73 protein-coding genes and 2 pseudogenes are annotated in these 103,665 nt (G+C 63.2%); 49 read left to right on the forward strand and 26 right to left on the reverse strand.

What is annotated here, in order from left to right:
* Positions 1–188 (reverse strand): annotated as a pseudogene (locus ACLBYD_RS18450) (hypothetical protein); the annotation flags it as partial.
* A 696-nt stretch (positions 189–884) separates the two neighbouring features.
* Here ACLBYD_RS18450 and ACLBYD_RS18455 point away from each other — a divergent pair.
* From ACLBYD_RS18455 to ACLBYD_RS18470, 4 genes are all read left to right on the forward strand, one after another.
* Positions 885–1,055 (forward strand): hypothetical protein, encoded by a 171-nt coding sequence (locus ACLBYD_RS18455; RefSeq protein ID WP_254584749.1) that lies wholly within the window; start codon positions 885–887, stop codon positions 1,053–1,055.
* Between the two features lie 175 nt (positions 1,056–1,230).
* Complete coding sequence (locus ACLBYD_RS18460; protein ID WP_237211487.1) at positions 1,231–2,358, forward strand: hypothetical protein; 1,128 nt, start codon at positions 1,231–1,233, stop codon at positions 2,356–2,358.
* 1,649 nt (positions 2,359–4,007) lie between these two features.
* Positions 4,008–4,424 (forward strand): hypothetical protein, encoded by a 417-nt coding sequence (locus ACLBYD_RS18465; protein WP_447817575.1) that lies wholly within the window; start codon positions 4,008–4,010, stop codon positions 4,422–4,424.
* A gap of 1,393 nt (positions 4,425–5,817) precedes the next feature.
* Positions 5,818–5,994, forward strand: a complete 177-nt coding sequence (locus tag ACLBYD_RS18470) for a hypothetical protein (RefSeq protein WP_237211489.1) — start codon at positions 5,818–5,820, stop codon at positions 5,992–5,994.
* A gap of 832 nt (positions 5,995–6,826) precedes the next feature.
* Here the strand turns inward: ACLBYD_RS18470 and ACLBYD_RS18475 are convergent.
* Positions 6,827–7,123 (reverse strand): hypothetical protein, encoded by a 297-nt coding sequence (locus ACLBYD_RS18475; protein WP_237211490.1) that lies wholly within the window; start codon positions 7,121–7,123, stop codon positions 6,827–6,829.
* Between the two features lie 181 nt (positions 7,124–7,304).
* Between ACLBYD_RS18475 and ACLBYD_RS18480 the strand changes: the two genes are divergently transcribed.
* Complete coding sequence (locus ACLBYD_RS18480; protein ID WP_237211491.1) at positions 7,305–7,742, forward strand: hypothetical protein; 438 nt, start codon at positions 7,305–7,307, stop codon at positions 7,740–7,742.
* A 140-nt stretch (positions 7,743–7,882) separates the two neighbouring features.
* A complete protein-coding gene (locus ACLBYD_RS18485; RefSeq protein ID WP_039583599.1) occupies positions 7,883–10,897 on the forward strand; it encodes a Tn3 family transposase in 3,015 nt (1,004 codons plus the stop codon).
* A 23-nt stretch (positions 10,898–10,920) separates the two neighbouring features.
* On the opposite strand, the gene ACLBYD_RS18490 is transcribed toward ACLBYD_RS18485, so the two are convergent.
* Entirely contained in the window at positions 10,921–11,589 is a 669-nt protein-coding gene (locus ACLBYD_RS18490) for a TetR/AcrR family transcriptional regulator (protein WP_039583585.1), read from the reverse strand.
* A 189-nt stretch (positions 11,590–11,778) separates the two neighbouring features.
* Here ACLBYD_RS18490 and ACLBYD_RS18495 point away from each other — a divergent pair.
* The 4 genes and pseudogenes from ACLBYD_RS18495 (at position 11,779) to ACLBYD_RS18510 (ending at position 15,729) form a co-directional block, all read left to right on the forward strand.
* Positions 11,779–13,295 (forward strand): annotated as a pseudogene (locus ACLBYD_RS18495) (MFS transporter).
* A 12-nt stretch (positions 13,296–13,307) separates the two neighbouring features.
* A complete protein-coding gene (locus ACLBYD_RS18500) occupies positions 13,308–13,589 on the forward strand; it encodes a universal stress protein (RefSeq protein WP_225623914.1) in 282 nt (93 codons plus the stop codon).
* A gap of 128 nt (positions 13,590–13,717) precedes the next feature.
* Complete coding sequence (locus ACLBYD_RS18505; RefSeq protein ID WP_006553200.1) at positions 13,718–14,335, forward strand: recombinase family protein; 618 nt, start codon at positions 13,718–13,720, stop codon at positions 14,333–14,335.
* A 143-nt stretch (positions 14,336–14,478) separates the two neighbouring features.
* Complete coding sequence (locus ACLBYD_RS18510; protein ID WP_237211492.1) at positions 14,479–15,729, forward strand: LA2681 family HEPN domain-containing protein; 1,251 nt, start codon at positions 14,479–14,481, stop codon at positions 15,727–15,729.
* 56 nt (positions 15,730–15,785) lie between these two features.
* Here ACLBYD_RS18510 and ACLBYD_RS18515 read toward each other — a convergent pair whose 3' ends face one another.
* Positions 15,786–17,750, reverse strand: coding sequence for a hypothetical protein (locus ACLBYD_RS18515; protein WP_237211493.1), 1,965 nt, complete (start codon positions 17,748–17,750; stop codon positions 15,786–15,788).
* A gap of 213 nt (positions 17,751–17,963) precedes the next feature.
* Positions 17,964–18,320: a hypothetical protein gene (locus tag ACLBYD_RS18520; RefSeq protein WP_447817576.1), complete on the reverse strand. Its 357-nt coding sequence runs from the start codon at positions 18,318–18,320 to the stop codon at positions 17,964–17,966.
* 456 nt (positions 18,321–18,776) lie between these two features.
* On the opposite strand from ACLBYD_RS18520, the gene ACLBYD_RS18525 reads away from it, so the two are divergent.
* From ACLBYD_RS18525 to ACLBYD_RS18615, 19 genes are all read left to right on the forward strand, one after another.
* Positions 18,777–19,355 carry a hypothetical protein gene (locus tag ACLBYD_RS18525; protein ID WP_447817577.1) on the forward strand — a complete coding sequence of 193 codons (579 nt, stop codon included), beginning with the start codon at positions 18,777–18,779 and terminating at the stop codon, positions 19,353–19,355.
* A gap of 170 nt (positions 19,356–19,525) precedes the next feature.
* Positions 19,526–21,250 (forward strand): hypothetical protein, encoded by a 1,725-nt coding sequence (locus ACLBYD_RS18530; RefSeq protein WP_447817578.1) that lies wholly within the window; start codon positions 19,526–19,528, stop codon positions 21,248–21,250.
* Positions 21,251–21,448: 198 nt separating this feature from the next.
* Positions 21,449–23,086, forward strand: a complete 1,638-nt coding sequence (locus tag ACLBYD_RS18535; protein WP_447817579.1) for a hypothetical protein — start codon at positions 21,449–21,451, stop codon at positions 23,084–23,086.
* 52 nt (positions 23,087–23,138) lie between these two features.
* Positions 23,139–23,456, forward strand: a complete 318-nt coding sequence (locus ACLBYD_RS18540; RefSeq protein WP_071936665.1) for a hypothetical protein — start codon at positions 23,139–23,141, stop codon at positions 23,454–23,456.
* 33 nt (positions 23,457–23,489) lie between these two features.
* Positions 23,490–24,020, forward strand: a complete 531-nt coding sequence (locus ACLBYD_RS18545; protein ID WP_254584741.1) for a hypothetical protein — start codon at positions 23,490–23,492, stop codon at positions 24,018–24,020.
* A gap of 32 nt (positions 24,021–24,052) precedes the next feature.
* Positions 24,053–27,082, forward strand: coding sequence for an ATP-binding protein (locus tag ACLBYD_RS18550; RefSeq protein ID WP_071936663.1), 3,030 nt, complete (start codon positions 24,053–24,055; stop codon positions 27,080–27,082).
* A gap of 18 nt (positions 27,083–27,100) precedes the next feature.
* Complete coding sequence (locus tag ACLBYD_RS18555; protein WP_447817581.1) at positions 27,101–30,034, forward strand: hypothetical protein; 2,934 nt, start codon at positions 27,101–27,103, stop codon at positions 30,032–30,034.
* Positions 30,031–30,615 (forward strand): hypothetical protein, encoded by a 585-nt coding sequence (locus ACLBYD_RS18560; RefSeq protein WP_254584739.1) that lies wholly within the window; start codon positions 30,031–30,033, stop codon positions 30,613–30,615. The genes ACLBYD_RS18555 and ACLBYD_RS18560 overlap by 4 nt, the downstream gene beginning before the upstream one ends.
* A gap of 412 nt (positions 30,616–31,027) precedes the next feature.
* On the forward strand, positions 31,028–31,654 hold the full coding sequence (locus ACLBYD_RS18565) for a hypothetical protein (RefSeq protein WP_156895423.1): 627 nt from the start codon (positions 31,028–31,030) through the stop codon (positions 31,652–31,654).
* Positions 31,655–31,806: 152 nt separating this feature from the next.
* Complete coding sequence (locus ACLBYD_RS18570; protein WP_447817582.1) at positions 31,807–34,164, forward strand: peptidoglycan DD-metalloendopeptidase family protein; 2,358 nt, start codon at positions 31,807–31,809, stop codon at positions 34,162–34,164.
* On the forward strand, positions 34,161–34,727 hold the full coding sequence (locus ACLBYD_RS18575; protein WP_254584738.1) for a hypothetical protein: 567 nt from the start codon (positions 34,161–34,163) through the stop codon (positions 34,725–34,727). Before ACLBYD_RS18570 ends, ACLBYD_RS18575 begins: the two co-directional genes overlap by 4 nt.
* A gap of 83 nt (positions 34,728–34,810) precedes the next feature.
* Positions 34,811–36,109 (forward strand): nuclease-related domain-containing protein, encoded by a 1,299-nt coding sequence (locus ACLBYD_RS18580; protein WP_447817583.1) that lies wholly within the window; start codon positions 34,811–34,813, stop codon positions 36,107–36,109.
* A 140-nt stretch (positions 36,110–36,249) separates the two neighbouring features.
* Positions 36,250–50,733 (forward strand): SDR family NAD(P)-dependent oxidoreductase, encoded by a 14,484-nt coding sequence (locus tag ACLBYD_RS18585; protein ID WP_447817584.1) that lies wholly within the window; start codon positions 36,250–36,252, stop codon positions 50,731–50,733.
* A 23-nt stretch (positions 50,734–50,756) separates the two neighbouring features.
* Positions 50,757–53,048, forward strand: coding sequence for a thioester reductase domain-containing protein (locus ACLBYD_RS18590; RefSeq protein WP_447817585.1), 2,292 nt, complete (start codon positions 50,757–50,759; stop codon positions 53,046–53,048).
* The gene (locus ACLBYD_RS18595; protein ID WP_254584733.1) at positions 53,048–54,121 is read left to right on the forward strand and encodes an alpha/beta fold hydrolase; all 1,074 of its coding nucleotides are present in this window, start codon (positions 53,048–53,050) and stop codon (positions 54,119–54,121) included. The genes ACLBYD_RS18590 and ACLBYD_RS18595 overlap by 1 nt, the downstream gene beginning before the upstream one ends.
* A gap of 109 nt (positions 54,122–54,230) precedes the next feature.
* The gene (ccrA, locus tag ACLBYD_RS18600) at positions 54,231–55,583 is read left to right on the forward strand and encodes a crotonyl-CoA carboxylase/reductase (protein ID WP_254584732.1); all 1,353 of its coding nucleotides are present in this window, start codon (positions 54,231–54,233) and stop codon (positions 55,581–55,583) included.
* A gap of 113 nt (positions 55,584–55,696) precedes the next feature.
* Positions 55,697–57,226, forward strand: a complete 1,530-nt coding sequence (locus ACLBYD_RS18605) for an ArnT family glycosyltransferase (protein WP_447817586.1) — start codon at positions 55,697–55,699, stop codon at positions 57,224–57,226.
* 74 nt (positions 57,227–57,300) lie between these two features.
* Positions 57,301–58,530 carry a glycosyltransferase gene (locus ACLBYD_RS18610; protein ID WP_447817587.1) on the forward strand — a complete coding sequence of 410 codons (1,230 nt, stop codon included), beginning with the start codon at positions 57,301–57,303 and terminating at the stop codon, positions 58,528–58,530.
* Between the two features lie 172 nt (positions 58,531–58,702).
* Positions 58,703–59,773: an alpha/beta hydrolase gene (locus ACLBYD_RS18615; protein WP_447817588.1), complete on the forward strand. Its 1,071-nt coding sequence runs from the start codon at positions 58,703–58,705 to the stop codon at positions 59,771–59,773.
* A 98-nt stretch (positions 59,774–59,871) separates the two neighbouring features.
* On the opposite strand, the gene ACLBYD_RS18620 is transcribed toward ACLBYD_RS18615, so the two are convergent.
* The 5 genes from ACLBYD_RS18620 to ACLBYD_RS18640 all read right to left on the reverse strand — a co-directional run bounded on the left by ACLBYD_RS18620 (position 59,872) and on the right by ACLBYD_RS18640 (position 64,855).
* Complete coding sequence (locus ACLBYD_RS18620; protein ID WP_447817589.1) at positions 59,872–60,171, reverse strand: hypothetical protein; 300 nt, start codon at positions 60,169–60,171, stop codon at positions 59,872–59,874.
* Between the two features lie 58 nt (positions 60,172–60,229).
* Entirely contained in the window at positions 60,230–61,120 is an 891-nt protein-coding gene (locus tag ACLBYD_RS18625; protein WP_447817590.1) for a hypothetical protein, read from the reverse strand.
* A 10-nt stretch (positions 61,121–61,130) separates the two neighbouring features.
* Positions 61,131–62,060, reverse strand: a complete 930-nt coding sequence (locus tag ACLBYD_RS18630) for a hypothetical protein (protein ID WP_156895409.1) — start codon at positions 62,058–62,060, stop codon at positions 61,131–61,133.
* Positions 62,061–62,540: 480 nt separating this feature from the next.
* A complete protein-coding gene (locus ACLBYD_RS18635) occupies positions 62,541–64,055 on the reverse strand; it encodes a DEAD/DEAH box helicase family protein (protein WP_237211528.1) in 1,515 nt (504 codons plus the stop codon).
* A 218-nt stretch (positions 64,056–64,273) separates the two neighbouring features.
* On the reverse strand, positions 64,274–64,855 hold the full coding sequence (locus tag ACLBYD_RS18640; protein ID WP_237211529.1) for a hypothetical protein: 582 nt from the start codon (positions 64,853–64,855) through the stop codon (positions 64,274–64,276).
* Between the two features lie 208 nt (positions 64,856–65,063).
* Between ACLBYD_RS18640 and ACLBYD_RS18645 the strand changes: the two genes are divergently transcribed.
* The 3 genes from ACLBYD_RS18645 to ACLBYD_RS18655 all read left to right on the forward strand — a co-directional run bounded on the left by ACLBYD_RS18645 (position 65,064) and on the right by ACLBYD_RS18655 (position 66,994).
* Positions 65,064–66,026, forward strand: a complete 963-nt coding sequence (locus tag ACLBYD_RS18645; protein ID WP_272912442.1) for a ribonuclease H family protein — start codon at positions 65,064–65,066, stop codon at positions 66,024–66,026.
* 381 nt (positions 66,027–66,407) lie between these two features.
* Positions 66,408–66,584, forward strand: coding sequence for a hypothetical protein (locus ACLBYD_RS18650; RefSeq protein ID WP_237211531.1), 177 nt, complete (start codon positions 66,408–66,410; stop codon positions 66,582–66,584).
* A gap of 35 nt (positions 66,585–66,619) precedes the next feature.
* The gene (locus ACLBYD_RS18655; RefSeq protein WP_447817591.1) at positions 66,620–66,994 is read left to right on the forward strand and encodes a hypothetical protein; all 375 of its coding nucleotides are present in this window, start codon (positions 66,620–66,622) and stop codon (positions 66,992–66,994) included.
* 67 nt (positions 66,995–67,061) lie between these two features.
* Here the strand turns inward: ACLBYD_RS18655 and ACLBYD_RS18660 are convergent, their stop codons facing one another.
* A complete protein-coding gene (locus ACLBYD_RS18660; protein WP_232238173.1) occupies positions 67,062–67,667 on the reverse strand; it encodes a transcriptional regulator in 606 nt (201 codons plus the stop codon).
* Positions 67,668–68,207: 540 nt separating this feature from the next.
* Between ACLBYD_RS18660 and ACLBYD_RS18665 the strand changes: the two genes are divergently transcribed.
* The 3 genes from ACLBYD_RS18665 to ACLBYD_RS18675 all read left to right on the forward strand — a co-directional run bounded on the left by ACLBYD_RS18665 (position 68,208) and on the right by ACLBYD_RS18675 (position 70,685).
* The gene (locus ACLBYD_RS18665; RefSeq protein WP_447817592.1) at positions 68,208–69,251 is read left to right on the forward strand and encodes a hypothetical protein; all 1,044 of its coding nucleotides are present in this window, start codon (positions 68,208–68,210) and stop codon (positions 69,249–69,251) included.
* 81 nt (positions 69,252–69,332) lie between these two features.
* Entirely contained in the window at positions 69,333–69,869 is a 537-nt protein-coding gene (locus tag ACLBYD_RS18670) for a helicase associated domain-containing protein (RefSeq protein WP_237211534.1), read from the forward strand.
* A 681-nt stretch (positions 69,870–70,550) separates the two neighbouring features.
* Complete coding sequence (locus tag ACLBYD_RS18675) at positions 70,551–70,685, forward strand: hypothetical protein (protein ID WP_272912421.1); 135 nt, start codon at positions 70,551–70,553, stop codon at positions 70,683–70,685.
* Between the two features lie 499 nt (positions 70,686–71,184).
* Here ACLBYD_RS18675 and ACLBYD_RS18680 read toward each other — a convergent pair whose 3' ends face one another.
* Both ACLBYD_RS18680 and ACLBYD_RS18685 read right to left on the reverse strand, forming a co-directional pair.
* Positions 71,185–71,895, reverse strand: a complete 711-nt coding sequence (locus ACLBYD_RS18680) for an RES family NAD+ phosphorylase (RefSeq protein ID WP_237211571.1) — start codon at positions 71,893–71,895, stop codon at positions 71,185–71,187.
* Entirely contained in the window at positions 71,895–72,299 is a 405-nt protein-coding gene (locus tag ACLBYD_RS18685) for a helix-turn-helix domain-containing protein (RefSeq protein ID WP_447817594.1), read from the reverse strand. Before ACLBYD_RS18685 ends, ACLBYD_RS18680 begins: the two co-directional genes overlap by 1 nt.
* Positions 72,300–72,775: 476 nt before the next feature.
* Between ACLBYD_RS18685 and ACLBYD_RS18690 the strand changes: the two genes are divergently transcribed.
* Positions 72,776–77,719 carry a DEAD/DEAH box helicase gene (locus ACLBYD_RS18690; protein ID WP_237211536.1) on the forward strand — a complete coding sequence of 1,648 codons (4,944 nt, stop codon included), beginning with the start codon at positions 72,776–72,778 and terminating at the stop codon, positions 77,717–77,719.
* A 379-nt stretch (positions 77,720–78,098) separates the two neighbouring features.
* Here the strand turns inward: ACLBYD_RS18690 and ACLBYD_RS18695 are convergent, their stop codons facing one another.
* From ACLBYD_RS18695 to ACLBYD_RS18705, 3 genes are all read right to left on the reverse strand, one after another.
* Entirely contained in the window at positions 78,099–79,121 is a 1,023-nt protein-coding gene (locus ACLBYD_RS18695) for a tyrosine-type recombinase/integrase (RefSeq protein WP_237211537.1), read from the reverse strand.
* Positions 79,118–79,948, reverse strand: coding sequence for a hypothetical protein (locus ACLBYD_RS18700; protein WP_237211538.1), 831 nt, complete (start codon positions 79,946–79,948; stop codon positions 79,118–79,120). The genes ACLBYD_RS18695 and ACLBYD_RS18700 overlap by 4 nt, the downstream gene beginning before the upstream one ends.
* Before the next feature lie 118 nt (positions 79,949–80,066).
* Positions 80,067–81,089, reverse strand: coding sequence for a restriction endonuclease (locus tag ACLBYD_RS18705; RefSeq protein ID WP_237211539.1), 1,023 nt, complete (start codon positions 81,087–81,089; stop codon positions 80,067–80,069).
* Positions 81,090–81,210: 121 nt separating this feature from the next.
* Here ACLBYD_RS18705 and ACLBYD_RS18710 point away from each other — a divergent pair, with 121 nt between their 5' ends.
* Positions 81,211–81,441 carry a hypothetical protein gene (locus ACLBYD_RS18710; protein WP_237211540.1) on the forward strand — a complete coding sequence of 77 codons (231 nt, stop codon included), beginning with the start codon at positions 81,211–81,213 and terminating at the stop codon, positions 81,439–81,441.
* A 105-nt stretch (positions 81,442–81,546) separates the two neighbouring features.
* Here ACLBYD_RS18710 and ACLBYD_RS18715 read toward each other — a convergent pair whose 3' ends face one another.
* Complete coding sequence (locus tag ACLBYD_RS18715; RefSeq protein ID WP_071936588.1) at positions 81,547–81,876, reverse strand: hypothetical protein; 330 nt, start codon at positions 81,874–81,876, stop codon at positions 81,547–81,549.
* A gap of 179 nt (positions 81,877–82,055) precedes the next feature.
* On the opposite strand from ACLBYD_RS18715, the gene ACLBYD_RS18720 reads away from it, so the two are divergent.
* A complete protein-coding gene (locus ACLBYD_RS18720) occupies positions 82,056–82,316 on the forward strand; it encodes an FAS1-like dehydratase domain-containing protein (RefSeq protein WP_237211541.1) in 261 nt (86 codons plus the stop codon).
* 126 nt (positions 82,317–82,442) lie between these two features.
* Positions 82,443–82,748, forward strand: coding sequence for a hypothetical protein (locus ACLBYD_RS18725; protein ID WP_237211542.1), 306 nt, complete (start codon positions 82,443–82,445; stop codon positions 82,746–82,748).
* Positions 82,749–82,959: 211 nt separating this feature from the next.
* Here the strand turns inward: ACLBYD_RS18725 and ACLBYD_RS18730 are convergent, their stop codons facing one another.
* The 5 genes from ACLBYD_RS18730 to ACLBYD_RS18750 form a co-directional block, all read right to left on the reverse strand.
* Positions 82,960–83,643, reverse strand: coding sequence for a hypothetical protein (locus ACLBYD_RS18730; RefSeq protein ID WP_071936585.1), 684 nt, complete (start codon positions 83,641–83,643; stop codon positions 82,960–82,962).
* Positions 83,644–83,706: 63 nt separating this feature from the next.
* Positions 83,707–85,029: a hypothetical protein gene (locus tag ACLBYD_RS18735; RefSeq protein WP_237211543.1), complete on the reverse strand. Its 1,323-nt coding sequence runs from the start codon at positions 85,027–85,029 to the stop codon at positions 83,707–83,709.
* Positions 85,030–85,426: 397 nt separating this feature from the next.
* Entirely contained in the window at positions 85,427–86,101 is a 675-nt protein-coding gene (locus tag ACLBYD_RS18740; RefSeq protein ID WP_237211544.1) for a hypothetical protein, read from the reverse strand.
* 303 nt (positions 86,102–86,404) lie between these two features.
* Positions 86,405–87,517, reverse strand: a complete 1,113-nt coding sequence (locus tag ACLBYD_RS18745) for a DUF932 domain-containing protein (RefSeq protein WP_447817595.1) — start codon at positions 87,515–87,517, stop codon at positions 86,405–86,407.
* A gap of 133 nt (positions 87,518–87,650) precedes the next feature.
* Positions 87,651–88,391, reverse strand: coding sequence for a hypothetical protein (locus tag ACLBYD_RS18750; RefSeq protein WP_447817596.1), 741 nt, complete (start codon positions 88,389–88,391; stop codon positions 87,651–87,653).
* Between the two features lie 706 nt (positions 88,392–89,097).
* Here ACLBYD_RS18750 and ACLBYD_RS18755 point away from each other — a divergent pair.
* A complete protein-coding gene (locus ACLBYD_RS18755; protein WP_237211547.1) occupies positions 89,098–89,844 on the forward strand; it encodes a hypothetical protein in 747 nt (248 codons plus the stop codon).
* Between the two features lie 103 nt (positions 89,845–89,947).
* Here the strand turns inward: ACLBYD_RS18755 and ACLBYD_RS18760 are convergent, their stop codons facing one another.
* The 3 genes from ACLBYD_RS18760 to ACLBYD_RS18770 are packed head-to-tail and all read right to left on the reverse strand — an operon-like array spanning position 89,948 to position 92,429.
* The gene (locus ACLBYD_RS18760) at positions 89,948–90,328 is read right to left on the reverse strand and encodes a hypothetical protein (RefSeq protein ID WP_237211548.1); all 381 of its coding nucleotides are present in this window, start codon (positions 90,326–90,328) and stop codon (positions 89,948–89,950) included.
* Between the two features lie 58 nt (positions 90,329–90,386).
* On the reverse strand, positions 90,387–91,775 hold the full coding sequence (locus tag ACLBYD_RS18765) for a replicative DNA helicase (RefSeq protein ID WP_237211549.1): 1,389 nt from the start codon (positions 91,773–91,775) through the stop codon (positions 90,387–90,389).
* Positions 91,776–91,829: 54 nt separating this feature from the next.
* Positions 91,830–92,429 (reverse strand): RusA family crossover junction endodeoxyribonuclease, encoded by a 600-nt coding sequence (locus ACLBYD_RS18770; protein WP_156666148.1) that lies wholly within the window; start codon positions 92,427–92,429, stop codon positions 91,830–91,832.
* A 478-nt stretch (positions 92,430–92,907) separates the two neighbouring features.
* Here ACLBYD_RS18770 and ACLBYD_RS18775 point away from each other — a divergent pair, with 478 nt between their 5' ends.
* From ACLBYD_RS18775 to ACLBYD_RS18805, 7 genes are all read left to right on the forward strand, one after another.
* Positions 92,908–94,575: a hypothetical protein gene (locus ACLBYD_RS18775; protein WP_237211550.1), complete on the forward strand. Its 1,668-nt coding sequence runs from the start codon at positions 92,908–92,910 to the stop codon at positions 94,573–94,575.
* A gap of 68 nt (positions 94,576–94,643) precedes the next feature.
* The gene (locus ACLBYD_RS18780) at positions 94,644–95,153 is read left to right on the forward strand and encodes a single-stranded DNA-binding protein (protein WP_138846112.1); all 510 of its coding nucleotides are present in this window, start codon (positions 94,644–94,646) and stop codon (positions 95,151–95,153) included.
* Positions 95,154–95,295: 142 nt separating this feature from the next.
* On the forward strand, positions 95,296–98,136 hold the full coding sequence (locus ACLBYD_RS18785; RefSeq protein ID WP_237211551.1) for an FtsK/SpoIIIE domain-containing protein: 2,841 nt from the start codon (positions 95,296–95,298) through the stop codon (positions 98,134–98,136).
* Between the two features lie 132 nt (positions 98,137–98,268).
* Positions 98,269–99,222: an FtsK/SpoIIIE domain-containing protein gene (locus tag ACLBYD_RS18790; RefSeq protein ID WP_237211552.1), complete on the forward strand. Its 954-nt coding sequence runs from the start codon at positions 98,269–98,271 to the stop codon at positions 99,220–99,222.
* A 61-nt stretch (positions 99,223–99,283) separates the two neighbouring features.
* A complete protein-coding gene (locus ACLBYD_RS18795; RefSeq protein WP_447817597.1) occupies positions 99,284–99,496 on the forward strand; it encodes a hypothetical protein in 213 nt (70 codons plus the stop codon).
* Positions 99,493–99,702 (forward strand): hypothetical protein, encoded by a 210-nt coding sequence (locus ACLBYD_RS18800; protein ID WP_237211553.1) that lies wholly within the window; start codon positions 99,493–99,495, stop codon positions 99,700–99,702. Before ACLBYD_RS18795 ends, ACLBYD_RS18800 begins: the two co-directional genes overlap by 4 nt.
* Positions 99,703–99,873: 171 nt before the next feature.
* Positions 99,874–100,659, forward strand: coding sequence for a metal-dependent hydrolase (locus ACLBYD_RS18805; protein WP_447817598.1), 786 nt, complete (start codon positions 99,874–99,876; stop codon positions 100,657–100,659).
* Between the two features lie 120 nt (positions 100,660–100,779).
* On the opposite strand, the gene ACLBYD_RS18810 is transcribed toward ACLBYD_RS18805, so the two are convergent.
* On the reverse strand, positions 100,780–101,745 hold the full coding sequence (locus tag ACLBYD_RS18810; RefSeq protein WP_237211555.1) for a hypothetical protein: 966 nt from the start codon (positions 101,743–101,745) through the stop codon (positions 100,780–100,782).
* Positions 101,746–102,078: 333 nt separating this feature from the next.
* Here ACLBYD_RS18810 and ACLBYD_RS18815 point away from each other — a divergent pair, with 333 nt between their 5' ends.
* On the forward strand, positions 102,079–102,687 hold the full coding sequence (locus tag ACLBYD_RS18815) for a hypothetical protein (protein WP_071936571.1): 609 nt from the start codon (positions 102,079–102,081) through the stop codon (positions 102,685–102,687).
* Between the two features lie 86 nt (positions 102,688–102,773).
* Entirely contained in the window at positions 102,774–103,643 is an 870-nt protein-coding gene (locus tag ACLBYD_RS18820) for a hypothetical protein (protein WP_237211556.1), read from the forward strand.
* The last annotated feature ends 22 nt before the right edge of the window (positions 103,644–103,665 follow it).

Here is a 103,665-nt window from a genome sequence, read left to right on the forward strand (position 1 = left end):
GGCCGCGCCGCGGCCGCTGTCGGCTGCGGTTGATGGCAGCGGGTGTCGACCGCCGCGGTGTAGGCAGCCGACTCTAATGGGGTGGTGGTGCTGCCCGCTGCGCTCGGCGTGGTCGGGTGTCGGTGTGGTGGTGGGTCGCGGGCCGGTGGGGGGCGGGTGGGTGCCGTGGCGACCGGCATGGCGGGCATGGCGGGACGGGGGGGTGTCTGCTGCTGGCCTCAGCGGTTGATGGCTGCTGCTGTCATCTGCTGCGGGGCGTGCCGAGCGTTGGAGGATCCGGGCCCCGCCCCTTCCGGGGGTTCTCACCAGGTGTCTGCATCGTCGTCATCTGCGGGCTGCGCCGCTCGTGGTCTCTGCGATGCGGTGGCTTTTGCGGTGGTGCCGTCCGCTGCGCTCAGCTTCGTCCCGTCACCATCCGGTGGTAGTCGCCTGCAGTGGTAGCTGCCCCGCAACCTGAGGCTCACATCGGTAGTCGACATCCGCAGCCAACACCCGGGCACCCTCACCGCAGCGCGCGGCCCCCGCCGCTGCCCCCACCGCTGTCGACAACCGCAGCCCACACCAGCAGCCACCACCAAGCCACCCCACACCGCAACCACACACCCACCGCAACCCACCAACGCCTAGCGCAGCGACCCGACCACCAGCAGCCGGCTACAGCGCAGGAGCCCTCGGCCACCCACCCCGGCCAGAACACAAGGGATGCGAGCGAGCGAGACATCCCACAGTGGACTGCATCGGGGTGGTCAACGAAGTGGCCGACTCCTGCGGTGTAGCCGGAACCCCCATCAACCACGCACGCACACCACACCGAAGACAGCGAAGCGATTCTGCGGTGTGTGTGCAGTGCTGTTGTGGGGGTTAGTCAGGGTTTTCGGCGGGGGTTGGGTGACAACGTTTTTGGTTGGTTTGGGCTGGTGGGGGCGGTTTGTGTGGGGGTGGTCGGGTTGTCGTTTGTTGACAACGTCGGCGACAACTTCGACCGAATCGTCGTGGCTACCATCGGCGGACGTGTTGTCGCTGTGAAAGGTGGGGTTGTTGGCGTCGACGATTGAGGCGTGGGAGTACGAGATGCTGACTACGCCAGAGGTACCGACGCGGTGGCGGCAGGCTCGGGCGCGGCGGCGTTTTTCGGCTGATGCGCTTCCTCCGCAGAAGCGGGGGAAGTCTGGTGGGAAGGGGCCGTCGGGGTGGCGGCGTAAGCCGGCTGATGAGGAGTTGCTGCAGTTCTTGACGCTGCACGGTGTGGTGTCGCTGCGGCAGGCTGCGCGCTGGTTTTATGGCGGCGCGATGAACACTGCGCGGTATCGGGTGCGGTTGATGGAGGAGGCGGGGCTGTTGACCCGTCATCAGGATCAGCCGTGGGCGAGCGCGGTGTTGGTTCCGACGTTGGATGGGCAGACGATCGGGTTGGAGTCGGCGGAGTTCCCGGTGTCGCATTCGACGCTGCGTGGTCACATGTCGGTGCCGTCGAATCTGCTGCACCGGTTGCTGACTGCCGAGCATGCGTTAGCGGCTCAGGCTCGGGGGCGGAGGGTTATTTCCGAGCGTCAGATCCGGATGTTGGAGGCGCGCGACGAAACGGAGTCGCACAAGTTGCTGCAGTGGATGGGCGCGAAGTACTCATCTGATGGGTACACCGCGGGTATCTCTCCGTCGACGTTGACGGTCACCGAGTCCGGGCCGGATGGGACCACGGTGGTGGGTGAGCGGAACACCTGGCTCGGGTTGCCGGTGTACACGGATTTCGATCATCGCTCTGCGCCGTACTCGCAGCAGCGATCCGGGTTGCGGTATCCGGACTTCGTTGAGGTCCTCGAGTCGGGGGAGCTCGCGGCTGTCGAGGTGGAGGTGTCGACGAAGTCGGAGTCTCGAATTCGGATGCTTGTCGATAGCTATCGGGATTCTCTTCCGAAGGCTGAGAAGTACGTCGACGCTTCTGGGGTGGAGGCACTGCGGTTGCGGCGTGGACAGTTCCGTCATTGTCGGTGGATCGTGTCGCCGGAGGTGCGGGTGCTGCTGCAGGGAAGCTCGAATTTTTTGACGGGGAAGCACGAGTTGGGTTTGCTGCAGAAGTCGATGCCGGATGTGTACGGCCCGAAGTTCGATTGGTCGAATCAGGATGATCGTCGGCCGGTGCGGGTTGTGGAGGCGATGTCGGACGATGCTGGGATTCAGTACGCGCTCGATCAGCGTGCGCTGGAGCCGCAGTACCGTTGCGACTACCGGTCGTGGTCGCGGTGGCGGTCGTTGTGGGCTGAGGAAGTGCCGGCTGAAAAGCAGTCGCTGTACCTGTTTGCGTGGTGGTTGCGCAGTGGGGACAACCACGAGCGGTGCCGGCAGCTTACGCGCCGGTGACGGTGTGATGCCGCTCTGCGCATTGTGTGCGGGGCACGTCGAGATCGTGGTGCGCGATGCTGAGGACAGCTGTTGAGGGCTTGGTTCGGGGCACCGATTCGCGGGTCGTGTTGTCTACGAAAATCCGGGTTCCGGGGGCGGGTTTCGCTGCTGAATCTGCACTGGAATCAGCGCAGTTTTCTGCCGGGAAAAGGGCTGTCGCGGGGTGTTTTCCGGGCTCATGAACGTGGTTGCGCGCGGCTCGCGGGGCATGTCGAGACACCTTGTGAGGGGCTAAACGCCGATGGTGAGGGCACGACGGAGGGGTCGAGTCAGGTCCGTGACGTCGCGGTGATGGTCCTGGTCGTCGACATCGGTGACCAGGGTTCATAGCTGTGCTGGGAAGGCCGATGTCGGTGATGTTGCTGCCGTCCGGCAGGTCGCTGACGGTCGCTGGATAGGACACTGACCGAGTGGTCGCGCAGAGCGTGCGGGTCGTGGTGTTGAGCAGATCGACCGGTGCTGTGTGGGTGTTGTCGGCGGTGGAATCGTCAGGTGGGCACCCATTGGCGATGACCTGGTTCGTGGTTCTGAAGGGCGTGGCCACTGTCTCGGCTACCAGGCCGGTGGGGCTCGTGTGCCATCTAGAGCTCCACCGCGCTGGTCCACGAAAGACCTGTCCGGGTGTTGGTTACGCAATGCAGTTTCGCGCGGCGCATCATGCGGAAGCGGGGTCCACGACACGTCCGGTAGGGCCGGAATCGACTTCTGCGCGCGTCGTGACCTCCAGGTACCAGGAGGGTCGTGCCGACTCGCAGCGGGCGTGATGTGTTGAAGAGTGCGGGAGTCGACGTTGCGGCGATCGTCCGTCACAGCGCTCCGTGTTGCGACCCTGCGTTGCGACATCAGGTGGTTATCGACGTCATCGACGGACCGTCGGGGCATTGCGGCGGGGCCTGAACTCCCTGTGTTTACAGCGGTGCCCACGGGGTGATTCACGGTGCTCTCGCAACGATCACCGGGAGGGTTCCCGCAACGACAGACCTCAGGGATGCAACGGTCGTCGTGGTTGATGCGCAATGCGAGCCGTGCATTGACGCAACGTCGACCACGTTCATGACGCAACGATCGCCCCCGACGCCGCAACACGAGATAGTCCGCCGCGCAACGCACCCGAACCTGCGAGAGTGCTCTACTGCCCGGGCGGACATTGCGAGCGCAACGTCCACCACAGCAAGTTCGACACTCCGAAGATAGCCACGGTGACACCTCGAAGCCGGCCGTGCACTTGCGAACGCAACGTCCACAGGGCTGATATGCAACGTCCTTCTGCATGCTGAGAGCACCCGGCGTGGACCCGACTTGGATCAGGAAGTGCCCACCGCAACCGTCGAACTGTGGTCGGGAGCCAACGTACGAACGTCACGCAGAAGCCACGTCACCAGATGCCGCAGAAACGCTGCGGTCCGCTGCTGCGAATACTCTGCGGGGACAAATCCGGTTCGAGTGAGATAGGCGGCGCGGTGCAGATCGACGGGAAACAGGCAGCATCTGCGGTGTTCAAACACCTCGGACCTCAAGGCCGCACACGGACCCACAAGACCGATACACCGGGACAGCTCGACTTCAGTACCGGTTCGAGCCGGGGCTGCATCATCCACGACGGCAGCGTGTTGACCGACGTCGAGGTCCGTCACATTCTGCAACGTCACCACGCCGACAACGCCAAGGGCAAGGCGCTCATGTTGTTCACGACAGCAGCACCACAGGTCCGCAAACGTGCCTTCTCGTACACCGCGATCTATCTGATCGGTCCGGGCGGCATCGTCACGCCGTGGAATCGCCGCGCCCGCATCCTCGCCCCCCTCACCCCGCAGCAGCAGACACGGCGGCGGGTGCTGTGGGGGACGGTCCTCGCGCTGGTTGCAGTAGCTCTCGTCGCCGCGGCCGTTCTTGTCGTGACGGGGGATGCCAGCGGTCTGGTCCGCTCTGTAGGCATCGCCGTTCTTGTGGTCGCAGTGCTCGCGATCATCGGGGTTGTGGGAGCCGTTCTCGATGCCACCGGTGTGCTCACCAGGCTCAAGTAATCGGTCCCGGCCCCTGCGAGGCCGTCCGAAGAGCCGACACAACCTGCTCCCCAATATCTCCAACCACCCGTTGCGGTGACGTGAAGGACACGCTGTGCGTCAGGCATCGGTTCTCTCCAAAGGGCGCCACGAAGTCTGTACGCCTCCTTGGAAAGAACCGATGCGTGACCGCTACTCGAGCCTTGCACGCATTGCCGGTCATCATCAGGCGTCGGCCGCAGCTCGCCGCTGCTGCCGGCGCCCACCTTTTCCGTCATGCCGTCGACGGCTCGGGATCCGATGAGCGCGACGACGCAGAGCAAGTTCGTGCTGCAACCTCTGCGCTGACAACTTCCCTGGACCGTGAATGCTCGTGCCGTCCGGCCGTTCGATCGTCGTTGCCATTGCCATGTAGTCCCTTCGAGATGCTCGGATTTACCAGCACACAGTAGTGCCCGCACCAGGGCTGCTGCGGCAACGGATTTTGCGTCGATACCAACGCAGACGACTTGATCGAGTGGATTCAAACCCCATTACGGGGCGGAATCATCGCCGTCTACATTCCCATTCCGCTGGTACCGACAGCTACCAAGACGATCGATCTCGGAAGGCATAAGCGTGTTTCCGCGGCGAGCAGGTGGCCGCTACTCCTCACGCCTCGGCCCGGAACTCACCAGGGTTCTCGACTGGACTCGGTGGCCTGGCGGCCATCGGGTTCGAGGAGTGGCGGCCTCCGTGCTTCATCCACGATCTATGCGTGGGTGGAGTAGATGCGGACGGCGTAGGTGTGGTGTAGCCGGCCAGCTTGACCGCTTCGCTGGCTTCAGCGGGTCTTCTCCGAGGCTGATGAGTTTGTCGACGGCGAAGGCTTCGGCGGCAGCGCGGTTGGGGTGCACTCGGCGAAGTGCCCACCGGTGGGGATGTGCTGGAAGTCGACTTCGTGTGGGGCGGACGGGTCGGGACGGGGGCGCGGCAAGGTTGGTGTTCCCTGTGCAGAAGTGCCTGGTATCGACCGTTTCTGGTCTTGATGCCTGGAATTCTTGCGGAGACGATGCGGCAGGCCGATGCTTCCCGAAGTCCGCTGTCGCGTCCCTCCATCGACCTGCCGCACTCTCACTATAGCGACTCGTAGAACATGTGTTCGATGAACACTCGTCACCGGATCGTTCAACCCGGGACGCGGAGGGTCTTGTTCAGGGCCACGTCCCCCGGTTCGTGAATGGTGTGACCGTACCGACCCGCCGGGCCGACTCCGGTGCAGGGGTGCCCGGTAACGGGTCTCGATGAGTGGCGCGCAGCCCTGATCGGATCACCTGGGCTTCACCCTGAAGTCACCCCCACCGTTCCGCGCCGAACGTGCCAGCATGGTTTCGCCCGACCAAGGCCATCCCCGCCCGAACCCGTGGAGAAAACGATGACACCCAGCGCCGACGGCACGAACAAGGGCGAGCGCGATCGCACCCGACTCGAACGCGAACTGGCTCTACTCGCCGATGTGCGCCGCCGCATCGCCGCATCCGAACCGACTCTGCGCATCCCCACCACCACAGTCGATCGGATCCTCGACGAATACCTGCAGCTGCCTCAATAGGACCCGAGCCACGGACGGTAGCGGCCCCAACAGACAGTTGCGCCCAGCCGGTCGCGGCCGCGCGGTCCAAACGAAGCCAGTGACATGGGATGGACAGGACGATGTCAGCGACAAGAGTGGGCCAGGGGATCGTCCGCGTGTTCACCGGTACCTCAGATTTCTTCTCCACGGCAGGCGATGGCACCCTCGAGACACGCACGCAAACACCCGGACTGTCGATCACATTGTGCGCACGCTCGACCTTCTGGTCATCGAATACCTCTGCTCGTCACACCTCTTGCACCTGATCGCGACCAGTTTCGCCAGGCAGGCCAGCGCCGAGCTCAACCTGTCGCCGCCACCGTCCACTGGCACGCCGCTTCACCCGAACGGGCGGCGCTAAGGTCGATTCGACCATCGATCCGACGCTGTAAACCGCCTGGGGAATACGTCGGTAACAGCCCCGAAACGAGGCCCGCATGCTCCCTTGTTGCCCGACAACGTAGTAGGGCTGACGGGCGCGCAGGCCGATTTTGAGCTGTTACCGGCGTTCGGGCGGTCACCGCGGGCGAGCCGTTCGGTCGACTTTTCGGTGCTTGCGGTGCTGTTATCGTCACCGCGCACATAGCGATCGAGTGCTCGACGAGCTGTTACCAGCTGATCAGCGCCAGGTCGGTAACAGCTCGAATCGCGCGTGACTGCAATGTTGGTTGAGGGCTCTCTGCAATGGAAACGCCCGTTGTGAACGGCAGCGATACGTTCGTGGGAACAGTCGCTGCCCCGTTCGTCGCGATGAAGAACGCAACCTCGTGGCCTTAAGGTAAAGGACGACCTGGGCGAGCGGAGGTCGTCTTCAGCGGTTGCGGATGGTCATCACAGAACCTGCGGTTCGGGGATAGCCCTTGGTTTGAGACCGCGGTTGTTTCCGACGTGATGCGCGTGGGCTGGGTGGGGACATCCCGTGAAGTTGGGCCGTCAGCCGCCTGTGTCGGGCCATTGCGTCTGCTGCGAGTTGTTGTTCCTGGACGGTCCACGGCCGGTATTTCAGAATGTTGTTCATCTTGAAGAGGAACAGTTCGATGCGCGCGATTTCTCCGCGTATCTGCTGAAGCTTTTTGCCTTTGGAGGGCTGCTTCCGGTTGTGCGACATGCTGGTACCTGCTTTCGTCGCCGTGAGCTGTTGATACCGCATTGTGTGGTCTAAGGCAATGGGCGCCGGCAACCGAGCCTGTGCACGCGGTCAGTAGCAAGTCCTGCTGTCGGATTGTGGTCGTAGGCTGAGCCCTTCGCTGGGCGCACCGTGGCCCGCTGGCAGGCTGGAGGCAAAGAGCATGAATGACGCCGAGTTCATGGAGTTGCAGAGCTTCATCATCGAGCTCAACGACACGGTTGGCCTTTCGCGGTTCGCCGACGTCATGAGCACGTTGCAACAGATTCAGGCGACGGTGTCAGCGTCTACTGTCGACGCGGAGAAGCGGTGTTGGCTCTTGTTCTTGCTGTCCTCCACGATGAACAATTTGGCTGCGGCGGCAGAGAGCATCGAAGGTCTCGAACTGGGTGTCGCGTGGGCGAGATCGCTCATCGATGACGAGGAAACGCCTGAACACGTTGCAGCAGAGGCGATGTACAACGTCGGTACCGGACAGGCATCGATCTATCACATTCGCGAGTTGGCGGACATCGGTGAAGACACCGCAGAGCTCAACCCGTCGTTTCGGCTGAAGAACATCGACGATCTTCGCACGGTTCGACGCATCCTTAGGGGGTAGCCGTAGCATCCGCCGGAAATCGGGCGGATTTGGCGTATCCGACTGGTGGGCACGGGGTTTCGAGTTCGGCATGCACTGTCGACTGGTTGGTGCTTGACTGCCGATGATGATGTTGGTCGGTGCTGGTGGAGGCTGGGGTCGTGGCGACGCGGATGTTCGCGGACGAGGAGTTGGAACGACTGCGGGGATTCCCGGAGATCAGCCGCGAGGAGCTGTTCCGGTACTTCACGCTGACGCCTGCGGATCTGGCGTTCGTGGATCCGGGCCGGGGCCGGGGCCCAGCCGAGCGGCTGGGCTTGGCGATCGCGTTGTGTACGCTGCCGTGGCTGGGATTCGTGCCGGATCGGCTGGTCACGGCTCCGCCGGTGGCGGTGGCTCGTGTCGCCGAGCAGTTGCGGTTGGATCCGGTGGTGATCGGTGCCTACGGCAGGCGAGCCAAGACCCGCACCGAGCATGTGCGCCTGGCCGCGCGGTACCTGGGATGGCGTGCGGTCGGTGCGCTCGAGTTCAAGGAGCTCGATGAGTTCCTGCTCGCGCGGGCGATGGAGCACGATTCCCCGACTCTGCTGTTCCGGCTGGCGTGTGAGTATCTGATCTCGGCGAAGGTGATCCGGCCAGGCCCGGTCACCGTGGTCGAGCGGGTCGCCCACGCCCGCCACCAGGCCCAGACCGAAACCTATGACCGGCTCGCTCACGAGTTCACTGCGGCGCGGTGCGCGGAGTTGGACGGCTTGCTTGTCACCGACGCTTCGCTGGGGATCTCGCGGTTGCGGTGGCTGTCGACCGGGCCGGTGGAGGCCTCGGCGGCCGCGGTCCGCGCCGAGGTCGACAAGCTGGGTTTCCTGCGCGGGTTGGGCGCTGATCGGCTGGATATGTCGGTGCTGCCCGCCGAGCGGCGCCGGTTTTTGGCCACGATGGGCCGGCGCCTGAGTCCGCAAGCGCTGCAACGTCGGGATCCGCAACGCCGGTATCCGATCCTGCTCACGGTGCTGGCCCAGTCCGGCACCGATGTCCTCGATGAGGTCGTGGCGTTGTTCGATCAGGCGATCTCGGTGAAATTCGGTGCTGCCGAACGGAAGATGCAGCAGCGGCTGGCCGAACGAGGGAAGACTGGAGAGGACCGTCAGGCGCTGCTGGACGATCTGTTGGAAATCGTCACCGACCCCGGCGTTCCGGATGAGGAGATCGGTGCGCTGATCCGCGGCGAGAAGATCGGGTGGGAGCGCCTGCGCGCGGCGATCGCCCAGGCCAAGCCCAGGTTGCCGCGTGATCACGGGCATCTGGCGGCGTTGGATTCCTCCTACAACTACCTGCGTCAGTTCACCCCCGCGGTGCTCGAAGCGGTGCGCTTCTGCGGCGGTACCGCCGCGACCGAGTTGCTGATCGCGGTGAACATGCTGCGCGAGTTGAACGCGACCGGGCGGCGCAAGGTCTTCGATGACGCCCCGACCGGGTTCGTGCCGATGAAGTGGCGCGGCTACCTCGACGAGGCCCGCAAATCCGGCAGCGCGACCGCGTATCGGCACTACTGGGAGTTGTGTGTGCTGCTCGGATTGCGTGACGGGTTGCGCAGCGGGGATGTGTTCGTGCCGGGCTCGCGCCGTTACGCCGACCCGGCCGCCTACCTGCTCACCACCGGGCAGTGGGAACCGCAACGCGTTGAGTTCTGCGGCCTGGTCGGGCGATCCGCCGATCCTGGCGTCGCGCTGGCCACCGTGGTCGCCGAACTGCACGACGCTCTCGGTGAGCTGGAGGAGGTGCTGGCCGGCGGGGACGGCCCGGTCCGGCTGGACGAGGGCGGGGATCTGGTGATCTCGCCGCTGAGCGCGGAAGATGTTCCCGCCGAGGCGATCACGCTCAAGGCCGAGCTGACCGAAATGCTGCCGTTCGCGCCGATCGTGTCGCTGCTGATCGAGCTGGACAAACGCACCGGCTACCTGGACTGCTTCACCCACGCCGGCGGTCAGGCCACCCGGACGCCGGAGCTCAAACGCAACCTGATCGCGGTACTGCTGGCGCACTCGACGAACCTGGGGTTGACCCGGATGGCCGAGGCGTGCGGAATCACCTACGACATCCTGGCCTGGACCGACGAGTGGTATGTGCGCGAGGAGACCCTGCGCGCGGCCAACCTGGTACTGGTCGGCTACCACCAGCGGCTGCCGCTGACCGCGGTGTTCGGCGCCGGAACACTGTCGTCGAGCGACGGGCAGCGTTTCCCGACGCGCGGTAAGTCGACCACGGCGCGGCCGTTGAGCCGCTATTTCGCCAGCGAGGGCCTGTCGACCTACACCCATGTCAGCGACACCCACGCCACCTACGGCACCAAGGTCATCGTGGCGACCAAACGCGAAGCCCACTACGTGCTCGATGAGATCCTGGGCAACGCCACCGATCTGCCGATCACCGAGCACGCCACCGACACCCACGGGGTCACCCTGGTCAACTTCGGGTTGTTCGACCTGCTCGGGATGCAGCTCTCGCCACGGATCCGGGATCTGGGGCGGATCACCCTGTACCGGCCGGGCCCGCGCGCCGAGGCCGAGGCCCGGTTCCCGCACGCGGGCCCGCTGATGACCCGCAAGGCCAACCTGGGTTTGATCGCCGAGCACTGGGACGATCTGCTGCGGTTGGCCGGATCGCTGAAGTTCGGGCACGCCACCGCGTCGCTGTTGGTCGGCAAGCTGTCGGCGTCGGGGCGGCAGAACACCCTGGCCGCGGCGCTCAAGGAGTACGGGGCGCTGCGGCGCACCATTTACGCCGCGAGATACCTCTCCGATCCGGACTACCGGCGCAAGATCTCGCGGCAGCTCAACAAGGGCGAGTCGCTGCACGCGCTGCGCCGCGACCTGCTCTATGCCCATGAGGGGATGATCCGGGCGCGCCACCTCGAGGACCAGACCGAGCAGGCCTGGTGCCTGACCTTGACGACCAACGCTGTGATCGCCTGGACCACAGAGTATTACGGGTTCGCTGTCGAGCAGATGCGCCGGACCGGGCAGCGTATCGATGACGAGGTCCTGGCCCACATCAGCCCGGCCCACAGTGCCAACATCAACTTCTTCGGCGCGATCGAGGTCGACATCGACGCCGAGCTGGCCCAGCTGGGCCCGACCGGGTACCGGCCGCTGCGGGTGCGCGACACCTTGTTCTGACCGCGCGGAACCGGGGCCCGTGGTTACGGCGTGGCGATGTCGATAGCGGTGTCTGCTGGCGTGGGTGTTCGGTGGGCGGTGAGGAAGTTGTCGACGAGCCGGGTGCAGTCGTCGTGGTCGATGCTGCGTAATCCGGTGAGACGGGCGAACACGATCGGGCCGAGGAGTTCGATGATGGCGAAGGTGGTGTCGAGCTCGCCGAGCATCGCGCGGGCCTCGGGACTGGTGAGGATCTGGTCGAACGGGTGGCGGTACTGCTCGATGACGCGCGCGCGCAGCGAGGTGACCGCGGCCGGGTCGGGGTGGTCCTCGCCGATGGAACCCATCGCCAGCCAGGCCAGGGTGGTCATCTGCACCGGAGCCTGTTCGATGAGGTCGGCCTGGCTGGCGAGCAGCGCCAGGAGCCGCTCACGCACGGGCCCGGTGCCGGTCGGTGTGTCGACCTGGGGAAGTAGTCGTTCGAAAGTCGCCGCGAGCAGCTGGGTGGTGCTGCCGAAGTGCCGGTAGAGGGTGGCGCGGGCGACCTTCGACACGCGGGTGACCGCCTCGACGGTGACCGCCTCGACACCGCCGGTGGACAGCAGATGGGTGGCCGCGTCGAGCAACCGGTTGCGTGAGCGCGCCAGTCGCGGATCGGCCTGCTCGTCGTCCGCGGCGAGCGGGTCGGTCGCCGCCGGGCCTGAGTCGGTCATGGACGCGCCTTCCTCCGAATTCGTGTCGTTGAACTCTTGATATGGGTGAACTCTATCCCACCCCCCAACCACTATGATACGAATGGTCTCGTACAGATACCGTTGGTCTTCAAAGTCGGGGAGGTGCCGGTGGCCACACCCGGAACGGACACTGTCGAGATCGCCCGCTGGACCAGGGCCCAGTGGTGGATGCTGGCGGTGTCGTGCCTGGCGGTGGCGCTGGTGGTCGCGGCGATGGCGGCGTTGTATTCGGCGTTGCCGCAGATCGCGCTTGCGACCGGGGCCACCCAAGCCCAGCTGACCTGGATCGTCGACGGCTACACGCTGGTGCTGGCGTGTCTGGTGCTGCCCGCCGGCGCCGTCGGTGACCGTTACGGGCGCCGCGTGGTGCTGGTGGTGGGGTTGGTGGTGTTCGCCGCCGCCTCGGCGCTGCCGCTGCTGCTGTCCGACCCGGCCTGGTTGATCGCGACGCGCGCGCTGGCCGGGGCAGGCGCCGCGCTGGTGATGCCCTCGACGCTGTCGATCCTCACTGCAGGGTTCGCCCCCGCTCATCGCGGCCGGGCGGTGGGGATATGGGCCGGGGTCGCCGGATCCGGGGCGATACTGGGGATTCTCGGTGCCGGGGTGCTGCTCGAACGATGGTCGTGGCTATCGGTGTTCGTAGGGTTGACCGTGGCCGGGGCGGTGCTGGCGGGGTTGGCGTGCACCATCGCCGAGTCCCGCCAGCGCGAGCATCCGCAGGTGGACTGGGTGGGCGCGGTGGCGGTGGCGGTCGCTGTCGCGGCGATCGTGTTCGCCGTGATCGAGTTCCCCGCGCGCGGCTGGGCCGACCCGCTCGTCGCCGCCGCCGCCGGGGNGGGGTCGGCGTGGCCGCGACGGCGGCCTTCGTGGTCGTCGAGCTGCGCTCGGCGGCGCCGCTGCTGGATGTGCGGTTGTTCGCCCGCCGTGGTTTCGGTGCCGGGTCGCTGTCGGTGACCATCCAGTTCCTGGTCACCTTCGGGGTATTCCTGCTGCTTGTGCAGTACCTGCAGCTGGTCTTCGGTTACGGGCCGCTGGCCTCGGCGCTGGCGTTGGCGCCGATGGTGGTGCCGCTGGTCGTGATCTCGGTGATCGCGCCGTGGCTGTCGAGCCTGGTCGGGTTACGGGTGATGACCGTGGCCGGCCTGCTCACCATCGCCGCCGGGCTGGTGCTGGTGAGCCGGCTGACACTCGCCGCGCACTACCTCGACCTGCTGTGGCCGCTGCTGATCATGAGCGCGGGCCTGGGATTGTGCACCGCGCCGGCGACCTATGCCATCGTCGCCGACACCCCCGAGGCCAAACACGGGGTCGCCGCCGCGGTCAACGACGCCGCCCGCGAGATCGGCGCCGCGATCGGGATCGCCGTGGCCGGCAGCGTGCTGGCCGCCGGCTACACCCACCGCATCCAGCCCGCCCTGCCCCAGTTGCCCGAGCCCGCCCGCGGCCCGGTCGCCGATTCCCTGGCCGCGGCGCTGCAGGTCGCCGACCAGGCCGGACCGGTGGCCGCACCGCTGGCCGAGTTCGCCAAGGCCGCGTTCGTGCACGGCAGCGGCCAGGCCGCGCTCGCCCTGGCCGCCCTCACCACCGTCGGGGCGATCGTGCTGGCAGTACTGGCCCCCGGCCGCGCACCACGCCGCCGATACATCTCGACCATTTCCCCCGCAAAACACGCTCCCTTCTCGTGAAAGACGCCCGTCATGACGGCCTATCGCACGATCATCGTCGACACCGACGGATCCGACCGCTCCTACCGTGTGGTCGACCACGCCGCCGAACTCGCCCACGCCACCCACGCCCGGCTCCTGATCATCTGCGCCCGCCACCCCATCGACGCACGTGAGCTCGGGGCGGACCTCGACCGGCTCGGACCCGACGCCTACCAGCTACGCGGCACCACTCCCACCGAGGCCATCCTGCGGACCGCCCACCAGCACGCCCTCACCCACAACACACCCCCACACACCGATAACACCCCCTGACCTGTTCCGTAACCGGATCGGCCACCGGAACACCACGCAGAGCCAACGTCGGCCCAGCTCACCGGTGTTCCGTAGAGGTGTTCCGCTGACTGTGCCGGTCAGCCCCCGCTATCTGGAACACTTTCGGCATGGGTGAGCCGTTCCGCGTCGGATACTGCCGCTGCTCCACCGACGAACAAGACGTCGAGATCCAAACCGAGCAGCTATTGGCGCTCGGAGTGCCGCGTGAGCGGATCTTCATCGACAAAGGGTTCTCCGGGACCACCCGCAAGAACCGGGCCGGGCTCGACAACGCACTCGCCGCCGTCACCTCCGCCGCGGCGGCCATCGACGGGCGACAGGTAGTGCTGACCACGCCGAAGTTCGACCGATTCGCACGCAACATGGCCGAAGCAGGCCAGACCCTGACCGAACTGCGCGAGCGCGAGGTGCTGTTCGGACTCGGGAGCTCGATCTACGACTGGAACGACCCGTTCGGCAAGCTCTTCCTGCAAACCTTGGCCATGGTCGCCGAATTCGAGGCCAACCTCAACCACCTACGCACCCGCGAGGGCATGGCCAAGGCCCGCGCGAAAGGCAGGCTCAAGGGCAAGCAGCCGAAACTTCCTCTCACGGCACGGAAAACAATCCACCGCCGCTACCACGACCCCGCCGACGACGCGAGCCTGGCGGACCTGGCCGAGGAATACAGCGTCGGCCGCTCCACCATCCACCGCATCGTCAGCAGTGCTGCACCACGAGCCTGAGAATTCACCAGCCTGTCGTCAGGATCCCGCTACTTTGCACTTCCTGACAACCTTGGGTTGCGGGCCCTTACGTCCCACACGAGTTCTGGCCCGAATCGGATCGTCGGCGAGCTGGGCGGATACGCCGCGCCCGCCAGGAGCCGGTGGCGAGACAGACGATCGTTTCGACCCAACAGGCCGAGCGGATCACCGACCGGGCACTACGCCATATCCGCCCGATTTTCGGCAAATGCTACGGCTACCCCCTTAGGGCGGCCGGCCACGAGGAGTACGCAAGCGCAGAACAGCGGAGCCGGGCACTGTGCAACCTCGGCAATACCCTGGACGATTCCGGTAGATGGGTCGAGGCATACACGGCGTATTCCGATTCGTTGAAGTTGGATCCTTCCAACGGCAACGCGGCCGGGAACGCAGCTGAGCTGCTGCGGCGCAGGCTCGAGCACGGACGAGACGAACTGGGGCACATCGCTGCGGCCTACGACCGATACCTGCAGATCGCGAAAACCTTGAGTGCTCGCACCGCTGAAATCGCAGGCGCGCAGGTGGCTCAACGCTGGGATTCGTTGGAGCCGGTCGGCGGGCAGGGGCACTTCCGTCATGTCGGTGACGAACTGGACCCGTACCACCAGTGGATCGTTGAGCATCGCCTGGCGTTGACGGCAACGGTAGAGGGATTGGGGGGAGGTGGTGACCGCTGGGACAGCGCCGGGCTTGAGGGCGTGGTGCCGTCAACGCCAGGCGAGTCCGTTCCTCCGATCTTCGCTGCTATGAACGTGCTGAAAGCCGAGTATCTGGTGGCGAGGAGAATGGCCTACCGGGGACAACTGATGGTGAACGAAGCCGGGGTCTCGCAGCATCCGGATGATTCAGGGCTGTACACCGATACCCTCGACGGTGGCATCTACGGTGAGGGGCCTGCGCTGCTGTTGCTTGCCCAACGCTCTGCACTTGACGTACTGGACAAGATCGCGGTTGCCGCGAATGAGCACTTTGAGGTGGGCATCGACCCGGGCAAAGTGTCCTTCGCCGGGTTTTGGCAAGACAAGAAGTCGCATGCGGTGCGGCCCAGCTTGTCTGACGGGGATCCCGGATACCTGCATGTTCTTGCGTTGGCCGAGCTCGCTGCCGATCTGTTCGACGACGGCATGTATCCCAACGCTCGGCTGCTGCGGAATGCCGGCACTCACCGGATCGTGCACGCGACCTCTGGTTATCCGACCGGGCCGACGAGGGAAACCTTCAGCACAGTCGATCTGGATGAGCTTATCCAGGCTTCCGTGGAGGCGTTGTGGGTGTGCAGAGCGGCCTTTCTGTACTTCGTCGATCTCCTGGAGAGCCAACTCCCTGACGTCGACTCGGCGGACCAGGTGTGGACGCTCCCTAACCAGAAGTGATCCTGCGCGTCTGTCTGCTGCTGGTGCGCCGCCGATAGTGCGGTTGTGGGGCGAGGTCACGCGGATTGAGTTTTCGTGCGGAGGGCTTCGACCTGGGCGACACGGTGCATCGCGCTTGCCCAGTCGCAGCTGCCGTCGGCGAGGGTGGGGAACTGCCCGTACGTGTGGCGGACCGACAGCGCGGGCTTAGCTGAAGCCGGTGCGCTGCGCCACGTGACTTCCGCGCACCACCAGGCCCAGACCAGGGACTCATGTCGATACCGGGTACGGCGGCGCTCCAGCACCCCGTCAACACCTAAGAACGTCGCCACACCGCGGTAGATGCGTTCGAGGTCGATGGCTTGGCCGTGACGGACGAGGCGGTGCGTCTCCAGCACTCGGATCGCGGTGTCGAGATGCCTTCGCGACAGCCCTGTTGCGGCCTGCAGCCCTTCTGAACGGAGGGTGGGGGAGTGGCACATCCACCAGTGCACGATTGCCGTGGTAGGTCCGAGGCTCGAGTGTTGCCAGACATCACGATTCAGGTGGGAGAGGTAGTTGCGAGCTCGATCGAGAGCATGTTCCGGGAGGGCTTCTGGGGGGTGGGAAACCTTGTGTCCACGTACATGTACTGCAGGTATGCAGAGACGGTATGCGGCGGCTTTTGTGCCGGCGTGTTGGCGTGTGCGGATGAGCCAACCGGTGTCCATGAGTTCCCGCACGGTGTTGGCGAGTACGGATTTGGTGGTGCCGGCCGCGATGGCCCAGCGGCGGACGTCGAGTTCGAAGTCGTCGACGGTATCGGCGCGGTACATCAGGTCAGCGATTGCGGCCAGTGCTGCCCAGCGGCGGAACGCTTGTGGGGAGCCGCGAAAGAATGGGTGTTGCTCGGCTGCGGTGAGGGCCGCGCGGACGTGTTGGCGTGCGTGGCTGGTGGGTGTGTCTTCAGGGGGCGGGGGTGCAGCGGCGGCTGCGGTGAGGGCGCGGTGCCATTGTCGGGCTGTGTGCTCTTTCGGGTCTGGGCGGGGAGCGCGGTGTCCGTTGGAGGTAGGTGCACTGCGCAGGTGTTCGAGGCCTGGCAATCGGGTGACGGTCGCGGCGCGGGTGATGTCTTCGAGTGACCAGTGTGCGTGGGCGGCCGACAGCATGATGGACCAGGCGATACGGGATGTGTCGGCGTAGGGCGCGGGGTTGGCCTGTGCGAGGCGCTGAATGTGTTCTGGCAGTGGCCTGGTGGCGCCTGGGATCATGCCGAGTTGATGATCGATTACCCTAAGTTGTTTCGTCACAGTGACGTTTCTAGGGTTGGTGCGTCCATCGTTTTCCGTCGAACCTGTTGCGGGTCTGGCCCAGTCGAGGAGGGCGTCGACAGCGCTGGGGTCTGCGCCTTCGCTGGCCCACTCGAGCGCGCGTGCTGCTGGCCGGCCCGCTGTCCGTAGCGCCTGAGAGTGGCCACCGAACCGATGAGGGGAGCCCGGAGCGCGGACACAGCCCGAGGTCGAGTTCCGTAGCGGTGTGGCGTCGAACACTTTCCCGTAGCGGGTAGTGAGAGCGTTAGCGAGCCTTCGGACTTGGAGAGACTCAACAGGGGAAGTCAGCCGGATCCACAGGTGTCGACCATTGCGGCCGCCCGATGCGCACAGCAGATGAGGGACGTCGAGCTGGTGCAGTTTACGGCTGACCTGTTCTGCTGCTCGGCGGGCAGCGCCAGTCGGTGTACCGGGGCGATCGTCGAAATCGAGTCCGAGCAGGTGGAATCGGCCGCTGCGGTCCGTGAGATAGAGCGCCCATGGTGTATTCGGCGGCTCGTCGGGAATCCGCTTGGGGGTATACCGGTGGTCTCGGTGGAAATCGACACGGATGGTGGCGCGCGGAGACCAGCCCCGGACGATCCTGAAGATCTCGTCGGAGGTGAGTGTGGAGTTGTCGGATGCAGACAAACTGTCCGATCCGTCGGAATTCGACAGGGTGGATGGGGCCGACACGGCAGCGTCAGTGGACGCAACCGCGGGCGTGCTTGTACCCTGGAGCTCACTGGTCAAGTGAGTCCTTCCAGTGGAGGGGCACCCCAGTCGGGTCGCCGAGCGCCAACTCGGTCCGACACCTAATTTCAGATCACATGAGACCCCGGTTCCTGGCAGAGCGGGGTCTCATGTATTTCCGGGGAGGTGCGGTGTTCCAGCGTGTAGCTGGTGAACGCGACCTCGGCGGTGCCCCTGGATGAAGTTGTTCAGGCGCCGTACTCGGCGCGGCAACTAGATCGCCAGTGACAGCACCCCCTGTTCTTCACGGTTACGGGTCGTCGCGACCTGCTTGCCGAGCATCGTGGTGGCGAGCGAGGGGTCGAGTGCGAGGGCGTACATGTCGGAAAGGGCCGAGTCGAACGTCGTGTTCTCGACGCCCCGTAGGCCGATGGCCAGCAATGCGGAGAACACGAGGAGCATCGGGATTTTCCCGTCGGGGGAGATCCCGTCGCGGAGTTCTTCGATGCGTTCAACGACCGGTGTGGGTGCCCGTCCGATGAGGTTGACGATGCTGTCTTTGGTGTTGGAGGGGTTGAACTGGACTTGGCCGTCCCCGGTGGTGCGGGTCAGCGGCATCAGTTCATCCATGGCGGCATCCAACTCCGCGCTGTGGCGTACGCCGAGCAGGAGGAGAGTGCCGACTACGTCGCCGAGGGGGGTGTTGGTGTCCTCGGCAATAGCTTTGATCGACGTGATGGTCTGCGCGGGAACTCGGGTAGCGACGAATCGCCGATCGCCTTTGGATCGTCGTCCAAGGCGCCGACCGTTCCTGCTGCATGCAGCAGCCATGGCAAGCCCCCAAATGTGGTTCATGCATCTCCGATGGTGGTGACTGTACAACATCGCCACCGCTTTCCGATAAGGATAGGGGTGCCCTGATCTTGGAGCGGCAGCGACACGCCCTTATCTGAAAAAGGTTGCGCGTCGCTCCTGCGCGCCGTCGAGGTACCTCGAACCCTGCTGCGACCCCCTCTTCCCCCGAACACCCCGTGCGATGATCCCCACCATCGGAGAAAAGGCCACTACCAGGAGGTCCGGCCACGCATGGGGTCAAGAACCGACGCGGAACAGCATGACACACGAAATCCCTCGAGCACCGTCAACACCATCGGTCTCGCAGCCGTGTCCGCTGTCGTCGTCCTCGCCGCACTACCCGGCGTCGCCGCAGCAGCGATCTTCTCGATCCTCGCCTACGAGCTCCGCCGCGTCCGCGTCCGCATCTGGGCCACCTGGGCAGCAGCCACCGCAGTCCTCGGCATCGCAGCCGCCGGCTTCTCACCGATCACGTGGCTGTACTGGTCCACGTCCTTCGCCACCCGCACCTGGCTCTCCACAGTCGCCGAATCATTCCCCGCCGATAGCAGCGGACTACGCGGCTGGATGCGCACCCACTCCGACGCAAGCATCCTCGAAGTCGTGGGGACCCAACTCGGATTCGGCATCCCGGTCGGCTTCACTGTCACCATCGTCGTGATTGTTGCGTTCCGCGCGCGCCCACGCGCACTTCGCGGCCGCATCGAGGGCCCCGAGCACTCCAATATGCGACCCGTCGGCTTCCTCGACCGTCGACGACGCGCCATCGAACGCCAGAAAATCGCCGACGGCTACTACACGGGAGCCTGAACATGTTGAGTAACCGCCGCACCGAACCCACCATCGCACTAGGGGTGGGGCATTACGGCCACCCCGTGCTGACACCATCCAAGTCGTTCAAGAAGGCCGCGCTGATAGTCGGATCATCTCGTTCCGGCAAGACACGCCTCGCGACCTCCCTCGTCGACCAGCAGGTCCACGTGGAAGGGGGAGGCAACCTCACCATCGACATCAAAGGCGACGACGCGCTGGTCAAGTCCAAAGCTCGACTGGCAGAACGCGAAGGACGCTCGTTCCTGCACTTCGCTCTCGCACCGAAGAACGGCGGGGGATACGAGCAACCTCATCCCTACGCTCCTCCCGTACCCGCCCGATACGACCCGCTCAGCCGAGGAAACGGCAAGTCCAAAACGGAGATGCTTCTCAAATCGGTTCCGCGAGACGGTGACGCAGCCGCATACCTTCGAGCGGCACAGGAGATCACTGAGCTTGCATGGAACATCGCCGCGTTGACCGGATACGACCGCACCGTCGGCGCAGATGGCCGCACGCGGATCTCAGCGCTGGAAACGCTGATGAACATGCTCTCCGTGGTCGGCGACGGGGGCGGTGAACTCGAACGTCAAGCCGCTGCCCTGAACGTGGGCACCGTTCGCACCTACTACCCGCACCTGTCCGATGACGAAGCGGGCAAGCGAATCGCGACACTGCGCGCCCGGGTGCAAGCCGTGATGGGCGAACTGAAGAAGGGAAGCACCATCACCGCACAGGCTGCTTCCAATACCCGACAACTGGTCTCGACATACGTCAACTCCTCTGCACTGTTTCCCGGCACGTTCGGAACCGGCCGCAGCCCCGCGGGGCAGATCGACCTGATCCGAGCGATCCTTCGCGGAGAAATCGTGGTCATCAGTCTGCCGGCGCAGGATTATCCCGACTTCGCCGCCATGATCTACACGATGATCCTGCTTGATCTTCAAAATGCGGTCGCAACCCTGCGAGCCCGCAAACTCGCCGTCTCCCAATACCTCGCGCTCGACACCGGGGTCGCGGACAGCACCCCCTGGCCACCGTTCATCGTCCAGATCGAAGAGCTGGGCAGTGCGGTGAACTCCGCCTCCGCCGAAGCGCTCATCAATCTCCTCAACAAGTCCGCCGATATGGGCATCCGTGTCGTGGCCTCCACGCAGGCGCTTGCCGACGTGCGGCAGGTCGACGACGGAAAAGGCGTGTGGTTGGACCGGCTCCTCGCCCAGGTTGATCACTTGTTCGCCCTGCAGCTCAACACCGAAGCCGACGACGAGATCGTCTGTGGCTTCTCCGGCAAGGTCACCAAGCAGTTCGCCACGAACGAGACTGCCGTGTCGAACAACCGCCTGCGAATCTTCACCGGCGCATCGGAATCGAAGATGGTGCGTGGTTCCGAGCAACAGGACACCCGTATCCCTTTCGGAACCACACAAGCACTCGACCGCGATTCGTGGGAAATGGTGTACGTGACGAAGGCACCGAAACTGACCGCTGTGCACACCACGGCCCCTGAAGGGCCGAACAACTGGTACGAAATCATCGAGATGGTCCCGGTATTCGAACCGGAGCTCGGCTACAACCCGTTTGCCGGCGACCCGGAGCTGATCGACGCCACCCGCGAAGCAGCTCGCACCACCGCTATCGCCCTCAACGAGGAACTCGCCAAGCGCAGCTCGAAGCTTTTCGAGATCGTCGACGGGGTCACCGAAAAGGCCGACATCGAGCCCGTCTCCGCCGTCACCGCTGTATCCAGCGAGGACAGCACCGCGTTCGATGCGTTCGACGATGCCGCTGGTCCAGAAGGCGACCACTTCACGCACGTTGATCGAAGTGCCGAAGACGATTTCGACAGAGAGCCTGCGGCGGCCGAACCCAGCGTCTGGGACCGATTGTAGAAGCGCCCGTGTCCTTCTCACCGCTCCGCGCGGATACCACCGGCCCGCAAAACGCTTCAGTCTGAGTCATCACGACGAAGCCGGACCACCGGAACGGGCTGTCCTACGCTGACGTCCATCGGAGAACGAATCGCCTGGCGCGCACACCAGTCAATGTGCGTACCAGCGCAATCCTGATGAACGGCGGAAGGGACGCATGTGTCGAAGGACGCTGAGCTGATCGACCGGGCCGCGGTTGTCCTACCGGACGGATTCCGGCCGGCCCGCACCGACAAACGCATCCCGGTGCGACGCATCTACGCTCGATTCAATCCTGCTCGAGACTCGGTCCAGCCCCATCTGCACGCTCTTCTCGGCTTGTCTCCTGATCCCGAGCCGCAGCCGGATCCAGTCCCCGCCTACGAGCAGCCACCGGCGACGCCCGTTCCCGATCCCGCTGACGACGGCTCCGACTGGTACGACATCGACGGCGAGCGAATCTACCGGTGGGTCCTCCAAACCGAAGACAGCCACTTCATCGCATCCGACGCCGCCGGCAGCGAACTGCGCGACGAGAACGGTCAGCGTATCTACGTCGACGAAGATGGACGTGCCATCGCTGCGCCCGAACTTCACGTTGACAACGCGGCCAGCACGGCTGCCGACTACCCGACCACCAGCACACCGACCCGCAAGAAATCCCTGTTCAGCAGAACCAAGGCCCTCGTCAGCTCCGACAGTGACGCCAACTCGAGCTCTGCGCAACTCTTCGACGGCAACGGTGTTCCCATCGAAGACTTCGACATCGGCAAGGTCGGTAAGCAACCGACCGTCGGCCGCCACAACCGTGGGCGACGCGCCCTCGCCATCGGGGTGACAGCCTTGGCTGCCTGCTCGGCCGCAGGCCTGATCACCGGAGTGGTGTTGGGTCGCTCATCGGTACCGGCCGAAGGAGCAATTTCTGCAGAGGAAGCCGCCGCCTACCGTTTGACGACCTTCCCGGTCAACGCTGCGGTGGGGTTCGCGCAGCAGTACCTCGATGTATGCCTCACCCACGGTGACGACGAGTCCGTCAAACGTCGCGAACAGTTGCTCCAGGCTATGGGGACACCCGGAGCAGCGGAAAGCTGCGGATGGACTTCCGGTGGACTGCAACAAGAACCGTCCATGATCGTCTGGGACGGCACCGTCAGCCCGATCACCGAGTTCCCCGAAGGGGACGCCGCGTATCTGGGGTTCACCGTGTCGGTGTCCGACGGTCAGTACCTGAGCATGTCTGTTCCGGTGTGGGTGCGCTCCAGCAAGGTCAGCAACGACATGCGGATCGTCGGAGACATCGGGGTCACCGCACCGATGCGCTTGGACAACCCGCCCCCGGCCGAACCGAACCTCGACGAGGATCCGAATCTCGCAGCGCAGACGAAGGACTCTTTGATCCGACCCTTCCTCGCGGCCTGGGGTGCCTCCGATAGCGGTCAGCTCAACCTTGTCCTTGCGGACTCAGCGGTCGCGCGCGCCAAGACCGGACTCGGTGGCATGGTCACGAACCCGAAGATCGACCAGATCACCGTCCGGTCCCCCCGCGCGACCTCCACCCCCGCAAACCAACCCGTCTCCTACGAGGACGGCAACGTGGCTGTGGCAGAGGTGCGAGTGACCTGGGACGTACCGTCATCGGAGTCCACCCAGACCACCGGATATCGCGTCGAGATCGTCCGGCACTCCGGTAAGTGGCTCGTCGTCGACGTCCGCGCAGGCCTCGTTGACCGCGGAGGCGCCGCCAGTAGCGGATCCGGCCTTGGATCGGCGAACGATTTGGTCCCAGGAGCAGCGTCGACTCGCGGTAACGGCGAATAGCTAACCATCCCATTCCGGCACCGACGCCGGGCCCAACCGAAAGGGAACCTCCATGCTCATCCTCACTGCGACGGATCTGCTTGCTCAATCCGGAACGAGCGGCATCCAGTCGATCATCAACAACTTCACGACCGAAATCCGAGTTCTCGGTGTCGCCGTCATGGTCATGATGATGGTCGTCATCGGCGTCATGATCGCCATCGCTTCCGGCAAGGAAGGCGGTTGGCGGTCGAGTATCCAGAAGCTCATCGGCGTCCTCGCCGCGGGACTGGTCATCGGCGGTGGCCCCGTGTTGGCCACCTACATGGTCGACACCGGAGAGCAAGTCACCGGCGCGAACAGCAACAACAGCGTTGTCCAGTTCGAATGACCGCACCCAGACCTCATAGCTGACGGGAGCGCCATGCCTGTTGAAGGCCGCTACGCAATGGACCGCACGCGAGTGATGAACCACCGCAACAAGATGTGGCGGCTCGGTAAGGACTTTTCCCTGGTCGCTATCGGGGGCGTCGACGCGCAGCTAGCTGGCGTTGCCGGCGCGGTCACAGCACTCAGCATGGTGGTGCTATACCCGCTCGGAGGAATCCTCGACAAGCGGGCCGTAGTCCTGCCTGTGGGCGGGCTACTCGTATTCGCAGTTTCCTACTTCGTGGCCCAACTTCGCTTCGGCAGCGACGAGTCACCCTTGCAGTGGATGCGACTGCAATGGGCGCAACGGTTCAAGAACCCCGACCTGCTCGCAGGCGGCGGCGCCAACAAGAACCCCGGTGATCTGCATTGGGTCGCGATCGTATGGCGTCCCGAATGGGCCAAGATCGACCTCCGCCGCACAGTGAAAGCGCCGATCTATGACCCCCAGCCCACCAGGCGGGAGTCGTTCGTTCCGAAGAAGAAGCCACCGCGCATCACCTACGACCAACTACTCGACGCATAAACCAGACATCCGACAGGGCAGGGAGAAGACCATTGATCATTCTGGTGCTGCTACTCCTCGTGGCCGCAGGTGTGATTCCCGGCGTCATCACGGTGTGGGTGCGCAAACGCAGGGCACCTCAGACGAATGAGGCTGTCAAACGCGCCGATCGGCAACGCCTCGGAGTTCGCTACGCCGAAGACGGCTTGTTCCTCATCGATGACGGCATGTGGACGGGAGTGCTCCTGCCTGGCACATCGGATGACTTCGCGTCCAACGCGCAGCAAGAGGAAGCCTTCGACCGCTCTGCGAACTTCTACCGCCAGCTGCTGGCCTACGCAGAAGCCGAACAAGGTCGGGCAGCGTCGATCGTGTGCCACGAACTGGTCCGTTACCAACCTGTGGACACCAGCCGTTGGGAAGCCGAACTGAATCGCGCGGTCTGGGACCCCAGTCGCCTGTTCAAGAAACTGCTGGCCAACAAGGTCGCCCCGCACGTTGCCGAGGCTGCTCCGGAACCCCGGCGGATCCTGATGGTACGTCTCGGCACCTTCAAGGGACCGACGATGCTCGATCCGATCACTCTGATCCTGAACTCCGCCGACCACGTCGCCGAGGAACATTTCCGATCCAGCGATCTCGAGCCGTTCCGTGACGCCGCTGCAAAGCTGCATGCGCGGCTGTCCTTGGTCGGCGCTGAACCAATCAGCCGCGCAGACCTCGTTTGGCTCATCCGTAAACCTCTCTACGGCAACTTCCAGCCACCGATCGAAAGCGACTACGTGTCCACCCGACCCTGGCGCGCGGGGTTCTTCGATCAGGTCATCGACTTCGAGGGCCGCAACCTCTCAGACGCGGTCGAGGTCATCGAACCGTCCAACGACGGTGGTGAGCGCCGCAAGTCCTATGTCACCACTCTGGTAGTTGCGGACAGCCCGGCTGTGATGCCGTTCGACTATCACAACGCATGGGGACGGGTACTTCGCACGCTTCCCTACCAAGTCGAAGTCAGTTGGCGCTTCAAGCTCATGTCCTCGGACGCTTGGAAGAAGATGGCCAAGCGTCGCATCGGGTTCATCAAGGATGAGGCCGACGACCGTGTGCAAGCAGGCAAGATCGATGACGCAAAGTTCGCCGAAGTGTACGGCGATGCAGTCGAACTCGATGCCGACCTCGATGTGAACCCCTCCCCGGCGATGATAGGTCAGCTACGCCTGTCCATTTCAGCACCGTCTCGAAAAGAACTCGCTCGAGCGGTACAGGACGTCAAGGCCGCGATCAAGGACATCGAACTGCAGCAGCCGCTGAACATCCAGCACGCCCTGCTACGTGAGCAGCTTCCCGGCGACCCGGATCCCATTCATGTCGGCAAGGTCAACCTGTGTGACTACACCCTCGGTATCGACCTCGGCACGCGGTGGACGGACATCGAGGCGTTGGCGCTGGCCCGCCTGGACTCGTCACCGAATGTCGGCGACGCGGTCGAGGTTCATCGCAATGGTCACGTACTCGGATGGCGCGGACCGGTGATCGGCTACTGCGTCGACAACGGCGCTGTCGTCCACTTCGATCCCCACGTCCAGGTCGCCCGTAACCACGGTGCCGGCATCGGCATCATCGGTGCCTCCGGCGGCGGCAAGTCGTCGCTGGCCCTGATGCTGTTCTTCTGGATGTCGGAGTCCGGCACCCAGGTCGTCGCTGCCGACCCGAAGAACGACATCGAACGGTTCTGCTACTACATCGCGTTCGGCGCCCAGGTCACCGATCCTGAGTTCGAGCAGCACGCCAACCGCGGGATCCTCGGCACACCGCAGTCGCGGTTCCAGCCCATCAACGCTGAATTCTGGGCCGAAACCGACATCATCAACCTCTACGGTGGTCCGGCGGGAATGCTCAGCGCATGGGCGCTGACAGATACCTACGAAGCGGGGGAAGCCCTCGCTCGCGCACAGCTCGAGTTGCTTATCCCTGAGCGCGCCGACCGAGACAAGCTCGAGCCCGGCTTCCAGAAACTGAAGGAGATGTACCGGAAGGCATCTGCCAGCGGTGAAACGTACATCCCGAGCCTGTCCGAACTGGCCTCCGCTCTTGGCGAAGAGATCGAGCTGTATCAGAAAGCCGCCGACGCCAGCAATAACGACTGGAACTCCCGGCTGCATGCCAAGCAGGAACTCGTACGGATGCAGGCACTTTATGCGCGATTGGACAACGCCGCTCGGGCACCGTACGCGCGGCTGCTGTTCGGAGGTGCGGACGCAACGTCGGGGTTCCGCAGTATCCGCAAGCGACGGACCGTGATCACTCTGTTCCAGTTCACACCGCCGGACCCGAGCAAATCCCCCAACCAGTGGAGCGAGAAAGAACGTGACGCGGCAGCGGCCATTTTCACTGCGCTGCACCGCATCAACGACTTCTTCGGTGACGTTCACGAGTCCGTGAGTCCCCACACCGGCAGGCAGGGCCGGCGGCCCCGTGCTCTGTTCATCGACGAGGCGTACATCGTCACAGCAATGGAAGCCGGTCGCGACCTGATCGCACGCGCACTGCGCCAGGGACGCTCGCTGAACTTTGTGGTGGTCTTCATCTCGCAGCAAGCGAAGGACATCGCTGCGATCGAACGAGCAATGACCGATGCCGCAGAGACCGATCAGAATCAATTTTCTACGGTCTTCGTGTTCATGCAGAAGGGCCGCGCCGAAGCCATGGCGGCTCTTGAGCTGCTACGGGACACTTCCGATGCCGACGACGCGGAGCGCAGTGAACTCGCGCGGCGGCTTTTGCCCTCAACGAAGGGCGGAGAGCTCGGAAACGGCGTGTGTGTAATGAGAGACGTCGATAACCGAGTGTCGGTGGTCAAGGTCGACCAGATGTTCGTCGAGTTGTCCAACGCCTCCGAGACGAACGCGACGCTCATGGCGGATGCTCAGTCGACTCCGATCTCCGACGACGGGGACGACTGGACCATCAACCCGACGACGCTCGAAGGGGTGCGCAGCGGTGTCAGCCGCAAGGCGATCACTGCTCCGGACGGTGATGACCACAGCTTCGAGTTCGACGGTTTCGACACCCTGCTGACCACCTAGACCAGACAGGAACAACTTATGGCGATGATGAGCCCCGTAGCTCGTACTGCGGCTGCGTTGCACCCGTTCGTCGTTCGGCACGCACCGACGATCGATCGTTGGACGGTGCGTGGGCTCACGCTATTGGTCAGTGCCGCTGCGTTGCTCTCGATCGGGGGTCTCCGCGGTTTGGTCGCACTGTCCGCGGTGGGTCTGGGCTCGGTAGCTCTCTGGTACGGAGCGCGCCGATTTCCGCAGGTGACCGGCGCGGCGCTGTCCACTGCGGTGTGGACGGCGCTGGTCGGCGCTGTCGCCGTCGCTGTCGGTCCCGTCTTCGCCATGGCTCATGCCGATGTCGTGTTGTTGTACCCGGTGGGTCTGCTCATGGTGCTAGCCGCTACATACGTGATGCGGTCGCCGGGGGTTCACCGCGGATGGACCACTGCGGTGGGGCATGCGGTTGTGATGGCATCGTTCCCCGTTGCGTTGCTGTGGCCCGGGACCGCGGCGGCCGGCTATAGCTACATGGTCAGTGTCATCGCGGCGCTGGCGTTGGTGCTGTGGCGGGATCGCAAGGGCGCGCGTACACGTGAGGCCCTCACCGGTCTGTCCCGGTGGATTCGAAGAGGCGCACGTGGCATCGCGTTGGGTGTGATCGCGGTGGTGCTGCTCGGATCGATTTCGGTTGCCAATCCTCCTGAGGTCTCGGCTAATCCGATCTCTTGGGTCGGTGGAAAGATTACGGGTGCCGCAAGTGGTGCGATGTCCGACGTCGTGTGCGCCATTACGCGGCCGGATCTCAGTGGTCAGCCGCCCGGATCGGGGCCTGAGCAGTTCTTGTCGAATCGAAACCTCGGCAAGGTACAGAATTCCGACGGTGGTGTACCCGACTTCGCGAAGGATGCAGGCCGATTCGATCGTGCCGCCACTGCGTCGAACCATTCGATGGACAGCTACACGCTTTACGAGATCAGTGGGCTTCGCGGCGTCAAGTGGGTGAACTGGCAACTCAACGCGGACGGTGAAGAGAACTGCGCGATGATGCCGTGGATCTCCACTCTCATCGGCAATCAGTTGATGCAGATCAACGCTTACCTGCTCCAGTCCACTATTGCCTTGAAGGAGTATGCACAGGCCAAGAACCCGATCCAAGGTCTGTACCAGAGCGTCTCTCCCGTCGTCGGCGAGCTGTACAGCATCTTCGTCTTGATGATGGCTGTGGTGATCACCATCGCCGGCATCGCCGCTGCGGTTCGGGCGATGAACAACGGTGGTGTCCGTCGTGGCCTCGGCGATGTCGGCATGTCGCTGTTGGTGGCGCTTGTGGCAGGCGTCTTCTACGGCGGTGTCACCGTCGCATCGTGGGCCAAGCCTGAAGGCAATGGCTTCTACACCGTCGCGGCGTTCGGTGATCACGTCGGTGGAATGCTCAGCAGCGCCTTCGCTGACGGCATCTTCAACATCCTGAACACGCAGACAGATCAGGACATGATGTGCCAGTCCCCCGCAGCGACGAACGACGGACAGGTGACTGACCTCGGGCATCGCTACACCTCGTGTGTACTGGCGGAGACCTTGCTGTACCAGCCTTGGGCGATCGGACAATTCGGCAGGGCAGGCGAGTCGGTAATCGAGCCGGACGACGAGGCGACGCGCTTTCGCGATCCGACGCAAAGTCAATCGGTGATCAGTCGCGGGGACGAAGGCGAAGGCCTGCCCTGCTACAACAACTACAACGGCTGTAGCGACATGCGGTCGTACCTACTGGTGCATACCGGCGGCCCCAGCATCGACCGCGCTCGCGCAGATTGCCTTGACGGCGACGACAGCTTCGAGGCGTTGAGTAGTTGCGACCCCTACTACGCCGTTGCGGCATCTTTGCACCGGATGGCGGACGACGAACAGTCCGTTGGCCCGCTGACTCCGGACGATGCGGCTGCCACGCTGGTCGCATTCGCCGGCAGCGGCACCATGCCTCACGTCGCGAAGTCCCTGTCCGCTCTGTTCGGGACGGTGATCGCGTGCGTGGGTATCGCGGCCATGTCTCTGATTGCCCTGTGGTGGCACGTAGCCCTTCTGGTGGTGTTCATTCTTGGCCCGCTGCGCCTGACCTGGGCGGCACTGCCGGGCAAGGGCAAGATGATGAAGAACTGGATTGACGACATGGTCTACGCGATCGTGATGGCGTCGGTCTACTCGATTTTGTGCACCCTGATGGTCTTCATGCTCGGTCTGGTGTTCAGTTCGAACGCCGCCGCTGGATTCAAGTTGCTCTGGAGCGTGGCGGTACTGATCGGCATGTGGGTCGCTATGAAGAAGGTCGAAGCCGCAGCCCGACCAGAGGGCGCTACCCAGGTCAATGCTGCAGGAACGATGCAGGCAGCGACGATGGGGGCGCTCGGAACTGCCAGTGTCATGGCGGCCGCCGGGTACCGCCGCAACGGTCGTGACAAAGACGGATCCAGTCCCTCGCAACCCGATCCGCTTTCCAAGACCGCCGCGCCGACGGCGCCGCGACGAACTGCACGGGTGGCGGCCGGGGCTGCCGCCCGCAAGGCTGGCGACGCTGCAGCCTTCGCGGCACGCCCGGTCGTAGAACCCGCCAAACAGCGCGCCGTCGGCACAGTTGCCGCTGCGAGCGCCGCTGCACGCAACAGCCGCATTGTCGTCGGCGCTGAGGAGCTCGGCGGCCGTGTAGCCGCAGGCACGGCGAGGGCCGGCGGGGTCGCGCTGGATGCTGCACGAGGTTTGGCGCTGCGCACCCACGGCGCGTACATCTCGCAGGAAACGCGCGATGGTTGGGTCGCGGCCAGCCAAAGCCGTGGAGGAATGCTTGCCCGAAGCGGTATTCGTGCACGGGCTGGCGCAGCCCGGGCCGCACAGCAGCGACGCGAGCATCAGGAAGCGATGGACCACTACCGGGAATCGTTGCGCAATCGCCGGAGCCGGGACGATCAGGAGGCCAGTGAATGAACCACACAACCCCGAACGGATTCGGATACGGCGACCACGAGTCCCCGCCACCCACGGGTCACGAGCTACGTGAACGGCTCGAGCAGATTCGCCAGCGGCAACAGGGACTGACCGTGGCCGGTTCCGAATTCGGGATCTTCTACGACCAGGACAATCCGTTCGACGCTGATCTGCAGATGACATTCGATGACGGCACCGCGGTCAACCAGGTTGTTATCGGACTCGCCGAAACTGACCTGCTCAACCTAGAGGCCCAGATCAACGAGGTGTTGACGGCGCAGCGTAAGGCGACGGGGCACCATCCCGTGGTCCGCATGCCCGCCTCTTCAACTGACTGGGCACACTTCGATACCGCTGCAGCCGAAAGCGGAAGTGACAGCGACGGTGACGATGACGATGACGATGACGGTCAGATAGCTGATCGGAATCGCTTTGATCGCGTTTCCGATCCAATGAACCTGCGCGGACTCGTGAACAACCTGCCTCCGATCCGCGGGATCGACAGCAGCACCTGGGCACCTCTCGTTCTCTTGATGCTGGTCGTAATCGCGGGAGCTGCATTCCTGGGCAGCATGTTCTAATCCCCAAGCTTTCCCTCGGCCACCCACGTTCGTCTGTGACCCCGAACCACCCGAACGACGCCCGCAACAATGCGTGCATCGGAGGTACACAGATGAACCAACAGGGCAAGAACGCTGCGCCCCTCACCTGGGGACAATACTGGCGCTTGGTCTCCGCGACCGCGCGTGAATGGGGCAGGCGAACCCCAGCGGAGTTACGTCACGGCGCACAGCGTTTCCGTACGCAGCGAGGCTTCCGAATCCTGGTATTGGGTCTAGTTGCTGGGCTGATTCCCGCCTGGAACTACCCTTCGGCAACGATGCAGCAGATCGCAAATGCCATCACTCTTATCGCTGTGGCCTGTATCGGGTTCACTTTCGTCGCAATGGCATTCAGTTTCATTCGCAATGGCCATGGGAACGGGAATCGCCGATGAAGCGGCATGTAACGCTAGCTGCGCTGGCCTGCATAGTCACGACGGTCGTGTCTTGTTCAAGCTCGGATGGTGATTCGACGTCGATCCCGTCATCGACCGCCCCGATCTCGGGGCTAACCACCACGACGCCGGCGACACCGCCAGAGCATCAGCATCCCTACGCGTCGCCGGACCTGATTCGCGGGGCCTCCGCAGAAGCCGCCGAGGCAGCTGCGCAACGGTTCATCGTCGGGTGGACCACCTTCATACCGTGGGACTTCGATCCCGCTGAAGAATGGTTCGCGCGGTGGGATTCGGTGGCGTCTCCACAATTCATCGGCCAGATGCAGACATCGATCAACCGGATCTGGTCCTGGACGTGGAATGAGCAGAGGAAGGCCTTCGATTCCCGCGTCGAGCACGTCGTTGACACCTGGATCAGCGACGACAGCGAATCAGCCGTCACACGAGTGACGATCAGCCGACTCGTACTGGGGATGAACGACCGTATCGATCAGATCGAAACCCAGACACTGACATACGACGTGGCGCTGACATTGACCAAGTCGGGTTTTCCGCAGGTTGTCGCAGTCACAGAGACATCGGTCGACGCACCCCCGCCGACCGCGGGAGCACCGCGGTGACCAACGACGACAACGTCAGAAGTAACGGAGACCTCGCAGGTCGTCGACCCCCCTCAAGGGGACGGAAGGTCGCAGCACAAGGCAATACCTCCGTCTCGGCACAGCGAAGGAGCCGGCACCACGAGCCTCCAGCTTCTGAGCAACCCAGGGGAGTGGCTGCCGCGTCGAGATCCGTTCGTGCGGGGGCGGTGCGGGCGAAAAATGCAACAGGCAAAGCGATCAACCGCTCAGTCGAGGGGGCGCTGACAGCATCTACCGGCGGCACAGCAACGTTTCTGTATCGCATCATCCCGAAGCCAACCGACAGCAAGGAAGAGCGGCAGAAAAAGTCCCGACGGCTTCTCATCGCCGGAGGCGCAGTTCTCGCATTCATCGCTATGGCCGTGACCTTCGCTTTCATGGTCGCGCTATCGCTGTTGGGAGTGCTCGGCGCAGCATCCGGCGCGATGGGGGCCGCCGGAACCGCTGCGAACGGCTCCTGCCTTGACTTCTCCGTCCCACGCATCGCACAGGGCGGACCAGGGGGAACAGCTGGTGTGCTGGGCCTTCCCCTCGACGAGCACAACATGGTGGTCACCAGCTCCTTCGGGTACCGGGATATCGGTGTCGGCACGAACAACCACGACGGCACAGATCTCGCCGCTCCCGGCATCCACGGTGCGCCGATCTACGCGGTCGGCGACGGTGTGGTCACTGAAGCCGGACCTGCCAGCGGCTACGGCAACTGGGTGGTCATTCGACACGACATCGACGGTCAGGTCGTCGACTCCCTGTACGGACACATGGACGACGGACACGTCTACGTCCAGAAAGGTGACCAGGTCAAAGCCGGTCAGCACATCGCGGATGTCGGGAACTCAGGATGGAGCTCCGGCGCCCACCTGCACTTGGGCATGTACCCCGGAGGGTGGGCTGCCGGCCAGGGTGTGGACCCCATGCCGTGGTTGTCGAAGTTCAAAGTCGGGGCTGAACCAAACCCCGGTGCTGGCTCCGAGCCTGGGCACTCTGGCGCCGACGTGTCGGAAGCTGAGCTCGCGGCGATGCGGCCGTACCCCCCGACCGGCGCACAGCAGCAGCAGACACTCAACGTCGAGCAACAGGGCAACGTCGCTGCCATCATCGCTGCAGCTCGTGAGTCCGATCTCGAGCCGGCCGCACGCGCCGCCGTCATTGCCACCACCTTGGCAGGTCAAGCAACGAACTTCATCTCCCAACCCCGTAACGGCACCGAACCGGTCGGCATCTTTGCTGAACGGCCCCTAGGTGAATCGAATATCGATAACCTCACCAATCCCAAGTACGCCGCCACCCAGTTCTTCAACCGTCTCCGCACGTACAGCGAGCAGAACCCGGATTGGGCTACCAAACCCGTAGCCGACGTGATTGTCGGTGTGCACCCGGAACGGGCGAGTCTGCAAGACCAGTTCATGGCTTGGGAAACACAGGCGGTCGACACTGTCGCAGCTTTGTGGGCAAGTGAGCAGGCACAAGCCGGATCCTCCGGCCTGTTGATGGCGGCCGGGGCGAACCCCGATTGTTCTGTTGGCGTTGTGAATATGGGTCTGGCGCCTGGCGCTGTCCCCCCGGAATATGCGGACATCATCGCGCAAGCAGGCTCCGTATGCGCAGACATCCCACCCCCGTTCATTGCGGCGATCATCGATCAGGAATCGGGATGGGATCCGGGCGTCACCAGCGCAGGGGACGGTGTCAACACCGGTGGCGCTCAGGGCATGACTCAGTTCATGCCAGGGACGTGGACGCAATGGGGCCGCGACTCCGGACTCGATCGCAGCGGCAGAACCGAACGGGGGACCACAGCCCCGGATCCGTTCAACGCTTACGATTCGATCCTGTCGGCCGGCCACTACACCTGCCATCTCGCCGACTACCTCAAACCGCATATCGACAGCGGTCAGGTACGCGGTGACCTGCTCGACCTCGTGGCTGCGAGTTACAACGCCGGGCCCGGCGCAGTCATTCGGTACGGCGGAATCCCCCCATACGGACAGACGCAGGCCTACGTACCTAGCGTGCGCACCAAAATGAACAAGTACGCCCAACCCACTCCCGGATCAGCGGACTCGCCACCCACTGTCACCGGAGGATCCGAGTTCGGCCGGGTCGTCGTCGAAGCAGCGATGCGGCAACTCGGGCAACCGTACGTATGGGGTGGCGGCGATGAGAACGGGCCAACTCTCGGCATCCCTGACCCTCAAAACCCAGGCTCGCCGGGCTTCGATTGCTCCGGACTCGTCGAATACGCCACCGCGCAGGCATCAAACAATGCTGCGACCGCTCACGGATCCACCCACGCGCAGGTCACCCAGGGACGCGAAATCGCACCGCAAGACATCCAGCCGGGCGATGCGGTCTTCTCGAACGGCACAAGCCACGTTGCGATTTGGGTAGGAGATGGGAAGGTCATCGAAGCTCCTACTTTCGGGCAGGCCGTCTCCATCAACAACTTCGACCTAGCTAATGCAGAAAATATTCGGAGGTATGGATGACCCGCCGAGCGCGAATTGCGACCGCCGTTGCCATCGCAGCCAGCCTGACACTGGTGGGGTGTGGGACCAGCGAGGACGGCACGTCCCCCTTGGGGGAAACAGCCACTTCGACCCCCCAGCCCAGTAACACCATCCCGAGCGAACTACCCACTTTGGATCCCTCCACCGTCGATGTCGACGATCCAGACGAGGTCGCTGTTGCGGTCCTTGAGACGATGTACTCCTATCTTCCGGCAGTCGATCAAACTCCAATCGACGCCATGGTCAGGGCAAGCTCCCTGTTCAGCAAGGAGATGGCAGCCGGCGTCCGCGACTATCAACCACCCACGGGTCCCGGGCGTGAGTGGCAGCGTTGGGCAGACACCAACACCTTGGTGACGGCCACCGCAGAGATCAGTCCCCAACAGAGGCCTTCCGACACAGACCGCGCGCTGCGCTACGTGACTGTGCAGCAAACAACCGCAACGAAGTTCTCGTCACAAGAGCTTGCGCCAATCCATCTGGTAGTCAGCCTTGAACGCGCCAGCGAAGGCTGGCGTCTCGCATCGATCCTCCAGCGCTGAACAATCCAGCACATAGAACGCGACGCCGTGATGATGTCGCAAGTAAGGCCTATGCCCGAATGGTGGTTTCTATCGTGTCCCGCATGAGCAACATTCGTCGCCGGGGCACTCGCCCTCGCCCCATAAGCGACCCCGTCGAGGCGGCCGCGCGCAGCTTGCGTGGCATCCAACGGGCACAAATGCGGTACCGGTGGGCGCGCCTTACTGTGGTGTGCGCTGCAATCGGGATAGCTGTTCTTGCACTTGCTTCGATCATCACCGGCTTCGTCGACGACACCGGAAGCGCAGCCGCCGTATTGACCGTCACCGTTCTTGCGGCTGCAGGTCTGAACTACGCAATGGCCTGGTACGGCGCCGCCGTAATGGTTGCATCCATGGCCGTTGCGGCAGTTGTCACGGTGGTGATTGGATCCCGCCTCGATGCCGGATGGGCGCAGCTGGTCGCGATCGGAGCGATCGTGGCCAGCACCGTTGCTGTTCTCACTGCTCGCCGCCTGCGATTTCCTCGTACACCCACTGCGGTAATTGCCCAGTGGTGCGCCCCTGCGGGACTGGTCTTAGGCATCGGCGCGGGCGAGGTCGCCTCCGCAGTGATCGCGACCATCGGACCTGCCGCAGTGATCGCTGCAGGAGCCGACATGGGGACATGGTGGGCTGCGCGGCGCGCATCACGTCGTTCGAACATCCCGATGAAGCCCGGAAGCAACCTTGCGCCGGCACTCTCCGGATTCGCTGATCCGCCGTCTATGAACTCGGCCAACCTGCAGTTGGGCATCGAGGCTGAACAGTGGACGGCAGCGGAGCTTGCAACTCTTGGGCCGGAATGGACAGTGCTGCACTCGCGTTCAATCCCAGGGACGAATGTCGACGTCGACCATGTCGTTATCGGGCCTCCCGGGGTCGTGTTGGTTGACTCGAAGTACCGTCACGGCAGCCTCGATTACCTCGGAAGCTGGTCGGCGCCCTGGGATCACGTAGGGGCTGAGGACACGTCCGGACACAATCAAGACTCCCGGTGGGAACTCAACAACCGGGATGCGTCATTCTTGGCGCACGCGTCCGTGTTTGAAGCCGCGTGCATTGATGACTTGCTTGCGATGCCTCCGGGTCGACTGACAACCTCAGTGGTTCTTGCCGTGCATGGCGCGACGATGAACACTGCATCCGGCACGATGAAGGTGGCCACCGACGACGATCACACGGCTGAAGTCCACGTAGTGGTTGGTTCCCATGTCACGAACTATCTGTGTTCCTTACCTGCGCTCGGTAAATCAGCAGCCTTCTTGAGTGACTTGGCAGTCGTCGTCGACTACTTGCTCCCACCCAAGCTCGAGCACGGGATCGGGATGCTTCCCCGCTCCTCGCCCGCGTCGATCTCTTAGCTCTCGATCGACTCATCTCGGACAGCGAACGCTGCCCGAATATCACCCAGTCGTAACCCTCTTTCCCCAGTTAAACACGCTTATGGGAGGCAGCCCAGCTACCTCCCAGGGAGGATTGATCTCTGTTGTCGGACCCCTCGTTGGTTGACGTTCTGTTGTCACGCGCGTCGCAGACCCCTGACCGCCCGGCCTATCACTTCCTCGAAACAGGCGACGTCGACGGCCCGACTGTAACCGTGTCCTACTCGGACCTGGACTTTCAGGTACGTGCGATCGCAGCCGATCTACAGCTACGTGGCCTTGCAGGTCAGAGAGCGCTCCTTCTCTACGCTCCGGGCCTCGACTTCATCAGCGGGTTTCTCGGATGCTTGGCGGCCGGTGTCATCGCAGTTCCGGCACCACTGCCGGAAATGCAGAACTTCGAACGCTCGATGCGCCGACTGCGGCAGGTCATCGCTGACGCCGACATCAACGTCGTTCTGTCCTCGAGCGGTCTGATCGCGGGAATTGCCGCTGCCGAGAACCACACTCAGGAACTATCAGTTCTAACGTGGATCGCGACCGATCAGGTGCAATCCGACCTCGCGCAGTCCTGGTCTCGCCCCCAACTAGCCCCAGAATCGATTGCGTTCCTCCAGTACACCTCCGGATCAACCAGCGCACCCAAGGGGGTCATGGTCACGCATGGCAACCTGATGCATAACCAGCAGTCCATTGCTGAGGTCATGCACAGTTCCAAGGCCACGGCGACATCGCAGCACGGCATTCTGGCAGTTAGCTGGCTTCCGATGTTCCACGACATGGGGCTGATCGGCCCGGTGCTCCATACGATCTACACCGGACTGACCTCTGTGTTGTTCTCCCCGCTTCATTTCTTGCAGGATCCCAAGCGTTGGCTCACCGCGGTGTCGACCTACCAAGCCCATCTCAGCGGGGGGCCGAACTTCGCGTATGAACTGTGCGTCCGTAAGGCCTCGCCGGAGTGGTTGAAAACCCTAGACCTTTCTCATTGGGCGGTCGCCTTCAATGGCGCTGAACCGGTGCGGGCCAATACTGTTCGACAGTTCTCTGAAACGTTCGCACAGGCCGGGCTGCAACCGGGCGCTATCCAGCCGGTGTATGGGTTGGCTGAAGCAACGCTGCTGGTCACCGGAAACGCGTTCGGAACAGCACCGTCCTTTCTGCAACGCTCATCGACGCTCGAATCCGGCCGTTCGGAGACTGCCCTCGAGGTTGTCGGAGTAGGGACACCCCCTACCGGTACCGATGTAGTGATCGCGAAGCTCAACGATGTCGAGACAGACGCACCGGTGGCGGAGTGCGCGAACGGCGAGGAAGGAGAAATCTGGGTATCCGGTCCCAGCGTGGCAGCGGGCTATTGGGGTAATGCAGAGCGCACCGCCGCTGACTTCGACGCTCACCTCGTCGATGGCCGGCGAGGATTTCTCCGCACCGGTGATCTCGGGTTCATCCAAGATGGGGAACTGTTCGTCACCGGCCGTTACAAGGATCTGCTTGTCATCGACGGTAAGAACCACTACCCGCAGGACGTCGAACTCACGGTAGAAGCAGCTCATCCCACCATCCGGCCTGGGTGCGTCGCTGCGTTTTCGGTCGATACCGGCGTCGAAGGCGAAGAGCTGGTAGTGGTCGCCGAGGCGAGGACATCGGATGTCTCCGAGCACGCCGAGATCGCACAGTGCATTCGTAGAGCGGTGAGTTCCGAACACGGTCTACGCCTGCGCGCAGTGGTTCTGATCCCACCCCGCACTATTCACAAGACCAGCAGCGGGAAGATCCAACGCCGCGCATGCCGCACCGCCTACCTCAACGGTGATCTGATCGACCACACGGTAGTGGCGTCCGTCGACACGTCAGCCCCGACAGAACCTGAAGTAGCGGACCAATGGACCCCTGAATCGGTCCAAGCCTGGGTAATCGACGAAGTCGCCCGCCGTGCCGACACCAACGCTGCACAGATCGATGTGGATCGCCCGTTGTCCGAGTTCGGTCTCAGCTCTCGCGGCCTGGTCGAACTTCTCGGCGCGCTATCCGAGGCGTTAGGCCGCTCCATTGATCCGAGCGTCCTGTTCGAACACCCAACGATCAGCGCGCTGGCCAACTCCCTTTTCGTCAAGGACTCCCACGACGGACGCGCGGCGGCTTCCGACTCCGCGCCGGTCAGCGATGACGATCCTATCGCTGTAGTTGGGATCGGTTGCCGTCTGCCAGGTGGCGTGAACTCTATGGACGATCTATGGGATCTGGTCTCCGAAGAAAAAGACGCAATCACCGGCTTCCCCACCGACCGTGGATGGCGTTTCGACCAGGACGTTTCCGGCGATGTCCCGCTTCCTCGAGGAGGAGGCTTCCTCGATTCCGTCGCGGACTTCGACGCAACCCTGTTCCGCATCAGTCCTCGCGAAGCACAGGCAATGGATCCTCAGCAGCGGTTGATGCTGGAGATTTCATGGGAGGCCCTGGAACGAGCCGGCATCGATCCGACATCGCTGGCCGGTAGCGCAACCGGCGTCTACACAGGCGTCACCTACTCCGACTACTCCACTCGTTTCATCGGACGGATGCCCGTCGAGGCTGCGGATTACATCAGCGACAACGGCACCAGCAGTGTGACCTCGGGGCGGGTGTCGTATGTGCTCGGGTTGGAAGGTCCGGCCGTAACGGTCGATACCGCCTGTTCCTCGTCGCTGGTGGCAGTGCATATGGCCGCGCAAGCTATCCGGGCAGGGGAGTGCTCCCTGGCTCTGGCCGGTGGCGTCACAGTGATGTCGACACCGGGAGCGATAGAAGGGTTCGCACGCAAACGCGGACTCTCTGCAGACGGCCGCTGCAAAGCGTTCTCGGACTCTGCCGATGGGACAGCCTTCGCCGAAGGTGCCGGTGTGCTCGTGCTGGAACGACTCTCGGACGCTGTTCGCAACGGACACCCTGTCCTGGCAGTCGTAGCTGGATCAGCAATCAATCAAGATGGCGCGAGTAACGGCCTCACCGCGCCGAGTGGCCCCGCCCAGGAGCGGGTGATCGAGCAAGCATTGGATAACGCTGGTCTCAGCGCAGACAGCGTCGACGTAGTCGAGGCTCACGGCACCGGTACGACACTCGGAGACCCGATAGAGGCCCGAGCCCTGATTGCAACCTATGGACGAGAGCGCCCTGCAGATCGGCCGCTGTGGCTTGGATCAGTCAAGTCGAATATTGGGCACACGCAGGCCGCGGCAGGTGTTGCAGGCGTCATCAAGATGATCGCGGCGATCCGGCATGGACAGTTGCCGGCAACGTTGCATGTCGGTACGCCCAGCAGCCGGGTCGACTGGGCCACGAATGCGGTGTCTTTGTTGGCCGAGAAACAAGAGTGGCCGGCGGACTGCCGGCCGCGCCGGGCTGGGGTGTCTTCGTTCGGTATCAGCGGCACCAACGCGCATCTCATTTTGGAGCAGGCACCTGAACGACCCACTCCTGATGTCGTGAAGTCCCCGCTTGCTGCACTACCCGTCGTCCTCTCGGCCGCCACCCCGACGGCTCTGGCTGCCCAGGCGGACCGTTTGGTCGAACACCTCACAGAAAATGTGGACCTCGATCCAACCGATGTCGCCTTCTCGCTGGTCTGCAGCCGCGCTGCGTTGGCCGAACGCGCAGTAGTGGTCGGTAACGATCGAGAACAGGTGATTGCAGGGCTCCGTTCAGTGGCCTCCGAGACCTATTCCCTGGACGTGATGCGCGGACGGGCACGCAATCTCACCCGTCCGGTGTTCGTGTTCTCGGGGCACGGTGCGCAGTGGTCAGGGATGGCCGTTGAGCTGTTGGAATGTGCTCCCGTCTTCGCCGAGCAACTGTATGAGTGCGCCGAAGTGCTGAGCGAGTTCGTGGACTGGTCGCTGATCGATGTGCTGAAGGGCGCATCGGGCGCTCCCGAGCTGGATCGCCTCGACATAGTTCAGCCCGCCCTGTTCGCGGTGATGGTGTCACTGGCACGGCAGTGGGAGGAATTCGGTGTCCGTCCGGCCGCAGTGATCGGACACTCGCAAGGGGAGATTGTCGCTGCGTACATGGCCGGCGCGCTGTCCTTGCGCGACGCGATCGCGCTTATCGCCCGTCGAGGGCAGGCGTTGGTGCCGCTGTCAGGTCTAGGTGCGATGGCTACGGTGGCGCTGCCGAAGACACGAGTGGAATCCCTGTTGTCGCGGTGGTCTGGTCGTCTCGAAATTGGTGCCATCAATAGTCCCTCGTCGACCGTCGTATCTGGCGACTCCGATGTCATTGACGAGTTCCTGGCGTACTGCACTTCGGAGGGGATCCGCGCAGGGAAAGTGGGAATCCGGTACGCGTCGCATTCGCGTCACGTCGAGAACGTCAGAGGCTCTCTGACCACTGCCTTTTCAATTAGAGGGAAGGCATCAGACGGTCCTGCGTTCTTCTCCACCGTCACCGGGACGAGGCTTTCCACGGAGTTGCTGGATGCGGAGCACTGGTACCGCAATGTGCGCGACACCGTACGTTTCGAGGACGCTATCCGAGCTGCCTACGATCAGGGCTTCCGCACCTTCATTGACGTGGGTCCTCACCCAGTCCTTCTGCCGGCGATGGAGGAAAGCCTCGCTGATGTCGATGACCAGGGACGTGTGTACCTCGGTGAGACCATCCGTCGCGAAGATGGAGGGATTACGCGGTTCCTGAAATCCGCGGCGCAACTTCACACCGCTGGTGGGACTACAGATTGGACAGGTTTCTTTACCGGCAGCGGTGCTCGCCGAATTGATCTGCCCACCTACGCCTTCCATCGTCAGAGGTACTGGTTGGAGCCGACCAATATGACCTCGTCGGCTCCCGATCACCAGGCGCTGTTCACTCTCCAGTGGGTTCCGGCGACGCTCTGCGAAATCGATTCGGCTGTGGTGGCTGAGACGGCTGAAGCAATCGAAGCTGGTACTCGCTCGGTGTTGTTTGTTCGGAGCGACACCGCGGAGGACACGAGCCAGCACATCGATATGGTCCGATCGGAAACCTCGAGAGTGCTTGCTCAGGTTCAGGACTGGCTGGTCACTGGCGCGCCTGATAACGCGCTCACTGTGGTGACTAGCGGGGCAGTGGCAGTCTCCGCAAACGAAGACGTCGCCGATTTGATGCACGCGCCGATCTGGGGACTCTTGCGGGCCGCGCAGACTGAACATCCCGACCGCATCATTCTTGTCGACGTCGACGACTGGCTTGATGCTCCGCGAGCTGTTGCCTTCGCTGAGGCCATCGGTGAACCCCAACTCGCACTGCGCAACGGATCACCAGTAGTCCCCCGATTCCAAACCGCTCAACGACCGACGGTCGCAGATGAAATCCGGTTCTCTCCGGACGGAACAGTCCTGATCACCGGCGGAACCGGCGTGCTGGGCGCCATGTTGGCGCGTCACCTGGTGGATGTGCACGGGGTGCGGAACTTACTACTAGCCAGCCGACGCGGTGGGGGTGCAGAGGACGCGATGCGCCTCAGAGCGGACCTGACCGTAATGGGCGCCGATGTACAGATCGTCGCGTGCGACATCGAGGACCGCGAGAGCGTTGCAGCGCTGCTGGAAACCATTCCAGACCGGCACCCTTTGACGGCAGTTATCCACTTGGCCGGGGTAGCACCCCACTCCGCATTCGCTGAACACACCGAGGCAGACATTGCTGCTGCATTCGCGTCGAAGGTGGACGGTGCATGGCATCTCCATGAGTTGACCGCCGACATACCGCTGTCCGCGTTCGTGGTGTATTCATCCTCGTCCGGACTTCTTGGTGCTGCCCGCCACGCCGCCTACGCGGCCGCGAACTCCTACCTTGACGCTCTGGCTCAACATCGCCGCAAGCACGGTCTCGTTGCAACCGCCTTGGCGTGGGGAGCATGGTCCGAAACCAGTGGAGTGACCAGCCACCTAGCAACTCGTGACTGGGCGAACCTGTCGTTGGGTGGCCTACGACCGCTGCACTCAGCAGAGGCTCTGGAGCTGTTCGACAGCGCAATCGCCATGAACCATCCTTCCACTCTGATCGCTCCGCTCGACCGCGACCAGATGGCGCAGACCGGGATCATCCCGACGATGTTCCGGCAACTCGTCCCCAGCAAACCCTCCGCTCAGCAACAGAGCTTCGTCTCGTCCCCGTTCACTACTCGTCTAGATGGCTTGACGCCTGCACAGCAACAACAGGTCGCTCTTGCCGTTGTCCGGGAGACAGCAGCGGCGGTCCTGGGATACGACGATCCGACGACGTTGGATTCGGAGATCGCATTCAAGGATCTCGGATTCGATTCGTTGGCCGCCGTGGAGTTCCGCAAACTGCTGCAACAGAGCACAGGTACACCGATCGACGTTGCCGCGGTGTTCAACCACCCGACACCGAAACAGCTCGCCCAGCACCTTCTTGCAGTAGCCACGCTGCGCGACACAGAGATAGTTCACGCCCCTTCCCATGTTCCGACCGGACAGCTCGATGAAGATCCGATCGCAATCGTCGGTATCGGCTGCCGCTACCCTGGCGGGGTCGATTCGGCCGACAGCCTGTGGGAACTTGTCGAAGCCGCGCGAGATGTGGTCACCGAGGTTCCGGCCGACCGGGGCTGGGATCTCGACGGGATCGTCGCGCCTGATCCGACTGCCACCGGCACATTCGTGCCACGAGGAGGTTTCCTCGACTCCGTCGCGGACTTCGATGCAGCTCTGTTCCGGATCAGTCCTCGCGAAGCACTGGCTATGGATCCTCAGCAGCGGTTGATGCTGGAGATTTCCTGGGAAGCGCTCGAACGTGCCGGGATTGATCCGATGTCGTTGGCGGGGAGCCCGACGGGGGTCTACACCGGTGTTACCTACTCCGACTACGCCGCTCGATACACCCGGGTACCGGAGGAAGGTGCCGACTACATCAGCGAGAACGGCACGATCAGCGTGACCTCGGGGCGGGTGTCGTATGCGCTCGGGCTCGAAGGTCCGGCCGTAACGGTCGACACCGCGTGCTCCTCGTCGCTGGTAGCGGTGCACCTGGCAGCGCAAGCCATCCGGGCGGGGGAGTGTTCTGTCGCTCTTGCCGGTGGCGTGACTGTGATGTCCAGTCCCCGCCCCGTCGAAGGTCTTGCTCGTAAGCGAGGGATGTCGGCAGATGGCCGTTGCAAGGCGTTCGCAGATTCCGCGGACGGAACCGGTTTTGCCGAAGGCGCTGGTGTGCTGGTGCTGGAACGACTCTCGGACGCTGTTCGCAACGGACACCCCGTTCTTGCGGTCGTCGCCGGCTCAGCGGTCAATCAAGACGGCGCGAGCAACGGCCTCACCGCACCGAGCGGTCCCGCCCAGGAACGAGTGATCCGGCAGGCACTGGCGAATGCCGGCGTATCGCCGTCCGATATAGACGTTGTCGAAGCACATGGAACCGGCACAGCACTCGGGGACCCGATCGAAGCGCGGGCGCTCATGGCAACATACGGCCAGGATCGCCCCCACAAACGACCTCTATGGCTCGGATCCCTCAAGTCGAACATCGGACACACTCAGGCCGCGGCGGGGGTCGGCGGTGTCATCAAGATGGTTGCGGCGATGCAACGCGGCATATTGCCCGCCACGCTGCATGTCGAGACTCCCAGCACTCATGTGGATTGGTCCGAAGGCGCAGTCAGTCTGCTGGCTACGCCCCAACCCTGGTCCTCGACGAACGGTCCGCGTCGTGCCGGCGTGTCAGCCTTCGGCGTTAGCGGGACGAACGCACACCTCATCCTGGAGCAAGCGCCTGAGAGACAACCCCTGGTGACGGAACGGGCCGCGTTGCCAGCGGTACCGTTCGCGGTGTCGGGGGCAACGGCAACGGCGCTGGCGGCGCAGGCCGACCGGCTTGCCACTCATCTCAGTGAGAATCCCGATGTCGACCTGACCGACGTCGCCCTCTCTTTGATCACGGGCAGGGCAACGCTCCCAGAACGCGCCGTCGTAGTCGGCGCCGAGCGTGACCAGGTGATCGCGGGACTTCAGTCACTCGCCGCGAACCCGCAGGGTGATTCCGCCGACGTCGTGCGGGGTCGAGCCACCATGGATGGACAGCCGGTGTTCGTTTTTCCAGGGCAAGGCACGCACTGGGCAGGAATGGCTGTCGACTTGATGGAAACGTCACCGGTGTTCGCCGAACAGCTGCATGAGTGCGCAACGGTGCTCAGTGAGTTCGTCGAGTGGTCATTGATCGATGTTCTGCACGGAACCGAGGAAGCGCCTGAGCTCGACCGGCTGGACGTACTTCACCCGGTAATGTTCGCCGTTTTGGTATCGCTGGTACGTCAGTGGGAAGCGTTCGGGGTGCGCCCTGCCGCGGTGATCGGCCACTCCCAAGGGGAGATCGCTGCCGCGTATGTCGTGGGAGCTCTATCGCTGCGGGACGCAATCCGGTTGGTGGCGTTGCGGGCCCGAGCTCTGCAGACTCTGGAAGGCACCGGAGCAATGCTGGCCGTAGCTTTGTCGGCTGAAGGTGTGCAAGAGCATCTGCCCTCTTGGGAGGGACGTTTATCCATTGCCGTAGTGAACAGTCCAAGTTCAACTGTCGTCTCGGGCGATCCTGAGGCCATTCACGAGCTTGCCGAGCAGTTGACGTCGGCAGGTGTGCGGGTCACCAGAATTCCTGCTCAAGCCGCGGGACATTCACACCACATCGAGGCCCTGCGCGATGAGATGGAGAGGGCTTTCGACCAGATAACTCCGCTGTCATCCGAAACGACGTTCATCTCGACGGTGACCGGCGAGCTCACGAGCACCAGCGACCTCAACCCGAGCTACTGGTGGCGCAATGTTCGGGACACGGTGCAGTTCGAAAAGGCTGTACACACGGCGTATGAGCAGGGCTATCGCGTTTTCGTCGAAGTCAGCCCACATCCGGCGCTCACTCTGCGTGTCCGCGAGTGTGTGGACAGCCTCGTTTCCGGTGGAAGTGATGACATTTTGGTGGTGGGGTCGCTGCGGCGTGGCGACGGTGGACTAGCACGGATGCTCAAGTCCACCGCAGAGCTGCACGTTGCTGGCGTAGAGCCCGACTGGACGGTGCTTCTGCGCGATGCAGGCGCTATGCGGGTGGATCTGCCGACCTACGCGTTCCAGCGAAGCCGGTACTGGCTTGAGGCCAGCGCACCTGTCGGCGATGCAGCTGGGTTCCAGCTGGCCACGGCTCATCCCATCCTGGCGGCCGCGGTGCCACAACCAGATGGCGGAAGCGTCGTACTCACCGGGCGGCTGTCACTGCAGTCGCACCCGTGGCTGGCTGATCACCGCGTCTGGGGCTCAGTGGTGTTCCCGGGGACCGGGTACGTGGAACTGGCAGTGCGTTCCGGCGATGAGGTCGGCGCAACAACACTGCTCGATCTGGTGCTGCAAGCACCGTTGCTCGTACCCGAGCGTCAGCATGTACAGCTGCAGGTCGTCGTCGACGAAACTGAGGCTTCCGGTACGTACGCGGTGTCGATCTACTCGAGACCGGAGCAGGATGGCGATCGTCCGTGGGTACTGAACGCTCAGGGCACGGTGGCGGCCAAGCCTGCTAGTGAGCAGGCTTCAGACCTCACCCAATGGCCGCCGGTGGGCGCGACTTCCCTCGATGCGGAGACTTTCTATCCGCGTCTCGCCGAACGTGGTTACGCGTACGGCTCCACGTTCCAAGGTGTGACAGCTGCCTGGCGACGGGGACGAGACGTCTTCGCCGAGGTGGAGTTGCCCGCAGAAGCGATGCGCACGGCCGGCGAGTACGGTCTTCACCCAGCTCTGTTCGATGCCGCACTGCACACCGTGGCGTTCGCTCACGAGGACGATGACCGGATCGTCCTGCCAATGGAATGGACAGGGGTGACGTTGTCTGCCGCGGGCGCCGGTGCCCTGCGAGTTCGAATGACACCGCTCGGCACCGATGCGATCTCGCTTGTGGCGGCAGATCATCAGGGAAACCCTGTGCTGCAGGTGGACTCCCTGGTGGTTCGGCAGGTTTCACCGGAGCAGATCGCCGCAGCTGACCTCCGTCAGCACCACCCAAATCTGTACCGACTCAGCTGGCAACCAGTGGGTGCTCTCAACGCGCCGGAGACCAGCAGCCTGCGGTGGGATGACTGGTCCCATATCTCCGCCGAAGCACCGATCCCGGATGTGGTCGTCGTCGAGTCAATTCCGGGCACGTCCGCAGAGTCCGTGCATGCAGCCACCCGGGACATGCTCGAGGTGCTGCAAGACGCGTTCACCCGCGGAAGGCTGGGCACGACGTCGACATTGCTGGTCGTGACTCGCGGCGCGGTCTCCCTGCCCGATGAGGACGTCGATGATTTGGCGGGCGCTGCGGTGTGGGGGATGGTGCGCTCGGCGCAGTCGGAAAACCCTGGTCGGATCGTCCTTCTCGATACCGACGATTCGGTCGATTTCGTCCGTGTCCTTGCCTGCGGCGAACCTCAATTGGTTGCGCGGGCGGGGCAGCTGTACGGCGCGCGCGTCGAGCATGTGACTGTGCCGTCCGTCTCCACAGGAGTGGACCGCAGCACGCTGGAAGGTGCATCGGTCCTGGTGACCGGGGCACCCGGCGGCATCGGCTCGTTGGTAGCTCGCCACCTGGTCACTGAGTACGGCGTCGCGCGTTTGGTCCTGGCGAGCCGACGGGGGATGGCAGCCCCTGGCGCAGACGAGCTGCATGCAGACCTGGTGGCGCTCGGAGCCAAGGTCGACATTGTGAGCTGCGATGTCACCAGCCGGGATGACCTCGCAGAAGTGCTGAGCGACAAGTCGCTGTCCGGGATCGTGCACGCTGCTGCGGTACTGCACGACGCGACGCTCGACTCTTTGACCGTCGAGCAACTCGACGCGGTCCTTGCCCCCAAGGTGGATGCCGCATTGCTGCTACACGAACTCACAGCAGGAATGGATCTGTCGATGTTCGTCCTGTTCTCCTCGGCCGCGGGAGTTCTGGGCAATCCGGGACAGGCTAACTACGCCGCCGCGAATACGTTCCTCGACTCGTTGGCAACCCATCGAGTAGCTCACGGTCTACCGGCGCATTCGCTTGCTTGGGGACTGTGGGATCTGACCTCCGAAGACAACCTGGCTGACACCGACCGTGCACGGTGGCTCCGCAAGGGCGTGCACACGTTGTCACCCGCGGACGGCCTGGCTCTTTTTGACGCGGCCCTATCCACGGATATACCGACCGTCGTTCCAGGGCGGATGGACGTCGATACTTTTGCTTCGGCACCACACATGGCCCGGCTCTTCAGCGGCCTGGCCCGGCGGCGCACACAGCGCGCAGTCGCAGCGAGTGCATCGACCGCGAACTCGGCTGGTCCGCTTCTGGGCACCCGCATTGCGGGGTTGTCCGATGAGGACGCTTTTGATGTCGTGTTGGAGGTGGTCTGCGGCCAGACCGCCCGTGTTCTTGGAGCGTCCGCAGCTGATCTGGACCGCAGTGGCTCGTTCCAGCAGTTCGGCTTCGACTCGCTCATGGCGGTCGAACTGCGCAACGCGCTGCGCGCAGCAACCGGGCTCCCGTTGGCAATCACGACGATCTTCGACCACCCAACTCCGGTTGCTCTCGCGCGGTACATCCGCGATGAACTCGCGTTGACGCCTCAGTCGAACGATCCCGAGCCCATCGACGAAATGCGGATCCGGCAGATCCTTGCGTCCGTACCGCTCGATGAGCTGCGTGCCGCGGGTGTCCTCGACGCGGTTCTCTCGCTGGGGCAGGGGACCAGTGACGTTGTGGAAGTTCCGGCGACGTGCCAGTACCCTGCCACCCGCGACGTGATGCGACTTCTTAGGACCGCCCAGCAAGGCATCCCCAGCGCCGCACACACGGTGGCGATGGCGATCCGGCTGGGCCGTAACACCACTCGTGTGGAACTAGAGAATGTGCTCGCAGGACTGGCCGAAAGACACGCATCTCTGCGCACTGCGTTCGTGCCCGACACCGAACACCGCACAGTGCTGGAAGTCCACCGTTACCCGGCGGCTCCCTTGCTCAGGTGGACTCTTGTCGACGACTGCACGCTGCCGGTGGTTCGTGCCAAACTACGTGCCCTGTTGGAGCCGTCGTTCGACCTGACCACTACCCCGCTCTGGCGGTTCGAGCTGCTGCAGTCCGAGGCCGGCGACCAGGTGCTTATCTACGGCGCTCACCACGCTGTGTCCGACGGGCAGTCGATGTTACTGGTCGCAGCGGAAATCGATGCGGCCTTGTCGGGACGTCTACCGGCGCTTCCCGCATCGAATCGCGATATCGAAGCGCTCGTGGAGGCCCAGCACGGACAGGATTCCGCTGACAACAGTGGCGTGCTGGCCAGTTGGCGAGATGAATTCGTCGGGTGCCAGCGTCTCGACCTGGAACTTGCGCATGCGCGACCTGTCTCACGGACCTATGAAGCGGGGGCGTACTTCCTTGCGCTGCCGGACGGATTGTTCGATCAAGTCACCGATCGCTCCCGGGCGGTGGGGGTGACGCCGGCGGCCTTCTTCCTGGGGACGCTCACGGTGTTGCTCGCGCGCCGAAACCACACCAACCGATTTGCTATGGCAGTGCCCGTTGATACTCGCATTCATTCGGATACCCCCACGGGAATCGGGTACTTCGGTGTACCGGTGCCGTATCCGGCGAATGTGGAGGACGACGAGCCTGTATCCGAAGTCCTCCACCGCACAGCAGCACGGTTGCAGCGCCTGCTGTCCAAGGGGGCCGGATTCTCCGACACCCTGGCTGTCCTTGCTGCCGAAGGGGTGTACCGAGAGAACGCGCCTCTCGTCGAGGTGTACTTCAACTACATCAAAGCGGGTGTCCCGTTCGAGGACGTCGAGGCCGTACCTGTGGGGCCCAGCCATTCCGATCTGGACCTGATGGTTACCGTGATGCCGGACTGGGGCCAGGTGTGCTTCTACTACAACCTCGACATCATCGACGAAGCGAGCTGCGCAGCCTTCGGCGCTGCATACATCGCGCTACTCGACGAAGTCCTCTCCGACCCTGACCTCGTCGCCTTACCGAGCGCTCACACTCCGCCGGCGGAGGTATCACTGGAAGACGGCGAGTATCAGGTTGCGATCAGTGCCTCATTCGCCTTGGGGAACATGCCCGTGCTGTGCGAGGCGGCGTTCGACGGATGCAAGGTAGTGGAAGCTCCCTACCACCAGGTGCTGGCCAGCCTGCGAGACCCGGCCGGGGTGCTCTCCGCTCCGTCGACTTCCGTAGGCGTCCTACTCCTGCGGGCAATCGATCTGGAACGATTTGGTCCGTTGGACGAGGGCACCTGGTCCGAGTTGGCACATGAAATCCCCTTGGCGGTTCAGGCTCTCGTGGAGCGGACCCGAACTCCGCTCATCGTGGGAGTGCTGCCGTCTCACAAGATCGAACCTCGGCATGAAATCTTGGAGCGGAAGATCATCACGCGGTTGCGGGAGGTTCCTGGTGTCGCGCTTGTGGAACCTCTTCACTGGCTCGATGACCCGCAGGTGGAGCAGCACTTCGATGAGAACACCGATCAGCTAGCGCATCTGCCGTTCACCGCAGAGTTCCAGGCTTCGATAGCGCTGACGCTCAGCGACATCGTTGCAGCGGTTTACGAACCCTCACCGAAAGTAATTGCCGTCGATGGCGATGAAACTCTATGGGGCGGTGTCGTGGACGAAATCGGAACCGATCATGTCGTTCTGGATGGTGCTCGTGCGGCCCTGGCTGATCGTCTCCTTCAGTGGCGTGCGGCTGGTGCGCTTCTCGTCTTGATAAGCAACAACGACGAGAGCGCTGTCCGTGCGGTACTCGACCGTGCCGACGCTGCCCTGCGCGCTGAACACTTCACAGCAATCTCCGCCGGCTGGGAACCGAAGGCAGACCGGCTTGAAGCCATCGCACGCAACTTGCAGCTCGGCCTGGACAGTTTCGTGTTCTTGGATGACAACCCGGTGGAAGTCGCCGCGATGCGTGCTGCATTGCCGCAGGTCCTCAGCATTACTGTGCCGTCTGCGGACCGCCTTGAGCACTTCCTTACCCGCCTGTGGCCGATGACACCGATGGCCGCCACAGTCGAAGACTCCGCGAGGGCCGCGTTCTACGAACACGAACGGCAACGCGATGCAGTGCGCGCCCAGACGGAGTTCGCTGAGTTCCTTGACCGCCTGCAGCTTGATGTTCGCATTGAGCCGTTGTCAGCGGACACCGAGGTGCGGGCCGCTCAGTTGATTCGCCGTACCAACCAATTCGCCCTTCGGAAGGTGCAAGACACCGAGCTTGCGAACTGGCGTCGGGATGGAGAGGTATGGACTGCATCTGCGAGTGACCGCTTCGGTGATTACGGACTGATCGGGCTGCTGGCAATCCGAGTGCAGGACAGGACCTTGCGGGTCGATGGTTGGCATCTCAGCTGTCGTGCCCTGGGCCGCGGCGTGGAAGAACGGGTGCTGGCCTGGCTCGCTGATCGTGCGCAGCAGCTCGAGTGCGCGACTGTCGAGCTGTCCGCGCAGGCCACGGAGCGCAATGTGCCTGCCCGCAAGATTCTCGCCGCGCTGGGGGGCGGTGACGTCGACGCCTCCGAACTGAGCGCGATCGCCACCCCCGAACAGCTCCGAAGCTTCAGGTCTTGGGAGCAGCGGTGACTACGACATCTGGAAGGAACAACATGGGACGTTTGAACAGGGCGGATCTTGCCGTGCCGCGCCGACAGCGGCGATCGGCCGAACTGATCGAAGGTAGATCCACCAGCACGAAGAGCATTGCCCAGCTCCTGGCCGGTCTCGGTGAAAGCCCACGCGGGTCAGAGCGTCGCGGTGGTGATCTGCAGGAATGGGAGGTCGATCAACTCACCGACACCATCACTTTTACGGCCAACCGGTTTCTGGCAACACCGATCGGAGCGGACAGTGATTTCTTCGATGGGGGAGCGACCTCGGTTGCAGCGGTCGAACTCGTAGCGGCGCTGCAACGCGAGCATGGCATCCGCCTTGAACTCGACGATGTGTTCGCCGACGCTCGACCTCGTCAGTTGGCACGCCAGTGGCTTCGCAACAACGGCAGAACCGTGCCAGCTGCGTCCCCGTCTCCTACCCCGGCAGTCCCAGCGCTGTCGGCCGATGCAGGTGACCGTGAGGTCGACGACACCCTGCGGCAGCTCATCAGCGATGTTGCTCGCGCCGATAGCCTGCCGTTCGTCGGCCCACCGAACGGCGCCAAACCGAAGCGCATCCTCCTCACCGGCGTCACGGGGTTCCTCGGAAGCCATATGTTGTTGGACCTGTTGCGGCATAGCGACGCACACGTGGTTTGCCTGGTGAGGGCAGATGATGAAGACCAAGCACTGGGGCGGATCGCTGACAGTTTGAGGAAGTTCCACCTTCCCTGGTCGCGCGAAGTCGCTCGCCGGATCACGGCATTGCCCGGCGACTTCCGACTACCGCAGCTGGGGTTATCACCAACCCGCTGGGAGAGCCTGGCTGAGGAAGTCGACTCCATCGTCAATGTCGGCGCCGCAGTGGACTTCCTGCGCGGCTACTCATCCCTTCGTCAGAGCAACGTGATGGGGCCACTCACTCTGGCTGAACTGGCCATGACAGGCCAAGTCAAGCCCCTCCACCACATCTCGTCGGTCGCGGTATTCAACGAACTCGGCGTCACAAGGATGGGGGAGGACGACCCCGTCGCACACATCGATCGGCTTGCCGCCGGCTATGACCAAACGAAGTGGGCAGCCGAAGCGGTCCTCCGTCGAGCTCGCGAACACGGACTGGTAGTCACGATCCTTCGTCCTGCCGGGATCGGGGGACACCCCGACTCTGGCGCTCACAATCGGCACGATTTCTCCAGTGCATTCGTAGCGACTCACTCCCGCTTTGGCACCATGCCGGCGTTCCGGTACCTCAATGTCGCCGCAGTGGACTGGGTCAGTCGTGTCGCTACCGCGATCGCGTGCGAGCCGAATGCGTGGGGCTACAACTATCACCTCACCGGCATCCCGCGGAGCTTCGACGAGGTCATGCGAGACATGTCTATTGCCGGGATGGCCCCCCGGATTCAGCACTGGGAGGACTGGAAAACGGACACTGTTGCCCGCATTCGGAAAGAACCAGTCCCTGAACTGGAGTTTCTTGCCCGCATGCTGGAATCGCCGACTGCAGCACAGCTATGCCAAGCACAGCTCACCGCACCGGCAGCGCTGTGTGAGCGAACCATGGCATTTATCAACAAGCACGGACTGCCAGCTCCCACCCCCTACGACGGGACCGCACAACGAAGAACATTTGAGCAGTTAGCCGCTACCGGACTCGCTCGTCTACCTCACTCGGACGACGGCCCCTACCTGTCGTTTTCCGAAACTCTACGGGGTTGCGTTACCGCGCCAGAGGGAACGGGTGACCACGAATGCGCACTCGCCCTCCAGTTGTCGATCGACAGCATGTACCAGTTGATTACTGAGCGCCGAATCGACGTCAATGGACAGCTGACCTGTATAGCGCTCCATCCGAAACCCCTCACGATCGAATCAGGGTCGATGTGGATCCGGCCGGACGATGGGATCCCCCTGCGCAACGACCTGCGACACCCCCTGATGCGGTACCGCCTCCTCATGCGGGACATGGACGGACAACAGTGGTGGTTCGAAGGAACGAAGTTCGCACGAGCACATCGAGACCTGCTCCGGCAGACTCGCACGCTCACGGTCGAGGTCGGCCGCGCCGATGAGCCGGCCGCGTTCGTCGGCGAGGTTGCCGTACCCGTTGATACCTACCTTCCCGATCAGATAGACGGCTTGCGTGTCAACCGCAGATTGAGTGACCGAGACCAACGACGAGCCAAGCTGATCTGGCTGGCGTGGTTCAACTTCCAAGTTGGTCGCGGACTCCTCGAACCCCAGTTGCGGGTTGTAACGGACCTGTTCGACCTGCGCCGCGGCGCCACCAGCAAGGAGCAACGCTGATGACCCTCACCCCCCTGCACCCTCCGCACGTCGCCGCCCAGGTCGAAGAAATCCCGCTGCGTGCGGGCGACGGGACCCTACTGGAGCTACGCAGAGTGACCATCGACAACGACGCCCGCCCTGCAGTGCTCTTGCTGCACGGGCACGGAGCGTCATCAGAGATGTTCACTGTTCCGGGGATACGCAACCTGGTCGATGTCCTTCTCGACACAGGCTACGAACCGTGGCTACTGGATTGGAGAGGAAGCTCCCGTCTGCCCTACAACGAAAACGGCCCCCAGTTCAGCTACGACGACGTCGCCCTGTACGACATCCCTGCCGCTGTCGACACCATCCGCACACGCATCGGGGGACAGAAACTCTTCGTCGTCGCACATTGCATCGGAGCACTTACTCTCTCACTGAGCATGACAGCCGGCCTGGTTCCCGGACTCAGCGGTGTCGTCGCACACGGAGTGTTCCTGACTCCCAAACTCAGTGGCTCAGCCAGGCTCCGTGCAACATTCGGAACCGAACTCTTGCGCACCCGCATCGACAAGATCCCCAGCGATTTCCGCAAGGTCGGATTGTGGTCGAAGTACACCCCCGTGTTCGCATGGATGTCACGACGCAGCCCCTGCTCTGATCCCACATGTGCAATGTTGCACGGAAACTGGGGACTGGGCGGCTCCCTGTTCGTTCACGACAATCTCGACCCACGAACCCATGACAGGTTGGCGGATCTGCTTGGACCTGCGCCGACGTGGATTACACCCCACCTGCGGCGCGTCGAACTGGCCCACGCCGTCATGCGCTGGAACGACTACGACGACCGGTACCGGGTACTTCCCGAGAACGCACTCGAACACGCGCACCGAATCGACACGCCCTTGCTTCTCCTGTCCGGCAGTCGAAACGAGGCGTGGTTTGACTCCAACAAGCTCTGCTACGACGTTCTGACGACGAGGAACCCCGAGCTGGACGTGAAATACGTTGAGGTCCCCGGCTATGGCCATCTCGACGCCATCATCGGCCGGGGAGCAGCACTGGACGTGTTCAGCCCCATCCTCACGTTCCTCGACGAGCGGACATAACTGCGCTCCACCTGCACCCCACCCGGTCACTAACGCCTACCCGCGCCCGCGACCGGCCCCCATCAGCCGCTCTCACCGAGCGGACATCATCACACCATCGGAGAGTCACATGGATACCCTTGCCCAAGCAGTTATTTCGGGTGCATCAGCAGAGCAGCTGATGGCCGAACCAGTTCCGACCGAGTACATGGCAGCTCATCTGCGTCGCGCAGACGCCGGCATGTTCCAGGGAGTCGCAGACAAAGACGTTCGCAAGTCGATTCATGTCGGGACTGTGCCAATGCCAGAGCTCGCACCTGACGAGGTGCTCGTGGCCGTGATGGCCAGTGCCATCAACTTCAATACGGTCTGGTCGGCAATGTTCGAGCCGGTCTCGACGTTCGACATGTTGTCCAGGTTCGCGCGACAGGGCGGCTACACCACTCGCCACGACCGTGACTACCAGGTCATCGGCTCCGATGCCTCAGGTGTCATCGTCCGGGTGGGCAGCGGAGTGCGCCGATGGAAAGTCGGCGACCATGTGGTGGTGAGCCCGGTATACGTCGACGACCAGGACCCGGCGACACACCAGGACGGCATGATGGGGACCGGCATGCTGGCCTGGGGTTACGAAACGAACTTCGGCGCGCTGGGACACTATGCAGTTGCCCGCGCCTCTCAAATCCTGCCGAAGCCGGCCCATCTGACCTGGGAGGAATCAGCCAGCTTCTCGCTCTGCGGCGGCACGGCCTATCGCATGCTCGTCGGAGAGCACGGCGCCCGAATCAAGCAGGGTGACATCGTCATGATCTGGGGTGCGACTGGTGGGCTCGGGGCGTTCGCGACACAACTCGTCAAGAACGGTGGCGGCATCCCCGTGGGCATTGTCGGCTCAGAAGACAAGGTCGAATTGGCCCGCCAGCTCGGGTGCGACCTTGTCATCAACCGCCAGCACCTTCACGTCGATCCGGACCTGCCCTTCACCGAACGTTCCATTGCAACCGGCAAACAGATCGGCAAGCTCATCCGCGGAGCGTTCGGCGAAGATCCCCACGTGGTATTCGATTACGTAGGACGGGAGACCTTCGCCACGTCGGTGTTTGTCGTGCGCCGCGGCGGGATCGTTGTCACCTGCGGATCAAGCACCGGCTACCACCATGAGTACGACAACCGCTACCTGTGGATGAACCTCAAACGGATCATCGGTAGCCACGGCGTCAACTACCAAGAAATGGCCGAATGCACACGCCTGTTCAGTCAGGGTGCGCTCCTCCCATTGGTCTCCCGCACCTACCCGCTGACCGAAGCTGCGGAGGCCGCACGGTTGGTCCAACAAAATGACCACGTCGGCAAGGTGGGAGTGCTCGGACTCGCTCCCGAGCCCGGACTCGGTGTAAGCAACCCCGCGCTACGCACGCGCATCGAAAGCAAGATCAACGATCTGCGTGCAGCCAGCCAGGTCCGCAGGGAGCAACTCGTCTAACGCCGACAGCTCATTGCCCGGCCACCGTTGGTTCATCCGGTTATCCCGAACTGACGGTGGCCGGGCCCTGCGCCGAGCGCGCAGGTTCCCACCACCTGACACGAAGAGACACGATGACATCGACACCGGAAGTCCGGGATAACAGCCCGGCATCAGAGAAGCACGACACCGTCTTACAGGAGGTACCCGGACCCGAACTGCCCTCTCTCGCGCGTAAGCCCGTCTACTCCATCGCCGCGCTCGCCGCGGTGGTCCTCGTGGCGACCAGTAGCCGCGTCGGCTATTTCGGGGATGAACTCTATTTCTTAGTTGCTGGTCGAAACCTGGACTGGGGCTATGCAGATCAGGGGCCGTTGGTTCCGCTGCTCGCGCTCCTCATGGACACCGCGGTCCCCGATTCGCTCGTCGCTCTGCGCTTCCCTATGGCCATCGTGGTGGCCGTGGGAGTGGTCGTCGCTGCGCTGACCGCACGTGAACTCGGTGGCCTGCGGCAAGCCCAGGCATGGACCGGCGCGGCGTACGCCATGTCATCAGTGACGTTCAGCCACACGCTCAACACTGCCACCGTCGACATGCTCATGTGGACCGTGGTGACGTGGCTGCTGGTGCGATGGACACGCACTCGGGACGACAAATTACTGCTTGCAATCGGAGCCGTGACCGCGCTCGCTCTGCAGAACAAGTGGCTGATCGTGGCACTGTGGCTAGCGGTTGGAATCAGCGTCCTTGCCGACGGTCCGCGCGACCTGCTCCGCCGACCGATGCTGTGGGCCGCCGCTGCGCTCACCGCTGTCATCACCATTCCAGCTTTGATCTGGCAGGCAACGCATGGCTGGCCGCAAATATCGACAGCGCAGGCCATCCCGAACGAGGATTTCCTCGACTACCGATTGGTGTTTCTTCCCCTGGTACTTGCTAGCGCAGGACTCGTGTTCGGTGCGGCACTGTTGATCTACGGCGCGTGGCGACTGCTGCGATCTCCGCAACTGCGCGCATACCGGTTTCTCGGGTTGGCGTTCGTCGAACTGGCTGTGCTCTTCCAAGTGGTCGGTGGCCGACACACCTATCTACCGGGTCTCTTCGTCGTGTGCTGGGCAGCGGGAGCTGTCGAGTTGCAGAGGCACACCCCTAGCCGCTGGATACGCTGGGCGTTTCACCGGTCGGCTATTGCAGTGTCTGCGCTGGTGGCGCTGACATGGCTGCCGATCCTTCCTACCTCCTGGCCGACCCCGGCGAAGCCGATGTCCTTGTTGATGCTCGGACTGCCGGAGTGGACAGACACAGTCGCGGACGCGTTCGGTGATTTGCCACCCGAAACCCGCGAAGGGGCAGTCGTAGTGACTCACTGGTACTGGGACGCTGCTGTAGTGGACCGTTACGGCCCTGAACGAGGACTGCCGGAGTCGTACAGCACACATCGGGGTGCGTGGGACTTCGGTCCCCCGCCTGAAGGTACGGACACGGTGCTGTTCATCGATTCCGATGCTGACTACCTCGAGCAGTACTTCACGGAGGTGCAGCTTCTGACCTCAGTCGATACCGGCGGCATGACGAACATGTTCGACAGGCCGATCCCTGTGTGGTTGTGCTCAGGCCCGAAGGACTCGTGGGCCCAGATGTGGACGGATCTTCGACACTTCTGAACCGCGCGGGCATTGCTCGTCGATTTTGATTATTCGATCTGAAATGGGCGTGGAAGCCCGGAAGGAGCGACATCGTGAGGATTGCTGTCCTGTCCCTGGGCTCCCGGGGGGACTTCGAACCGAATCTTGCTGCGGCGGAGGAGTTCCGTAGCCGAGGACACCAAGTTGTGTTGACGACGAACACCGTGAACGTCGCCCGCGCACAGGCTGCTGGGTTCGAAACGTGCGAAATACCTGCTGATCTCACCAGGATTCTTCGTGAGTTCATGGCGTCACGCAGCCTCGTGAAATTCGGGGTCGAGATGGCGCGCTTCGAGGCAGGATATGGCTCTGCCATCGACGAAGCACTCATCGCCGGTTGCAGCGGCGCGGACGTAGTTGTCTCAAGTCCGATGACGTTGGTGCGCGCTCAGTCGATCACAGAATGGGGCGGCCAACCCTTGGTTGCGAATCTGCCGTACCCCCTCGAGCGTTCCAGTGAATTCCACCCGTCCTTCATGGGTGAGTTCAATGTGCCAACGGTGTTGCGTCGCCCTGCTTACAGCGTTTTCGAGCAGGTCCATACGTTCTCCAACCGCAGTGCCATCCGTGGGATCCGGCGCCGACTCGGACTGTCGGATTCTGTACCGAACACCTTCGCGCGAATGCGGTCGAATCGAACTCCTCACGTGCTGTTGACAAGCCCCACCTTGTTCCCCAAGCCAAGCGACTGGCCGGACTACTGTTCGATCGCAGGCATGCCCGCGACGTGGGGCGATACAACGATCGACGACGACCTCGAGTCCTGGCTGGCCGACGGTGATCGGCCTGTCTTCTTCGGGTTCGGCAGCATGTCGGTTCCGGATCCTGCGGGTCTACTCGACCTAATCGAGGGAGTGTCGACGGATCTAGGGGTCCGCGCGCTCGTGGGCGCCGGGTGGACAGATCTTCCGCTCGGAGTGAGCGAGGACAAGCGTGTTTTCGTAGCTCGCTCCGTCAATTACTCGCAGGTCTTGCCTCAATGTCGCGCCGCAGTGCACCACGGAGGTTCCGGAACCACGCACGATGTTGCCCGCGCAGGCATTCCTGCGGTCTTGACGTTCGTTGGCGGTGACCAACCGTTGTGGGGGCGCCAGGTCGAGAAGCTGGGTATTGGTGTCGCGTTTCCGTTTCGGAAGATTAGCCGCGGGCGTCTTCACCAGGCTCTGCGCACGGTGTTGATGCCGGGAGTGCAGGACCGCGCGAGAGAGGTGGCACGTGAGATGGCAGACGAGAACGGTACGGTTCAACTAGGTGACACGGTGGAAGCGCTTGCGATGGCTTGATCACAAGAGTGCAGCACCTGCGGAAAACACCCGCTCGGTGCTTGGTCGCGATCTGACCATCCAGTAACGTCCGCGTGTCTTGAGGTTGTGCTGAAAGGTCGAGGGGCGCCCCCGGGGGGCAAGAATGGAGAGGGTTGACGTGAGTCGGAGATCGGTCCGCAGGGCCACATCGATGGCAATCGCAGGGGCAATTGCCGTAGCGCTGACGGGAACAGTTGGAAGCGGCGCGGCGATCGCCGAAGAGAACACATCGACGGATCCGATCGTGGCGTCGCAGTCTCTGTTGGCTGACCCGGTGGCACCGAACGGATCGAAGATCGTCTCGCAAGAGATCGACGGCCAGAAGCTGACGCTGAAGGTGTACTCGGCAGCTATGGACAAGGACATCACCGTCTACGTCCAACGACCCAACGATGCATCCGAGCCGCGGCCCGTGCTGTATCTGATCAACGGTGCCGGCGGCGGCGTCGACCGGGCCACGTGGTGGGCGAACACCAACGTCGGCGACTTCCTCGCCACCCAGGATGTGAACGTGGTGATGCCGGTCGGTGGCCCGTTCGCCTACTACACCGACTGGAAGAACGACGATCCGGCGCTGGGTCGCAACAAGTGGCAGACGTTCTTCCTCGAGGAGCTTCCGCCGCTGGTGGATGCGGCCTTGGGAACCAACGGTGTGCAGGCGATCGCTGCGAACTCCATGACTGCCACCGCCGTTTTGCAGTATGCGATTGCCAAGCCCGGGTTCTACTCCGCGGTGGCCGGCTACAGCGGCTGTGCGCAGACCTCGGATCCGATCGGTAAGGAGTTCATGAAGCTCGTTGTCGAGACCTACGGCGGCGGCGACATCCGCAACATGTACGGCGAGGATGACGATCCGCTGTGGCGGGAGAACGACCCGGTCATCAACGCCGAAGGTCTGCGCGGGACCCCGCTGTTCATCTCCGACGCCACGGGGCTTCCCGGTCCGCATGAGGTGCTCGGGAGCGAGTTCACGATTGTCGATCCCGACGCCACCACCGAGGAGCAGGCGCTGGCGTTGGCCAATCAGGTTGTCGTGGGTGGTGTGATCGAGGGAGCGGTGCATTGGTGCACCACTAACCTTCAGAAGCGCCTGAACGAGCTGGATATCCCGGCCACGTTCGACCTGCAACCTGGCGGTACCCACTCGTGGGGTTACTGGCAGGACGCCTTCTACCGGTCCTGGCCGATGCTCTCTGAAGAGCTCGGGCTCACCGAGAAGTAACACGTCGACGAGTCAGTCGTAGCCGGGGCGCCCGGCAGTCGAGGATCTTGTTTCCTGGAGATCTTCACTGCCGGGCGCCCTTGCCTATGTCCAGTCGGTTACGCGACCATGCTCGTCGCGGGTTCGGCCCACGACGCGACCGCGGTGTTGTGACCTCGGTGTGGCAGTCGCCGCGACACCAGCACGAGCTGGCGTGCCAACACCACCGTGGCCACTACGTAGTACGGCCATGCCACCCACATCCCACCGTCGGTGTCGTTCCATCCGAGATAGGTAAATCCCATCGGGATGAACGCAGCCGGCACGTACAACAGCGAACGCGCCGCGCCAGCTGCCCAGGCAGAGCGCACCAGCGAGATCGTGATCAACGCGGCAATGATGCCGAGCACGAGTTGCATCGGCCGCCTCCTTTCCGTTCCCGGACAGTGTGACGACAGCGGTTCGGTCGCGCGGCAGTTAAAACTCCGGAGTGTTCTCGTTGAGGTAGCTGTTGATTGCGTCCGTAAGCTCTTCTGCGTTGTCGTCCTCAGCAGGATCTGCTCCGGCCGGGGTCGCAGCGGTGATCACGTAGCCATCGACCGGCTGCTGGGACAGCGACATGTTCCGGGGCGCCATGCGCGCGAGCATCACCCAGTCATCGCCGACAACTTCCGTGCTCGGAAGTTTCCTGATTCCGAACGCGTCGACAGGCTCGACCGTGCGGTACCCGGAGTCCGGCAGTTCGCGGCCTTTGCCGGTGGTGTCGAGGAAGGTCTTGCCGGTACCTGCGATTTCTTCCTCGACCGACAGTCCAACCTGGTCGTACGCGATCCGGGTGTACCTGCACGGGGTGGGGTTGAGCGGGTCGTTCTCACTGCAGGGCGGCCGGATATCCAGTCCCGCGGGGGCGGGTTCGATAGGCGCGATCTTGCCCCCGTCCTGAGCTGTGGAAAGGGCGTTGTCCGCAGCGGGCAGTGTGGCGATAGAGACCGTGGGCACGGTCCACTCCGCCGCGCCGGCGTCGATCGTGAAAGTGCAGTTGGTCATCGTGCCGGGGCCGGTTCCCGTCGCAGTGTCGACAGAGATGTCGTCTGCGGAGAATCCGAGGGCCCGGTACTGGTACGTGATGATGCCGATCACCGGCTCGGTCAGCTGCGAATCGCACGGATCGGAAGCGAGCGTGGTGGTCAGTGCCGCCAAGTCAGCGACTGGTGCGGGGAGGCTCGTGCCATCGTTTTCGGCTGCGGCGGATGTCGTCGTCGCGGTGGTGTCCGCGGGGGCATCGTCGTTGGTTCCCCCGCATGCGGACAAGGCGACCGCGGCGGCGCCGAGGATCGCGATTGCCGGGGCCGATCTACGCAAGAGCACGAGTTCTCCTTCACTTGGTCGGCAGTAATTCCATCAGCAACAGCATGCCGGTGAAGTCCAACGAGTCACCGTTCGGGGCGCCGCCGGCGGATGTGTTGTATCCGGATTTGCTCGCAAACCTATCCGGGTTGAGACGGCTGGATGTGGACCGGATCTGCGACATGAGTTGTCGAGCGCTGCGTCGCCGCTGGTTGCGGCGTTTCTTCTGTGCTGCGATGGCGCGGGGTCCTGGTTCGGGGTTGCGCGGAGATGCTGGTTCTCGGGTCGTGTCACGAGATGCGGACGGTCCAGTCCCTTTGTTGGTGTCGGGTGTGTCGTCCACACCAGCTGCAGTGGTGGGCCGGTCGTTTTTCATCAATGAGGCCGCCGGTGGGTACGGCGGGTGGGCCGCTTCGGCGAGCGCATCTGGAATCGGCACGAATCCTTCCTGACGGTCGGCATAGTCCTGGAGGACGTCCTCGAGTGGGCGAGGTGCGGCCGGAGTGGAGAAGGTCTCGTCCTGGGCGGCCTGTACTCGGGCTGCGCTGCGCTCCGAGTCGCTGAGTGCATTCCAGGCGTGTGCGTCGCCCGATTCTTCGATCACCTGCAGTCGAGCGGCGGCGATGTTTGCGTTCTCCGCAGCTTCGTAGTGTCGACGCGACCAGTACTCCCATTCCCGTTGGTTTCCCCCGTTCATGTCCATGCGCAGTCGGCAGCGGGCCATGTCGTATCGGGCGTCGCCGAGTTCCTTGTATGCGGTGAGTGCGGCGGGGTGGGTTGGGCGTGGGGGCATTGCGGCGACTTGATCGCGGCGATAGGCCTCCATCAGCCGCCCTTCGATCAGGCGTTTGGACAGGCGAGGAAGTTCCTTGTCGCGGGGGTTGGTAGCGAGCCGTCGTTCGATTTCAGCGGCGAGGTCCGCGCGGGCTTCTTCGGTGGAGTCAAGATCAGCCTGCCGCATGATCAGTTCCCGGGCAGCGAGGTCTCGTTCTTGCAGCAGTTGGCTGTGTGCCGAAGTTCCGGGCTTGAGGGTCTGTAGCTTGGCGTGCAGACGGCGGACCGTGGCCTGTTGCGCCGTCAGAGCAGACGCCCGGCATTTGGGGCAGCGGCGACCCGGTTTGGCCTTACACATAGAGCAGACGCCTCCTCGTGGTGGATGGTTCGCACCATTGTGAGAAGGCTCGTTCTGTCGATGGTGGGTGCTGCGGAGGCGGTAGAGATGCGGATGGCCCGCCGGAGCGGGCCATCACACTTATCGGAGAATCAACTAGTCCCAACCACAGGGACAAGACGCGGGGCAACCTAGGCGCCGTAGGGCTTCTGGTCAGCGCCCGCGTTTTGGGGGTGTCACTCTCGCTCGTGGAGAAGCGACAGTCCACATGATAGTTCACAGCGCGAACCGGTCAAGCGAAATCGGACAAAAATCGCACGCCTTGGGTGCTCACTCTTCGAGCGCTGAGGCCGGCAACCAGTCCGCGTCGAACAACTTCGCGATCGCCTCCAAAGCACTGATGTCACCATCGACGCTGGTAGCTGTAACCAAGAGACGATCGATCATCGTTCGAGCTGCCGACTCTTCGACAGTCCCTGCCGCGTAGATCAGCGACCAGGGACACACCTGCCCGTCCCGATGCGCCCGGCCGATCGTCTGGCGGGCAGCGATGCCCGAGTAACGAGGTTGGTGGAAGAACCCGACTCGCGGTGTAGACGACGCGTAGGTGCCGTCGGTGAACATCTCTGAGGCCTGCAGGTTGATGGCCGATGCCGTATTGAACACGACAACAGGGTTCTGGCCCCGCTGGAAACGCAATCGCTCGTTCTCGAGGTCACCGCCACCGAAGATCCGCGAGACTCCAATGCCTTGAGCTTCGAGGAGCTCCGCAACTGGCTCGGCGGCGGTGGTGGTCAGTTCCGTGGCGACGAGCACTTGATAGCCACGCTCGACAGTCGCAGCGACCAACTCGGCGGTCTGCGGCGCACGAAGCAAACTGGCTTTCTGTCGGAACCTGATGAGCGCTGCACGTCCGCGGGCGGTATCCCTGCCGGTGCGGGCCAGCCGCATCTCCGCTCGGAATTCTGCCCAGTCCTGGTTGTAAGACGCCCACTGCTCGGCCGTGAAGTCGACCGGCAACCCATCGATGGGGGCCGGCCCCCAGGGTGCGTCGCGGTGCAGGATCACGGGCGGATCAGTATTTTCCATCCACTCCCGCACAACCGTCACTGCTTTGGTCTGTAGTGCTGGGAACTGCTTGGCCTCCGCATTCCACTGCCATTTGCCCTTGTCCCATCCTGGCTCTAGTGGCAATCCGATCTCGACGAGCCGTGCCCCGAGATCAGCCCACGCGGCAGGTGCCTCTCCGTGGATTTGCGCGAGTAGAGACGACAGGTAGGTGTATTCGCCGGGGTGGTGGCCTGGGGTGGCCGTCAGCGAGATGACGAATGGTGCCTTGCGCGGTGGCGCCGACAGTTTGTTGATCCGCCGCATGTACCGGGTGCGATCGGATGTGATGTGCCGAAACTGGTGCGCTTCGTCGTTGATCACGACGTCGAAGTGGATGCGCGACTGGCCATTGGGTCCGAGCAGCTTCTTGAGCTGGTCGGACGACATGATCAGCCAACGGAACCCACCGTCACCGCCGTAGGCGGCGATCGCGTCCCGCCAGGCGGGGATCGTGATGCGGGCCGGCCGGTCGACCGTGACCAAGATGGTGTTGCCACCTCCGAGGTGGCAGATCGCTTTCGCTCCGAGCACTGCCGTGCCGGTCTTACCCACCCCCATGTCGTCGCTGACGAGGATTCCGCGCCATCCGCTCTTGTACGCGGAGGCAATACCTCTAGCGCCCTCGATCTGGAGAGGGCGCGGCGTCTTCGGCGCGGCCTGAGCACCCCGGCTCCGTACCCCGTTGAGTTCATCTTCGGTCCACCGTGCATAGCTGTACGCCTTCGACGCGAACATCCCCAGATGAGCCGGCAGCTGTCGCCCGACATAGGCGTACGCGCGAATGCCCCGGTAGTAGCGGGAACCCGGAGGTGTACACCGGAAGGGAACGTCTTCAAGCACCCAGATCCGCTCACCCGGGCCAGCGGCCGGCATATCAAGTCGAGCGGATGCAGCGCTTCGTGGTGACTTCGTGCGGGTGCTTCGGCGAGAGCGTGCGCGCGGCGGCATAACGATCAGGTCCAGACGCTGTCGGCAGAAGACATCTCGGCGGTCGATCCGGCTGAACTTGCCGACGCAGGGCCGGAATCTGCCTTGTCTTTCTGCGGCGGTGTTGCTGGTTCTGTTGTCTCTCCAGCATGAGTTCTGCGCTCAGCGCCGGCTGGGGTAGACGTGCGCGAGGTGCCGTTCGAGGGTGCGGTGGCGGCGTGGTCGGGTACGACTTGGAGGACGCCAGAGCATCGCAGCAACATCGCGGTGTCCCACCGTTGGGCTACATCGCAGAGCGCATCGATGATGACGGATGGCGTTGTCGTGTTCGTTGCAGCTTCGCGCATGACATTGGCCAACGAGCGCAGGTTTTCCGGATCTGCGGCTACCGCGGCGCGTGCGTCATTCGGATCGATCAACCCGCACAGGTGTCGTTCCGAGTGGTCTGGAGCTGGTCGGACCTGGATCGCATCGTTGATGGTCTGTGACAGCAGCCAGGGTCCAGCGCTGGCAGCATTGGCCACTTCATCGACTTTGTTGGCCACGGACCGAAGAAACAGGCGGCGGCTTTCTTCCGTGTAGCTCACCGTGGCAGTTGGTGCAGTCATCGCAGCTCCCCACATGATTTCCGCGTAGTGCGGACGGACCGGTCGTGCCTTGCCACTGTAGGAAGCCGGATTCTGGCAGACCTTGGGGGCGCGAACAGCCGTGCGCTACACCGCAGCACGGACACCGTGCGGTTCCTGGTGCCGCACGGCCACACGATGCCTTCTACCGTCACCTCACCACAAAGTCCGCAAGCTGAAAGGAACGATGATGAATGCCCCGACACCCCTGCAGATCCGCAACAGTCCCCTGACCAAGACGCCGGCCGATGCGCTGACGGCAGCGGTCCGTGTCGTCGACCGTCATGATCCAGATGGTGCCTGCCACCGACTGATCGTCGCCCTCATTCTCGACGCCGACACTCCTGTTGCCCACTTCTACGCCGACACGCGCAGTTCGACATCCGACACCGCGGCGTTGGAGATCTTGAACGCATTCGCCGAGATCTACTCCCACGCCGAGGCCCACCATCGGGACGTCTTGGTATATATCGGCGACGCGTTCGTCCGCCGCCACCTTCGCGCCGAGAGCGAATCGTTTCCTCTCGCGACCTTCGCAACGAACCTGTATGACGCCCTCGGTTCTCGTTTGATTCCCGCCTACGAGCGGTCGGCCACTGTGGCCGACCAGTGGCGAAGCGACCTCGCAATCGCGCACATCCAAGAGATCGAACGGGCGCGTCGCGAACATCTCGTCATCTACACCGATGGATCGGTCTCGAGCAACCACCCGGGATGCGGAATGGGTGTGGTCACCAGGAACGGGGAGGTCCACGCGCACTTCGACGCTGAAGCACCGAACGACCCGTTGGTCGCCGAGCTGCTGGCAATCGAACTGGCCGTGCAGACCTATCCGCTGCAACGCTTGACGATCCGCACCGACAGCCTCAACGCCATCGAACTTCTGAACATGGACATCGACGAGATCAACAATCGACCTCGGCACGGCGACTACCGCACCGATCTCTACATCAACTACGTCGCGAAGCGCATCGTCCGGGCCATCACCGATCGCAGGGTCAGCTTCGAATGGGTGAAAGGACACGACGGGGATCTGCACAACGAAGCCGCCGACCGCGCTGCCCGCAGCGTCCGCCGATACAACACCTACCGGATCCCGCCCAGCGCGTTGTCGCATGTACTCGACAACATCCGGCAGGACATCGCCGCCTGAATACTCAGAGACAGCGCAAGTCGCGGTGATGAAGCGCGCCGGCTCCTCGAGCAAGACCGTGACAGCCTCGCCAGCGGTGGCATCGCGAACTGCCGCCGACGCGCGATGTCCGCGATCAGGTCGCCGCGGGCCGCGCCGCCCCGTCGGTCAGCTTCCGGTACCCCGAGGCGACCGTCTCCGGCCAGGCCACCGTCTGGCGCGATGAGTCCGGCGTTGACCTAGTGTCCCCATTCCCGCAGGCCGGCGGAAACTGGATGCCTGCACCTGCGGGAAGTCAGCAGCGGTGGCCGCTGCGAGCACATCGGTGAGGCGCTGCACAGCCTCGGCGACGCGTATGGGGCCGCACCGACCGGCGACACAGCACTGCGGCCCGGGGTGTCGATGGCGGAGCTGCGGCGCGACCGCACGTCGGACACCGCCTACGACGCGCCCCGCGCCCCGCTCGAGCGGATGAACTACTCGCGCATCCAGAACCTGCGCGCCCAGCGGCAGGACACCCACAAGGAAGACCTGTTCGAGAATCAGCGTCGGGCGAGCCGATCAACACCCCGTCGGTGAAGCCGCCGAAGGACAACGAGGGGCCGGTCGGTCGCATGGCCGACGACGTTCGAACGGGAAGGCAAGGGCGGCGCCACTCCGACCGCCCCACCGACCTCAACGACGTCGCCGACGTGCAGTACCGGATCCGGGCCGCGCTGTTTGCCCGCACCCGCACGCACTACTCGGTGTTGCGGGACAAGGACGGTGGCATGCGCAACACCATCCCGAAGGCGCGGCGCGCGAAGGACGGCATCATCCCGTTCGCCGAGTGGGCCCGCCTCGCGGACACCCTCGGCATTCCGGCGCACCACTCCCGCGCCAACGGCGTCTACATTCCGGCGGATACGTCGTGGCGGCACGAGATGCTGTCCCGGTCGTACGGTGACACTCCTCCGCCGATCCGGGCGGCCCGGTACACCGTCGCCTGACGCAGAAATCCCCTGTGGCCCCGNCCCGAGGTTTCCCTCGGGGCCACAGGTCGTCATGCGTCGCTGTTCAGAGGGTCTTGAGCTTCCCGCACGGGCCGGGGACGTTCGAGGTGCTGCGTGAGGTCAGCAGGGTTCGGACGATTTCCTGGTCCGCGGGCGAGAGGTTGGGGTCGATGAAGTTCAGTTCCGGCTTTCCCAGTTCCCGTACCCGGCCCGCTAGGGTGGCGTCATAGACGGTCCGGTCGCCGTTGTAGCCAAGGATCCCCGTGACGTGCAGCACCGAGACGGTGAACTTCCGGAGGGTCACCGGAAGGAACCGTGCGGCAAGGACATCGGAGTCACGAAAATTGGTCCATGCGCCCTGGTTGGCGAGCACGCATTCGGCGTCGGTGTGCTTGACGCTCTCACCGATCTGGGTGCGATTGAGATAGGGCTCCGGCTCGATTGCGGACGCCAATGCCTGCTGCAGGACCGGGTAGTCGCCGTCGGTGTACAGCAGGGGGTAGTTCGCCATGGTGAGCAGCCTGCTGACGTCGAGATCGGGAAGGTAGCCCGATTCGAGGAGGAATTGCACGCTTGCATCCGAAGTGCCGAGCAGTTCTGCTGCCTTCTGTCGGCTGACGGTCAGCGTTGCCTTGTGATCCGAGTCCTGCTGAATGAGCATGGGGGACATGTTTCATCCTTTCGATGTGGCGACTGCGATAGACAAGTTACGCCGCTAGGTATGGATTGTGTACTACTAGTGCAAAATGCCCTAGAGATACGTTTACCGCTAGGTGGTATATTCGGCTGAAGAGAGCTGTTGCGACAGGTCTGGAAATGGATAGTTCGAGCGATCAGGCTCAGGCGACAGAGAGCGCTGGATAGCCGCCTCGCTACCGTGCGCGGGAACCATCGGATCACCAAGGGAGACCGCTCGTGAGCAGCGCAATCGACACCTTCGACGACCACGACGTTGTCGACCCGAACACCTTCGCCTCGCCTTTCCCCACGCCGGGCGAGCTCGGAGCGGCACCGTTGAACTGATCGGAGCTCGCGGCCCAGCGGTATCGACCGTCGCCGCGCCCTCGGGACCCTGCACGCGTCGCTGCTACCCGACGACGTCCGGCCACGGCCTGCCACCGACATCCGTACCGGGACCTGAACTCAGCCGGGCGCACCGGGGTGATCGGATACGGTCCATTCAAGCATCGCCACAAGGATGGAGGCCTCGATGGCAGGAGTCGGTGACAGACCGCTGTTGCTCCGCGATACCAGCACCGGCGGTAATTGGTCGTCGCCAGCGATGACGGCCTACAAGGACGAGGATCACCTGCAGACCATCATCGCTGGGTCACCCGAGCACGTTCCCGGAGTCCCCGAAGGCGCCCTGGCGCTACGGGAGCTGTCCACTGCCGCCGGTCCGGCCGATGTGTGCATCGTCGACCCGGCCGGGGAGATCACCGTGGTCGAATGCAAGCTGGCATCAAACTCCGAACGCCGCCGCATGGTCATCGGTCAGGTCCTCGACTACGCCGCCGCGATCTGGCAGTCCGGCCCCGAGACGTTCCATCGGCAGTGGTCCCGCCAGGGTGGCCCGGATCTGGAGGAGCTCGATGACACCGCCCGCGAGCGGCTCGACCACAACCTCGAGGACGGCCGGATCCACCTGTGCCTGGCGGTCGACCTGATCGACGCCGACCTGCGTCGCATGGTCGAGTACCTCAACCGCATCACCCGCGACGACGTCCGCGTCACCGCACTGCAGCTGGCCTACGCCCGGCACGGCAGTATCGAGATCCTCGTCCCGTCCACCTACGGCGGGGAGATCGCCCACGCCAAGTCCCAAGCGGCACACCAGAAGGACAGCTGGACCAAGGAGTCCTTCCTGGACGCGATCGCGTCTCCGTCCGAACGGGCCATCGCCGAGCGGTTGTTCGCGCTGCTCGACGGGCTCGACGAGCGACTGGGCTCCCACGAGGACCTGTGGTTCGGTACCTTCGGGCAAGGCGGGGTGTTCCTTCACCCGTACGGCTTGCGGTTCGCCCCGATCCAGTTGTGGGTCAACAAGGCCGGCCAGCTGATGGCCTACGGCAACTGGCGCCAGTACACGGCGGTGCGAGCCCATCCGGGCTTCGCCGAACTCGCCCGCTTCGTCGGCCAGGACCACGAAGGCGCCATGCGGGGTTTTCCCCTCGCGGAGGTCGACATCGACACGCTCTGGCAGATCGTGGTGCGCTGCGCGCGCCGGATCAACGAACCTGCCAGGCACGACTGAGCACACATCAGCGCACAAGCGGCAGGCCCATCCCTCAACTCAACGGGTGTGAGCACCAACGTCGCTGGGCATACTGAACCCATGCGAAAGCTGGATCGCACCGCCCCCTATGCGCGTCGAACACCCCGACCCGCCACCGTGTTGTCACTGGCGGTGCGTCGCTACCGAGAACATGCGAACACCCCGGACCTGGAGCCGCATGCTGTGGCCGAGGACGGATTTCATCTCGGACGCTGGGCGGACCGGCACCGCATCGCGCGTGTCCTCGGCATCCTGCCCAAGCATCGTGAGGCCGAACTCGACGCGATCGGATTCGACTGGAAGGCTCCTCGCCCCGCAGGTTTCGATAGCAAGCATCGCCGGATGCTGCTCGAGATCGCTGCCTACCGCGAAAAGCACGGTACTGGCGAGGTTCCGAGCACCTACCTCTCTGACGACGGTGAACCGGTAGGGGAGTGGCTTTACCGCAAGGTCCGCAAGTGGCGCGATGGTCACCTTCCGGCTGACGAGCAAGCTGTCCTTGAACTTCTCGGTATCTCGCCCACCCCGCGGCCGCGCGGGCCACGCACCGCCAGACGAGGGCGTTCGACGCGGCAGCCTGCGGCCTTGGCGCACTGAACACCCGATCTTCGTCTACCCGAGGTCGAGGTCGGTCGGCTACTCGGCAGGACGATTGCCGTCCGGATGGGCTCGATCCGTCGGATCGCTAGCGCGGTCCCGAACGGGCTCGGACGAGGCCAGATACTCGTCGAGAACCCGGTCGACCGTTGTCGTCGGGATGTGAAGGTCCGGCTCGGAGTCGGCGAGACGGCGCCGTACTTCAGTGAGCATCGACAGTCCGCGTTGGAGGCGCCCGGTCCTCAGCAGATGTCATCTGCCCAACGCCCGCCCCGACGGCTATCAGTGGCATTCCCAATAGGTCGCGTCATCTCGTCCACGCGCCGAGAGTAACCACCGCGATGTCCGCTGCAGGTGCATCTCATCGCTGAAAAGACGACGGTCCCCGGCGTGGAGCCGGGGACCGTCCTTCGACCCGTCAGGGAATCACTCACCTGCCGGGGAACTCGCGTGATCGCAGGGGTCACCGTAACGGACGGACGTATCAACACCAAACAGGTGAAGCGAGAGCGACCTTCAGGAGAAAGAGCTCATCTCCCACTTCTCAGGGGCACATAGGGGTAGCCAAGATCAGCTCAAGTCGAAGGTCATGGCGTTCTACCGGCCTCATGCGCGTGCCGCAGCTGCCCGAGACCCAACCGCGGCAGGAAAAAGAGGGTCTGGGCAGCTATCCGCGACGACGTGTGCGCCAACCTCGACAGCGGTGCCCTCCCGCTGCTCCGCCGCCTGGCGCATCCCGAAGCTGAGCAGGTACGCCGGATCGCGACCCTGACCGACGTGCGTCTGCTCGACCTGCTGACCTGGGCTGTCGCCTGAACCCGTCACCGGCATCATCCGTGACACGAACTCCGGTGGGACGTCCCAGCCCACTTGGACATACCTCGCGCCTCTGCGCTGTCACGGCCGGTATCGGCTCTTGCGGCGCCCCGCCGAAAGGAGAGTCGAGGCGAGAAAAAGGAACCGCCGTTCCCTGACGGGCGACGACGGCTTCGAAAACCCCGGTCCAAGCCGGGAATATGACGCTCAGTCCTTGGTGGATCGGAAGTCGTAATCCTCATCCATCCCGCTAGAAAGCCAAATTTCCTCGGCGCCAGCGAAGCTGGACTCGGGGTGGGAGTCGTCCTCGTCGCCCCACGACGAATCGTCGGCTAGGTGGTCCTCACCGTGCATGCACCGGCACGGAAACACCTGCTGCGCGACTACCTCTCCATTGACGACCTCATTAACAATGCGTTCGTGTGCTGGCCCAGTTGGCATGTTGTGATGATATGAGCTTCTGGACAAAGCCGGGTATGTCGTTAGCGTCACCTTGGAGTCAGAGAGGATCAGCAACGCACTCTCGGCAGCTGGTGTCGGCGATCAGAGTCACCGGGATATTCAGGGGCAGTAGCGCTTTCATCAGTCGAAGGCGCACGGCGTCATGCACGAGCGGCAGGTCCAAAGGTTGGCCGGCCGCGTCTCGTGCCACGGCGACCGCCTCGGGGCAGTCCCACAGCACCAGTGAGGTGCCGCCGTAGTAGGCGGTGCGGTACCGGATTCCCTCGATCTTCTCCCTGGCCGGTTGATCCTCGTAGATTGCCCGCGCCCACTCCTGGGTTCGTTCGCGAGGCAGGTCGGCGTCGGCCAAGGCAGGCAACGCCCCGAGCGCCATCGCCGCCCCGGGGGTGTCCATCGCATAGGTCTGCACCTCGCGGGTCGGGACGACCTGGCTGATTCGTCGCCGCGAGCACAGTGGTGCGACCCCGGCCTGGCCGAACACTTCGCATGCGGCGGTCGCCAGATCTTCGCCCACATACAGCACTGAACGTCCAGCGGGATCGAGCGCCGGGGCTCGAAACGGTGGTGTGTGGTGGTCGAAGCGATGCAACGGGCCGTAGGAGCGGAAGGTGACCCCGTCCGGAGTGTGGGAGGCCTGGTGATATACCCGGAACCAGGGACGCTGGGCACCGGTCGACTCCGGAGCCCAGGTCCAGTGGAAATCTGCGCGGGGCAGCGGACGGACGGGACTGGGTAGTGGACGCGCCATCAAGCCGCCGTCAGAGCATTGATCACCGCGAACACATGCTCGCGATCACGCAGCATCTCCTGCTGGGGGGTGCGGCCGTCGAAGTCGGCATTCGGGCGGGTCATCCACCGCGACAGGCTCACCACTCCGCCGGGAAACTCGCGCACGAGCCGCGCCAGGTCCGGCAGGACCGGTTCGGCGTCGTCCGGGGTGAACTGCCAGGCAGGGAACCGCCATTCCCGCCCGTCCCTCAGACCGATCAGCCGGTTCTGCACGCGCATGTCCGAGATCGTCTGCGTCGAGACGTCGAGCATCTCGGCCACCTCGGCGCGACTGAACGAGGCGGTGAGCTGCTCTCGCCGTTGTCGGGCCTGCAGGTGCAGGTTCTCGCGTTCGAGCGTCTGGGCCTCCTCGACGTCGATCACGGGCCCCCAACTGTCCTGAACCTCGGCATCGCGGGGGTGGGTGTCAATACCTGATAAGGCATCGGCGAGATGTCGCAGCGCAGAACTCACTGCTTCGGCCACCGGCTCGGGCAGGTCGAGACCTCGGTCAGCGGGATTCTCGCTTGCCGGTACGTGATCGCAGAGCTGTATGCGCACCTCGGTAGTTGCCGGGGTGGACACGGACCTCGTGCCCCCAAGGTCTTGCTCCGGTGCGGTGCAGGCGCTGAGTAGGACATACGCTCCGGTGCTGGCATTGCGCCGCGTGCTAGGGATCGGCATGTGTCCTCCTCGGAACTCACTACACTTTCCATGATACGCGGGATATGCGGGTAATGCGCCCCCTACTCTCGGGAAGGGGTAGCGAGGAGACGGGCCTAACGTGAGGCTCGGTAACGTCATCCCGCGAGCAGGACGACGAATCCGGTGACCGGATCGACTGAGGACAAGGGGAGACTGTGGCATCGGTACATGAGGTGATCGAGGCGTTCCGCAAGGCCCCGTCGAACTCCGAACGCGGCACCCGCTTCGAGCAGCTCATGGTCCGCTACTTCCAGCTCGACCCGATGCTTTCCCAGCAGTACGACCAGGTATGGCGCTGGATCGACTGGCCCGGCCGGGACGGCAAACCCGACACCGGCATCGACCTGGTCGCCCGCGAACGCGACACCGGCGCGTACACCGCGATCCAGTGCAAGTTCTACGAACCGACCTCGACGTTGAGCAAGGGTGATATCGACTCGTTCTTCACCGCCTCGGGCAAGAGGCCGTTCACCAACCGGATCATCATCTCCACCACCGACCGGTGGGGAAAACACGCCGAAGCCGCCCTCGAAGACCAACAGACCCCAGTGCAGCGCATCGGGCTGGCGGAGATCGCCGAGTCCCCCATCGAGTGGAACATCGAGGACTTCACCGACGGGATCCCCGAGGTCAGCCTCGCCGAAGCCGTCCGGCACGAGCCGCGCCCGCACCAGATCGAGGCCATCGAGAAGGTCTTCAAGGGCTTTGCTGCCGGCAACGAACGCGGCAAGCTCGTCATGGCCTGCGGTACCGGCAAGACCTTCACTGCATTGAAGATCGCCGAACGCACCGCCGCCGAGCAGGGCGGATCGGCCCGGATCCTGTTCGCCGTCCCGTCCATCTCGCTGCTGTCGCAAACCTTGCGGGGGTGGACCGCGCAAACCCAGCTGGACCTGCGGGCGTTCGCGGTGTGCTCCGATACCAAGGTCTCCCGCGCCGCCGAAGACATCGCAGTGCACGACGTGGCCATCCCCGTCACCACCGACCCCGCAGTGCTGGCCACAGAGATGGAGCACCGCAAACGCGCCAAGGGTCTGACGGTGGTGTTCACCACCTACCAATCGCTGCCGGTGGTCGCCGAGGCCCAGAAGAACGGGGTCGATCCGTTCGACTTGGTGATCTGCGACGAGGCGCACCGCACCACCGGCGCCACCGCCGCCGGGGCGGACGAGTCGAACTTCGTGCGCGTGCACGACGGCGACTACCTCAAGGCAGCACGCCGTCTGTACATGACCGCGACCCCGCGAATCTTCGACGACAAGGTCAAGGACAAGGCCGACGAACACTCCGCCGAGTTGTACTCGATGGACGACGAGACCCTCTTCGGGCCGGAGTTCCATCGCCTGTCCTTCGGCGAGGCCGTCGACCGCGGCCTGCTCACCGACTACAAGGTCATCGTCCTGACCGTGGACGAATCGGTGATGGCCGGTCCCTTGCAGGACCAACTCGCCGGGGACCACTCGGAGCTGCGCCTCGACGACGCCTCCCGGATCATCGGCTGTTGGAACGGCCTCGCCAAACGCGCCGGACAAACCCCGGACGGCGCCGGCTTCACCCCGGGGGAAGCGCCGATGCGCCGGGCGGTGGCGTTCGCCAAGGACATCGCCGCCTCCACCCAGCTCGCCGACGTCTTCCCGTCGGTGGTCGACGCCTACCGAGACCTGCTCGACTCCGGCGAGAACGACGGGCACCGGATCGACGACACCAACCGGGATCTGCGCTGCGAGGTCCACCATGTCGACGGCACCTTCAACGCCCTTGAGCGCAACAAGGAACTGGCCTGGCTCAAAGCCCCCGTTCCCGACGGGGAATGTCGCATCCTGTCGAACGCCCGCTGCCTGTCCGAAGGTGTCGACGTCCCAGCTTTGGATGCGGTGCTGTTCATGCACCCCCGCAATTCGGTGGTGGATGTGGTGCAGTCCGTTGGGCGGGTGATGCGCCTGAACCCCGGCAAGGATTACGGCTACATCATCCTGCCCGTCGCCGTTCCCGCCGGCGTCGCACCCTCCCAAGCCCTGTCGGACAATCGCCGCTTCAAGGTCGTCTGGCAAGTCCTCAACGCCCTACGGGCGCACGACGACCGGTTCAACGCGATGGTCAACTCCATCGCCCTCAACACCAACAACGACGTCGTCAAAACCGGCCAAGGGACCGACCGGCTCCTCGGCGGACACATCGGCCCCACCACCGACGCTGGCGAGACCCCGACCGACGGCACCAGCACCGACGACCCGGCGAGCGGGGCGGCCGACGGCTCCTCCGACGGTGGGCACCTCGCGCAGCAGATGGCGTTGTTCTCCCTGTCGGAATGGCAGGAAGCGATCTACGCCAAGATCGTCGACAAGGTCGGCACCCGCGCCTACTGGGAGGACTGGGCCGCCGATGTCGCCGACATCGCCGCCTCCCAGATCACCCGCATTCGCGCCCTCCTCGCCAGCGCGAACACCGAGATCAAGAACGCATTCGCCCAGTTCCTGCAAGGTCTGCGCGACAACCTCAACGACTCGATCACCGAAGACGACGCGATCAGCATGCTGTCCCAGCATCTGATCACCAAACCGGTCTTCGACGCATTGTTCGCCGGCCATGACTTCGCCTCCCACAACCCCGTATCCCGGGTGATGCAGGCGATGGTCGACAAGCTCGGCGACTCCGGGCTCGAAGCCGAAACCCACAAACTCGACAGCTTCTACGCCTCCGTGCGCGTCCGCGCCTCCGAAGTCACAAGCGCCGACGGCAAACAGCAGGTCATCGCCGAACTGTACGAGAAGTTCTTCCGCCTTGCATTCAAGAAGCAGTCCAAGGCCCTTGGAGTGGTCTATACCCCAGTGCCTGTTGTTGACTTCGTCCTCCGCGCCGCCGACCACGCCTCTCGTGATGCGTTCGGCCGCGGACTGTCGGACGAAGGCGTGCACATTCTCGACCCCTTCACCGGAACCGGCACTTTTCTCACACGACTGCTGCAGTCCGGACTCATCGCGCCCAAGGATCTAGCGCGCAAGTACGCCGAAGAATTGCACGCCAACGAGATACTGCTGCTGGCCTACTACATCGCTGCGGTCAACATCGAAACTACCTACCACGCTCTGACCAGCAGCGATAGTGCTGCCACCTACGAGCCGTTCGAGGGGATTGTCCTCGCAGACACTTTCCAGATCACCGAAGACGGCGACAGCCTCGACGCCGTGATGTTCCCGCAGAACAACGACCGCATCATCCGCCAGAATGCCACACCCATTAACGTGGTCATCGGCAACCCGCCGTATAGCGGCGCCCAGAACAGCGCGAACGACCTCAACGCCAACCTGAAGTACCCCAGTCTCGACAAACGGATCGAACAGACGTACGCGAGACACTCGACAGCAAAAAATAAGAGCAGCTTGTACAACAGCTACCTTCGGGCTTACCGGTGGGCCACCGACCGCATCGGTGAAGCGGGGGTCGTCGCTTTCGTTTCGGCTGGCGGATGGCTTAACGACAACAGTGCCGACGGTATCCGTATTTCCCTTTCCACGGAATACTCCCGCATCTTCGTCTACAATCTTCGCGGCAACCAACTCGGAGATTGGAAGCGCGAAGGCGGGAAGATTTTCGGTGAAGGTTCCCAATCCACGATTGTGATCTTCGTCGGGGTCAAGGACCCAGCACACACCGGACCGCGCGAGATCTTCTACCGAGATATCGGCGACTCATTAAGTCGCGAGGACAAGCTCGCCATCGTCGCTAGCGGCTCCCTGGAAACCATCGAGTGGCAATCAATTACACCAAATATCCACGGTGACTGGATCAATCACCGGGACGAGCAGTACATTACCTGGCCAACTATTGGCGAGAAAAAGTCTAGATCTGAACAGGTGAGAGTTTTCGCGCAGTACTCGGCGGGTCTTCAGACCAACCGCGATCCGTGGGTATATAGCTACTCGCGGGTGAAACTTTCCACGAACGTGCAGCGACTTGTAGACAATTACAACAACCAACATCAGCCATTTGACGAATATTGCCGCAAAAACGCGATTACGCGACCGGACGAAGGCGCGGTAACTGCCTACCTCACTGCAAACCCCTCCGCAACGCAATCGGACTATATTAAGTGGTCTTCTAGCCTCAAGCAACACCTGTCCCGTGCAACTACGGCCAGCTTTGACGAAACTTGTATTCGTCAAAGCTCCTATCGTCCGTTCGACACCGAATACACTTACTTTGATCGGATCCTCAACCACAGGCAGGGCGAACTTGCCTCGATGTTCCCGACTCCCCGCCACCAAAATATAGGTATCGTTTTGACGGCCCCGGCGTCACACTTCGAGTTCACACCATTCCTTACCACCCTACTGCCTAATCTGCACCTACTCGATACGGGACAGTTTTTCCCGCGATGGACGTATCGGAAAGCCGAGGTGGCCGACGGAGAATTGGACTTCGCATCTGCCACTTCGATGGACGTGGACGAGTACGGCTATCAACGGATGGACAACATCACTGACCACATCCTCGCGCTCTATCGCGACACGCTGGGTGAGCAGGTGACGAAGGATGACATTTTCTTCTACGTCTACGGCCTGTTGCACGACCCCACCTACCGCAGGTCGTACGCGACTGATCTGAAGAAAATGCTCCCGCGCATTCCCACACCGACTTCGCGAGAACGATTTGAGCAAGTTACCGAGGCTGGTCGCCGGTTGGCGGACCTGCACGTCGGTTACGAAGCCGTCGAGCCGTACCCGCTGGATATCCAGCTCAAGAAGGGAGCCTCCGCGGACGAGCGGGAGACGTGGCGGGTGTCGAAGATGAAGTGGGGCAAGAAGAAGGACCCCGAGTCCGGCAAGAACATCGATGACCGTAGCGTCATTGTCTACAACCCACGGGTCACCATCACCGGGATCCCGGAGGAAGCCGAACGCTACATGCTCGGCTCCCGATCGGCATTGGCGTGGATCATCGACCGATACCAGATCAAGACCGACAAAGCATCCGGGATCGTCAACGACCCGAACGACTGGTGTGACGAGCACAAGAATCCCCGGTACATCGTGGACCTGATCAAGCGAGTGACCACCGTGGCGGTCGAAACAATGAAGATCGTTGACTCACTCGCGTGATCTTGATGGTCGTGATCTCTATGGAGGGAGTTGACGTATCAGCATCGCTCCAGTGAGTCCGGTTCCGTCCTCGGGTCACGGTGCAGCTCAAACGCCTACAACCCTGATGGCACGCCCATCGGTCGCGGTATCGTTGTGCTCTTCCAACGGAACGCTCAGGTCAGAGACGCCAATCGTGCCATGGTGGTGACTCTCGGTCGATTCATCGATGGCGGCCGCCATGTTCACACCGACCGTGGACCTGGTCGGTGGCACCCGCCCTCGCTGAACTAATCCTTGACCAGCGGATCGGCGTACGAATGGCACCGAAGGTCGAGTAGAGCTGGTTCCATCGATCCGATTAACTGTCCGATCAAGTCAGGGGACCGGTGGGGCCACGTCAGTGCCTCGTCTCGTTCTTCTCGATCAGCCGATAGACCGGGTTCGTCGCCGAGGCAGCGCGGGTTTCTTTGCCGGCGCCTTGGGTGTAGCGCTGGGTGGTGGTCATCGACTCGTGTCCGAGCAGTCGCATCAGGGTGTAGATATTGACGTCGCTATCGGCCAGTGAAGTTGCGAAGGTGTGCCGGAGTTGGTGGACCAGGGCGCCTTTCGCGCGCTGTCCGTTGATGCCGGCCCGGCGGTAGGCACGTTCGACCCGGTACTGGATGGTGGGTGCGGTGATGCGTTCTCCATCGACACCGAGGAAGAGTGGATCGGATACTCGTAGGCGGCGCCAGGGTGAAGCCGTGGGGGAGGTGCGGGCCTTGCCGCTGCCGGGGAATCGCTGCAGGCGCGAGTCGAGGTAGGACGTGAGCATGTCGACGAGTGCGAGCTCGGCGGTGAGGATGCGTTGTTTGTTTCCTTTGCCGTGGACGGTGATGGCCTTGACGCTGCCGGTGTCGTCGAGGTCGCGGAAGTCCCCGATGTTGAGGGTGACCAGTTCGGACAGTCGGCATCCGGTGAGCAGTGCGGTGAGGACGATGGCGAGGTCGCGTTCTCGCCAGGCGTGTGCGTTGTCGTCCTCGTCTGTGGTCAGCGCGGTGATCAGTTTCTCGACCGCGTCCTGGTCGAAGGCCTTCGGTACGGTCTTGGCGACCTTAGGGCGCAGGACCGCATCCATCGGGTTCGCGACGATCAGATCCGAGGTGAACAGGTAGCTGCACAGGGCGTTCCAGGTCGACCAGCAGCGCCGGATCGAGGCAGGGGCGTGAGTGTCGGCGTAGGCTGCGAACGCCGCGCGTATCCGGTCCTTGTCGACCACATTGCAGGCCAGGTCGTCGGCCGGAACACCGGTGTGGGCGGCGAGAAGTTCGGCGATCGCGGTGAAGTCCTGTCGGTAGGCCTTGAGGGTGGCCTCCGATGGCTTGCCGGTGCTGCGGTAGACGAGGAACTCTTCGAACTTCGAACTTAGATCGCCCCTCATACTGTGTCACCATCCGATGTTGGCCGAATCGCTCTCTCAGGCAACTTACGAAAACCTTCAGTGGGGCTGAGTGTCCACGCGTACCTGGTGCCGCCGATTGGTCCGTTGCCACCGATTCCACCGCTCTGGTTGAGGTCCTCAGCTTCCTGGGCGAGTCGGTCGAAGTGACGGTCCAGGTGTGAAAGAACCTCGTCGAGGTGCTCGACGAGATTACTTTCTGCGGCGATGAGACACGAGGCGGCACCGTCACCTGAGCTTTGGAAGATCCTGTCAGGCAGGGCGATGTAAGTGGGTTCTTCGCCCCATTCACGGATGCAGCACTGATGGCCGTCAGCTGAGTTGATCGCTACGGCGACAACACTCAGGCCAGTGTGGCCGCAGTTGTTACTGACGTACTCGCCGAGATCGTTAGGGACCTGTGTGTCCGAGTTGTCGATGTTCGCTGGGTCATTCGCCTTGTCTCGTGCGATTGCGCACTTCTCGCAGTCATACCACCGCTCGAACACCGGCCTCCACATGCGATTGACAAGTTCTGAGAGGGAGGTGACAGCTGCCGGGGGCGTCACAGCGAGCCCCGATCGAAGTACCGAAATTGCGGGGTCGTCAGTGGCGCGGTCCGGATTTCGGAACTCGGCCCGATCGTGGGTCATGACGATCGCTGCAAACTCACCTGGTTTCCAAGACGTATGGTCGAGCGGAAACGTCAAGTACTTTGTCGTATCGGGATCCTTGACGACACGATCACCTCCACAAGGCCGATCTGTCGTCCAACTGTCGGACAGCGTGAGCCAAGTACCATCGACATGTCCATAAATATGCAGAGTCACGGGGAGCGGTCCCTGTCGTCCGATCGCTTGTGTAGTTGCTAGATAATATAGGTTATCTAGCAGATCTTGCGAGGAGGTGGGTGCGTAGCCATAACGAACGCCACCACACAGAGACCGCTCAGTCGTGCTTCGACATCGGAATTCCAGCGGCCCGGAGCACTGGTCCTAGTTCAGGATGAAGCGTGACCTGGTGGTCGAGGTCGACTTCCATCAGGTGTTTCCAAAGCCGAGCCTGAGACACATGTCGAGTCGGCCGGCCTTCGGCGTCAACGAGTCCAAGAGACGCTTCCAGTGAGCCTGGTATCCAGAGTAGTTCGGCCCTACCACCTTCAGCGTTGACACGATCCACGAGTTCTTGGACGTCGCGACCAACTCTGACTCCCGCCTCGTCATCCTCGAGGATCGCCACGAACGGTATGGGCGCGCTAGAGGCATTGAGTACCGCGTCGATCGTCGGCGCCATATTTGACGGCCCCGAAGTGGCTATCAGCTCCACTGGTTCGGTGGCATTCCGGGTTTCACGCAGAATGTCTAAGGCTTGCCGATCAACGGGGCCTTCGACGAAGACGATCGTCGGTCGCTGCCCGACGGCCTCCCCCGCGTATCGGGTAGTTAAGAGACTGCCGAGCTGAGCGAAGGGAGTGCAGGACTCTGCCGCAGCGCGCAGCTTCAAACGAATAGCCTCCGCAATACCGATCCTGTTCTTGATCACGAGGTCGACGTCGGCACGATCGAAGAGCACGAGATTTAGGTCTTTTCCAGCTATCAACGCATCGACGGCGTCTGTGCTGTAACCGCTCATGCTGAAAAATAGGCCGATTGTGCCGGTCAGCTTACCGTCAACCTTGCCCTTGAACTGATACAAGCTGGAGGCTGGGTGGGCTGCGGACGTCCACTTGGCTTCGAACAGGTACGTTCGGCCATCCAGCCAGATCGAGCCGTCCACCTCCTCCCCTGTCGGGCGATAGCTTGCTCGCGGCTTGAGCCCGTCTTCGTTGAACATCTCGATGAGCGCGCCCTCGAATTCGCGGCCCCGATCCGCTTTCTCTGCTTTCGTCGCGGTTGGAGGAAGCTCATGGGCAGCCGAGAACCATTTCCGCCACCCACCGGCGGCCGCGACCGCTTCGCGGGCCCCGCTCATCGGGCACCCGACTCGGTTGCGGTAGCGACGCAGGTGCGTCGGGACAGGTTTCGTAGATGCACGCCTTCATTCTCGGCATAGGCAGAGCAGTACGTGCGGCCGGGTCCGTAGTCTATGTTTCGTGGAAGACGAGCTGCATCTCCGAGAGTCCTGGCCAGCATCAACTCTTACAGGTGAGCCGTCGATCCAAGAGCTGTCGATGACCGTCAACCGAGAGGAAGACGGCAGCGCAATCTTCACGGGGATGATCGGGCATCCCGACTGTCCACCCGCGGATTGCGAGCACTTCCAGTTCGTACTCGATCCCGAACGGGTCACCCAGCTCGTTGCGTACCTCTCGTCGCGCGATTGATCGCAGGGTCGGGCGGAACGAACGTCGGATCGTTCATGTTTGAAGTGGGATGACGGGTCGGGCTAGCGTGAATCCTGAACGACTGGCCGCCGTCGAGTAGTGCGATCAGAGAGTGCTGAGCCAGCATCCGAGCGCGAGCCGGGCTGCAGAACAGGGATCTGTGCGGTCGACTGGCACGGATGTGTCAGTCAACGTCACCCTTGTCGAGTTCCCTTCACTGTCACGATTATTGGCCTGCGAACGCACCTCCACGACCGCGTTTCCTGCCGAGCCTTTGCACATCTGAAGGTAGGGCGAGAACCCCGGATAGCTGTTCGACAGCCACAGCCTCAACCTGTCGTCGCTGACACCCAGATCGAGTTCGTCGGGATGATCGTTTGCTTCGTTCGCGAGTGCGATGAACGCGTCGGGGATCGTGATGTACGGATCGGCCATCGTTCCTCCTACTGCAGAGGCAGGCCCATGCCTGCGGTTGACGGGAGCGACGTTAGGGACGTCGGCAACACGGTGTTGCAGTGTCTTCTCGCTGGAGTTAGCGGGACCCGTCTGCGATCGAGCGCGAACAACCCAGAGGCCCTCGTCCCCGCCCGCCTCACCGTCGATAGTCTCGAGCGATGCCACCACTGAACCCCAACCTCGCCGGCCGGGTCTTCCCGCCGACGACATACCTCGTCGGCCGCGAGAAGGTTCGCGAGTTCGCCCGCGCCGTGCGCGCGACGAACCCGCTGCACCACGACGTCGAGGCATCCCGGGCCGCCGGCTTCGCAGATGTCATCGCGCCGACAACTCTCATCACCGTCGTACAGTCCCCCTCAGTGGCCCAGCTCGTCGAGCCCCCGGACGCTGGACTCCCCCGCCTCGTCCAAGTCTTGTGAGGATCGAATATCGTCGCTGGTGGGAGCTAGCACCCCGGTAACGACCACCGTCGTCACCGAGCGTGCTGGCTGCTCCATCCCCTTTCAGATTTCGTCCGTACTTCGCCGGTGAGGAAGAACGTGGGTATGAGTAATGAACGTGTCGTCCCTGATCAGCACGAGGCGCTTGAGCTCGTCTCGCTGTTCTGCGGCACCAATGCGAGGTGGGCCGGCGAGCGAGTGATTCGCGCGTCCATGATGAACCCGTTCACTCGGCAGCCCATCGATGTGCGGGCACAGTACGACGGCAGTGCCGAGGATGAGGGGTGGGTTGTCCAATTTTTCGAGGACTACGACGCAGCAGATCGAAACCGGCTCGGTGGCCAACGAGCCCCAGAGCTAGCGGAAGCCATCATCGGCGCGTGGGCGGCGCTGAGAGACTTTTCTCGATAGTCACGACTGGCTCGAACGTAATGGACGCCATCCCGGGCGTCCACGCGAAGGGAAAGAGGCGGCCTCACCAGAGGACTCGGCGCGTTCCACGAAGTCATCTATGCACGACGGCAGTATCCACACCTACTGAGGCGGGTCTGTGGCTGGTACTCCGCGTGTCCGGTCGCCACCAGGACGACCCCCACCGCGCATCTACCGACGTTCGATCGTGTCACTCGGACAGTGAACCGCACGTCTCGGATGATCTGGTGCGGAGTCGTCGTAGTCGAGCGTCGACGGTGGTGGTGCGGTGCTGATTGATCCAGCTGTGAACAGCCGTCTTGTACAGCTCGGGGCTTGCTGGGGTCAGCAACGTTTCGGCTGCTGCGAGACCGGCGACGCTGGTCGCTTCGGTGTCGGCGGCCCAGGTGCGTTCCTGGAATCGGTGGCGGCGGTACCGGAGCAGCCAAGCACCGCCTGTGGCGAGGAAGGCCGCAGCGACGAGGGCGACGAGGCGGCCAGCGGAGTCGTTGTCATCGGTGAATGTGGTGATGGTGCAGAGCAGCGCAAGGAGGAGCAGCAGGATCGGTGTCGTATAGCCGGGCCGGTGCTGGCGGAGCGGATACCTGGCCCATGACAAGGCGTGCACGGTAAGCCACTGGCCTTCTGCAGTGCCGGTGTGGGTTTCGAGGTCGGTGCGGCGAACTGCAAGTACCGGCACCGCAGCGGTGTTGACACTGCGCCTCTCGACGCGGGTGGGGCCGCGCTCGATGAGTTCGGCATGGTCGATTGATGGGTAGCGGTGCTGCGAAGACGCGAATCGTGCCTGTTGGGTGGTGGCGATGGTAGCTGTGACGGCCCACCAGTCCAGCGGAGTCGTGCGGGTGGCGGTTCCGGTTGCGCGTGTTTTTGGCATGGACGCCTTTCGTGGAATTGGGTGAGAGTGCGGCGCTGGGTTGGTCGGTGTTGTGGGGACTTCTTATTTGTGCTGGTCGCGCCAGAATCCGAGCAGTCCTCGGGCTGTGGCAAGCGCGTTGTTGTAGGCGCCGTTCATGGCGGGGTGGTCGATGCCGTGCGCTGCGGTGAAGTCCGCGAGGGTGCCACCCGATCTGTCGATTCGTTCGGTCAACCGTCGGGTGTCGATGACTCGGGGCGCGGTGACTCCGTTTGCGGCGAGGAACTGACGTTGTCGGCTGCCGTCGTGGGCCACCAATGTGGTGTTGGGATCGTCGAGGAGCGCTTGCAGGCGGGCTTTGCTGCGGGAGTCCCCGAATTGAGGTTGTCCATGTAATTCGTCGTAACGGAGATGGTGGGTGCCGGTGCCGATGGTGCGAGCGGCGCGGGGGTCGATGCCGTGCAGCTCGTTGATGCGGTCGGTGATCTCGCCCCGGCTGGTCATGACGACGATCCCTGAGTTGACGATTTCACTGCATCCCGGTGAGGGGGTGTTGGTCGTCAGATCGACGACGACGAATCGCCGGTCGTTGTCCGCGGCTGGGTTGTAGTTGCGATACAGGCCACGTATGGCGTCGTCGGGCTTTGTGCCGGAGGTTATCTCGGCGCTGATCATCTCGGAGGCTTGTTCGGTGCTGATCCCGCGATACGCAGCGAGGTCGGACACAGCGATGTGGTTGTTTCGGCGCTCATCTTCGGTCGCCGGTTCCATCACCCAGGTGTAGTCGCGAGATGCCGAGTTCGTTTCGGCCGGCGCGGTCGCATGTGGCTTGGAAGGAGACTCGACAGCTGGCGGTGAGTCCTCGGCCGGCGTGGTGCCGGATAGTTCTCTGACCCGTGCTGCGTAGGCGTCGGTGATTGTTGTGTGCGCGGCGAGATCGTCTTCAGCGATGAGTCGGGCGCAGTAGGCATCGTAGAGCTGGGACCGGGCGGAGGTGAGAGCGTCAGCGTCGTCGCTGTTCTCTACGGTCGCCCAGCGTTGTTCTGCGACTTTCTCGATGGATCGGGCCTGGTCACAGGCGGTGAGTAGACGGTGGTGTTCGGGTGAGTTGATGCGTTCGTGGAGTAGCGCTTGTGCTTGTTCGATGTCGAGCTCGGCGGCGTGCTCGACCGCAGCGGTGAGAGCGTCGGCGCGTTCCATGCGTAGGTACTGGCCGGAAGCTGTGTCGGCTTCCCACTCGTGGAACGCTGCTTCTGCAGCGAGGTCCGCAGTGTCGGCGTTGTCGTTGTGCCATTCAAGGTTGGCGTCGGCCGCGGCGTGTTCGATGGCGACGTAGTCGTCGTAGGTGCCGGGGTCGAGGCCCAGTTGGCGTGAGTGACGGGCGAACTCTTCGTACTGTTCGCGCAAGGAGTCTTGAGGTGGGCCGAATTGTGGTGACCCAGTGTGGAGGGTTACTTGTTCCTCGGGTGTGAGGGGCTCGCCCATAACAGCTTTGCGTTGCAGTTCGAGGAGTTCGAGGTGAGCCTCGTCGAAGGTGCATTCGGCGGACAGGGCATCTGCGTAGGCGGCTGCTTTGATGGAGGCAGCTGCCGTCCGGGCGCTTCGTGCGGCGGCGTCTGCTGAGCACCTGCGTGGTCCTCCGGGTTCGTTGGCGCCGATACACACGTGCGCTCCCCTCCCTCCACCCGGTCAACGAATGAGCGGTCGCCTCGTTCGAGTGGTGATGCGTGTCTCCGATACGACAGACCGTAGCGGGTGGGGTTCGGGTGATCGGGGGTCTCGATTCACGCGACGTTTGCGGTTGTCATCGGTGTCCTGTGGTCAGCGAGTCGACGATGGCGCCATAGTGTCGGCCGAGCCAGCGGCGGAGCTTGGCGTCCTCAACCGGTTTGGTTATGGCAGCGGGGAGAACTGTAGAGAGTGCGAGGCCTTCGCGAGTGATCAGGCTGGTGGGGATGTTGACGTTGGTACGTAGGCGTCGGCCAGTGTCGCTGGGGCGGGCCAACCGAACGGAGAGGGTTTCTGTCGAGTGGTCGACGCTGTGCCTGTACGTGCCGGTGATGGCCAAGTGGAGGGTCCAGGAGATGAACCCCTCCCCTGTTCCGATCGGGCATGCCTGCAGCGGACCGTCGCCGGGCCGGTGTCCCCATTTGGCAGTGCGAGCGCGGTATTCCATGGCTGCATCGAGTTCGGCCTGAACGTGGAGGCGTTGCAGATGGCGGGCCTCCGCGGCGGGCCGGCGGCGTAGCAGCGCCAATTCGAGTGCTCTCAAGGAGGAGGACAGTCCGTCAGGAGTGGCTCGGTATTCGGCGGCGGCTTCGGCGTGTGCTTCGGCGAGGCGCCGGCTGCGCTCGTGGGCTGCGGCGGCTTCGTGTCGGAGACGTGCCAGCCGCTTCCGGGTCGCTGCGATCTCAGCGTCGAGGCGGGCGAGCTGGTCACCATCGGCGGCGGGGCTGGGCGGGATAGCGGACGCCGTCATTGGTGCCTTTCCGTCAGTGAGGGGTCGTGAGCGCTTCACACCGTATGCGGCCCGGTTCCGGGGATTGGTCGTGGCGCTCCCCGCCGTGGATCCAGTCCCCTGCGTTGAGCAGTGGTGATCCTTTGCGGGGGCGAGACCGGCTCGACGCAACCACGTCAGGTTCGCCTCGGCAGGACGCAGCGAGGATCGATCTCACCGGGTTGATCTCGAGCTCGGTGGACAGTTCTGCACTCGCGCACCGGAGATGGAGCGGAAACGCCATGAACCCACCCCGCGTACGGGGTGGGTTCCGGCCGTCCCAGATTAGGCAGGCTGCAGCAGGCGGAATGCGTTCTGCTTCGTGCCGACCGAGTCCGGGTTGTTGAACTGACGCGCGGCCCGCGCCTGATCTGCAGTTTCACCTGCGCTGGTGCGCACGCTGCGACCCCAGTCCTCCCACTCGATGACTGCGTTCAGCGCCGCCCAGTGAGTCATACGCCCCTCTTCCTGCGTGGGAGCACTGCGGAACAGTTGCAGCAGGTCCGCACGGCGAGTCTCCCAACGGGTGACCGCTGCCTTCTTCGCCTCGTCCGGCTTCGGGTACAGGGTGTCGATGTAGGCAATGAACTCTGCGAGTGTCATCGACCGAGAGATCAGCATCTCCCCGATGGCTGCGAACTCTTTCGCGTACCGCATTGCGCCCTGCAACAGCACCTTTGCTGCGTCCATACGGTCGTGCGCCGACGCCGTGTGAGGAATCGACCACCGCTGCGCACTCCCGAGCCCGATCGTCATACCGTTGGTGCACACGAGACGTTTTCCGGTGACTTCACCGACGATGCTGCCAGACCCGTCGTGCGATGTCCGGAACACGATGCCGAAGTCCACAAGATCCGAACCACCGACTCGCACACGAGCTTCCGGAAGGTCCATCGTCAGGAAGGTCTTGCGTCCGTGCTCAAGTTCACCAGCGTGCGCGAATGTCGCCCCGAGCAGACGCGCGTCGTCAGCGAGCGCGAACGCCTGAGCGTTGGAAACCGGGGTGTAGCGCGAACCGACAACGGCAAGTCCCTGATAGGTGTCGTCACGCATGATCATGCGCATCCCCGGCAGGGAAGTGCTGATCACACCCGATTCTCCGAGCAAGGTCATGTTGTCGGTGTCGTGCACGGTCAGACCCCAATCGAGTCCTGCAGTGCGCAGCGCCTCGGCAGCGCTGGTGGCCGACCCGATGTCCGTACCGAGCACTGCCTGTGCAGGGAGTCGGTGCGCAGCGCGGGGAAGAGTAGAAGCAGTCATGTTGTCCTCCAAGTGGTTGGGCCCGGGTGGGCTTCGTGAACTCCGATGCCACGAATATTGCCCGGCTGCCACGGCAAGCGCGGCACGACCAATCCCATGCGTCTTGCGTTTTCGCAGCTCACCCACATGCCGGCGCATCGACTGCGGCGGACAGGATCACGCTGAAATTGGAGAGTTGTCGCTGTGATCGTTGCTCAACACTGGCCCCCACAGTCATCGCTCCCCCGACTCTCCTGCTGCGCATCCAGCTCGGCAGTGGTGAAAGCGGCCGCTATTCCTGAGGTGGTCGTGCCGGTGGTGTGAAGCCGCCCGCGTCAAGGACCTGATGCGCCGCGGCGATCTGCCCGGTGAGGACGTCGATGCAGTCATCGCGGGCAGGCAAAGGCATAGCTACCGCGATGCCGAGCAATTTCTCACGTGCCGCTGGTTCCAATAACCGCCAATCGAGTTCTGCAACCTGATCAGCCAGGTCCACCAGTGCAGTCGACGCGGCCTGCAGAGCTCGGAGTCGTTCGGACAGTGCCTGATCGGCTACGTCGAAGTCCGCCGCGGTCACTTGTCCTAGTTCGTGCTGGCCTGCACTCGATCTTTCGATGTTGTTGACGATCCTCGTCATCTGGTCCAGCTCGCACGCCATCCGAATTACCTGCCATGTTGCTGCTGCGAGATGCCGGGCGATGACGTCAGGATCACCCAGACTGCCGTGCTCGTATGCGACCGACGTGAGAATCCGGGTCTGCGCAGCGGCCGCGCGATCGCCGTATTCCCGCACTGAGGCATCGACCATTCTCCCTCGATGGAGGATGCGGGGACCGACCTCGTCGTCCAGCGCCGCCACTGCGTCGCGAGCTTCATCAAGACGACGCTGATATGCACGACGCACACACAGCACGGATCCGGCCGGCACTGCCGCTGCCGCCATCATCGCGGGAATCGAACCGAGCGGACCGACGAGCACCACGAACAGGACAGCCGCACACACGAGTCCTGCAGACCACAGGTACATGTCCACCTGATCGTGCCATCGGCTCAGCTGCGCGTACCGGCGATCAACCGGGTGGTTGCTACGGAACGGGTTGGTGACGGTCGTCCACGTTCTCCAACTCATGGTGCTCACGTCAGCGCCTTCCAGCCCGTCTCAGTGCCGGCCGAGGCGGCTTAGCGTCCTCATCCAAGGCCTGACGGTGCGCCTCCTCGGCCAACATCGGGTAGGTCTCTGCAATTGCACGCAGTACGCGCCCTTTGATCACGGCTCCGACCGCAGCTCTGTCCTCTAGCGACGCCGTATCGCTGATGAAATCTCGGTGCGCGTCGTAAGAGCTACAGGCGTGCCGTAGATAGTTCACGCAGATGCGGGCCACGAACTTCTCGTCAGAGGTGTAATCCGCTGCACGCTTGTCCGGATTTCGAGTGTTGTAGTGCGCGACGGACAATCGGATCAGACGCAGAACGGGCATCGTGGGGACACTGACATCGACAATCCGTGCAGCCGCGAGCAGATCACCCCGTGATGCCAGCTGCTTCGGTGGGGCGGAAGCGCCGGGACGGCGTCGCGTGGACAGTCGCTCGCTCACAATCGCACCTCTCTGGAAGAGCACTACGCGGGAAGTCATCATGCCGACCGCCGTTCGGGCGAACAGTCCCTCATGAGCACTCGAACGCCCGAACCGGGGTTGTCACGATGAGGCCCACGCATCGACACATACGAGGGGAAGAACATGCGCGAGCGGATCGCAGCGGTGAACCGATGGATGGGCGAGCATCGGAAGGTCACGCTGAGTTCAGTAGCGGCCATCGTGGTCACTGTCGTAGCGATCACCGCTCTGGTCCAGTTCGGGCGGGGCGACACCGAGGTCGACATGCATGCGTTCGATGAGCAGATCTTGACGATCAACGACATTCCGGCGCGCACATTCATCGGGTGGGAAGAGCAGGATGTCGAGGTACGGCCAACACCAGCGGGGACGCCGGCAGGCATGTCCGCACCCGACAACGGACAGTGCATTCCGGGCGGTGACCTGCAGACCCGCGTACAGGAGATGGTGGTCACCGGCACGAAATGGTCGGGTGCTCGGTTCGTGACTCCCGCCGCGGCCCAGGTCATCAATGTGCAGTTGTCGAACTCGTCGAACGCAGATCCTGCGGTCATCGACACCTGGCTCGACGAGTGCATGACGACACGGCTGGTGTCCGATAGCGGAACCGAGGAACAACTCCGTTTGTCGTCGTTGCCGGTCACCGCTGCGTTCTATCGTCTCGACGAGGCCCGGGTGTACGCGGTCACCGTGAGCGGTGAGCGCACCATGACCACGATGTACGGATGGGGACGAGCTCAGGACACGACCATCCAGGTCGACTACACGTTTGCCGGTGAACCGAATGACCAGGCCATCGCACAATTCGATGTGGTGTGGCGCGCGCAGGCCGGCAAGCTCGTCGGTATGCAGGAGGCGGGATTGCTGTAGATCCCCGCGGTGATGACTTCGCGGACAGCTCACCGAACTCCCTATAACGCTGGTGCCCCACCTCCGATGCTCTGAGGGTGGGGCACCAGCGTTTGTTTCGGTTCTAGCGGGTGGACGCGGTGATGATCTCGTGGGGCAGGCCGCAGGCATCGGTCGAGTCGATGCGTGGTTCGTTGATGTCTGCCAGAGGCTGGGTAACCCCGAGCTGCCCCGTGCGGCTGTACTCGGACACTTCGAGGGCTGCAGTGATCTGGTCCGGGGTCAAGCCCGCACGGTGCTGGTCGAGCACGAACTCGGTGTACGGAAGGCACACCCACTGTGTGACGGCGCTGGGGCCCGACAGGTCGGTGAACGATTCAGCTACTGCAGCGTTCCATTTGACGAACCAGACGGCGGCAGATCCAAGAATCAGAGCGCTTGCGAGTGCTGCTGCCGCTGTGATGATCTGCGCGTTCGTGCTTTTGGGTCTGATAGTGGTCGACATACGTGTCTCCTCCAATGGTGGGTGCATGCTGCGGTGAAATGTTCACGAGGCGGGGTGGTTAGCCGTTGCCTCCGGCGAACTGTCTCGGTCGGGGTTCTGAGGTACGTGCGAACTCGCCGAGAAATGTTCTGGGGAATGCCCAACCGGCGCGGCCATGCCGGTTTTTGAGGCCGAGAACGGTCAGCTCGTCCGGAGTTTCGGTAGCGCCGTGGGGATCGACGGCGTGAGGGCGATGGAGTGCGAGGATGAGATCTGCCGCTTCCTCGAGACCACCGGAGCCTTTGAGTTCGCTTGCTTTCGGTGGCCGGTCTGCCTCGGCCGAGTTGCGGTTGAACTGCGCCGCCGCAACGACGTGGATGTTCATGTCCTTCGATAAGGCCTTGAATCCGTTGGCGATGTCGGAGATCTGCTGTGCACGAGGCTGCGAGGCCTGTTGTGGATCGGCGGCTTCGGTCAGCTGGATGAAGTCCTCGAACATGACATGCAGATCACCGCCATTGGCCTGGAACTTCTTCCTCGCGGCGGCAGCCACCCGGCGCATCCGCGGAAGGGTGCGAGTGGTGTCGTCGATCACCAGATTCCAGGAGGCCACTTCGGCCATGGCTTCGGAGACTTTGTCCCATGACAGCTCTGACAGTTGGCTGGGGTCCTTGAGCTTTTCGCGATGCAGATTGGCGCACTGGCCGACGACGAGTAGTTCGGTGATCTCCGCCGCGGTCTGTTCGAGAGTGAAGAAGATGACTCCGGCGCCGGACGAACAGGCTGCCCTCACCCAGTCGACGATCGCGGTGGTCTTTCCGCTGCCTGGTCGAGCAGCAAGAATGGTGAGCCGACCAGGTTTGAGTCCCTTGACCAGCGCCATGCTGTCCTGGCCTCCATCGAGGTCGTTCCAGCCGGTGGGGACACCGTCGAGACCGTCGGCTCCCTTCTCCAGTCTCACCTGCAGCGCATCGCGTAGTTCCTGTACTTGCTCGCCGATGTCTGGAGTGGTGGTGGACTGGAAGGACGGGGTGTCGAAGGCATCGGCCAGCCGTGCCTGGACTTCGTCGACGGAGGCGAGCCGGCCGTCTCGTAGCAGGTCGAGGGTCTGCTCCAGTTGAGTGGTCAGGCGTCGCATGTGCTCGCGATTCGCCAAGGTTTCGAGATGTTGCTGTGGTGCGCGGGCGGACGCCGACAACGACACATTCGTCATTGCTGCCAGCTTGGACGCTCCGCCTACCTGGGCAATCAGATCACGTTCGGTGAGGGCAGCAGCGACGGTAGGCAGATCCACTGGGCGACCGTCAGAGAACAGCGCGCAGATCACCTGGAACACCGTGCGATGTGCTTCGTCGGTGAACGCAGCGGGCGACAACGCTGATGTCGCCTGGGACAACAACGTCTCGTCGTCGCCTTCGAGTAGACGGCCGAGCAATACTTGTTCCGCTACGAAGATGGATTCACTCACGCGTTGAACCCTCACTGGTCATCCGCCGTGACGCGGCATCGTCGAGTCCCCTGCTCATACGGCGGCCCTCCGCAAGCCAACCGCATCTCGCAGCTCCCCCACCTCTGGGGGGAACGCATCGGGCCGACGCAGTGTCGAATTCGGAAATGGTGGGGTGTCGACATCCAATGAGGAGATCCGGATGACCGCACCTGGCCACGGCAACGCCCACGGATGAGTATGACCGGGGCACGGATACGTCTTGGCCGCTAGCGAATCGACGATCCTGCAGTCATCGGTCAGCAGCTTGAAGCGTCGTGCGCGCAACTTCGTGGTCTCTCCTGCCTTCCGGTCGTCCCGCGGCGATAACGCGTCCTGAACAGCGCGCAGCAGCTTGTCGACATCGGGAGTGGTCATCGGTGCGCATCGCGGAACCATGCCGTGTTCGATCGGCTCGACGGCCGAGATGTTCACCCGCGACGGGGCCGGCACGGTCAAAGCGACGTGCAACCGCACCGGTCCGTCGATCGGTGTCCAGTCCGAACCGCCGATACGCAGGGCTTCCCGAGTGATGGTGTCGCGCCACGCACGCAGTTTCGGTCCGTTCTCGTGTTTGATCACTCCCGCCGCGACTGCGCGCATCGAGCCCTGCGTGACGGGTGTTCCCCCCACCACCAGCCACATCGTGTGCTGGGGCGCGTGGAGCAGTCCCCCTCGGTGAGAGTCCCGGAGTCTTGAGTCGGACAGTGCACTGCTGCTCTGCGCCGTGACCTTCGCTGGTTTCTGCGCCGGCAGCTCTGCGACCGAGGTGTGACGGCACTGGCTACAGCGCTGCCGTGTCACCGGAATGAGCGCACCTTGGCAGGCCGGGCACAGTCGGTGGGTTCCGCCAGCAAGCAAGGCATCAGCGTTCATGTCCCGGAATGTAGAACCCGCCGTTCCGGGGTTGCCGCGCGTTGCGTAGCGCTCGGGGGTGCAGTCCACACCGCCTGGCGGAGGCCACACTTCGAACCGTTCGCGGGACGGAAGTGCACCGTAACCAGCGCCGATACCGTGTGGTGCCGCACGTGTCAGTCGGTCCCGCCACTATTTGCTCATCACACATCACGAGCCCGCCCTACGACGCGGAGCCGAACAGATCAGGGAGAGAAGGATGCCGGAGCAGTTCACACGACAGGCTCACAACACTTCGTATGTCGCGTACACGAAGGATCCTTCGAAGAAGCCGGTCGCCGTGCAGGTCGGAACCGAGGTAGAAAACCTGCCCGTGTACTCGCAGGTGTACATCCGCGAGTTCGTGTCCATCGAGGTCGACAGCATCGACGCCGCCCGGTCGCAGGAGCAGCGGTCTCCGTCGCTGTATGTGAAGTTCAATGCTGCGTCAGCGAAGAATGAAAATGGCGAACCGATTGGTCTCCGTGAGAATTTCGGTGCGTCGATTCAGGCTGGCGGGGAACTCGAGCGCGCGATTCGCCATGCCCACAGCAATCGCATCCCGCTGTATGTCGCTATCGAAACCAAGCGCAAGTACCGAAACGCCGATAAGGAGATCGTGTCGTATCTGACACCGATCAACGATCTGCGTGGTGCCCAGAAAGACGGGAAGGGAACCGAAAGGTCAGCCAGCATGACTCGGTCGAATTGTTCGAACGTTGTCGTGGTCGTCGGCCCAGCGGAAAACCCGAACAGCAACCTCATTTCCAGTGAGGCAGTGACGAACCCGTTGCAGTGGAACATGTTCCGCAGTAACCACGAGGGTGACTTGATCCCGGCTGGATTCATCAGAGCCATCGACGCGGAAGGCAATCCCACCGGTGCGATCATCGAACGCGCCAGCGCCCCTGCACCGTCGGCGGCCACCGTCGACGTCGACGCGCTCGCGGAGGCGGTCGCGGCACGAATCCTGGCATCTTCCGGACCGAATGGTGCCCCACAGGCGCCCGGTGCTCGTCCCCCACTGCGCAATGCGCACGCCATGGAAGCCAAGCCGTGGGATCCGTTCAACTCCGACGGTCGGGTCAATGCAGGCTCATACCTGATCTCGGGTTGGCGCAACACGTGGGCTGGCGCGATGATCCTGCTCGAGAACGCCATCTACAACGAGCAGATGCTTGCTGAACAGGAACAACGCCAGCCGCACCTGCTCGACATGTCCGCGTTGACCACGGCAGCAACGAACCTGACCACATTGCTTCTGGTCATGGCTGACCAGGTGCAGGCAGCTGTCGTAGGCCAGGCCAAGCGCATGGACCGCTCTCACGGTGAAGCAGGCAAGTGGATCCACCAGATCGCTTCCCGGCTGGTTCCGTTCGAGCTGACAATGCTCTCGGACGACACCGCCCGCGCTACCTGGCGTAAGACGGTCGTTGCGCAGGCTACCGCCGCGTTCGGTGGTGCTCTGCAGTCCGTCGGCGCGTACCTCGACGAGCAGTACGGCACCGCTGCCCCGGTCAACGACGCTTCGCGATCGGCATCCCGACAGGCTGAGCATCAGGCCCGGCGGGATGAGTCCGCCGCGGCCCCGGAGCCGACGCGCGGCGCTACTCAGGGCTCCGAGACGGTTCCAGCCACGACGGTCACCTCCGCCGCCGCCGACCCGGAGCTGATGCAGCGTTGGCGCAACCTCCTCACCCGGTGCAAACTGGCCGGTCACGAGCATTTGGTTGCTCCGTTCTTGGTCAAGGTGTGCCACACGGCCGACCTCACACAAGTCGCAGCAGAGAACTTCGCTGAGCGCATCGCCATCTGGGAGGACCAGCCCCAACGGTTCATCGATGCTGCCCGTACCGCGTACGAAGCCACCCAACCGAAGACTGCCTGACAGCACACAGGGCGGCACCACCCGGCACCGCCTCAGCACGTCGTCACCCATTGAAAGAAGGAAAAGCCATGGCAGGCGATACCGTCATCACCGTGATCGGCAACCTCACCGCCGATCCGGAACTCCGATTCACCCCGGCCGGCGCTGCAGTCGCGAACTTCACCGTTGCGTCGACTCCGCGCGTGTTCGACCGCCAGTCCAACGAGTGGAAGGACGGTGAAGCACTGTTCCTGCGCTGCAATCTGTGGCGGGAAGCAGCCGAGAACGTCGCCGAGAGTCTTTCTCGGGGTTCGCGGGTGATCGTGCAGGGACGACTCAAGCAGCGTTCGTACGAAACCCGAGAAGGTGAGAAGCGCACCGTCGTCGAACTCGAAGTCGACGAGATCGGCCCGAGCCTCCGTTACGCCACCGCCAAGGTTCAGCGCAGCGGCGCACGCTCCAACAGCAGCAACGGCAACGCTGGAAGTGGCGGCCAGGGCGCGGCCCGCCAGCAGAACACCAGCGGTGGGGAGCCGTCGGACGACCCCTGGGGCAACGCCTCTCCTTCCTTCGGCGCGGACGACGAACCGCCCTTCTGATCCGTCGACATCAGGCCGGTCGCGCGCAGTCTGCGTTCGACCGGCCTGATGCTGTCCACCGCACACCGGTCATCGACGCTGCCGACCACCAGAACGACACTTGCAATCATTCCCCCACGGCTACCAGGAAAGGGGAATCGCGGTGGCACGCAATCGACGCGGCAACGCAATCAGAAGCCGTCTCCAGCAACAGCTCGGCGACTGGGCCATGCGCCTTCTCACAGACTGGGCTGTGCTGACGTGGACAGCCGATTCCACCCGCGTCGGTCCCGTGCCGATCACGGCTTTGAACTGGGCGTTGTTGGTCGTCGCCGTCGTTGTTGGCTACCAGCTGCCACAACACCGCATGTGGGTAGCGCTCGCCGGCGCTGTATGGCTGCTGGCGACTCTCGTGCGTGCAGGTGTTGTCATGCCCCGACGACGCGCCACCCTCGATGCGGTCTACGCGAACCTGCAGAAGATCGCGGTGTTGCCGACCAGCACACTCAGCCGCCCGGTCAGCCCTTCCCAGTACGTCACCGGCGTGAAGTGGTCCTCCGGTCGTGCCTTCCGGTCCGCGCAGCTGACGATCGGTGCCACCTGCCCGGCAGCGAGCGCCCACCTGCTGCGGCCGACCCTTGAGCGCGCTATCGAGCAGAACGCGCCCGCGCCCGCCCAGCAGGAATGGGTATTCGACTGGCCCAAGGCCAATACCGTCGAGTTCACCGCGGTTGACAGCGACGATCCCCGCCTGACGCAGCAGCAGGTGGCCCGCAGAATCGGTGAAGCCTTCAAATCCCTGTTCCGGCTCACTCCCCGCACAGCAGGAGACGGCTATGCCCTCGACATCACCGGATGGTCCGATGAAACCCGGGCAGATGGCCACACTGTGCCCATCCCGACCCAGATGCAGTTCGCGGCCGGCTCTCACGACCTGACCGATCCAGGATTCCGGGACAGCATCGAGCGCGGCTTCGACCGGCTTGTCTCCTGCCCTGGCGAGTGGATCTACCAGTGGGACATCAACAGTCAGTTACTCGACATCACTCGTCAGGCCCGCGGTTCGTTGCCGGCACGCCGAAAGCTCAACGAGCGCAAGTTCGCCGACGATGTGCGTTCGGCCATCACCAAACCGGGGAAAGACCCTGTCGTTGCTGAGGTGATTGATTGGGTCGATGAAGAGTCGGATCAGCCAGCGAGGATCAGCGTGGACTTCGGCACCCTACCGTTGGGTGAGAGGAAACTCCGTGACCGCTTTGAGGACAGCCTCGATGCGCTCATGCAGTCGCGGTGGCCGGATGCTCGCTTGTTGTTCGATTGGCAGTTCGACGGCGGCGCGACCCGACTCGATATCGAATCTGTCAGGCATGACGACGACAGGGCCAAGAGGAAATCGGTCGAGAAGAAGCTTCGCAACGTCGTCGAGTCGAAGTTTGGTCGTGCCAGCACTCCTGTCGATTGCGACATCCTCGAGTGGCAAGAGGGCCTGTCTGCGACCGGGGAGGCGCTGCCCCGCGTCGCGCGCGTGAACTTCGGTTCCGTCGATGTCAACAAGCGCGAAACCCGCGACGAGTTCCAAGAGCACTGGGACTCTCTGGCAACGCACAACGACTGGCACTACGCGTGGAAGCCTGCAGAGGGCATCGTCACGATGACCGCTGTACCGAGACTGCCCGAACAGCTCGCGTTCCCCAGTCCTGGAAGTCCTGAATTCGACGAATCGATTCGGCTTGCACGCAACGGCATCCTGCGGTTCGGGCCGCAGAAGGGCGGCGGGTGGCTGGACTGGGATCTCAATGAAACTCCGCACGGCCTAGTCGGCGGAAAGACAGGCTCGGGGAAGTCGGTCGCCTTGTCGATCGTGCTGTTCTACGCAATGGTCCTGCCCGACGTGTACGAGGTGATCGTGTGCGACCCGAAGCGCACCGACTTCACGTGGACCCCGGAGTTCCCCTCGGTGGTTCGCTTCGCGGCGACCGACACGGAGATCGTCGCGGCCGTCGGATTGGCCAAACAGTCGATGGATCAGCGGCAGACGATGCTGAACAAGCTGCAGATTCGGAAGCTGCAGTGGGTGCGTGACCGCTACGCCACCGACCCTGAACTCGAACGCGAGCACGGTCCAGTCCCCAAGCGGCTCATTTTGTTCTTCGATGAGATCGCGGACTTCCTCGCGAAGAGCTCCAACAGCGACATCGAGGAACTCAAAGACGAAGCCCGAGCCGATCTCGAGTCGATCGCTCGGCTCGGCCGCGCGATCGAGGTGAACATCATCGCGGCGGCCCAGAAGCCCGACGCGAAGATCATCTCGACTCAGCTCCGCTCTCAGCTCGGGTTCCGACTCGGAGTCGGTCCCCTTGACCAGTACGAATCGCAGCAGATCCTCAACTCCGACCACGGCACCCGATTCCCGGACGCAGGAACGCCGAAGGGACGCGCATGGGCGTACGACCCGAAGAACGGCTACCGGCAGACACAGGTGATGTTCCTTCCGGACGACACCATGGTGTGCCCGTGGGATCCGGCCCTGACATTGACCGGAGCCAAGGACATGGCTCGTGACCGTCTCGCCGAACTCGGCTTCGCCCAGGTGATGATCACCAACAACGACGGCGGACAGGAACCTCGCTGGGTGCGAGTTGAGAACGACGACGACACCCCTGCCGTCGACACGGCAGACACCGCGGGCCCTACGCCGGTCGAGCTGTCCGAGGATGCAACCCCTGTCTCGATGGAGAAAGACACCGCATCACCGATCGAGCCATGGGCCGAACTCACCGGTGCGACGGAACAGTTCGAGCCGGACAACGAGTGGGCGTTCGACGAAGCAGAACCGACCGGAGACACAGAACCGAACCTTGCGGACGCAGCGTTGGGACATCACACGGCATCTGCGGTGAAGCCAGCGCACGACGACAACCTCGACGACTGGCCGACCTCGGCGCCGGCCACCACATCTGCTCCCTCGACCGCATCGGCAGCGAACGACCCATGGTCCCTGTGACGCCCATCAGTGCCACCCGGACTCCACGCAGCGGCCACCTCACACCGTCACCCAACACACACGGTCTTCCCCGCCCGACCTGATCCCCGACTCCCCCGACCGCGTTCCTCAGGAACTCGACGAAAGGCACCCGTGAACGCAGCGCTTTCCATACCCGACTCCCTCGCCTTCCCCGAACCTGGTACCCCTGAGTTCGACACCGCGATCGACCTCGCTCGCCAGGGCGTCCTCCGCATCGGGGCCACATCTGACGGCTGGTTGGACTGGGACCTCAACGAAACACCGCACGGACTGCTCGCCGGACGCGTCGGCACGGGCAAGACGATGGCATTGAGTGTCATCTTGTTCTACGCCAAGTACCTGCCGGACCTGTACGACCTCTACATCTGCGACCCGGCGGGGGCCGGATTCGGACGGTCAGCTGAGCTCCCGAACGTGCACGTCGCACAGTCCCCGGCTGAGATCGCCGACGCCGCCCGACAGGTCTGCACGCGTGCTTCGGAGCGTCGTGATCTGCGTTCTTCTGATGGGGACAGCTCCGCGACCGTTCACGGTCCAAGCGGTGAGGGCGCGAAGCGGGTGCTGTTCGTCTTCGACGCCATCGAGGCGGTGCTGGATTCAGCGTTCGACCCGAGCATCGCAGATGTCCTCGATGACCTGCGCAGCTATCTCGAGACGATCGCAGCCTCCGCGGGAACGACCGGCGTGCATCTCATCCTCGCCACCCAACGCCCGGCCGCCCAGGTCGTGTACCCACGGCTCCGAGAGCTTCTCGGATTCCGTCTCGCACTCGGCCGACTCCACATCGAGGACTCCCGGCTGCTCTTCTACTCGGATCAGACCGAACGCCAGACCGTCAGTCCCGACATCAGAGGGCGGGGCCTGGCGTACGACCCCGAGAACGGCTACCAGCAGACACAGGTGATGTTCCTTCCCGACGACACCATGGTGTGTCCATGGGAACCCGACCGAGTCCTGTTGGGCGCCACTCAGATGATCCGCAGTCACCTGCCTTCCCTCGGCTACACCGTCACCGACTCCGCAAACGCGGACGGACGCCCCGTTCACAGCTGGCGGCGGCTGTGACTCCATCACTCAACTCCGCACCGCAATAAGGGGCCAACTCATGATCAAACGCATTGTCGTCGTGTTTCTCACCCTCGGTGTGCTGTGGGGTGTTGGCACGTGGGCCGGCGACGGTGAACCGATGCTGACGTCCGCGTGGTTCTCAGCGATGCACGACAAAGTCACCTCCCTCGTCGATGGCAGCGAACAGACCGTCACAGACAAGCTGCCGACTCCTCAGCTCGACCTTGAACTGCCCCCAGCAACGGACGATCCGGAAGGAACAACGCCGTGAAACTGCTCGGCTGGGGTCTGGCGGTTCTCCTCGTCATAGGTGTCACGAAGGGAACCTTCAACGTCGACCTGTCGTCGGGCGGCAACGCCGTGGCAGAGATCGTCGGCAGTGTTCTCGCCGGGATACGTGACACCACTATCATGCTGATCCCGAACATCATTGAAGGCATCAAGACCATGGTCGACCAGGTCCCTGACGCGGCCTGACCAAACCCAACCGAAGCCCTCGGTAGTCCGGACCCATCGTGNCCGAGGGCTTCGAGCATCGATGCCGACCCGTGATTAAGGCTCCGACACACGGCTTTCCGTCATCGGCGAGTAACGGGGGTAGAACGCCCCTTTCTACGATCTATCCATCGGAGATTGGAGGGTCGCGACATGGTGATGGGTCCGACGCACGCGATGAGTGGGGCTGCTGCGGGGCTGGTGATGGCTACGGTGCTGCCACCAGAGTGGGGCGGTCCTACCTCCCTCGCCGGGGCGTTCGTTTTTGCAGGTGTGACTGCAGGAGCTGCATTATTGCCGGACTTGGACAGTCCGCAAGCAACAGTTGCGCGGAGCTTCGGCCCGGCCAGCCAAGCGTTGGCGCACGTAGTCGAAAAAGGGTCCTTGGCCATTCATGCTGCAACGTCGACACGGAAAGACGACAGTCGCACGAATGGTCACCGGACTGCTACCCACACTTTGGCGTTCGCTGTCCTGGCCGGGGTGTTGGTGTCGGCGTTGGTATCTGCGTTCGCGAAGCCAGCGGTACTGGGTGTGCTGTTTGTGATGCTTGGTTTGGCGTTGCGGGGTTTGTTTCCGAAGTGGGTGAAGAAGAACGACTGGGTGGCAGTTACTGGGGTGGCAGCGGCGTTGTCGGTGATTACGTGGTGGGCGTGGCCGGAGACGGTGTCGGGAGTGGCGCTAGGAGCTGCGGTGACAGTCGGTGTGGTGGCCCATCTCCTCGGTGATGCGGGCACCAAGATGGGGGTGCCGTTGTTGGCACCGTTCGTATCGATCAATGGGAAGCGCTGGTGGGATGTTGCGCCACCGTCGCTGTTGCGGATCAAGGCATCCGGTGTGGCGGATCAGGTGCTGCTCGGAGTGTTCACTGTTGCTTCCCTGGTGTTGCTCTATCTGGTGGTTGTCGACCCGGCGGCGTTGGGTGCGAGCTGGGCCTGACTCGGCTTCTCTGGTGCGGCCTCTGCCTGTCGAAGGCGGAGGCCNCCGCCGTCGTTTGCAGGCTCGTCCGGAAGAGGAGTGCCGCAGAGGGCGTGAAGACCCGAGGTCAACGACAGCGCATCAACCAGGGAGATCGTCTTCTTTAATTCCTAAGTCCCACACTCCTGCCTGGTACGAGGATGTCGACCGGATTGCCAACCGGATCTCATCGCAAACGTCCCTGCACCTTTCCCAACTCTGCACGAAATAGGACACGGGAACGGAAGACAAAACACCATAGCTGCGAGGATCATAGTCGCTCATCATTGTCGCTTCATCCACCGACGCAGCGTCTCGTAGTGCGTTCGGCAAATTCTCCATTTGTCGAACCTCCCGCGAGACCTCTCTGGGAACCAAATACACGTACACGCCACTGAGCGGCTGGCTCTCGGGGACAACAAAGTGGTGCAGAGTCGACTCGGTTACCTCTGTAATCCACTCAAGACCGAGTTCATACCGTCGTGGCCGAACAAACTGGTTCAGGAACTGCCATTCAGAACACAACTTCGACCACTTGATCCGAGCAACGTCTTCCGGCCCCAACTCTCGGACCAGCGCTTTAATATCCGCGTCCAGTAGCTCGGCATGGGCTAACAGGCGCTTCTTGAGCAGCTCATACCCAGAGGGGTCTGTACCCACTTCATGGGGCATGGCAGCTTGAGGGTAGTGGCCAACTGGATCTATCTGCCGCGGCACCTTCTCGATATACGCGATCATCTCATTCAAAATCTGCTGAGCATGCGCCGCAATATTGCTCACGAGCGCGTCGATTCTCCTCGACCGATCACCATCCAGATAGAGCAGCCCCAGGTTGCCGAATTCAGACCACGCTCTCTTCGTCAACTCATTCGCAGAGTCGACTCGAACATTCTGTTCACGCTGGCCATTGATGGCGCTCAATAGGAAGAGGGCGATGGGCACGCCGATGCAGAACCCGACGAACGCCGTCGTCAGATTGAGCTGGAAGCTGTTGTTGGCCCAGAATTCGCTTTGGTAGTCCATCACGACGCCGACGATGCCGACCACCACGCCCACAACGATGAGCACGCCCGATGTCCAGCGCACCCATCGTGGCGTACCTCTCCAGGTTGTCCTGATTTCCACCCGCACATCATGTACGAAGACGGCGACAAAGCCGCTGCACTACGCAGAGCCTAGGGTGTTTCGACAGTGATCTTCAGCCGTATTGCCCCCGCGAAGAGTGGTTCGGCGATCGGCCGGATCAGGTCATCGCCGCCCTGCGGCAACCTCACCTATGCAATCGAGGCACTCTGGACCCGGAAGAGTCCGTTTGCAAGGCTGGCTGCTTTCTGGATTGCGTGCATCCAGTCCCCGCCGGCCGTACGATCAGGCCATCTGCGCAGGAAGGGAGGCCGGGTCGTGCTTACACAGCAGTTGTCGCTGCCTGGCCTCGACGTCGCTGATAGAGGCGAACAGCTTGCATTGCTCGGTGACGCTCGTCCGATCCGAGTGCCGGCAGATCTCTGGAAGCGGTGGCTGTCGGATGAGCGGATCATCGAGCGGTTCGAGAAGAAGCGGTACCGACGCGGACCGGACGACTGTTGGCCGTGGATCGGCGCGATCTCCTCGACCGGTCATGCGAGCTTCCGCGCGGAGAGTCTGCCCGGCCCGTCGCGACGGGGCACCGTTCCAGCACACCTGTTTGCCTACCAGCTGGTCCGCGGTGTGATTCCCCGTTTGGGATGGTCGGCGACCGATGACGCCACTGTCTGCCACCAGTGCGACTACGCAGCGTGTGTGAATCCTGCGCATATGCGTCTCGGCACGAATGCGATCAACCGCGCAGAGTACGAACTGCGCCGGCGCAATGCTCGATCACCGCTCGCTGACGTACGAGGCTCGGCAGGACGTAGTCGCGCCATTGCTGTCACCGTCCGGGAAGGCCTCGCCGCTGGTGAGAGCCGTCATCAAATCGAGGCGCGGATCGCTGCGGCGGAGGCAGCAGGGATCCCGTTTACGCTCTGGTAGAGCAAGCCGCCGATCTCGGTTGAGGCATCTCCGGAGTGCCCCGAGGTACACGAATCACTACGCGGGCTGTCGCGTAATGTCAGCGCGTGAAGAGTGATCGATCAGCCAGCAACCGCATGCGACCGGGCGTTGTTGCCGTCCTGGGCCTCATCGCGATCGCGGTTTCTGCGTACTCAATGTTTCGGGCCTCGCAACAGGGTACCGAGCCGACTACGGACTTCTGGTTGGGTTCAGCGCACTCCGGGCTCGTCTTCGGGATCGCCACGGTCCTCCTCTGGGGAATTGCGCAGATTTGGTCGCCAGATGGAGGACAGGCGCTCCCGAAAATTGTTGCAGCATCCGCAGTCACGGCTCTTGCTTCTGTTACTGCAGTCTGGGTCCATCCTCAGGGAGCATTGGGGGACTTGGCGACGTGGGTGACCGCTGGCGGAACTGCGGTTCTGGCTCTCGGTGTGCTACTCGCGTGGCGTTCATACCAAGCCCAGTTGACTCTTGCACAGGAAGAACGGGACCGGCGCGAAGAAGAGCAAGCGCGCCAAGTACGACTGGTCCGATTCCACTACAGGCCGTGGCCAAATTCGGATGGAATTACCTTGTGGCAGACTACTATTCGAAATGACAGTCCCGATAAGGTGTATGACCTTCGTTGCTCGGAGTTCCGGACAAAGCGTGAGGATGGCACCTTTGTCGCGATGAAACTTGTCGATCGTGACGTTCTGAAGCAATTCGGCATTCTTGTAGGCGGATGGAAGTTCAAGGATGAACTCGAGCCGTACGTGGAGTTTGAGCAGTGGTGGATGGAGGACAGTCCGGATGCTGCAGTGCCAGACTTCAGCTACCGGTTTACCGTCCTGGACGCTGCTGGTCGGTACTGGAGCGTGATCGACCACTACGAGCCAAAGAAGATCCCTAGACCTTCCAGGAAACGACCTGAGCAGCAGGATTCGTCAGGGTAGTCCCCCGATCGGCCGTGGTGGT

The organism is Rhodococcus sp. C26F, from assembly GCF_053345925.1.

Excerpts from the sequence above, each read along its gene's own strand:
- ACLBYD_RS18470 (WP_237211489.1), top strand. The coding sequence starts at position 5,818 with ATGACACCCAGCGCCGACGGCACGAACAAGGGCGAGCGCGATCGCACC.
- ACLBYD_RS18475 (WP_237211490.1), bottom strand. The coding sequence starts at position 7,123 with ATGTCGCACAACCGGAAGCAGCCCTCCAAAGGCAAAAAGCTTCAGCAG.
- ACLBYD_RS18480 (WP_237211491.1), top strand. The coding sequence starts at position 7,305 with ATGAATGACGCCGAGTTCATGGAGTTGCAGAGCTTCATCATCGAGCTC.
- ACLBYD_RS18490 (WP_039583585.1), bottom strand. The coding sequence starts at position 11,589 with ATGACCGACTCAGGCCCGGCGGCGACCGACCCGCTCGCCGCGGACGAC.
- ACLBYD_RS18500 (WP_225623914.1), top strand. The coding sequence starts at position 13,308 with ATGACGGCCTATCGCACGATCATCGTCGACACCGACGGATCCGACCGC.
- ACLBYD_RS18505 (WP_006553200.1), top strand. The coding sequence starts at position 13,718 with ATGGGTGAGCCGTTCCGCGTCGGATACTGCCGCTGCTCCACCGACGAA.
- ACLBYD_RS18520 (WP_447817576.1), bottom strand. The coding sequence starts at position 18,320 with ATGGATGAACTGATGCCGCTGACCCGCACCACCGGGGACGGCCAAGTC.
- ACLBYD_RS18525 (WP_447817577.1), top strand. The coding sequence starts at position 18,777 with ATGGGGTCAAGAACCGACGCGGAACAGCATGACACACGAAATCCCTCG.
- ACLBYD_RS18540 (WP_071936665.1), top strand. The coding sequence starts at position 23,139 with ATGCTCATCCTCACTGCGACGGATCTGCTTGCTCAATCCGGAACGAGC.
- ACLBYD_RS18545 (WP_254584741.1), top strand. The coding sequence starts at position 23,490 with ATGCCTGTTGAAGGCCGCTACGCAATGGACCGCACGCGAGTGATGAAC.
- ACLBYD_RS18555 (WP_447817581.1), top strand. The coding sequence starts at position 27,101 with ATGGCGATGATGAGCCCCGTAGCTCGTACTGCGGCTGCGTTGCACCCG.
- ACLBYD_RS18560 (WP_254584739.1), top strand. The coding sequence starts at position 30,031 with ATGAACCACACAACCCCGAACGGATTCGGATACGGCGACCACGAGTCC.
- ACLBYD_RS18565 (WP_156895423.1), top strand. The coding sequence starts at position 31,028 with ATGAAGCGGCATGTAACGCTAGCTGCGCTGGCCTGCATAGTCACGACG.
- ACLBYD_RS18575 (WP_254584738.1), top strand. The coding sequence starts at position 34,161 with ATGACCCGCCGAGCGCGAATTGCGACCGCCGTTGCCATCGCAGCCAGC.
- ACLBYD_RS18580 (WP_447817583.1), top strand. The coding sequence starts at position 34,811 with ATGAGCAACATTCGTCGCCGGGGCACTCGCCCTCGCCCCATAAGCGAC.
- ACLBYD_RS18590 (WP_447817585.1), top strand. The coding sequence starts at position 50,757 with ATGGGACGTTTGAACAGGGCGGATCTTGCCGTGCCGCGCCGACAGCGG.
- ACLBYD_RS18595 (WP_254584733.1), top strand. The coding sequence starts at position 53,048 with ATGACCCTCACCCCCCTGCACCCTCCGCACGTCGCCGCCCAGGTCGAA.
- ccrA (WP_254584732.1), top strand. The coding sequence starts at position 54,231 with ATGGATACCCTTGCCCAAGCAGTTATTTCGGGTGCATCAGCAGAGCAG.
- ACLBYD_RS18605 (WP_447817586.1), top strand. The coding sequence starts at position 55,697 with ATGACATCGACACCGGAAGTCCGGGATAACAGCCCGGCATCAGAGAAG.
- ACLBYD_RS18615 (WP_447817588.1), top strand. The coding sequence starts at position 58,703 with ATGGCAATCGCAGGGGCAATTGCCGTAGCGCTGACGGGAACAGTTGGA.
- ACLBYD_RS18620 (WP_447817589.1), bottom strand. The coding sequence starts at position 60,171 with ATGCAACTCGTGCTCGGCATCATTGCCGCGTTGATCACGATCTCGCTG.
- ACLBYD_RS18630 (WP_156895409.1), bottom strand. The coding sequence starts at position 62,060 with ATGCGGCAGGCTGATCTTGACTCCACCGAAGAAGCCCGCGCGGACCTC.
- ACLBYD_RS18635 (WP_237211528.1), bottom strand. The coding sequence starts at position 64,055 with ATGTTCGCGTCGAAGGCGTACAGCTATGCACGGTGGACCGAAGATGAA.
- ACLBYD_RS18640 (WP_237211529.1), bottom strand. The coding sequence starts at position 64,855 with ATGACTGCACCAACTGCCACGGTGAGCTACACGGAAGAAAGCCGCCGC.
- ACLBYD_RS18645 (WP_272912442.1), top strand. The coding sequence starts at position 65,064 with ATGAATGCCCCGACACCCCTGCAGATCCGCAACAGTCCCCTGACCAAG.
- ACLBYD_RS18650 (WP_237211531.1), top strand. The coding sequence starts at position 66,408 with ATGGCGGAGCTGCGGCGCGACCGCACGTCGGACACCGCCTACGACGCG.
- ACLBYD_RS18655 (WP_447817591.1), top strand. The coding sequence starts at position 66,620 with ATGGCCGACGACGTTCGAACGGGAAGGCAAGGGCGGCGCCACTCCGAC.
- ACLBYD_RS18660 (WP_232238173.1), bottom strand. The coding sequence starts at position 67,667 with ATGTCCCCCATGCTCATTCAGCAGGACTCGGATCACAAGGCAACGCTG.
- ACLBYD_RS18665 (WP_447817592.1), top strand. The coding sequence starts at position 68,208 with ATGGCAGGAGTCGGTGACAGACCGCTGTTGCTCCGCGATACCAGCACC.
- ACLBYD_RS18670 (WP_237211534.1), top strand. The coding sequence starts at position 69,333 with ATGCGAAAGCTGGATCGCACCGCCCCCTATGCGCGTCGAACACCCCGA.
- ACLBYD_RS18680 (WP_237211571.1), bottom strand. The coding sequence starts at position 71,895 with ATGGCGCGTCCACTACCCAGTCCCGTCCGTCCGCTGCCCCGCGCAGAT.
- ACLBYD_RS18695 (WP_237211537.1), bottom strand. The coding sequence starts at position 79,121 with ATGAGGGGCGATCTAAGTTCGAAGTTCGAAGAGTTCCTCGTCTACCGC.
- ACLBYD_RS18705 (WP_237211539.1), bottom strand. The coding sequence starts at position 81,089 with ATGAGCGGGGCCCGCGAAGCGGTCGCGGCCGCCGGTGGGTGGCGGAAA.
- ACLBYD_RS18715 (WP_071936588.1), bottom strand. The coding sequence starts at position 81,876 with ATGGCCGATCCGTACATCACGATCCCCGACGCGTTCATCGCACTCGCG.
- ACLBYD_RS18720 (WP_237211541.1), top strand. The coding sequence starts at position 82,056 with ATGCCACCACTGAACCCCAACCTCGCCGGCCGGGTCTTCCCGCCGACG.
- ACLBYD_RS18725 (WP_237211542.1), top strand. The coding sequence starts at position 82,443 with ATGAGTAATGAACGTGTCGTCCCTGATCAGCACGAGGCGCTTGAGCTC.
- ACLBYD_RS18730 (WP_071936585.1), bottom strand. The coding sequence starts at position 83,643 with ATGCCAAAAACACGCGCAACCGGAACCGCCACCCGCACGACTCCGCTG.
- ACLBYD_RS18740 (WP_237211544.1), bottom strand. The coding sequence starts at position 86,101 with ATGACGGCGTCCGCTATCCCGCCCAGCCCCGCCGCCGATGGTGACCAG.
- ACLBYD_RS18745 (WP_447817595.1), bottom strand. The coding sequence starts at position 87,517 with ATGCGCCGGCATGTGGGTGAGCTGCGAAAACGCAAGACGCATGGGATT.
- ACLBYD_RS18755 (WP_237211547.1), top strand. The coding sequence starts at position 89,098 with ATGCGCGAGCGGATCGCAGCGGTGAACCGATGGATGGGCGAGCATCGG.
- ACLBYD_RS18760 (WP_237211548.1), bottom strand. The coding sequence starts at position 90,328 with ATGTCGACCACTATCAGACCCAAAAGCACGAACGCGCAGATCATCACA.
- ACLBYD_RS18775 (WP_237211550.1), top strand. The coding sequence starts at position 92,908 with ATGCCGGAGCAGTTCACACGACAGGCTCACAACACTTCGTATGTCGCG.
- ACLBYD_RS18780 (WP_138846112.1), top strand. The coding sequence starts at position 94,644 with ATGGCAGGCGATACCGTCATCACCGTGATCGGCAACCTCACCGCCGAT.
- ACLBYD_RS18805 (WP_447817598.1), top strand. The coding sequence starts at position 99,874 with ATGGTGATGGGTCCGACGCACGCGATGAGTGGGGCTGCTGCGGGGCTG.